Source organism: Nocardia suismassiliense, assembly GCF_900269665.1.
Taxonomy (GTDB): domain Bacteria; phylum Actinomycetota; class Actinomycetes; order Mycobacteriales; family Mycobacteriaceae; genus Nocardia; species Nocardia suismassiliense.
Window position 1 is genome coordinate 4,826,691 of the sequence record NZ_LT985361.1, and the last position, 115,343, is coordinate 4,942,033.

Below are 115,343 nucleotides of genomic sequence, written 5' to 3' on the forward strand. Positions count from 1 at the left end.
GGGCTGGTGTGGGCGTGGACCGTAGGGCGGCGGCGATTCGATCGCCAGTGTCGCGACCGCTCCCGTTGCGGGCTGGGCGGATTCGACGGGCTCGGGCGCCGCCGGTGCCGTCATGCGCCGTCGCCGGCCGGGGTCGGTGAGTTCGGCCGGGGTCTGCGCGGGCACCGAGTCGGTGACGATCAGCGCCGAGGGGATGAGCACGATCGCTTTGATGCCACCGTAATCGGATTCGGAGAGCCGCACCGTGACACCGTGGCGCACGGCGAGCTGGGCGACCACGAACAGCCCCAGACGCGAGTCCGCCGACAGTGCCGCGACACCGAAATCCGGTGGGGTGCGCAACATGTCGTTGAGCCGGGTGAGCTCGGACTCGGGCATGCCCATGCCCTGGTCGCTGATCTCGGTGACCACGCCCTTGCCGACCACGTTGCCGCTCACCTCGACGCGCGACTGCGGCGGGGAGAAGGCGGTGGCGTTGTCGACGAGTTCGGCGAGCAGGTGGATGAGGTCGGCGACGACGGTGCCGACGACGTGCACCTCGGGCAGCCGCGAGACCCGAACCCTGGCGTAGTCCAGGGTTTCGCCGACCGAGCTGCGCACCAGGTCCATCAGCGGGACCGGGTTGCGCCACTGCCTGCCGGGCTGGCCGCCGCCGAGGATGGTGAGGTTCTCGGCGTTGCGGCGTTCCCGGGTGGCCAGGTGGTCGAGCCGGAACAGGGTGTCGAGCAGCGCCGGATCCTCTTGGCGCCGTTCGGCTTCGTCGAGGATCTCGAGCTGGCGGTGCACCACGATCTGGCTGCGGTGGGCGATATTGAGGAAGACCGCCTTGACGCCCTCGCGGGTGCGGGCCTCGGCGACCGCGGCGCCGATGGCCGCGGCGTGCGCGTGCTGGAACGCCCGGGCGACCTGGCCGATCTCGTCGTGGCCGAAGTCCAGGACCGGCGTTTCGGCTGCGGGGTCGATGATTTCGCCCTCGTTGAGCCTGCGCATGGTCTCGGGTAGTCGCTCGTCGGCCATGGCGAAGGTCTGCCTGCGCAGCCGCTTGAGCCTGCGGATGATGCGGTTGGCCAGCACCAGCGCGATCAGGAAGGCCGCGATGCTGACCACCAGCACGCCGCCGCCGGCGTAGAGCGAGTTCGCGGCGGAGGTGTTGGCCTTGTCCTCGGCCAGTTCCTGGGCGTGCTTGTTCTGCGAGATCCAGACGTCGATCAGGGTGCGGTTCACTTCGGCGGCGGCGTTCTGCCAGTCCGTCGTACTCATCGGCAGCGGCTGCGGTTTGGTGCTGCTGGAACTGCTGCTGCTCGACGAACTGCTCGACGAGCTGTTCGCGGCGTTGGCCTGCGTGACCAGATAACGTTGCGCGAGCGCGGTTTCCATCAGCGACAGCTGCTGCCAGGCGTTGCTTCCGGTGAGCTTCTGCAGCCGCTCGTGCTGGGCGCTGGCGGCGCCTTGTTCGCTGGCCAGGTAACCGATTTCGGTGTGGTAGAAGCCGACCTGGCGCAGGAACTCCTCGATCGGGATGGCGGCTGGGCCGTCGTTGGTGGCGAGCATGACGCCCAGGGCGTTGCTGCGGGCCATCGCCTCGGCGGCGTTGAGGAAGCGCATGCCGTCGGCGATCGCGACGCCGATCTCGGTGTCGGGGGCGGTCTGCTCGGCGATTTCGGTGCCGACGGAGATGACGTCGAGCAGCCGGTTGTAGAACATGTAGGCGTCGGAGGGTTGCAGCTGGCCGCCGTCGGTGGCCATGCGCACCTGGGTCATCTGGCTGAGCAGGGTGTTGAAGCCCGCGACGTCGTCGCCGATCTTGGAGTCGTCGACCGCGCGCAGCCCGGCCGAGATCTCGATCAGCCCGCGCATCGCGCCGTCGAGGCGGATCCGCGCGGCGGCCAGTGCGGGAGGCACGGTGTCGTCACCGGCGAGCTGGGCCAGCGCCAGGCGGCGTTCCTGCTGGACCGCCTCCATCAACTCCCTGGTGTGCGGGATCGCCTTCTGGTTCTGCACCGCCCACTCTCGGGCCGTTGTGCCTTCGGCTACCAGGTACCCCGCTGCGCCCACGCCGACTACAAGCAGAGTCAAGCTCGGAATGAGCGCGATTGCCAGGATCCGCGTACGAACCCCGAGCCTCGCTCTGAACATCGGGACAACCTAAACCACAAAACGGACCGTTTGTCCGTTGTGTCCCGGTGAGTGGGACTGGAATTGACTTTGCCGCGCCGACCGCGAATATGTGACATTTCGGGCCGGATGGGCGACGATCGGGCACGATGTGAAGGGCAATGGCTTCTGACTAGGCCGTGTCCGGCGTAGATTGTGTGTATCTCTCGGTTACACAAGATCGCATCGATATACACCTGTAGGAGGCAACGATGCCCGCGCCCGAAGCCGCAGTCTTCGACCGTCTGAGCGCGCTGGCCGCGATAGACCGCCCGGCGGACCGCTCGCGCAAGACCATTGCCGAGACCTTCACCGGTCAGCCGCTGGGCAGCGTGCCGGTGGGCACCGCCGAGGACGTGGCCGCGGCGTTCGAGAAGGCCAGGACCGCGCAGACCCGGTGGGCGGCACGCTCGGTCGCCGATCGCGCCGCGGTACTGGAACGGTATCGGGCGCTGCTCGTGCAGCACCGCGAGTTCCTGATGGACGTGGTGCAGGCCGAGACCGGCAAGGCGCGCTGGGCGGCGCAGGAAGAGATCATGGGCCTGATCTTCGCGGCCCGCTATTTCGCCAAGAACGCCGCGAAGCTGTTGAGCCCGCACAGCGTGCCCGGCGCGTTCCCGGTGCTCAACCGCACCTCGGTGCGCACCCAGCCCAAGGGCGTCGTCGGTGTGGTCGCGCCGTGGAACTATCCGATGCTGCTCTCGATCGGCGACTCCATCCCGGCGCTGATCGCGGGCAACGCGGTGCTCGTCAAACCCGACAGCCAGACCCCGTTCTCCTCGCTGGCCAACGCCGAGCTGCTCTACCAGGCGGGCCTGCCGCGCGATCTGCTCGCGGTGGTGCCCGGACCGGGCACCGTGGTCGGCACCGCCATCGTCGAGGGCTGCGACTACCTGATGTTCACCGGCTCCTCGGCGACCGGGCGCACCCTGGCCGAGCAGTGCGGGCGCAGGCTGATCGGGTTCTCCGCCGAGCTCGGTGGCAAGAACCCGATGATCGTGGCCAAAGGCGCGAACCTGGACAAGGTCGCCAAGGCCGCGGTGCGCGCGTGCTTCTCCAACGCCGGGCAGCTGTGCATCTCGATCGAGCGGCTCTATGTCGAGCGCGCGATCGCCGACGAGTTCACCGAGAAGTTCGTCGCCGCCGTCAAGGCCGCGAAACTCGGTGCGGCCTATGACTATTCGGCTGATATCGGCTCGCTGATCTCCGAGGCGCAGCTCGAGACCGTCACCAAACACGTCGCCGACGCCACCTCCAAGGGCGCGAAGGTGCTCGCCGGCGGCAAGGCCCGCCCGGATCTGGGTCCGCTGTTCTTCGAACCGACCGTGCTCGCCGAGGTGACCGACGAGATGGAGTGCGGGCGCAACGAGACCTTCGGCCCGCTGGTCTCGATCTATCCGGTCGACACCGTCGACGAGGCCGTGCGCCTGGCCAACGACACCGAATACGGCCTCAACGCCAGCGTGTGGGCGGCGAGCAAGTCCGAGGGTGAGCGCATCGCCGCGCAACTGCACGCGGGCACCGTGTGCGTCGACGAAGGCTACGCCCCCGCGTGGGGCAGCACCGCCGCGCCGATGGGTGGCATGGGGATCTCCGGGGTCGGGCGCAGGCACGGCCCCGACGGGCTGCTCAAGTTCACCGAACCGCAGACCGTGGTGGTCACCCGCTTCCTGAATCTGGATGCGCCGCCGCTGGTTTCGCAGGACAAGTGGCAGCGGTTCCTGATGACCGTCGCGCGCAGTCTGCGGTTCCTGCCCGGTCGCTGATGTCGACGTCCGCCGGGTGGTCGTGCGCCCACCCGGCAGACGCCGCCGCCGGTTCTTCTCCGAGGAGCGCCGGTCCGCCCGCGCGCCGCGAGTGCGGAGGTTGGCCCGCCCCGCGCGATCGTCCGGTTCGATGGTGCGGGCTCGGAGATCCCGGTGGTCTCTAGGTCAGCCGATCGGCGCCGGTGCGCGGCGGCGGCAACAGCGCGGCTTCCTGATCGGTGAGCAGCCGGGATCGGATGACGAAGCGCACCCCGTCGGGGGCCTCCAGCGACAGGCCGCTGCCGCGCCCGTCGACCACGTCCACGGTCAGGTGGGTGTGCTTCCACACCTCGTATTGGTCGGCGCTCATCCAGAATTCGGTGTGCCAGGGCAGGTGACCGAGCAGCACGTCGGCGCCGCAGATCCGGAACTCGCGCACCGGGAAACACATCGGCGCGGTGTCGTCGTCGGATTGATGGAACAGCACGGCTCCGTGGTGTTGGATCAACTGCCGCAGCACCGTCCGGGCCCGTTCGGTGATGGCGATCCGATGGGTTCGATATTGCTGCATCAGAAGAACCCCAGTTTCGTCGGCGAGTAGCTGACCAGTAGGTTCTTGGTCTGCTGATAGTGGTCCAGCATCATCTTGTGGTTCTCGCGGCCGATGCCGGATTTCTTGTAACCACCGAACGCGGCGTGCGCCGGGTGGGTGTTGTAGCAGTTGGTCCAGACCCTTCCCGCTTTGATGGCGCGGCCCATCCGGTAGGCGGTGCTGCCGTCTCGGGTCCACACGCCGGCGCTCAGACCGTAGAAGGTGTCGTTGGCGATGCGCACCGCTTCCTCGACGGTGTCGAACCGGGTCACCGCGACCACCGGTCCGAAGATCTCCTCCCGGAACACCCGCATGGTGTTGTCGCCCTCGAAGATGGTGGGCTGGATGTAGCAGCCGCCGGGCAGTCCGTCGACCTTGCGGGCTTCCCCTCCGGTGAGTACGCGGGCGCCTTCCTCCCTGCCGATGTCGATGTAGGACAGGATCTTTTCGCATTGTTCGGCGGTGGTCTGGGCGCCGATCATGGTGGCGTCGTCGAGCGGGTCGCCGCCGATGATGGCCTCGGTGCGGGCCACACAGCGGGCCAGGAACTCGTCGTAGATCGAGGAGTGGATCAGCGCGCGCGACGGGCAGGCATACACCTCGCCCTGGTTGAACGCGAACATCACGAAACCCTCGATCGCCTTGTCCAGCAACGCGTCGTCGGCGGCCATGATGTCGGGCAGGAAGATATTGGGGCTCTTGCCGCCCAGTTCGAGGCTGACCGGGACGATGTTCTCGCTGGCGTACTGCATGATCAGCCGCCCGGTGGTGGTCTCGCCGGTGAAGGCCAGCTGCGCCACCCGCGGGCTGCACGCCAGCGGTTTGCCTGCCTCGAACCCGAAACCGTTGACCACGTTGAGCACTCCCGGCGGCAGCAGGTCCGCGATGAGTTCCATGACGAGCAGGATCGAGGCCGGGGTCTGCTCGGCGGGCTTGAGCACCACGCAGTTGCCCGCGGCCAAGGCGGGTGCGATCTTCCACGCGGCCATCAGGATCGGGAAGTTCCACGGGATGATCTGGCCGACCACGCCGAGCGGCTCGTGGAAGTGGTAAGCGATGGTGTCGCTGTCGATCTCGGCGACTCGGCCCTCCTGGGCGCGGATGGCGCCGGCGAAGTAGCGGAAGTGGTCGACGGCCAACGGTAGGTCGGCGGCGAGGGATTCGCGGACCGGTTTGCCGTTGTCCCAGGTTTCGGCGACGGCGAGCGGTTCGAGGCTGCGCTCGATCCGGTCGGCGATCTTGTTGAGAATGGCGGCCCGCTGGGCGGGCGAGGTGGCGGCCCAGCCGTCGGTGGCGGCGTGCGCGGCTTCGAGGGCCAAGTCGATGTCGGCGGCGCTGGATCGGGCTACCGCGCAGAATGTTTCGCCGTCCACCGGCGAGGCGTTGTCGAAGTAGCGGCCCTCGATGGGCGGGGCCCAGTCGCCGTCGATGAAGTTGTCATAGCGGGTGGCGAAGCTGACGATGCCGGAGTCGGACCCCGGTCTGGCATAGATCATGACACTCGCTCCTCACAGAATCACTCTGAGAGGGCCACTATGACCGGTGAAGGTTGGTACGAGGTTGGTGTGCGCAGGTCAACCTCGCGCACGAGGGGTTAGCTGTGTAGCGCGGTGTGCAACCGGGCAGCGACCACGGCGCGGCGCACATCGTCCAGGGGCAGCAGCCGCAGGGCGTGCTCGTGCACCTCGATATCGCCGGGTGCGCGTTCACCGAAGGCCACCGCGTGTTCGGCGCGGTCGCTGGCCAGCACCGCATTGCGCACCCCGACATCGAGATACGCGCGCCACTGCACCACGCCGGGGGTGTCCGAGCCGGGCAGCAGCGGGCCGCGGTAGAGCCACCCCGCCGAGGTGGTGTCCCCGGCGGCGACGGCGGCCAGCAAGTCCACCGCATCGCAGGCGACCGGGCCGGTCAACAAGTAGCGGCGGTTGGTGATCTCGCCGCCGGTGGCGCGGCGCAGGTGCGAGACGTCGGCTTTGAGGGTGCTGGTGGACACGGCACGGTCGCCGTAGACGGCGGCGTGCAGTTGCTCGGGAGTGAAGCCGTCGGGTTCGAGAGCGAGCAGGGCCAGGATCTCGAGCTGGCGCGGCGGCAGCGGGACGGGGCGGCCGTCTCGGATCAGCCGTGCGGTGCCCAGACATTCCAGGCGCACGCCCGGGGTCGGTGCGGGTTCGGCCACGCGCAGCATGGTTTCCACGGCGGTGACCAAGGCTCGCACCGAGGTCATCACGGCCGGATGTGAGCGGTCCCAGGAGCTGGACAGGTCGAGCACGCCGACCTGGCTGCCGTCGGGGGCGTGGATGGGTGCGGAGTAGCAGACCCAGCCGTGCAGGGCGGCGACGAGATGTTCGGCGGAGAACACCGAGCAGGCGCGGTCGTCGTGCAGCGCGAGGGAGAGTCCGTTGGTGCCCATGTGCGATTCGTCCCAGCAGCCGCCGGGGGCGAAGTTCACGTTCTCGGCCTGCCTGCGCAGGGTGCGGTCGCCGCAGGACCACATGATGGTGCCGTCGGCGTCGGTGACCACGGCCAGATAGCCCGCGTCCTCGGTGATGCCGCGCAGGTCACTCGACAGTTCGGTGATCGGGTTGCGCAGCGGCGAGCGCGCCCAGGTGTCGCCGATGTCGTCGAGGCCGGGCGCGACGGTGACCGACGGGTCGACGCTGTGCAGCGAACGCTGCCAGGAGCGGGCGACGTCGGTGCGTAGCAAGGTCGTTCGGGCCGGGGGCGTGGCGATACTCGGAGCGGTAGCCCAGCGCTCCCATTCCTTCTCCAGTTCGGCCCGCTGCTGGGTCAGGGTGCGGAACTGTGCCACCTTGGGAAACCCCATCGTCGTGTGAGCTCACATTCGCTCTCTCATTCTGGCGTACGCACGACCGGAACGGGAGGGATTGGCGGCAAACCGAACGGTCCCCATTGGTTGGGGCCGTGTCGTGCTCGGCGTGGCGGGTGCGTTTGCCGCAATCGCCGCAGACAGTATGCGCGGGTGGTATTCGCGGGCGATATCGGGCACTGCGCGCTCTGTGCCTCCGCGCCAGAATGCGCGGCTCGGTATGCGCTGCGATGGGTGGGCGCGTTTGCCGGCATGCCGATTCGGTGCCGGCATGCCGATCCGGCCGATTGCTCGGTGGCGAGGGACGCCCAGTGCATCCGCCGCTTCGTTGAGATGTGCGTCCGCCGCGCCGGTATGCGCGCCTCGGTATGCGCCGCGATGTCGGGGTGCGTCGTTATGCTGCTGGGATGGCTACCGTTTCGCGGCGGGCCCGGGTCGCCGACGTGCACGAACTGGCGTCGGCCATGCCGTTTGTGACACGGATCGACGGACCCAAGGGCAACGCCGTGTATCAGGTGGGCGGGAAGTCCTTCGTATTCTTTCGCACGCCACGTCCGGATGCGTTCGATCCGGAGACCGGGGAACGCTACAGCGATGTAATCGTGTTCTGGGTGCCGTCGGAATCGGATAAGCAGGCGCTGGTGCAAGATTCGCGGTCGCCGTTCTTCACCACCGCGCATTTCGACGGTCATCCGTCGGTGCTGGTGCGCGGCAGTCGAATCGGTGAGCTCACCTATCGGGAGTTGTCCGAGGTCGTTCAGGATGCGTGGCTGTCGCGGGCGTCGCGTAAGCGCGCGAACGACTGGCTGGCCGCACACCCCTGATCGGCAGTCTATGCGGTGTTGCATCGACTGCCGGATGGCTCACTTGTTGATGAAAATGCCTGCGACGTCGGCGTTCTTGATGGGGGTTTCGGCATTGCGCTGGCCGCCGCACAGCAGGTCGACCGAGACCATGGTCGCGTCGACCACGGTGCCCGCGGGTTCGCGCTCGTCGTTGGTCTGCTGCTTGACGAATTTGGTGATCGTCATGCGCTTTTCGTCCTGGTTCTGCTTGACGTACTCGTTGCACGGGGTGTCGCCGCCGCGGTTGAGGGCGCGCTGGACGTCGGTGCAGCCGGCGAGCATCAGCGCGACCGCCGCGATCGCGAGACCGGTCCGTCCGGTCCGTGACAGCGTGGCGTTCATGTGCTCCTCCTGGATGCTTCGTCGCGCGGCCGTCCGCGTGATCGCCTCCAGCCTAGAGCCACTGACCGTCCGCGTGTCTCGGCCTGGGGTCGGCGGGTCGCGCAGTGCAGGCAGGTTTCGCGAGTGTCAGCTGGCGCCCGGCACGGGCTACGCGGTGCAGTCAGCGGTCCCCGGTCATCTCTCGTTACCAGTCCCTTGTGACCTCTCGTTCGGCAGCAAAGGACATCAGCGCGTGTCGCCATCGCGTGGATTGCGAACCGAGTGTGGGCGATGCGGGTGGCGCTCCGGCGGCCGGGGTTGGACCATCTCCCGTTCAGGAACGGAAGGTGAGTAGCGGGATATCGAGTTCCGCCGGGGTGAGGGAGCCGTGGTGGCCGAGCATGATCGATTGAATCGGTTCGGCGCCGCTGCGGATGATGCCGCTGGTGCCGCGGGCGGCGACCACGAGGTCACCGATGCGGTCGGCGATGTGCGGGGCGACGACGGGGCCGAACCAGCCGCGGTCGATGGCTTCGGCGCGCGACAGTATGGCGAAGTCGGTGCCGAGGATGTCGTGCCAGGCGGCGGCGACGTGGGGGGTGGCGCCGGGCTCTGTATAAACATGGCGCGCACGGGGTTCCCCGCCCAATTGCTGTACGCCGGTGCGTAGTTCGGGGAGGCTGTCGTAGTCGATGCGTTCGTCGAGTTCGACCATGCCGTGGTCGGCGGTGACGAGCAGCGCGGCACCGGGTGGCAATCGTTCGGCGATCTCGGCGGCGAGGCGGTCGACGTGGGCGAGTTCGAGCAGCCAAGCCTCCGAGGACGGTCCGCGTACGTGCCCGGTGGTGTCGAGATCGGCGTGGTAGGCGTAGACGAGTGAGCGAGTGCCCGCGCGGATCGCGGTGCCGATGCCGTCGATCAGGTCGCCGATGGAGAAGTTGGGGCGGAACTCGCAGCCGCGCAGTGACGCCCGGGTCAGTCCGGAACCGTTCTGGTAGTTCGGGGCGACCTGGGTGACGGTGATCCCGTGGGTCGCGGCGCGTTCGAATACCGTTGCGGTGGGCTGGAATTGCTCGGGCACCAGTTCGCGCAGCAGGTCGACTCGCTGACCGTCGCCGTGTAGCTGCCAGCGCAGCGCGTTGACGAGGCGCTCCTGGCCGGGCGCCCGCAGCAGGTAGCCGACGATGCCGTGTTCGCCGGGTGGCACGCCGACGCCGAGTGAGCTGAGACTGGTGGCGGTGGTGCTCGGGAAGCCGGCGGTCAGCGTGGTCGAGGCCAGGCTCGACAAGAACGGTGCCGCAGCGGAGTTGGCGGCCAGTGCGTGCGCGCCGAGCCCGTCGATGAGCAGCACGCACACCCGGTCTGCGGTAATGCCCAGACCGAGCCGATCGGTCTCGCCGGGCACCCCGAATCCGGCGAGCAGCGAAGGGAACACATCAGCCAGGGAGCCCGTTCCGTAACGGGGCGCGTCGAACACGAGGCTCAGGATGTCAAGATCGGTACCGCGCGGGCAAGGCCGCACCGAGGACCCTTCGCACTGTCTCTCGGGATCCGCACTGACTACGGACGCCCCTGACCAGTGCGGATCCCGAGAAAGAGTGCGTATCTCGGCGCACGATCACGCTTGGCCGGTTTCGAAGCGGGCGACTTTGCCGTCGCGGACGGTGAAGCGCCAGCTGGTGCGCATGGAGCCCCAGCGAGAGTTGGTGTAGTCGGCGACGAGTTCGGTGCCGCCGTCGCCGATGGACTCGACCTGCATGTGGCCGTTGCTGCCGAATACTTCTGAGTCGGTCCACTGCCGGACATTGCGTTCCACGCCGTCGTCGGACATGGTCGCGTCGTCGGTGAGCGCGTCGTAGAGCCGGTCCTGGTCGTTGGCGTTGAGTGCGTCCACGAATTCCTGCACCACGGGATCTAGCTCAGTCATCTGGTTACCCCTCTCGGATCAGGTGGCGGAGCATCAGCGGGAGAGCAGCAAATCTCTGGCGTCCACTGTAGGGCAGATCGGGGACGGCTGCCGGGATCGCAGGCGTGCTGTGCCCCGCGCCGGCTGGTAGACAGGACGGTGTGACCGCACAGCGTGCATTCCGGTTCGGTGTCAACATGGTGGCGCCGGACTCCCGGGGTTACTGGATCGAAAAGTGCCGCAGGGCCGAGGAACTGGGTTACGACGTGATCGGGGTAGCCGATCACCTCGGGTGCCCCGCGCCGTTCCCGTCGATGATCCTGGCCGCCGAGGCGACCGAGCGGGTGCGGCTGAACACCTTCGTGCTCAACGCCCCGTTCTACAACCCGGTGCTGCTGGCCCGCGACATCGCCGGTGCCGACCAGTTGACCGACGGGCGGGTGGAGATCGGCCTGGGCGCGGGCTACGTGCAGGCCGAATTCGAGGCTGCGGGAATCCCTTTCGAGAGCGGCGGCAAGCGCGTCGACCACCTGGCACGTACGGTCACCACACTGCGCACCCTGTTCTCCGACCCCGAATATCAGCCGCGCCCCGCCCAACCGTCCGGTCCGCCGCTGCTGCTCGCGGGCTGGGGTAACCGGCTCCTGCGCCTGGCCGCCGAGCATGCCGACATCATCGCGTTCCCGGGCGCGTCGGCGACGGAGAACGGCGGGCCGCTGCACCTGGCCGGCATCGGCGAGATGGGCGAAAAGGTCGAATATGTGCGGGGCCTGCTCGGTCCGCGCGCCGACACCGTGGAGTTCAACATCCTGATCCAGCGGGTGGTGCCGCCGGAGGAACGCGCCGCGGTACTGGAGTTGTTCGGTCCCGCGCTACCCGATGATGTAGCCGACCACCCCGAAGAGTTGCCGACGTTGTTGATCGGAACGCCCGAGGAGATCGCCGAGCGCGTCCGCGCGCACCGTGACCGATACGGCTTCAGCTACATCACCGTGCTCGAGCACAGCATGGAGCAGTTCGCACCCGTGATCGAGCTGCTGCGCTGAACCGGATGTAGCGACGCACACTTTTTGATGTGGCGCATACCGAATCGCATGCGATTCCGTCTGCGGGAAATCAGAAAGTGTGCGTGCAGAGCCGGCCTGTCAGCTGCGGCCCAGCGCAGTTCCCGGCCCCGGTGGATGAGTGGCACACCGTGGAGAGGTCTTCTCGTCGAATGCCGCAGCCATGTGCCACTCGCGGAGCGTGCGCGATCGGGTATCGACGAGTTCGCGCGATTACTGAGCGGGTTGCCGCAGGTGGCGTGCGGAATGCTGCTACCGGCGGGGTGCGCGGGTCCGGTCGGCGCGCGGCCGGGGCTCCGGATCGGCCCGCGATGTAGGCGGCCGAACTTCGCACCGGACCTCGCTGCAGCGGGTCGCCAGTCGAGCTGTCGCTGCCCATCCAGTTCGCCTGTGACCGTGGCGAAGTCGGGCAGGTAGGCATGCGGCGCTGCGGTAGGCGCGGAACGCGTAGTGGGTTCGGCGCAGGCGACGGCTCGGTGATCGCCGCCGAGCTGGCCGGGCGTGGGTTGGATGCGCTGCTGCTGGCTGGGTGTGCTGCTGGAAGGCGGTCCGCCAGCGACCGCCGGTTCAGCGACCAGTGCACCGCGAGCGCCACGCCGCACCCCGGTCGCAGTGGTCGGGTCAGGGCAGCGGGTCGATGATGACGCGGGAGTCGAGTTGGCGCAGCTTTTTCGGGCGCGCGGTGAGGCAGGGCCAGTCGCGGGCGATGGCTTCGTGGGTGGCGTGGCCTGCTGGTAGCAGGGCTTCGGCGTTGGAGCTGCCGGCGAGCGCGGCACCGAGGTGTTCGGCGGCGGCGCGATCGAAGACCGGGACGATGGTGTGTGGCAGTTCGAGCAGCGCCGCGAGGATGTCGAGCTTATCGGCGGGGATGTGGGCGCGGGCTACGCCGAGGACTGTGGCGGGCACGACGATGGTGTTGCCCGCGTTCACGGTCGCCCATACGACGGCTTGGGCATAGTTGGCTTGGTTGGCGAACCCGATGACGGCGGCGGTGTCGAAGACGACACCGCCCAGGGCCGCGGAGATCACGCGGCGCCGGCGTGCGGACTGCCAGCCTCCTCCTCGGATAACGGCGGTAGACCCTGCACGGCGCGGGCGCGATTGATCAGATCCAGGGGCGGGCGGCCACCGAGGACTTGTTCGAGCTTGGCCAGCGACTGCGCCCGGCTGATCCGGCCCTGGACCGCCTCGGACACGAACGCCGACACCGATTCGATCCGGCCACCTTCGCGCCAGCCCTCGAGCGTCGCGACGAGTTCTTCGGGCAGCGTGACGGTGACCTTCCGCGTTTTCGGCTCCCGAGACGATGGCATACCACGACTGTATCGCGGCGGAGTATCGCTAGCGAGGGGTCGCGCGTTGTGGCAGGCGGATTCTTGCGCGAGCGAGGTGGCGGCGCTCGATCTCGCGCGTGGTGGGCCGATGCTGTCGGGTGCGGGTGCGTCGGGTGGGCTAGGCGGGTTTGCGCCAGAGCAGGGTGTAGCGCAGCAGCGGGCGGCGGCGGATCCGCGCACCGGGCAGGATTTCGGTAGCTGAGGCGCGGATCTCGCGATAGGTGTCGTCCGGGTCGCGCATCGCGGCGTCGGGGTCGGCGCGTTTCGGCCGGTGCAGGGCGTCGAAGGCCACGATGGCCGGCAGCAGCGCCAGGTAAGGGAAGTCGGTGCGCAAGGCGAACTTCCAGAGGCCGACGACGGCGAGGGTCCCCCCGGGGGCGACGAGCCGGTGCAGGGCGGTGAGGCCGTCTTTGAGCGGGACGTGGTGCAGGCTCGCGACGGCGGTGACGAAGTCGAAAGTGCCTGGCAGATCGAGGAAGTCGGCCTTGTCGACGGTGAGGTTCGGCGTGGGCGGCACTGCGGCGAGGATGGCGGGATCGACATCGACGCCGTGCACGGTGAGGCCGCGGCGGGCGATCTTGGTGGCGAGAAGGCCGTCGCCGCAACCGATGTCGAGCGCGGTGCGAGCCTCGGCGGGGATCTGCGCGAGCAGCCAGCGGTGGTAGTGGGTGTTGTGGTTCCAGTAGGGATCGTCACGCACGCCACGAGGGTAGGGGGCAAGGCGAAAATCGAGTGTGATCTGCGTCACAATTCACCGCACAAAATGTCGGTACCTGGTGGCAAGGTATCGGTATGCCTTTTGCCGAATCCGCTGTTTCCACCGATGTCATCCGGGTCGTGGGAGCCAGCGAGCACAATCTGCGCGACGTGTCGCTGGAAATCCCCAAGAACAAGATCACCGTGTTCACCGGAGTGTCCGGGTCCGGCAAGTCCTCGATCGTGTTCGACACGATCGCGGTGGAGTCGCAGCGCCAGCTCTATGCCACCTTCCCGGCGTTCATCCTGAACTTCTTGCCCCGCTACGAACGCCCGCACGCCGAGGCGATGGAGAACCTGACCGCGCCGGTGATCATCGATCAGCAGCCGGTCGGCGGCGGCCCGCGCTCGACGGTCGGCACGATGACCGACATCTTCTCCATGGTGCGGGCGATGTTCGCCCGGTTCGGCTCGCCCTCAGCGGGTTTCGTCTACAACTACTCGTTCAACGTGCCCCAGGGTATGTGCCCGGACTGCGACGGCCTCGGTATCACGGTGCGCGCGGATCCGGATCGGCTGCTGGATCGAACCAAGTCGCTCAACGAGGGTGCGATCTTGTTGCCCGGCTACGGGGTCGGCAGCGGGGAATGGCAGCTCTACGGCAATTCGGGCCGCTTCGATCCGGACAAGAAACTCGCCGATTACACCGCCGAGGAGTTCGAGGATCTGCTGCACGGCTCCGGCGGCAAGGTGGAACTGACCTTCGCCAAGGGCACGTGGAAGGCCAATTACGAGGGCATCGCCACCAAGTTCACCCGCACCAGGCTGCAACGCGACACCTCCACGTTGAGCGAGAAGACCCGCGAGCAGATGCGGCAGTTCCTCACCGAGGGGATCTGCCCGACCTGTCACGGCGCCCGGCTCAACGCGGCAGCGCTGGCCACGAAGATCAACGGCCGCAATATCGCCGACTGGGCCGGCTTGCAGATCACCGATTTGATGGTGGTGCTCGACGAGATCACCGACCCCGCCGCGGTCGGGCTGGCCGCCGCGATCCGGACCTCGCTGCAGCGGGTCGCCGACATCGGGCTGGGCTATCTGAGCCTGGACCGCCCGACCTCCACGTTGTCCGGCGGTGAGGGACAGCGGCTGAAGATGATCAAGCATCTGTCGAGCACGTTGATCGGGATGACCTACATTTTCGACGAACCGAGCGTCGGGCTGCATCCGCGCGACGTCGGCCGGTTGAACGACCTGCTGAAGGCGTTGCGGGACAAGGGCAATACGGTGCTGGTGGTCGAGCACGACCCCGACGTCATCCAGATCGCCGACCACGTCGTGGATGTCGGGCCACGCGCGGGCCTGCACGGCGGGCAGGTGGTGTTCGAAGGCAGCTTCGCCGAACTGCGGGCCGCCGACACCCCGACCGGCGCCGGACTGCGCAGGCCGTTCAGCGTGAAGGACACCTTCCGGGCGGCCACCGGTGAGCTGCTGATCGAGCACGCGGACCTGCACAACCTCAAGGATGTGACTGTTGGAATCCCGACCGGCATCCTGACCTCGATCACCGGGGTGGCCGGGTCCGGCAAGAGCAGCCTGATCCGGGATGTGTTCGTGGTCGAGCATCCCGAGGCGATCTTCGTCGACCAGTCGGCCATTTCCGCGTCCTCGCGATCGACGCCCGCGACCTACCTGGGGTTGATGGACCCGATTCGCAAACTGTTCGCCAAGGCGACCGGGGAGTCGCCGGGGCTGTTCAGCTTCAACTCCGCCGGAGCGTGCAAGCAGTGCGAGGGTCGCGGGGTGATCATCACCGAGATCGCCTACATGGATCCGGTCACCACCCACTGCGACGCCTGCGACGGCCGCCGCTTCTCCGACGACGTGCTCGCACTCACGTTGCGCGGCAAGTCGATCGCCGACGTGCTGGAACTGACCGCGGAAGAAGCGCTGGTGTTCTTCTCGGAGAAGGCACTGAATGCCAAGTTGCGCACCATGAACGAGGTCGGGCTGGACTATCTGAGTCTCGGCCAGGCCATGAGCACCCTGTCCGGTGGTGAACGTCAGCGGATCAAACTCGCCACCCAGCTGCAGAACACCGGCTCGATCTATGTGCTCGACGAACCCACCACCGGTCTGCACATGTCCGACGTCGACACCCTGCTCGCGCTGCTCGATGGTCTGGTGGACCGCGGGAACACGGTGGTCGTGATCGAACACAACCTCGACGTGGTCGCGCACTCGGACTGGGTGATCGACCTGGGTCCCGATGGCGGCAAGGCAGGTGGCGAAGTGGTGTTCACCGGCACCCCCGCCGAGCTACTCGACCACCCCACCTCGCTGACGGGGCAGTACCTCCGGAAGTACAAGGAGGCGTAGGCCTCTCCGAGGTAGGGATACATGATCAACGGGACATAGCGGCGGCAAGGTGCGAGAAGGGCTGGCCGCTGTGTCCCGTTGATCGTGAAGCAGCGCTATTGGCGGGACACCATGGCGGGTTCGGTTTTCGGGCCGGGGGGGGGCGGGGGGGGGGGGGGGGGGGGGGGGGGGGGGGGGGGGGGGGGGGGTCTTTTTCAACTCTTGGGCGGCCGGCGCGGGGGTGGGGGGGGGGGTTTGGGTGGTGCGCGTGCGTGTGAAGAAGCACATGGNGTGGTCGTCGGTGATGACCAGGAAGTTCAGCAGGTGGTCGATGCCGCCGGCGAGCAGATCCAGTAGTTCGTTGCCGACCAGGCGGCCCGCGCGCCCGTCCCAAGGCCCGGTCGGGCCGCGGCCGTTGTCGTAGACGCCGCGAACTCCGCTGTCGGACAGGCACATCGAGAAGGCCTGGACGGCGGGGGTCAGGCCGACGTTCTCGATGCCGCCGTGGCCGGGGAATTCGATGCGGGCGGCGGAGTTGGCGCCTTTGGAGTTGCCGGTGTACTCGTCGAAGGCGCCGACGACCCAGTCGAGGAAGTGGTCGGTGTGGCCGCGGCCCACCCAGTCGTTGGGGTTGGGCAGGCCGCTGTTGAACCACAGCCGGGGGCTTTCGGTCGCGCCGCCGGCCAGCACCACCGCGGTGGCGTCTTCGGTGAACTGTTCACCGGTGGTGTTGTTGCGCCAGGTCACCCCGGTCGCCACCACCTCGTTGCCGCGCTGGTGGGAGGTGATCGCGGTGGCGAAGGAGTCCGCGATCAACTCGACCGGTTTGCCGCCGGGGCGTACCGCATCCGCGGCGAGACCGAGCGGTATGTAGCTGTTGTCGGTGGAGCGTTTGGCGACCAGATTGCGGGGCGCGTGGATCGGTTCGTAACAGCCTTGGAAGCAGTGGCCGCAGAATGTGCAGCCGGTCGCGGCGGGATAGGTGAGCAGATCGGCGCGGTCGGTGCGTCCGGCGTTGCCGCCTGGTTGGAGGATCGCGTTCTGCTGGGGCCGGAACGCGATGTTGGTGGTGTTGCGTGAGGTCTGGACGGACAATCCGGCGTTTTCGCAGCCACGGAAGGTGAGCGCTTCCTTGGTGCCCATCGCCGCGGTCTGCACCGGCAGGGTCGCCTCGACCCACTCCAGGTAGGGCACGAATTCGGCGTAGCTGAACGGGAATTCGTGTTCGCGATCGTAGGCTGCGGCGTCCGGCCCTGAATAGCCTTGGAAGACACCGGGATACGGGCGTGGGCAGTTGCCGAAATAGTGGGCGGTGGTGCCGCCGACTCCGGATAGTTGCCAGGCGTACAGGTTCGACGCCCACTCCCGGAACCAGCCCGGCTTCCGGCGATTTTGCGGACCGAAACGCAGGAAACCGTCGTTGGGGTTGTTGGCGTCGTTCTCCGCGTGCGACCACTGCGATCGGGGTGCGGCGTGGCGCGGGCCGCCTTCCAGCAGCAGCACATCCAGCCCCCGCCCGGCCAACTCGGCAGCGATCACCGGGCCGCCGCCGCCCGCGCCGATCACGATGACATCACGCATCCGCCGGTACCTCCCTGCGCCCTTGGTAATAGCCGATCAGCTCGGGATGGCCCTCGACCAACCCGTCCGGGCGGTACCCGGTGATCTCCCACGACGGTGGCCGCGCAGGCACGGTGCGTGTGACCGGGTCGAACATCTCCATTTCGGAGTAGACGCTGAAGGCGGCGGCTTCGAGGATCAGCCCGCCCGCGAAGCGCAGGAATCCGGTGCCCGTGCCGCGCAACGGCCCGGGCAGTGCGCGGTCGACGATCGAGACCAACGCAGGGATGGGGCGTTCGAGCAACTCGAGGACACGGCATTTGTCGTGCAGGCTCAGCCGGGCGAACGGGGACCCGAGCGGTCCGACCAGGGTGGCGGGCGCGACGAGCAACGCACCGAAGTTCAGCGCCAGCGCCAGCAGAACCGACAGCGGCAGCACGCGATCGGAGTAGCGGTAGCCCAGCGCCTGATCGATGCGCCGGCCTTGCTCGGGAGTGACACCCAGCAGTTGGGGTGCCGGTATGCCGAGCTCGTCCAACGCCTGGGCGAAACCCAGGGCCAGCGGTCTGGTCAGCTGATCGCCTGCGGCCAAATAGTTGTCGAACAGCCCGCGCATGAACTCACCGCCCCCGACCTCGATCGGACCCGGCCCGGGCCGCGGCGTGCCCTGCACTCGGGACCATTCGTCCGGTCCGGGGAACACCATCACGCAAACCCCGCGCAGGGTATCGAGCACCACGGCGTCGACGGCGGCGAACGGGCTCGCACGCGCCACCGTGGGTGTGATGGCGCCCGGTGCCAGCGATCCCGCGCCCGCGCAGGCCACGAACCAGGCCATCCGCGTCAGGAAGTCCCGGCGATCGACACCCGCGAGAGCACGATCCTCGTTCGACATCGCGACCCCCTGTGTTCGGAGTCCGGAATGGCCTTGTTTCACGGTATCGGCGTAGTGGCGGCCGGTTGGGCGAACTGCTCGATAATCGTCGCATTGCACAACGCCGGTCGGCTTCCAATTGTGAACTGCCCCAAGGGTTCTAGTATGCGCACTGCTTATTCAGGTGTTGGTGGGCACACGAAAGCCCTGGCGAAACCTTGCGCGGCAGGGTCGTTGACGCATGCAGCACCGACCCAGCAGCCCGCTCCGAATGGGCGGCATACGTCTACGCCATTTCACCGACAGGATCGCCGTGGTGGCGGGTGCGGCACAGCGCATTGGTGCGCTACCGCACTGCGGGGATCCTGCCGTGCGGGGCGTCCTACTGTGCGCCACGCCGCGCTGTTTCGGATCGTCGTGGTGACCGCGATGCCGGAACGCCGGCCTTCTCGATGCGCGCGGCAGCCAGCCTCCAACAGTTGGCCCGAGTCGACCCGGGGGCCAGGGCCGACCTGCTCGAGATAACGAGCCCGCTCAGACGCTATGGGCGGGACGTTCGGTCGCTGACCGCACCGCAGGAAAGGCGATGCACCAAGGTGACCCGGCGCGCGAGTCGATGCGCCGGCTCGACCCACGCGATGAGCCATCAATCAGCCGGCGGACAACGGGCAACGCCGCAGTCGGGCAGCCTGCGCGATTCCTTACGCGGGCTGAGCGGTGATCGGTGGGTGAGTGGGTACCTCGGCAGGAGTCCAGGGGTTGACCACTGGATAACTCGGAGTACGCTCAGAAATGAGTCCACTCATTATTGGAGGTGTTGCGGTGATGACCACGCCGGAAGCGGCATCCACCGGCCGCCGGGTGCGCAACATGCGGGACAAGCAGTCGCGCATTTTCGAGGCCGCGGCCGCGTTGTTCGCCGAGCGTGGTTTCGACAGTGTCACCACTCAGCAGATCTCCGATCGCGCGGACGTGGCGGCTGGCACGTTGTTCCGGTACGCCTCGTCCAAGGGCGAGCTGCTGCTGATGGTCTACAACGAGGAGTTCCGCACCGCCCTCGAGCTGGGCGAACAGGAGTCACGCACGGAAGGTGATCCGGTGCGTGCGGTGCAGGCCATGGTGCGCCCGATCCTGGAAGCCGCGGACCGCCGCGTGGAGAACACGGTGGCGTATCAGCGGGAGTTGCTCTTCGGCGCACCCACCGAGCAGTACCGCGCCGAGGGTCTCGCCTTGGTCGCCCGGCTGGAGGCGATGATCGCCGAACGGCTCACCGCGGGTGTGACAGCTTCCGAGGCCGACGCGAAAGATCTGTTCGCCCGAGCATTGCTAGCGGGACGCAGTGTATTCGCTGTGCTGCATCTCATCCTGGCCCGGCCGTCGACCGGCGCGCATCCCGGCCGCGACGCGACCGGTGACCTGCATGACCAGATAGCCCAGATCGTGGCGGGTTTCTTCGCCTCGATCCAGTGAGTGGACGTCGAGGGGCGAACCTCGCCTCCGGCAGGAAGGAGAACACCATGAGCATCCGTAAGGTGACCGTTCTCGGTACCGGGGTCCTCGGTTCGCAGATCGCATTCCAGACCGCGTTCAGCGGATTCGAGGTCACGGCCTACGACATCAACGACAACGCGTTGAAGGCGGCGAACGAGCGTTTCGCCAAGCTGGTGTCGATCTACCGCGACGAGGTCGATGGCGCCGGTGACGGCAAAGCCGAAAAGGCCGCAGATTCCATTGTTTTGACCGCTGATCTGGCGGAGGCCGTCAAGGACGCCGACCTGGTCATCGAGGCGGTGCCCGAGGTGGTGAAGATCAAGCAGGACACCTATCAGAAGCTGAGCGAATTGGCCCCGCACCGGACCATTTTCGCGACCAACTCCTCGACCTTGCTGCCGAGCGATCTCAAGGAGTCCACCGGGCGTCCCGACCGGTTCCTCGCGCTGCATTTCGCCAACGATGTGTGGCGCTACAACACCGCCGAGGTGATGGGCACCAAGGACACCGATCCGGAGGTGTTCCGTGCGGTGGCCGAGTTCGCCGAGGCGATCGGCATGGTGCCGATCGAGTTGCACAAGGAGAAGGCCGGTTACGTGGTCAACTCGCTGCTGGTGCCGCTGTTGAACTCCGCGATGGCGTTGAGTGCGGGCGGCTATGCCGATCCCGAAGCGGTCGACAAGACCTGGCGTATCGCCACCGGCGCCCCGTTCGGGCCGTTCCAGATGATCGACGTCCTCGGCCTCAACACTCCGTACAACATCTTGGTCAACAGCGACGACGACGGCAAGAAGCTCGCGGCGTGGCTCAAGGACAACTACATCGATAAAGGCAAGCTCGGCAAGTCCAGCGGCGAAGGGTTCTACAAGTACTCGTAAACGTTTGCGCGGCAAGTAATTCCGAACCATTTTCAGGAGAGGGGTCACATGTACTACAGCAGCGGCAACTATGAGGCCTTTGCCCGGCCGCGCAAGCCCGAGGGTGTGCAGGACAAGACGGCGTGGTTCGTCGGGGCGGGGCTGGCCTCGCTGTCGGGTGCGGCGTTCCTCATCCGGGACGGTCAGATGTCGGGTGACAAGATCACCGTGTTCGAGCGGTTGAAGCTGCCCGGTGGCGCGCTCGACGGCATCAAGGAGCCGAAGAAGGGTTTCGTGATCCGCGGTGGCCGCGAGATGGAGAACCATTTCGAATGCCTGTGGGATCTGTTCCGGTCGGTGCCGTCGATGGAGATCGACGGGGCCAGTGTGCTGGACGAGTTCTATTGGCTGAACAAGGACGACCCGAACTCCTCGTTGCAGCGGGCCACCGAGAAACGCGGTCAGGACGCGCACACCGACGGCTTGTTCACGCTGAGCAACAAGGCGCAGAAGGACATGATCAAGGTGTTCCTCGCCGCGCCGGAGGAGATGGAGAACAAGCGCATCAACGAGGTCTTCGGCGAGGACTTCTTGCAGAGCAACTTCTGGCTGTACTGGCGCACGATGTTCGCCTTCGAGGAGTGGCACAGCGCGCTGGAGATGAAGTTGTATCTGCATCGCTTCATCCACCACATCGGCGGTCTGCCCGACTTCTCGGCATTGAAGTTCACCAAATACAACCAGTACGAGTCGCTGGTATTGCCGCTGTATCGGTGGCTGCTCGATCAGGGCGTGACGTTCCGGTTCGATACCGAGATCACCGACATCGACTTCCATCTGACCCGGGAACGCAAGCAGGCCACCAAGATCCACTGGGTCTCGGAGGGCACCGAGGGCAGTGTCGAGCTGGGCGAGAACGATCTGTTGTTCACCACGATCGGTTCGCTCACCGAGAACTCCAACGACGGCGATCACCACACGCCGGCGAGGCTGCTCGACGGTCCGGCGCCGGCGTGGGATCTGTGGCGGCGGATCGCGGCCAAGGACCCTGCGTTCGGGCACCCCGATGTGTTCGGTGGGCATATTCCGGAGACCAAATGGGAGTCGGCGACCGTCACCACACTCGACGAGCGCATCCCCGGGTATATCCAGAAGATCTGTAAGCGTGATCCGTTCAGCGGGAAGGTCGTCACCGGCGGCATCGTCACCGTGAAGGACTCGAGCTGGTTGATGAGCTGGACGGTGAACCGGCAGCCGCATTTCAAGCAGCAGCCCAAGGATCAGATCGTGGTCTGGATCTACTCGCTGTTCGTGGATGTGCCCGGCGATTACGTCAAGAAGCCGATGAGCGAATGCACCGGCGAGGAAATCACCCAGGAATGGCTCTACCACATGGGTGTGCCGGAAGCCGAAATCGGTGAGCTGGCGGCGAATTCGGCGAAATGCGTGCCGGTGATGATGCCGTATGTGACGGCGTTCTTCATGCCGCGTCAGGCCGGTGACCGCCCCGACGTGGTGCCGCAGGGATCGGTGAACTTCGCGTTCATCGGTCAGTTCGCCGAGTCGACCCGCGATTGCATTTTCACCACGGAGTACTCGGTGCGCACCGCGATGGAGGCGTCGTATCAGCTGCTCGGGATCGAGCGTGGCGTGCCGGAGGTCTACAACTCGACCTATGACGTGCGCAAGCTGCTGGCCGCGACGAGTCGACTACGCGACGGGGACGAGCTGCATATCCCTGGGCCGGATGTGTTGCGGAAGAAGTTGATGAAGAAGTTGGAGTCGACCGAGATCGGGGTCATGCTCGAGGAGTATGGGCTGGTCGCGGACAAGAAATAGTTTCGGCGGTTCGGGGGGCTCGGGCCAGTGGGCCGGGCCTCCTTTGCTTGGGCTGCACGACGGGGCCGCCTGAGTCACGGAGGTCGACGCTAGGGCACCATCGGTTCTGCAGTTGACCGGCAGGACCGGATCTGTGCAGAGATCAAGCTTCCGGGACCAGGACCAGGAACAGGAAGGCCAGAAATCGGGGGTCGTCCCTATCTTCAAAGAATTCGGGGAACCGCTCGAGCGCCTCTGGTGCGGGGCCGGGCTCGTCGAGGTGGGTCACTCGAAATCCGGTGTCGGAGAATGTTTTGAACATGGTCGACAGTGACCGGTCCCAAAACGTCAGGTCGGCGTCTTGTCCTGCCATGTCCGTCACGTGCCGGGGCCGTGTGGCGAAGTAGTTGGTTTTGTTGCCTGCTTGGAGGTCGGTGAACCACATTACGAGCGGATGTTCCACGGACAGGATCAGGCGGCCTCCGGGCTTCAGCACCCGTCGGATCTCCGTTAGCGGGGAATGCCAGTCCTGGAGATAGTGGAGGGTCAGAGAGCACACGACGTCGTCGAAGGTGGAGTCGTCGAAGGGCAACGGTTGAGCTAGATCTGCGACGTAGAGCTCTGTGGCGCTTCCGACGCGGTCGCGGGCGATGTCGATGAGAGCTTTGCTGCCGTCGATTCCGACGGCGGTAGCTCCGCCCTGGATCAAGTCGAGCAGCGTTGGGCCGGAGCCACACCCCACGTCGAGCACGTGCTTACCGGAGACGTCACCGAGCAGATCGCGGATCGCGGGCCTGTTGTAGTACTCGTTGAGGAGACTGGTCGCGTTCTCCGCGGCGTAGGCTTTCGCGATCGGATCGTAGGCCGCGGCACAGCCTGAGTTGTCCGGAGGTGTCGAGGCTTCCATACTCCGAAGCTAACAGCCGTGCACGCGCGTCACTGGGTGCAACTGCCTCGGTCTAAACATGGCCTCATCGGCCTCGGGGTACTGCGACGCGCGGCTCGACAGTGGGTCTGCAACCGGGCGTGGCTTGGGGCGGCCCCTCGCTACCGTGCTGCCGGGGTGGCTTGGTGCGCAACAGGTTCAGCTCGTACCAGTGGGACGGTTGACCACAGCCGTGGGCTTTCGGTCGTGCCACTGCCGTGGCGTCTACGGTGAACTGATCAGCCCAGCGCTGGAGCTTCCGGGCATTCCCGTCCTGTCGCCGCCAGGTGCGCACTGGCCCTGGCGCTCAGGTGTGGTCGGTGAATTGTTGGGTGCCGGTGATGCGGAGTAGGTCCAGGGCGGAGGCGGCGGGGGTGTCGGGGGCGGCGGAGTAGACGACGACGGTTTGGTCGGCGTCGGGGACGAGCAGGGTGTCGCATTCCAGGATCAGGGTGCCGAGTTCGGGGTGGTCGATGGTTTTGGTGGCGCTGCGCCATTGGATGAAGGGGCGTTCGTGCCAGAGTTGTTCGAATTCGCTGCTGTGGGTGCGTAGTTCGGTGATCAGGCAGTCGAGGTCGGGGTCGTCGGGGTAGCGGGCCTTGGCGCTGCGCAGGGTGCCGACGCCGTAGGCGCCGACGGAGTGCAGTTCCTCGGGGGTGAAGCGGACGCGGCCGGGTTCGGTGCCGAGGAAACATTCGCGGATGATGTTGCGGCGGGCGGGCGGCACGGCGGAGAAGTCGCCGAGCAGTGCGGCGGCCATCGGATTCCAGGCCAGCACATCGCCTTTGGCGGACATGACCAGTGTCGGCAGGTCCACCATGCGGTCCAGTAGCCGCAGCACGCTCGGCCGTACGACTTGGGCGATCCGGCCGGCTTGCGGTGGTGCCGATCCGGCGAGGCGGAACAGCAGGTCGCGGTCGTTGTCGTCGAGTCGCAGTGCCCGGGACAGGGCGGTGAGCACCGCGGTCGAGGGGTGTGGTCCGCGGCCTTGTTCGAGGCGGACCACGTAGTCGACGCTGACGCCGGCGAGCTGGGCGACCTCTTCGCGGCGCAGTCCGGGTACCTGACGGCGCGTGCCCGCGGGCAGGCCGACGTCGCGCGGCTGTATCCGGGTGCGGGCCTGACGCAGCAGCGCGGCGAGTTCGGAGCGGTCCATCGCTCGATCATCCCGCAGCGGGCACCACGCGGGGTGGTACCGCTGGTCCCAGGACAATTCGGCCCTGGTGAGGCGGGGTGTGGGCGCCGAGGCTTAGTGCATGAACGCAATGACAACCGCTCTGGTGACCGGAGCGAACAAGGGGCTGGGTCGCGAAACAGTCCGCAGGCTCGGCGAATTGGGGTGGCAAGTGTTTCTGGGTGCGCGTGACGCCGAGCGCGGTAAGCGGGCGGCGGTCGAGCTCGCCGAAGCGGGGTTGAATGTCGAATTCGTGCAGCTCGATGTCACCTCGGCGGAGTCGATCGCGGCCGCCGTGGCGGCGGTGGGTGCGCGGACGTCGACGTTGGATGTGCTGATCAACAACGCGGGCATTTCAGGTGCGTTCCATGCTCCGGAAGACACGCGGGCCGCGGATTTCCGTGCGGTCTTCGAGACCAACGTGTTCGCACCCGTCGAGGTGACCCACGCGTTCCTGCCGTTGCTGCGCGCGGCGACGCAACCGCGCATCGTGATGGTGTCGAGCGGCATGGGTTCGCTGACCATCACCTCCGATCCGGCCAGGCTCGAATCGACCCTGCTGAATTTGCCGTACACCTCGTCCAAGTCGGCGCTGAACATGATCACCTCGCAGTACGCGCGAGCACTACCGGGCATGCGGGTCAACGCCGCCGATCCCGGTTACACCGCAACCGATTTCAACGGTCATGCCGGGTATCAGACGCTCACCGAAGGTACTGACGCCATCGTCACGCTGGCCACGCTCGGGCCCGATGGACCCACCGGTGGTTACTTCGACCGGCACGGTCCGGTCCCGTGGTGAGGTGGGCCGCAGCACTTCCGGGGTGAGTTGCGGTGACCTCCACCCCGGCCCTCGATGCGCGGTTGCGAGAGCAAGTCTGACGTGCGGCTGTAGGCAACCGTAGGAATGGTCGACGCAGTGGTTCCGCACCCCTGCCTCCTGTCGGCGAGCGGGGAGCGCGGGGCCACCCGGCCCTCATGTCCCGCTGGTCAGCGTGCTCCGCCGTTGACGTAGAGGGTTTGGCCGCTGACGTAGGAGGCTTCGTCGCTGGCGAGGAAGGCGATGACGGCGGCGACTTCTTCGGGCTGGCCGACGCGGCCGAGGGGGGTGCGTTCGGCGACGGATTGCTGGTGGTCTTCGGGGGTCATGCCGACGCGGTCGGCGGTGGCGGCGGTCATCGCGGTGGCGATGTAGCCGGGGGCGACGGCGTTGACGTTGATGTTGTAGGGGCCGAGTTCGAGGGCGAGGGTGGCGGTGAGGCCTTGGATGCCCGCTTTCGCGGCGGCGTAGTTGGCTTGGCCGCGGTTACCGAGGGCCGAGCGGCTCGACAGCGACACGATCTTGCCGTAGCGCTGGGCGACCATGTACTTCTGGGCGACCTGGGTGCAGTGGTAGACACCGGTCAGATTGACCGAGAGTACGGCGTTCCAGTCGTCTTCGGCGAGGCGGAAGAACAGGTCGTCGCGGGTGATGCCCGCGTTGTTCACCAGGATGTGCGGGTCGCCGAGGTCGGTGGCGATCCGGTCGAACACCGACTGCACGGAGTCGCGGTCGGTGACGTCGCAGACGTAGCCGCGGGCGGTGCCGCCCGCGCGGCTGATCTGCTCGAGGGTGTCGTCGGGGGTGTTGCGGTCGAGTACCGCGACGGCGGCGCCCTCGATGGCGAGTCGCAGCGCGGTGGCCGCGCCGATGCCCTGGGCCGCGCCCGTCACCACGGCGATCCTGTCGGTGAAACGGTCCATTGATTCGTTCTCCTCTCAGAATGCGCGCCGGCGGTGGGCGACTGGTGTGCAGGCTAGCGACAGGGAAACTGACGGTGCAACTGTCCGGAATACCCTGTGCGCCACGCTGCTTCGATCAGCCCGCGTCGGCGATCGGACCGAGTTCCTCGGCGAGCCACTGCGGGAATTCGGTGAGGTCGGCGAGGATTACGTCCGCGCCCGCGGCACGCAGTTCCGCAGCGTCACAAGGGCCGGTGGTGACGCCGACAGCAAGAACCCCCGCCGTCTGCGCGCCGCGCATGTCGCCGATGTGGTCGCCGACGAAAATGCTTGCCCGCTCCTGCTTCAGCACCGAGGCTTTGCCCGCGGACCACAGGTCGCCGGCGAGGTGGTCGATCCGCCAGCCGAGTTCATCGATGTGCAACTGCGCCAACGGTTCGTGCTTGCCGGTGACGACGAGCACGCGCCCGCCGCGGTCCTCGATCGCGGCCAATGCGGCGTCGGCGCCCGGCATCGCGGGGATGCTGGACACGATGCTGGGATACAACTCCCGGTAGCGGGTGACCAGCGCGGGAACCAGCTCCTCCGGCGCGCCCGCCTCGACGAGCAGCGTGGCCAGCGGAGGTCCGAGCCGGTCGGCGAAATCGATACCGCGGATCGGGAGGTCGAACTCCGCCGCGAGAGTATCGATCGCCCGGCTGACACCCGGTCGCGAGTCGATCAGCGTCATATCCAGGTCGAAGCCCACCGTCCACGTCACTACCCGACCCTATCGGCCGGGGTGATTCGTGCGGCGGGCACCTGTCGTCGGTTTCAGAGGTGGCAGGCCCGGTCATATCGGGACGGCTTGTCGCCGAGGCGATCGCCGCGTGGATTGCGAACCGAGCGTGGGCAACGAGGACCCCGTCGGCGCTACAGCCCAGATCCGGCTCAGCCATGTATGGCGTCGGCCGGCGAGGTGGGCGTAGCTATCCGGCGGGTGTAAGTGGTTGGCAGGCAGCGGACTTCGCGGGCGAGGTTCGCCAGGGTGGCTTAGGGTCGAAGGAAGGACCCGAGCGGCCGGAGGGGTACAGATGGGCCATGTCGAGCACAGTGCGACGTGTGCGGCGCCGGTGGATTTCGCGTTCACCTATGTCGCCGACTATCGGAACGTGCCGGACTGGATGTTCGGGATACGGCATTTCACCCCGGTGGGGGAGCAGACCTCCGGGGTCGGCGCGGTGTTCGATACCGCTCTGCACCTCGGCCCGACCACCTTGCATCTGCGTGCGGACACCATCGAATGGGTGGACGGCGCCCGGGTGACGATGCGCGCGATCAAGGGGATCGAAGGCCAGATCCGCTGGGACTTCGCGGAGCTGGGCGCCGACACCACGAAGGTCAGCGCCACCGCCGACTACCGGGTGCCGGGTGGTCTCGCCGGGCGTGCCCTCGACCGAGTGATCCAGGCGTTCATCGGACCGGCGGTCCGGCATACCGAAAAGAATCTGCGCGAGAAGATCGAAGCGAGCTATCGGGAGTCGCTGCGCAAGGACAGCTGAGTTCTGTCCTGCTTCGCAAGGTTTCGCAGTCCGGCTGATTCACGTGGAACCCCTGGTGCAGACGATGAATTATCAAGCGCGCCAATGCCGTTCGAGGCACCTTCATGCAGTGCATGCATGTCTGCATCGCGCGCAACATGAGCGCCGAACAGGCCTGCGACGGCGCGTTTTCCGGCCGGACAGAGTTCGTCCCCAGCAGCGCCGGCTGCCGCGACCGACATCGCGGCAGCCGGCGCTCAGCGGCGCAGGCACGCGCGCCTTCGTCGAAACGGCGATCGAAACCGCTGCCCGCTCTTGCGCGGTGCGCCGCCGATCACTCGGCGGACGGTGGCGCCCGGGTGGCAAATCCGACGCAGCGCAACTAGATCAGAACCGGCGGGCTCGACGTGTGTTGCTGGTCAACGCGACCCGGCCAGGTCATCGATGAAGGTCGTGAAGCGCTCGGCGACCACGGCGGGGCGCTGGGTGATCACCCAGTGGTTGCCCTCGATCTGTTGTGTTCGCAAGTTCGCCGCGAACGGCGCCGGCGGTTCCGTTTGCGCGGCGACACTGATGTTGACGTCATCGACGGGCGCGAGCACCAGGACGGGGATCACGGTGGAACGCGGCCGCGGGCGCAGTACCCGGCGCGCCAGGTTGGCGCGGTACAAGCCGATTCCGTCGACGGCGTCACCCACCGTCACCGTGTGCGCGGGGGTCCCGGCGGGCTCGCCTGGTCGGCTCGAGGCCGCGACCACTCGCGCTACCAGCCCCGCCTTGACGGCAAGTTCGGGGACGACGGGCAATTGGAAGGCCAGGGTGTAGGCCGAACGGCGCAGCTGGGCCGCGATGGCGCGCGGATGGTGGCGGACGCGGCGCATCCAGACCCCGAGCATGTCGAGCGAGGGCCCGGAAATGCTGGTCAGCGAGTGAATACCGGTGGCGAACCGTGGATCGGTGACCGCCTCCCACACGCAGATCGATCCCCAGTCATGGGCCAGCACATGCGCCCCGTCGGGTGCGGTCGTGGCCAGCACGGTGTGCAGATCCTCGATCAATTGTGAAATCCGGTAGGCCGCAGTGTTTTTCGGCCGCCCGGAGTTCCCCGCCCCGCGTACATCGTAGGTCACGACGTGAAATCGGTCGGCGAGCAGTGTGACCACACCGTCCCACACGTGATGGTCGTCGGGGTAGCCGTGGATCAACACCACGGTGGGCCCCTCTGGTGGGCCGGCTTCATAGACGGCGATCTCAATGCCGTCGGTGGCGGTCAAGGTGCGTGCGGGCGTTGTCGACTTGGTCATGAGGGCTCCGTAGTGGTGACCGAGTGAGGCGTGCGGGCAACGCGCGTAGCGCTGTTGCCGATCAGCGCGTAGGCCGCGATCGCGGCGAGAGTGAGTCCTTCGAGGGCGTGCACCACATTGCCGAAGGTGTCCACGGCCATGAACCGGCACATGACCGTCCAATCCATCGCGCACAGAAACGCTGTCGCCAGATAGATCACCGCCGCGGCGGCGGCGTAGGTCGTGGCACCGCGTCGGGTGCGTACGGCATAGAGCCCGGCGGCGCCGGTCACCAGGTGGAACACCGCGTGCCAGCCGTTGACGGTGATCGGGATGAACAGCAAGTGCACGGTGCGCGCGTGGGCGTGCTCGGTGGGGAAGCTCGGGTTGATCGCCAAGGCCACCGGGAAGTTGCTGGTCAACCACACCGCCATCACGAAGGCGAGCAATTGGACGCGAGTGGCGCGTACGCGCTGGAGATATCGGGTTATCGCGGGGGCGATGGCAGACATGGACCACACTCCTCAACACTGAGACATGTGAGACAAATTGCGTCTCTGTGTATCGGACGATAGTGTGGGGGCACGGTTCAGAACAAGGAGGCTGGTGACGCACGTGAGCAAGGGCACACTGTTGGATACGCTGACCAGCCCCGATCCGGAGGTGCTCGCGCTGCTTGCCGATCCGGACGAGCTGACCGTGCGCATCCTCGCCGCGGCGGTCGATCAGATGGCCACGGTGGGGTGGCGCCGATCCACGGTCGAGGACGTGGCCAAACGCGCCGGAATAGGCCGCGCGACCCTGTACCGCCGCTTCGCCACCAAGGACGCGCTCACCGAAGCGGTGCTGCACAACGAGTTGCGCGAATACCTGGAAGGGAGCACCGCCGCGGTCGCCGGACTCACCGACATCGGTGACCGGATGGCCGAAAGTACCGTCTACACACTGGGATACCTGCGCAACCATCCGGTGCTGCGCCGGCTGCTCGACACCGAACCCGACACGATCCTGCCCGCCCTGACCACCGCCGCCGGGCCCCTGGTGCGGATCGTCTGCGAGTTCATCGTGGCGGTGTGGAAACAGGAACTCTACGGCGATGCACCGCTTTCCGCGGAGACCGAACAGCATCTGCGCACCGTCGCCGAACTGCACATCCGCATCGCGGCATCGCTGCTGCTGACCCCACCCACCGCGATCGATCTCGACAGCGACGAACAGGCCCGCACCTTCGCGCGCCGATACCTCGCCCCCATGCTAACCGCCTAGCCCGCAAACCCGACCGGCCCCCATACCCGGGTCGGCACAGCGCTCGGGACGCTCGCGGAGAGTCATCTCGGACGCGCCATCACAGCCGAAGCGCTGACGCGCGGGCAATGAATCATCACAGGCAGGACCGACGCCACCTGCTCATGTCCGCTCGGCATCCCCACGAACATAGTGGTACCTACGGTTTGCTTGGTAGCCTGTGGCAAGCGAACCGGCAGAAGGCGAAACACTATGAGTGCTACGACCATTGCCCGGCAGTGCACGCTGTGCGAGGCACACTGCGGAATCCTGGTTACCGTCGAGGGACCGCAGGTGACGCGGATCGAGGGCAATCCTGCGGACGTGCTGTCGCAGGGATACATCTGCCCGAAGGCCACGGCGATGGGCGGGCTGCACCACGATCCGGATCGGTTGCGCACACCGGTGCGCCGGGTCGGTGACCGGTTCGAGCCGATCGGCTGGGATGAGGCGTTCGGTGAGATCGGGCAGCGGTTGCGGGCGGTGCGCAGCGCGTATGGGCCGAGCGCGATCGGCATGTATCTGGGAAATCCGGCGGCACACAGTTCCTCGGTGATCTATGGGGCGTTGCTGCGCGCGGTGCTGCTGACCCGGAACTTCTTCTCGGCGTCGTCGATCGATCAGTTCCCGCAGGAGTTCGTGGCGTGGCGGATGTTCGGATCGAATGTGCTGATGCCGGTCATCGATATCGACCGCACCGACCGGCTGGTGATCCTCGGCGCGAATCCGGCGGTGTCGAACGGGTCGATCACCACCATGCCCAACGCCAAGCAGCGCATCAAGGACGTGCGGGGTCGCGGCGGGAAGGTCGTGGTCATCGATCCGCGGCGCACCGAGACGGCACGGCTGGCCGATCAGCATGTGGCGGTGAGCCCGGGCGGCGATGTGTATCTGCTGCTGGCGATGCTGCACGTGTTGATCGCCGAAAACCTGTGTGACGAAGACGCGATCCGCGCGCAGTGCACCGGCTGGGAGCACCTGCGCACACTGGTCGCCGAGGCGACACCCGAGCAGATGGCACCGCACGCCGGCATCGACGCCGACACCATCCGAACGCTCGCCCGCGACCATGCCGCCGCCTCGTCAGCGGTGCTGTACGCGCGAATCGGGGTGTGCCAGCAGGTGACCGGCACACTCACCCACTGGCTGGTGAACACGATCAACGCGGTCACCGGAAACCTGGACCGCGTCGGTGGGCAGATGTTCGCGACACCACCGATCGACGCGGCCCGGTTCGCGAAGTATCTGCCAATGGGTTACGGCGCGTGGACGGACCGTTCCGGCACCTACAAGTCGTTCCGCACCGAACTGCCGGTAGCGGTACTGGCGGACGAGATCCTCACCGAAGGTGACGGGCAGATCCGAGCCATGATCACCTACGCGGGCAACCCGGTACTGTCCACACCGCAGCGCGGCAGGCTCGGCGCGGCCCTGGACTCGCTGGATTTCTATGTCGCCGTGGACATGTACATCAACGAAACGACCCGCCACGCCGACATCATCCTGCCGCCGATCTCCCCGCTCGAACGCGAGGACGTCAACATCCTGTTCCCGGTGTTCAGCGTGCGCAACAACTTGCGCTACGACGCCCGCGTCTTCGCCCCCCCCGCCGACGGGCTCGAAGACTGGCAGATCCTGGCGCGACTGATCACCGAACTGGTCCCGATACCGGCCCGCCGATTCACCAGGCGCGCACTCAACAGTCTCTTCGAGCAGTTCGGTCCGGTGCGGTTGGCGACGGCCGGAGTGGCTGCCGGTCCATACGGGGTGCTGCGGCGGGGACGCAAAGCGCTGACGGTCGGTAAGGCACGTGCCTCCGCCGGTGGTATCGACCTGGGTCCGTTGAAACCGAGGTTGCGCGCGTTGCTCGGGACGAAGGACCGCAAGGTGCACCTGGCACCCGAGGATTTCCTCGCCGCCGCGCGCACCGTGCTCGACGACGCCCGTATCGGTAATGCGATCACCACGCCAGTCGACGGCTACGACCTGAAGTTGATCGGCCGTCGGCACCTGCGCAGCAACAACTCCTGGCTGCACAACGTCCCCGCCATGGTGAAAGGACGGGACCGCTGCACCGCCCTCATGCACTCCACCGACGCCGCCGCGCGCGGACTCACCGACGGTGAACCCGTCACGGTGACTTCACCGATCGGTGCGATCGTGGTGCCCCTGGAAGTCAGCGACGACATCCGTGCGGGCACCATCGCCATCCCGCACGGGTGGGGTCATCAAGAGCCCGGCGTGGGCTGGTCGGTGGCCGCGGCGTTGCCCGGCGCGAACGTCAACCTCCTGCACGACCCATCACTCACCGACACCTTCTCCGGCAACGCCGCGGTCAACAACACCTGGGTGACGGTCACCCGCGCGGCCGCCGAACCTGCCGTCGATCAGAACGCGACGACCGCGGTACCGGCTAGCTGAGGTGCCGGGTGTCGCCGAGCCGGACGACCTGACGGTTGTGGAAGTAGTCGTCCTCCCGGAGTTCGGTGATGCTGCCGGACGGACCGTTGAACCTGGCGTACGCGAGTGAGTCGATCGGCAACCTCGTCCACGACGCCACGGCGAAGGTGATCGCGCCGCCGTGCGTCACGACGATCTGATGTGCGCAGTCGCTCGACAGGATCGCGTCCATTGCCGCATAAACGCGCTCGCCGAACGCGTACATGGTCTCCGACCCTGCAATGCCCTCATCGTGGCGCAGCCGCTCGCCCACCGCAGGCGGGGTGATGAACCGCTGCCGCAACCATTCCTGCGGTTTGCCTTCAGCCGCACCGTAAGACTTCTCCCGCAACCGCGCATCGAGCACCGGCCGGACACGCAACTGCTCGCCGATGACGTCGGCTGTCTGCGCCGCCCGTTGCAGATCCGAGGAGTACACCTGGACAGCGTCCTGCTCAGGGATGGCACAGCGCAACGCCACCGCGATCTTCGTCGCGGCATGCAACCCCGCCGAGGTGAGTGGTGAGTCGTACCAGCCGCCGACAAGTCCGTCGACGTGATGAGTCGACTCCGGATGTGCGACGACATACAGGGTTCGCATGAGGCTGTTCCTTACCTTGCGCCGCAATGGGACCGGCGCATCATCCACGAGATGCGCGGTCGTCGGCAAGCGGGCAGTTCCGGTGGTTCCGCTGGTTGATCGGCGTCGCTGTACACGAGGCCAGCGCCTCGGGAGCCGGTCTCGAGTCCGCGATGGACACGCGCACCGGCGGTTTGGAGTCAACGGAATCGACGGAAACCCGCCGCCGTACCGCGGAATCGAGGAAAGTTGATCTGCTCCGCGTTGTCACGTCCCGACCGCACAGATTGGACTTCACAATGCGTTACCGACTCGCCGCCATCGTTCTGCTCGCTTCGGGTTCCACCACCGCATGGCTTCCGGCAACCGCTGCGGCCACGCCACTCGCCTCGACCGGCACACATTTTGCCGCCGAGTTCCGTATGAGCCGGCAGAGCGTTTCGGTGGAGGGTCGACTGTTCTGCAACAGTCAGGCATCGACCTCGAAGCAGACCGCTGTGCAACTCGTCAACAAGAGGTTCGGCTATGAGGACATCCAGAAGGGCTACCCCGAGTACGACGGCACCTTCATGCTGACCTTGACAGTCGACCGGAACTTCGCGATGACACCGGAACTCGAGGTCCACACCAGCTGTGCCGCGCCCACGCCATGCACCCGAGTGATCAAATTCCGGGTACCCGACGAGTACGTCAACCGCACAACGCCCTACAACAAAGGCGACGTCCACCTCGAAGCGAAACAAGACAACGAGGCAACCCGCTGCTGAAGATTCCGCGGCTCGTCATGCGGCGGATCAGCGTTCGCCGCCGATGTCGCCACGCACAGACGGCGTCATCGAATCGAACGGGTCGGCAGACGATGACGGCGGCCGGCGACGTCCAGCAGCAGTTCGCCGCTGCGTTGCGCGGGCGGCGAACTGAGGGCCGGGCGCAGCACGCTGTGCAAGGCGCCGCTTCCTGTGTGGCGTCCTCCTGTGTGACACCCAGACGCTGGCTGGGTGAGACGCGACGGTCACACCGACACGACCGTCACTCGATACCCGAGGCGGATCTCCCGCCCGACGTGCGCGGCACCGCTGAGATACAACCAGCGATCGGTACCGCCACGCGGGTCCGGCAGATACGCGGCCTGAACGTGCTCGACACCGAACGGGAAGTTGCCGGAGGTGGAGGTGGCGATGCCGGTCATCAGGTGCGCCTCGGCCAGCAGTTGCGGTTCGGTGGCGGTCACGGGCAACGGTGTCGCGGTGGGGATGAAGAAGCCGAACTGTTCGGGTGGAGCGCCGGAACCCTGCACGAGCATGCCGGTCACGAACAGACGCGCGATCCCGGTGTGCACCAAGCATTCCGGAGTCAACTGCAACGGTGGAGTCGGTCGCAATTCGAGGTGGAACGCCATGCGCCGAACTTTACGGTCACCGATCACCGCTGTCCTCGCGACAATCAGCGACTGCCCGAACGTTGCGCGACTGCTCCCGGACCGTCGCCCACCTGAGCACCACGCGTGTCCTATGCGCTGCAGCAAATACGCAGCCCATCGCAGCGTGCCCGCCCCGGCATGAACGAACCCACGGCGGGTTCAGCGCCAGTGCTGGTCGGTCCGGCCTTCTCACCTCCAGTGGGAAAAGCATGCCGGGCTGCCGCCGCGCCCCGCTGGTTTCCAGAAACCCGACGCCTATTCGATCGCGGCTTCCTCGCGAGACGACCGGCCTGAGCCCTTCGCAGCTTCCTCGCGAGACGACCGGCCTGAGCCCTTCGCAGCTCCATCGGGAGACGACCGGCCTCAGCCCTTAACGGCGGCAGCACTGACCAGATCCGCGAACCGCCGCAGCGCACCCCGATGTGGGCCTGAACTGTGTCACCCGAACGCCCGACCTCACAGGCCTCATGCCGGTATCGAGTGGCACATGGCCGTGTCAAACGCCGAGAGGGGTACACCGTGGTGTGCCACTCGTGGGACAGCTTGGGTGCGAAGGGCGACTGGTCGACCGCAGGCCGCGGACCACAGGCCGCAAACTGCCGGGCCGGCGACTTCGGGACTACCGTCCCAGCACCGCCAGCACGCTGCGCGCCTGATGGTCGGCGCCGAGTTGGTTGGGATGGAACGGCACCGCCGGTCCCGGCGGATTGCTGGACCACGGGACCAGACCTTCGACCCACCGGGTACCGGGCGGCTGGCAACCGTCGTGGCCGGAGCTGGTGCTGTAGGTGTCGACCAGTTCCACGCCGGTTGCCCAGGCCACGCGGGCCAGCATCGCGTTCAACTCGATGAGCTTGCGACCCAACCAGTCCGCGTCGGCGTCGGAGATCGGCACGGTGGGGAAGCAGCCGGGACCGGTACTGACTCCTTCGAAGTAGTCCAGCAGCAGGATGCGTGCCTGAGGTGCGCGCTGCCGGATCCCTTCGACCGATGCGGTCACCTTCTGTTCCGCCGCGGCGATGTTCACCGACATCTGGTCGACGCCGTCGGCGACGAGCGTGTTCAGGCACGGCGATACGGCCGGGTCGGCGGTCAGGCACTGCTGCACCGTCACCGCCAGTTTCGCATCGTTGCCACCGATTTCGAGGGTCACCAGATCCGTCGACGGCGTGAGCCGATCGAACTGCGGGGGATTGACCCCGAACGGGACCTGCTGCGGCGCGGTCATATTCACCGTCATCGCCCCACCACACGTCGCATCCCGGAACACCGGGACCGCCAACGCGGCCGCCACCTGCTTGGCATAGCTACCCCGGCTCTGCGCACACCCCAGCGGCGCGAATTCGCCCGTCGCCTGCGTCAGCGACGCATCGGCCGCCCACGAATCACCCAGCGCGACATACTCACCGAATCCGGGAGCCGCCGACGCCACCGGAGCACCACTCACCGGCCACACCACACCCATTGCCGCACACGCGATCACCACACGCGACGTCTTCCGCACCATGCCTCCACACCAGCCAGCCCGACCCAACTGGACGAGCGCCCAGTGCTGGTGAACCTAACATCCACACCGACACCAATCTCCCGACACCCCAGCGCTATACGATGCAGCCCATGCCACACCGTCGCTCCCTGCTCGTGGCCGCACTCGGAGCACTCCTGATCGCCGTCACCACCGGCTGCATCGGCGCGGTCGACCGCGCCGACTTCGAAAAAACCATCCAGGCCCGCGGCGGCGGACTGGTCTCCGCCCTGCCCACCGCCGCCATCGACACCCTGCGGCAACGCCTCGGCACCCCCGACATCCACGTGACCGTCATGCTGCTCACCGCACCGGAGTCGCACAGCCTCACCGTGCAGGTCGGATCACCACAGGTCGACCGGCTCCTCACGGAGAACAAGAACCTCGCCATCAAGGACAGCGCCGTCCATGTGCGTATCCGCGTGCCGGGCCGGCCGGATCAACAGGACGACTACACCTTCGCCAACGGCACCCTGCACGGCCCCACACCGGTGCACGTATCGGCCTTCGACAACCTGGACAGCGAAGCATTCGATGTCCGAGACGTTTCCGGGCTGCTCAGGCTCGAGGAGGTCGTCGACACCGCGCTCACCCGGACCGGGGTGGAGAACGGCTATGTCTCGTCGATCGTGGTCAGCCGCGTCGACGCCGACCTTCTCCTGAGCGTGCACGTCACCTCACCGCGCACCACGATGGTCGCCCAATTCGACCGTGCCGGAACATTTCTACGGATGCAGCAGCTATGAGCGAAGAGTATCGATCGGACCGGGTGGACGAGCACGTCTCCGACGACGCCCCGCGCCGGTCCCCGGGGATCCTGGCGACACTGGCCGCGATCGTCTGTGTCACCGGCATCCTCGGCTTCCTGCTCCCGATTGCCATCTGGCCCGGCGAAGCCGAGCTGACCGCACCACTGTTCTGCGACGCCCCGTACACAGAACCGATCGTCGTCTCCGACACCTTCCACGACTCCGAAGGACGCAGCACCAACTATTCGCTGTACTGCGTCGGCGAGCGCGGCCAGTACACCGAGGAGGGATTCCTGCGGCCGTGGCTGGCGTTGTGGGCACTGCACACCGTCATCGGGATCGTCTTGGTGATGATGGGGCGCGCCTGGCGGCGGTGGCGTCCGGCGAAACCGGCCGAACCGGCGAAACTCACGGAATCTACGGAACTATAGGGACCCGGCCCACACCCCACTTAACGTCACAGTGACGTTTTATGGCAGGGTTTCCTGCCAGCAGTCAGGACGGCGGGGGAGTCCGCCATCACCTCGAGGGGCAACCCGGTAAAAGATCATGGGACGTGGTGCCGGCATTTCGCGAGTAGCCGACAGCATCATCGTGAAGTTCACGCAGGGACGATGACGGGCTCATCCGTCGGCTTCGCATGAAAGCCCGGCAGGTACCGATTCGCCGCCGGGATCATCAGCTGGATCAGCGGACCGATCCCGAACGCGTAGACGAGCGTGCCGATCCCGATGCTGCCGCCGAGCAACCAGCCGGTCGACAACACCGTCACCTCGATGACGGTCCGCACCCTCCATACCGATACACCGGTACGGCGAACCAGTCCAGTCATCAGTCCATCACGCGGGCCAGGACCCATCCCGGCACCGATGTACAACACCGTGGCAATCGCGTTCAGCACCACCGCGGCACCCATCGCAACCACCTGCGCCGGAATCGCCTCCCAAGCGGGCAGCAACCACAACCCGACATCGACCGACACCGCGATGACCACGACATTGCTCACCGTCCCCAGACCGGGCCGCTGCCGCAACGGAATCCAGGCCAGCAGCACCACAATCCCGGTTGCCGCCGTCACCGCACCGAAACTGATCGGCACATGGTGCGCCACACCCTGGTGGAACACATCCCACGGATCCAACCCGAGCCCGGCCCGCACCATCACAGCCATCGAGAACCCGTACAACCACAACCCGACATACAGCGCGACCAACCGGCGAATCAACACCGGATCAGCATGGCCGACTACTGGTATCTGAAAACAGAGCCAGTCAATAACATCTGGCCCCACAGGTGGCATGCCAGGTGGACCCGAACCCTGAGATCACCACCGCGAAACGTACCCGCCGCGGCGTAGGCGGACTATCCCTGCGACCGATGCGGTACGAGGTACGCCCGAACAACACTGGCAGACAACGAAGTCACCAGGGTCAGGAAAGGCAAAAGGAACGCCATGGGCATCTTCCGCAAGAACAGCGACAAGCCGGACAAGGATGCCGAGACGACCAGGCCGACCATCGCCGACACCGACGTGGACAGCGAGCGGCGCCGGCGCCTACTCGGCGGCTACTACGGTATAGGCAACGGAATCTGACCGGAGTGGCTGCCCTCCAACAGAATTCAAGGTCCACCGCCCTACCTTCAAAACGTCACTGTGACGATTCAACGGTAGGGCGGTGCACCCAGGGGAGAGGTCGCAAATACCCAATCCGGAACCCGCTCAATACTTTCCGCTCAGAGCGGGCGCAGACCGGAATATTTACATCGGCGAAAATCCGACCAAGGGGAGATCGACACTGATCCAACCCGCGCAAGACTGACGGCGTAGAGCAGGGCGCGGAGGAGTCCGGGCGGACCTGGAGCAGGTATCGACGAAACATTGCACATACCAACAACATCCCGCTGTACGAGCCCCATTTATCGCACCCGTTTCTGCGCCGATAATCAACATTATGTCAACTAATCGGCATTCACCTCAGAGGTGATGGACCGCAGCCCGCTCCCCGGTGACGATTACCCCGGTATGCCCTTCTCGATCTGCTCCCGCAGGATGTCGCCGTGACCAGCATGCCTGGCGAACTCTTGGATCATCAGGAGCAAGGTCCATCGCATACTGACCTTCCCCTCCCGAGGATTGTCCTTGGTGTCATCGAGCTCGAACCGGGCCGCGATCTCCCGTGACCGCTGACTTGCCCGCTCGTACTCAGCGATAACGTCCGCCAGCGATTCGTCGTCGCCGACCGCGAAGGTACCCTCGTCGCGGCCCGAGTACCCGTCGCACTCGGATTCGTCGAGCTCCGCCCAGAACCGTTGGAACCAGATCCGTTCCGCGGCCGCGGCATGCTTGATCAACGAGATCGGAGTCGTCAGCGACGCGACAAGTCGACGGCGGGCGTCCGCCTCGGACAGTCCGCGCACGGTCTCGATGAGCGCTTCGCGGTTGCGATCGAGCAGGTTCTCGAGGATCGCTCGTTCGCTGCCGTCGGTAATTCCGAAGGTACTCATAGGTTTTCGCTCCGTTTCATGGCGTGGTTGAGCCCGGTGTCGGCGGGCTGATTGACACAAGGCAGCATCGATCGATCTCGAACGACGGAGACGAAGAGTCCGGTGTCCGGGAAAGAGAGGCGCTCGCCGCGAGGATTGCGAACCGAGCGTGGGCGATGCGGGCCGCTATCGGCGCCGCAGCCCTGACCTGTCAGAAGGTCTGCTGCCTTGGCCAGTATGCCGTAGATATCGACTCCGGGCGAGCTTTCCGGAGCGATCGAAGCGAGAGGTACGGGGACCCGTCGACATGGACAGGTCACCGCTATCCCCTAGTGCCAGTTGCTGATCCGCACGTCGTGTGGGTCCGGCGCACCCGTTCCGGTCTCGACCAACTGCTTCAAACTCATCAGGTAGATCGCCCACTTGGTGCTGCAGTGATGCATGAACTCACCCGGTTCCTTCCAGCCCCGATGCTGGAACAGAATGATCGTGAACCCTTCCTCTTCCTTCAGATCCCACACCACCTCGGTGCCGATCCACTCCTCGGGCCCGCCGACGACCTCCCACAGCACCCGCTTCCCGGGCTGCAGGTCGACCACCTTCATATCGAATCCACCTGCGGTGAACCGGAACTCGATGACTCCCCCGGGGTTCGTATCCCCCTTCGTATCACTCGCCCACCAGCCGGCCAGGCCTTCGATCGAGGTCAAGGCCGCATAGACGTCGTCCACCGACGCCGACTCGACTCCGGCCCTGTGCAGAATATCCACCATGTCGATCCCTCTCGATTACTGCTGTTTGCTGCGTTGAATGGCCTCGGCGATGCGCTTGATGCGCTGCAGCCGGGCGTCCCAGGTAGATCCGACGGCATTGAGTTGCGCGACCGCACGGGCCAGTTGGGCGTCGTCCACCCGGTAACGCCGTTCCCGGCCTTCGGGTGTGCCGTGTACCAACCCGACCCGATCCAGCACGCCCAGATGTCTGGCGACGGCCTGCCTGGTGACCGGCAGTCGCTCACTGAGGCTGGTAGCGGTCCCCTCACCGTCGGTGAGCAGTAGATCGAGCATGCGACGCCGGGTCGGGTCCCCTATCGCGGACCACAGATCATCGTCGACCACACCGCTCATCGGCGCGCGACCAGCCGTTCCGCGCACTGTACGAGCCTCGGCAGGAAATAGTCCCAGCCCTTGATGTGCTCGCTGTATTCCTTTTCGAGCGCGGCGATCTCCCACCCCATCTCGCGGAAACCCGTTTCGACCATCCGCACCGAGGTGCCGTCACCGGAGGGCGCGAGTTCGAAGGTGACGAACAGGGAATTGCCGACGCCGGCGGGTTCCTCGGCCGGATGGGTCCAGCGGAAGGAGAACAACCGGTGCGGCTGCGCGTCGACGACCGTGATCGGGACGATCTGCACGTCCGCAGTACCGCGCTCCCCCCAGACGAGTTCGCCGACCGCACCGGGAACCGGCTCCAGGGCCACGTCGTCGGGCCACCATTCTTTGAGATGTGCAGGGCTGCTGATGACCTCGTAGACCACCTCCGGTGTGGCCTCGACGTACATCGTCCGCTCGATCTGTCCGTACTCCATGCCGACTCCTTCGATTCGCAACCTTTTGTTGCGTATGACGGTAACCGACGATCTCGCGAAGCGCAACACTTCGTTGCGCGTTGATGGCTGACGACCATCGATGCCCCCAAAACCTGCGGTCACGAATAATTCAGCGGCCCCGGCGCAGGTGATCGTTTATCCTCGGGTGGGGGCTCGGGAAGCCATTTGATCGGGTGGGCCACATGGAGATGGACCGAGTGGCGGCGACGCAGACCGCGTTGACGCGACTGGTTGCCGAGTTCGACAGCGCCTGGGAGGACGCCGACGAACCACCGGACCTCGCTGCGCATCTGCCTGCCGAGAGCGGGCTACGACGCTCGGCCCTCATCGAGCTGATCAAGGTCGACCTGCAGCATCGCTGGCGCGAGACCCGCACCGGCAAACGCCTCGCCGAGTACCGGGCGCAGTTCCCCGAACTCGACGCTGCCCCACTACCGCCGGACCTCATCTACGAGGAGATCACCGCACGCAGCCGCCGCGGCGACGACGAACTCGACCTCACCGAATACGAGCAGGACTTCGCCGCCCAGATGGCGCAACTGGCCACCCAGCTCGACATCGGCAGCCACTCCGCCGAGAACTTCCGCACCACGCTGCTCTCCGACGCGACGACCAGCAACGCCCTCGACACCATCGCCCCCGGCGCCACCATCGATGACTTCGACCTGCTGATCGCCCTCGGCCAAGGTGCGTTCGCCCGCGTGTTCCTCGCACGGCAGCGGTCCATGCAACGGCTTGTCGCAGTGAAGGTTTCGCGTGACCGGGGTAGCGAACCGCAGACCCTCGCCCAACTGGACCACGAGCACATCGTGCGCGTCTTCGATCAGCGCCAGATCGAGGAACAACACCTCAAGCTGATGTACATGCAGTACGTGCCCGGCGGCACCCTGCTCGGTGTGCTGCGCCTGGTCCGCAGCACACCGCCCGCGCAACGCACCGGCCAACTGCTGCTGGACGCAGTCGACGCCGCGGTCACCGCAGGCGGCGTACTGACCCCGCAGCCCTCGCTCACCCGCGCCGACCTGGCCAAGCTGAGCTGGTCCGAAACCGTGGCCTGGCTGGGTAGCCGGCTCGCCACCGCCCTGGACTACGCCAACCGCGCGGGCGTCCTGCACCGCGACATCAAACCGGCCAACGTGCTGCTGACTGCCGACGGCCACCCCAAGCTCGCCGACTTCAATATCAGCTTCAGCACCCACATTCCGGGTGCGAGCCCGGTCGCCTACTTCGGCGGCTCACTGGCGTATATGTCCCCCGAACAGCTCGAGGCCTGCCATCCCACGATCCCTACCACGGCTGCGGACCTCGATACCCGCAGCGATCTGTACGCACTCGCAGTGGTGCTGTGGGAGCTGCTCACCGGGCGGCTCCCGTTCACCGACGAGCTGGGGCTCGCCGAATCCGACACCTCACTCACCAGAATGATCGAACTGCGTCGCCAGCCGATCGACGAGCGCCTGGCGGCCACCGCGCCACCGGACTGCCCGCAGATCCTGCGCCACGCACTGCTGAGCTGCCTGTCCCCCGACCGCGATGATCGTTACGCCAGCGGCGCCGATCTCGCCCAGCACCTCGAACTCACCCTGGACCGGACCGCCCGCGATCTCGTCGACCCACCCTCGCACAGCCTGCGCGGACGGTTGCGCATGCGGCCGATGCCCGTGGTGACGCTGTCGAGCGCGCTCGGGCAGCTGCTCGGCGTCCTGTATCTGTCGGCGCACAACACGAAACTGCTCGACATGGAGCTCGGCGTCGATGGGCAGGCCCAACTCACCAAGCTGGGGTTGATCGCGGGGGCTGTCGGCTATCCGGTGGGTGTCGCGATCCTGCTGTACTGGTGCCGGCTGGTGTTCTTGGTGCCCTACGGGCTGCGGCACGGCAAACACTACGACGAGCAAACCCTGGCCAAGGCGCGAGCGGACACCCTGGCCTGTAGCGACCGCATCGCCGCTGTCTCGTTCGCTGGGTGGGCGCTCGCGCTGCTGGTGTTCCTCATCAAGCTGCACGACATCGCGGATCTGTCGGCCGGGCTGTTGTTCAACCTGATCGCCTCGCACTTTGTCGCGGCCGCGGTCGCCGTCGTCTACACCTATTTCCCGGTGACCTTCTTCGTATTGCGCTGGTACTACCCGGGATTGGTCGCCGCGGGGCACAGCTCCCCTTCGGAATCGAGCCAGTTGCGCCGGCTGGCGCGCCGAAGCCGGATCTACCTCGGCATCGCCGCCTCGGTGCCGCTGTTCGGCGTCGCCGCGGGTGTGGCGTTCCTCCATCCCACCCAGCAGCAGACGGTGCTCGCCTCGATCGTGGGCCTCTGCGTCGGTGGGCTGTTCGCCTTCCTCGGCACGCTGCGCGTGTTCTATACCCTCGATTCCGATCTGCACGCGCTCGACCGCATCGTCGACCCGCACGCCCGACCGTGACAGGACAGCACCTTGCAGCCCTTCCGAATTCAGGTACCCGACCAGGAGCTCGCCGTCCTCCAGGGCAGGCTGCGGGCCACCAGATGGCCGGAACGCGAGACCGTCCAGGACTGGTCGCAAGGAGTGCCACTGGCGTACATACAGGACTTGTGCGCGTACTGGGCGAACGAATACGACTGGCGGGCCACCGAGGCGCGCCTGAACGCATGGCCGAACGTGCGCACCGAGATCGATGGGCTCGGGATCCACTTCCTGCACGTCAGATCGCCGGAGCCGGGTGCGCTTCCGCTGCTGCTCACGCACGGGTGGCCGGGCTCGATCATCGAGTTCGGCAAGGTGATCGGCCCGCTCACCGATCCGGCCGCGCACGGCGGCGATCCGGCGGACGCCTTCCACCTGGTGTGCCCCTCACTGCCCGGCTACGGGTTCAGCGACCGGCCGAGCGAACCCGGGTGGGGCATCGATCGCATCGCGGCGGCCTGGGCCGTGCTGATGGCACTGCTCGGGTACCGGCGTTATGGAGCGGTCGGCGGTGATTGGGGTACGAGCGTGTCGACGCGGCTTGCCCAGCTCGACCCCGACCATGTGGCCGGGATACACCTGCTGCCGCCGCTGGCACCGCCCGATCCGGCCACCTTCGATGACCTCACCGACCGGGAACGGGACGCGCTGCGCACGCTCGAGGAAGCGGGCCGGTGGGAATCCGGGTACTCGCGGATGCACGCCACCCGGCCGCAGACAGCCGGGTACGGACTCGTTGACTCCCCTGCCGCGTTGTGTGCCTGGATCATCGAGAAGTTCTGGGCGTGGACCGACTGCGACGGGCATCCGGAGAACGCGCTCACCAAGGACGAGCTGCTCGACAATCTGATGATGTACTGGCTTCCCGGTACCGGTGCGTCGGCCGCACGGCTGTATTGGGAGAGCATCGCGCAGGTCGACGAGTGGATCTCCGGGGAAGTGACGAGCACGGTGGACGTACCGACCGGGTGTTCGGTGTTTCCGAAGGAGTTGCAGCGGCCGTCCAGGCGTTGGGCGGCTAAGCGTTTCACCGATATCCGGTACTGGAGTGAGCCGGAGCGCGGTGGGCACTTCGCGGCGTTCGAGCAGCCCGAGTTGTTCGTCGAGGATGTTCGGGCGTTCTTTCGGCTCGTTCGCTGACCTGCCGCGGGAACTTCTTCGCACCCCTCCCCTGTCTATGCCGTTGTTGTACAGGGTGTTTCCGAGATCGCAACAGTCGAATAATGCTCATATGCATATATACGCACATCTAGGTAGCACAATGTTTCTATTGCCTATACCTAACTAGATGATGGCACCGAAGACATCCTTCACCGGTTCCGACACGCGGCCTCCGAGCCGGGCGTGGTCTTGCAGTGCCGAGACGCAACTCCCCCGTTGAACACCATCTCCCCCTACGCTTTCTGCCCCGCTCCCCCGCCATCGCCACGACACGTACGGTGGGCGCCGCTACGGACGACGCCTGCCTCGTCAGCCGATCAACGCTGCGACACAAACGATCCCGATCCTGCCGGGTTGCCCATCCCCCAATTCACCCGCCGCACAAGATCACTGAACCGGCATTCGCTGAACGATGCTGAGGTGAACTAACCTTCACCCGGTGCTTGGACATTCTCATGCGACCAGTGGCGCTTTGGCCTGGTCGGCGGCGGCAACGGCGCTGCCGGTCGCGATCTTGACCTACCCGACAATCCAGGATGTGTCAGGGCATCTCGGCCCCGTAGACCTGTTGCTCGGTGTGTTTTTGACGGCGGGTGCCGCGCTGTTGCCGGACGCGGATCATCCGAACGGAACGATCGCGCATGTGCTCGGCCCCATCTCCTACAACCTCTGCAAGTTGATCTCGTGGATCTCCGGCGGGCACCGGCACGCCACCCATTCCTTCGCCTTCGTCGCCGCGGTCTCCTATGGCACGTGGGCGGGCGAGCACTGGATCGGACGGTGGTTCACACTCGGGCTCGTCTTCTTCCTCCTGGCGCTGGCGGTGCGGGCACTGCATCTGTGCCCGCCGGGCGACGGGATCGAGGCGTGGGGCACCATCGTGGTGCTCGCGGTCGCGGGAACCTTCGCGATGGATCATTGGATCTCGGACAAGCCGGTGTGGCTGCCGTTCTCCGTCGGCCTCGGTGCGTTGGTGCACCTGCTCGGCGACTGCCTCACCGACCGCGGCTGCCGACTGTTCTGGCCGTTCAAGGTCCGTACGCGAGTGCCGATCATCGACCGCACCGGTAACAAGGTCGAGACCTGGGTGCTATCCCCGCTTTTCGTGCTCGGGACGCTCGCGGTGCTCTGGTACTCGATTACCCATCAGCCGTAGTTCTTCGTGCCGGCGAGCTGGTTCCGCGGCTCGGTCCAGGCGCTTCTTCAAGATCAACGGCACATGACGGTGGACCCTACTCGGCGAATGCCGCAGCCATGTGCCGTTGATCATGGGATGCGAGGAGGGGTAGGGCTCCCCTCCCCTGGAGATGCCCCCTGCGATCTGTGCCGTCTTTTTGAGACGGGAGGGCAGGAGGAGGTGACGTGAATAGGGTTGAGAACACATGGTTAGATGCGCATATTTACGTAAGAGCATGTTGTTTTGCTGTTTTGCGGTGTGGACCCACTTCACGTACAAATCACACTGCCGACGCTGCACATTCGTGCCGATCGTCCCCTGCCCCATCCTCGAACTGCCGTCTGACCTGCTCCCCTACCCCACCATCACCGCGGCATGCCCGTGACCCGGCGTTACGCTGAGACGTGCCCTCCTCGACTCTCCACCCGCAACGCTGGACACCGCCGCCCGCTCCCCCGCGAGCGCGCCGAACCCGTAGTGCGCCACCGCTTCCCGAGCTCACCCGCCTTGAACTACCAGGTGCCGGACCCGAGGATGTCGTGCTCGGGCCGGATGGACGACTTATCGTCGGCATCGATGACGGGTCGATTCTCAGTGTCGATCCGTCCACCGGTGACGTGCGTGAGCTCGCGAACACCGGTGGTCGCCCGCTGGGTCTGCACGCCGATCCTGATGGCACGCTGTTGATCTGCGACTTCGAGCGCGGCCTGCTGGAGCTGACGCCGGACGGCACGCTGAAGGTGCTGGTGGACGAGATCGACGGCGAGCCACTCCCGTTCGCCAGCAACGTGGTTCGCGACGCGGACGGCACCATCTATTTCTCGTCGTCGACGAGCCGTTTCTCCCTGACCGAGTACATGGGTGACATGCTCGAGCACTCCGGGACCGGCAGGCTGTTCCGTCGCGATCCGTCCGGCAAGGTGGAGACCTTGCTCGACAACCTGTATTTCGCCAACGGGGTGGTGCTTGCCCCCGATCGCTCGTGTGTGGTTGTCGCGGAGACCGGTGGCTATCGAGTGTCGCGATACTGGCTCACCGGGCCGAAGGCCGGCACCAGAGACTTTCTCGTGGAGAACCTTCCCGGGTTCCCGGACAATATGAGCCTCGGTAGCGACGGACTCGTCTGGATCACGCTGCCTGCCCCGCGAAACCCGTTGCTGGACCGGCTGCTTCCGCTGCCCGGGTTTCTGCGGCGAATCGTTTGGTTGCTGCCGGAGTGGGTGCAGCCGAAGCCTGCGAAGACGATCTGGGTGATGGCAGTCGGCTTCGACGGGAATGTCGTGCACGACCTGCAGACCGAGGGCACGAACTTCTCGATGGTCACCGGGGTGGTGGAGCGGGACGGTGTGTTGTATCTGGGCAGTCTCACCGAGTCGGCGGTGGGTGTTACGCGGGTGGTCACCGCCTGATCACCTGAAAGAACTTCCGTCGACGAGACGGTTTCAGTGAACGCTTGTACACTGAAACCATGAGTGAGCAGACCTATCAGCGGAAGGCCGAGGTCAGGGCCCTCGCTCGATTGGCGGGCGACGAGCTCGGTGGCGCGGTGGACGGCATCGCGTCGGTGCACCGGGCGATCGCGGGGCGGGTTTTCGCGGCGGTGCGGTTCGGGGTCGGTCCGGCCGCGGCTCCCGTGGAGGTGGTGCACGACGCGATCACCGACGGGGTGTACCGGATTGTCAGCGGGACGGCCGTTGCCGCAGGTCGGTTGGCCGAGCGAACCGTGGATTTACCCGGAGCCGAGGTGCCGTCGCGCACGGTGTTCGGCGCGGGCTTCCTCGGTGCGCTACAGGGCTTGATCGGCGACGATCTCGAGGAGCTGCGGCCCATCCTCGCCGGGCCGATGACGTTGCGCGTGGACGGTGATCCGGTGTCGCCCGAGCAGATCGGGAATCATGTCGCGCGGCCGAGTTCGCGGGTGGTGGTGTTTCTGCACGGTCTGGTGGAGACCGAGCATGCGTGGCGGCTCGGTGGGCGTACGAGTTATGCCGAAGGGATCGAGCAGGATCTCGGCTACAGCACCTTGCAGATCCGGTATAACAGCGGCTTGCACATTTCCGAGAATGCTCGTCAGCTGAGTGACTTGCTGGAGCGGCTGGTGGCGCACTGGCCGGTGGAGATCGAGCAGCTGTCGTTGGTCGGGCATTCGATGGGTGGGCTGATTGCCCGTGGCGCGTGCTTCGACGCGAGCGAGTCCGGGAAAGGGTGGGTGCGCAAGGTCCGGCATCTCGTGTGTCTCGGGTCGCCGCATTTAGGGGCTCCGCTCGAGCAGTTCGTGCATTACGCGTCTGCCGCGTTGGTCCGGGTGCCGGAGACTCGTCCGTTCGGTCATCTGCTGCGGCGGCGTAGCGCGGGTATTCGTGATCTGCGGCAGGGGTCGCTGGTGGACGAGGATTGGCGTGACGCGGATACGGATGATCTGACGCGGCGGGCGATCCGGGAGGTGCCGCTGCTCGACGGTGCCGACCATTACTTCGTCACCGCCTGCGTCACCCGCAGTCCACGCCACCCGCTGGGGCGGATCATCGGCGACGGGCTGGTTCTCACTCCTAGTGCCGCGGGGCGGAACCGGGCTCGTCGCATCGGGTTCGATGATGCGAATGGCTTACACGTTCCCGCGGCCAATCACTTCTCGCTGCTGAACCACCATGCCGTCTACGAGAAGCTGCGGCGGTGGTTGAGCACGGACCCGGAAACCGCTGTCGCTCTGGATGAAGCTGCCGAGTAGACCGAAGTGTCGGCCACTTCCAGCTGAAGGGCCCAAGGTAGCGGCAGCTATCTCAGGAAGCAGTCTGTCGGAGCCTGAGCGCAGGGCCGCAGCCTGAGCACAAGGCTATGTCAGGCCGGGTCAACTCATCCGTTGATGCGGTTGTCCGGCCGATGGTTCGTTGGCAGCGGCTCTGTATACGGGTTGTTGTTCACCGACCACTGCGGTGCAGGGCCGGGTTCGGCGTGGGAGGTGAATGCCGTCGCGCCCCCGACGACCAACGCCAGTGCCGCTGCCGTACCGACCAGTGAACGCACCATCCGCAGCCGTCCGCCCCACCGTTGCCGTTCGTCCATCGCGTAATCCCCTCGTCGCCCTGTATAGGCTCAATCGCGCTGACGGCCAAGCCGTTACGCAACCGGCGTGCGAGGGTCGAGCGCGCAACCAGAATGTTCCTGACGGTCGAGCATCGTCTGTGTAGCGGCCGAATGCCCGCGGTGTCGAGTTGCGGACCGGTCGGCCGCTTTGGGGTCGGGCGGAGGGACTGCCGACGTCGAAGTGGGGACCGATCAGCCGTCTTTGGCGTGGAGCTACTTTCAGAGGAGGTGTTCGGGGTCCGCGTCGGCCTCTAGGCGGACATCGGCGGTGAAGAGGGTTTCCACGTCGGGGTCATCGGTGTGGGCTGCGTAGAGGAGCAGGCTTTTACACATCTGCACCGGCCGACGCCATGCAGTGTGGGTGACTCGGCGTGCGGCGCCTCGAGTANGCCCACCCTGGTGCTCGAACGGCTCGACGCGGGGGAGAGCCCCACCGAAGTCGTCGTCGACCTCATCGCCGAAGCGATGGCCGTGCACGAAGGGCGCGTGCCCGCGCCGTGGGCCGTCGTCGGCCGCGTCGCCGAAATCGAAGAGCAGGCCCGCAAATTCGAGGTCGACGCCGACACCCGCGAAGCCATGCTCGCCGGTTTCCGCCACGACCTCGGTGCACGGCACGCCGGCCATTTCACCGGCGACCTCGGCGGCGGCGAGCAGCCAGTGTGCGGCGGCGACGGAGGCGGAGGCGGGATCGAGTTCGGTGAACAGTTCGATGGAGCCGAGCGGGTCGGCGCGTAGCAGGTCGTCGGCGGCCTGCACCTGGGCGGGCGAGACGTCGGGGCGGGAGAGCTCGACGGCTTGGCGGGCCCGGCCGGACAGGTCGCCGCGTTCGGCGGACTCGATGGCGGCTTGTTCGGCGCTCACCTCGGCGACGATGGTGTCGCGCAGGGTGAGGTCGTCGATCTCGTAGAGGGTGCGTCCGACGCGGTGCGCGGATTCGACGACGCCGCTGTAGGAGACGACGAGTCCCTCCGCGGAGGGCAGGTTGGGGGTGCGGATCCCCACTTCGACCTCTTTGAAGTTCCGGCGTTCCTCGGCGCGGCGCCAGGCTTCGCTGTTGGGGATGTCGGGGTCGCCCGCGGCGCTGGCCGGATGGGTGTAGGTGCGCCAGTGGAACCGCGACAGCGTGGTCAGGTTCGACGCCAGATTTGTTGCCTGATCATGGGTTGCCGTCTGCGGCAGGGTGGCAACAGCTTGGGCGAGGTCACCACGGCCGGTCGCCCAAATGGCGACGATCACGTTGTGGTCGGCGTCGAATGCGTATCGGGTCACCCGGCAAGTCTGGTCTATCCGGGCGCGATTCGCGCGGTCAATCCAATCCATTGACCGCACTACGCAAGCCGATCCGGCATGGCACGCTGGAAAAAGCCCCGCACCCGTTGTCTTGCGGATCGGGCGGGCAGGAGAGGATGGACGACATGACCCTCGACCACGGTGACCCCGGCGACGCTCCCTCGATCCCGCAGCCGACGGCGCCGGTGGCGAATCCGGCCCGGCCGTCCGCCGCCGAAGAGGCGAGAACTGTTGCCGCTTCGACGAATATGGCGACGCTGGCGAGTCTGAGCGAGGACGGCACGCCGTGGGCGTCGTTCGTGACGTACGGGCTGCTGGACGGTCAGCCGGTGCTGTGTGTGTCCAAGATGGCTGAGCACGGGCGCAACCTGGCCGGGGATCCGCGGGCGAGTCTCGCGATCGTGGCGCCTGATATGCCTGCGGATCCGCTGGCGGGGACCAGGATCACGCTGGCTGGTGTGGTGGAGCGGCCGGTGGGTGCGGAGGCCGACGCGGCGCGGGCGGCGCATCTGGCGGCGGTGCCCGCGGCGAAGTATTACATCGACTACAGCGATTTCTCGGTGTGGGTGCTGCGCGTGCGACGGGTGCGGTGGGTCGGCGGGTACGGGCGGATGGACTCCGCGACCGCAGAGCAGTATGCCGAGACGACGCCGGATCCGATCGTGCCGGTCGCGGCGGGTGCTATCACCCATCTCAATGATGATCACGCGTCGGCGTTGCTGGCGATGGCGCAGGCGTTGGGCGGGTATCCGGACGCGACCGAGGCCAGCTGTGAGCGGGCCGATCGGTACGGGCTGGACCTGCGGGTGGTGACGCCGCGCGGGGTAGCGCGGACTCGGGTGGGTTATGTGGCGCCGATCGATTCGATCGATGAATTGCGGGCGGCGACAGTGGAATTGGCGAAGCGGTCGCGCGGGATGAATCAGACTTCGTAGAGTTCCAGGGGCAGGTCGTCGGGGTCGAAGAAGAACGCCATGCGTTGTCCGGTGACCTCGTCGACGCGCAGTTCCTCGGTGCGCACGCCCTTGGCGGCCAGCTCGTCGAGCGTCGCGGCGACGTCGCGGACTGCGAACGCCAGGTGGCGTAGGCCTGCTGCCTCCGGCCAGCTCGCTCGGTCGGGGGGCTCGGGGAATGAGAACAGTTCGATTCGGCTGCCGCCCGGGATGGCGAGGTCGAGTTTGTAGGAGCGGCGGGTGGCGCGATAGTGCTCGGCGATCACCGCGAGGCCGAGGGTCTCGGTGTAGAACCGTTTGGAGCGTACGTAGTCGGAGGCGATGATCGCCACGTGATGAATTCCTAGTAGTTCCACTCAGCGACCGTATCCCAGGGGGTGTGCGGGTCCTGGTAACCCACCCTGGGTAGTGCTGTGCCGCGTGTTCACACCTGAGCTGTCTCGCGAGTGGCACACCCTGGTGCGTCGTTCTCGACGTTTGCCGCAACCATGTGCCACTCACGAACGACTGCATGTTTCCGGGCGACCCACGTTCGGGCAGACATTTGTTGCGCGCGTCGGTAGGCCAGGACGATTCTTCGATTTGGCGCGACGGGCGGTTCGCACCTCGTCGCCAGGCCACTAGGGGCGGTGCGAAAGGTGCCCGCGCCGACGTCCGATGGCTACCTCAGTGGCGGCGCTCGCCGGGTTTCGTGTCGCGGGTGGGCACGGTGAGCATGGCGACGATCATGTCGGTGATCTCGGCGGCGTCGTCGGGGTGGGGTGTGCGTACGCCTGCTTCGAGGGTGCGTTCGTAGTCGGCCATGAGGGCGAACATGACGGTGGCCATGGTTTCGAGGCGTTGGCGGCGTGTGCGTGGGGTGAGTTGAGGTAAAGCGGCGGCGAGGCGGGTGGCGATGATGCGTACGGCGGCGCGGTCGGTGCCGGCGAGGCGTCGTGGGTCGGCGATCACCGGGTGGGCGCGCACGACTTCGAGGAAGCGGCCGAAGTGGGTGACCTCGTCCTGGGTGATGAGCTCGAGGATGGGGTCGGCGAGCATGGCGACCAGCGTGTTGATTTCGTGGGCGGTGCCGTCGGCCTCGTGGGTGGCGAGCAGGTGCATTCGGCGTTCTTCGAGCCAGTTCATCCGGCGCTCGACGATGGCTTCGATCAAGCCGTGGCGGGAGTCGAAGTAGTAGTGCACCGCGGAGTTGTTGCGGTGACCCGCTGCTGCGGCGATCTCGCGCAGCGGAACCTCTACTCCGCGTTCGGCGATGAGTCGCTCCCCCGCGTCGAGCAGTGACGCGCGCGAATCGGCGATGAGCATAGGTGCACTGTACTAAACCGGGGCCTTGACTGTGTTAAGCACACGTGTTTAGTTGAAGATATGGGTAGAAGGCACCTGATGGCCGCCGGTTGGGTGCGCGAGGGCGGTACCGTGCGCCGTCGAAGCCTTGCGGCACAAGGCAATCCCGCAGCGCTGACACCCGAGACCCGCCGGATCTATTACTGGCCGAGTCGCGGTTCCGAGTGCCGCGCGCACGGCCTCACACCGGCGAGCGGCTGTGCGCCTGGTGCCGCACATCGAGGAAGCTCCCCGGCGAACGCGTCTGTCCGATGATCACGGCGGGGCCGATCTTTCAGCTGTGCTGGGTCGTGCGCGATATCGCGGCGGCGCAACAGGAGTTCTCCGAGCGGTACGGGGTGGCGCACTGGTTCACGATTCCGGATGTGCACTTCGGGCCGGAATCGTGCGAATTGCGTGGCGAGCCAGCCGATTACACGATCACGGTCGCACTGGGGTATGCGGGTGGGCAGCAGTTGGAGCTGATCGAACCGCGGGGTGGGATCAGCTTGTATGCCGAGCATCTCGCGCGGTTCGGGCCGGGACTGCATCACACGGGGTGGGTGCCCGAGGACTACGACGGTGCGCTGCACGAGGCGCGGGCGGCGGGCATCGAGCTGGTGGCGCGCGGGAAATTCGAGGGCGTCGGGATGGAGTTCGCGTATCTGGAAGGCGGGCCGATCGGGTCGTACTTCGAGTTGATGCGGCTCTCCGATGCGATGAAGGCGATGTTCGACACGCTGATTCCCGACGGATTCTCGAACCCATGGCAGTAGACGCACACACGGCGCTGTATTCGCGGCGCCAGGAAGGCGACTGATATGCGCTTCACCTATGCCGAAACCATGACGGACCCGGCGTACTACATACCGTTGGCCCGCGCCGCCGAGGAGGCCGGGTACTCGTCGATGGCGGTCGCGGACAGCATCGCCTATCCGCGGGACTCCGACGCCAAGTACCCGTACACCCCCGACGGGAACCGGGAATTCCTGGAGGACAAGCCGTTCGTCGAGGCGTTCGTGCTCAGCGCGGCGATGGCGGCGGTGACCACGACGCTGCGGTTCACCCCGTTCGTGCTGAAACTGCCGATCCGGCCGCCGGTGCTGGTCGCCAAGCAGGCCGCGTCGGTGGCGGCGTTGAGCGGCAACCGGTTCGGGCTCGGCGTCGGGATCAGCCCGTGGCCCGATGATTTCGAGATCATGGGTGTGCCGTTCGAGAAGCGTGGTGCGCGGATGGACGAGTGCATCGACATCGTGCGCGGGTTGACCGCGGGCGGGTACTTCGAGTTTCACGGCGAGTTCTACGACATACCGCCGATCAAGATCTCGCCGGTGCCGACCGAGCCGGTACCGATCCTCATCGGTGGACACAGCAAGCCCGCGCTGCGGCGGGCCGCGCAACGCGGTGACGGGTGGATGCACGCGGGTGGCGACGGAGCCGAACTCGACCGGCTGCTGGTCGAACTGGACGCGTTGCGTGCCGAATACGGGACGCGCAAGGACTTCGAGGTACACGTGATCTCCCTCGACGGATTCACCGTGGACGGGATCAAACGACTGGAGGACAAGGGGGTTACCGACGTCATCGTCGGCTTCCGTCTCCCCTACACCCTCGAACAGGACACCGAACCCCTCGACACGAAGATCGCCAACCTGTCCCGCTTCGCCGAAAAGGTCATCGCGCGGACTTCGAGTTGAGTTGCGCGACAGCCGGACGCTAGGTCATGAGCTGGCGCACGCTCACGGGTTCGCCCGGGGTCAGGGAGCAAAGTCCCGGAGCGGCCAGGCCGTTTTCGCGGAGGAAGGCGCGCAGGCTGGGGCCGTTGGCGCGGCGGCGGGTGACCGACCAGGTGACGGTGTAGTCGGAGTTGCTGCCGCAGCCGTGGGGCGAGTCGTAGCCCGGATAGCGGATCGTCACGCGATAGGTGCCGCCTGCGGCGTCGACGGCCCGGTCCCATCCGAACTTGTCCTTGGCGACCGAACCGATGACCACGAAACCGTCGCAGTTGGGAAAGATGAAATCGTGCAGCGACAGGCCTATTCGTCGCATGACGAAGCCCGCCCAGTTGTTGCCGTCGGCGATCGAGACGTCTCCTTCGGCGGTGTAGTCGAGTTCGGGCACATCGGCGTGCACACCCGGCTGCCGCACCTGCTGACGCAGACTGTCCATGGCTCTGTCCGCGACTTGCCCGGACAATCCATCCAGTCCACCCCGAACGTCCCCGGTGTCGCCGTTGAAGATCACGTATGAGATCACGGCCGGTGTCGCGCTGCCTGCCAGCACCACCCGATCGAATCTCAGCCCGACGACGTGGTCGCCGTTGTTCACGTCACCGGCCGAAAATGATTGCGAGCCGAGCGATCTGTTGCCCACGGCCAGCCGGAACTGCACAGTGTTCGTGTCCTCGTGCCGGGACCGGGTGTTGTCGATGTGGAACTGTTCCAGCGTGAAGGTGTAGATACCCATCGGTCGGTCGCCGATCAGCGCGGGCTGACGAAGACGCGGACGAGGCCTTGGCCGGAATCCAGGGCAGTCAGCGCCTTGCCGATGATGGAGCCCAGGGCGCGGCTCATGTCGGACACCTTGCGCGCGTGGCCGGTGGTGGCCGAGGTGGTCAGCAGGTCGCCGGGGCGGATCGGGCTCTCCGTCGCGTCGGCGGCGCACCACACCTTGCCCATCAGCGCGATGTTCACGCCGTCGTCGTGGCGGTCGAGCACGATCGCCGGCGCGACACCGCCTGCGCCCGAGACGATTCCGGCGACCGCGGTGTCGTACTCCCGGCGGCACGGATGCACCGTGCCGCTCTCCCCGACGACCACCACCGTGCCTGCGGCGATTCCCGGCTCACCGCAGGTCAGCGCCTCCGCGTAGTCGGCGCCGGCCAAGAACAGATCGCCCGTCACGGTGATATTGCCTTTGACGGTGACGTTCCCGTCGAAATAGCCTGCGTCGCCGCGACCCTTGTTGTAGCCGGCGATCGCCGCGTGATTCGAATGGGTTTCACCGTGTACGCCCTCACCGCCGTGCGGTCCCCCGACGCCCCAGACGCCCGGGCCGTTGCTGAGGTTGTAGCCGCCGACGCCGGCATGGGCGGTGCGGGAATACCCGGTCACACCTTCGCCACCGGATTCGGCGCCGCGTCCCCACACGCCGCTGCCGCCGCTCGGGCTCTCGTTGTAGCCGGCGACGCCCGCGGTATTGCCATGGCTGACACCGTGTACGCCTTCGCCGCCGCTCTTCGCACCCTCCCCCCACACGCCGACGCCGCCGTCGGGGTTGTGGTTGTAGCCGCCTACGCCGGCGTATCCAGTGCGGGAGTAGCCGGTGACACCCTCACCACCGGAGGCGGCCCCCTGCCCCCATACGCCGCTGCCGCCGCTCGGGCTCTCGTTGTAGCCGGCGACACCGGCGGTATTGCCGTAGCTGACTCCATGCACCCCCTCGCCGCCGCTCGCGGAACCTTCGCCCCACACGCCCGCGCCGCCCGCGGAATTTTTGCCCGTGACGCCGGCCTGCGCGGCATCGCCGGAAACACCCTCCAAAGGCATCGACATGACAGCTCTCCCTCCCCGCCCGCCGCGCAGCCGCGATAGCCGCTGAATCACCGGCGAAGACAGTGGTCCCATGCTGGGCGCCACGGTCATCGGGCGACAAGCTTTCGGTCCGCCTACTGAACCCGTTCTCTAGCTGCGCAATCTGCGCAGCACGCGAGATCGGTTCGGCGGCCACGATGGAGGGTGAGTTGTCAGTGACGAACCCGGTGCGCAGAGTTGCGCGACCGAAAGGAATCTCGATGCCCGTCCGCTACCAGTTGGTGATCGATTGCGCCGATCCCGACCGCCAAGCGCGCTTCTGGGCTGCCGCCCTGGGCTATGAATTCGCGCCGCCCCCAACTGGTTTCGTTACTTGGGACGACTACTACCGTGCGCTGGGGCTGCCGGAAGCAGGATCGACCAGCGGCGTGGACCGGATCAGCGACCCGCAGGGTGGTGGACCGGCCATCTGGTTCCAGGTGGTCCGAGACGCGAAGGCCGTGAAGAACCGGCTGCACATCGACATCCACGCCAGCGGCGACCGGACCGACCCGATGCAGACGCGGAAAAAGCGAGTTGACACCGAAGCCGACCGCCTGGTGGGCCTGGGCGCCACCATCAGCGGTGTCCTGTATCAGGAAGGAATCGACCACTACGCGGTCGCGATGAAGGACCCCGAAGGGAACGAGTTCGATATCAACTGACCTAGTCCTTCGCGCGCGACGGCCAGAGCGTGCAGGAGTCACCGACCGGGGCATGGTGGCGGCAAAGTTCGAGTACGCCCGCCCTCATGTCCCGAGGTGATCGGCTCCGCGCACGCAGTGGGACATGGCAGCGGGAAGGTGCGCGTGAGGCCGCCTTCATGTCCCGAGGTGGCCAGCTTTCCGCATGCGGTGGGACACGACGGCCGGGAAGTGCCGGTGAAGTCGCTTTCATGTCCCGACGTGACTCGCTTTCCCGCACGCAATGGAACATGGCGGCGCGAAAGTGCACGTGAGGCCGCCCTCATGTCCCGAGATGGCCAGCTTTCCGCACGCGGTGGAACATGGCGGCCGGGAAGTGCGGGTGCAGCCGCTTTCATGTCCCCGACGTGACTAGCTTCCGGCACACGGCGGGACATGGCGGCGCGAAAGTGCGAGCGCTCGCGTCCCATTCGATGGACAGGTCCTCTGCTAGGCGCGGCCACGTGCCATGGGGCGGCGAGGTCGGCTGGCATGCGCGAGTGCGTGCGCCAGTTGGCGGCCGGCTCCTCGCACGCAACGGGATAGCGGCAGCAAGCTCAGGCGAGCCCGCCCCATGTCCCGGGGTGATCAACTCCGCGCACGTAATGGGACATGGCGGCGGCACAGTGCAAGTAGGCCCGCCGTCATGTCCCGGCGTGATCGACTCGATTCATGCGATGGGACATAGCGGCGGGAAAGCGCGAGTAGGCCCGCCCTCATGTCCCCCGGGCGATCCCCCGACGCACGCATCGGGGCGTAGCGGCGGCAAAGTAGGTGAGGCCTCCGGGCATGTAGGCGAGTCGTTGCGACCTGGTGATTCAGGCAGGCCGTCAGAGGGCACCGAATTCCAGAAAACCCGCAACACGGATGCCCGAGCCACCCGGCTGGGATTCCGACGAGCCGCGCGGGTCAGTCGACCAGCCCGGCAAAGTCCACCGAATCGGGTCGCGCCGACCCGCGCAGGCCGCCCGCATCTCCGGTAGCTCCCCGTTGGATGGAGGTCCGTCGCTGAGCGGGGCTCGGGGGTGCGGGGGCCGCCACGGCTTCTGGCGGAAGTCCTACCTTCGGCCGGTCTCGGCGCGCTGCTCGGTTCAGGCTCGGCCGGTCTNCTCATGCCGTCTCGCGGGGTCTGGGATGTGTGTATGAGACACGGGCGCTCGGCGTACCACTGGGGCCAGGGGCCGGCGGAGAGGGTGTTGTCCAGTGGGAGTTCGGCGATCCAGCCTGGCCAGGGTGCGCCGAACATCGACGGCGTATTCGCGTGCAGCGCTGCCAATTCGCGGCCGAAGCGGTCGGCGGTGTCGGGGGTGGCGCCGTTGTCGTCGAGCCAGGGTAAGACGATCATTCGGTCGTCAGCGGCCAGTACTTCCGGCAGTAGCGCGACTTCCGGCAGCAGCGCACCGGTGGTCTGCCCGACAGCGGTGTCGGCGTCGCGGCCGCCAGCTATCCCGCTGCCGGACTCCGCTCGGTCGTCAGCGGCCAGCACGTCTGGAAGTAGCGCACTCGTCCGCTGTTCAAGAGCGCTATCTTCGCCGCGGTCCCCAGCCATCCCGCAGCCGGACTCCGCTCGGTCGTCAGCGGCCAGCACGTCTGGAAGTAGCGCACTCGTCCGCTGTTCGACAGCGCTGTCTTCGCCGCGGTCCCCAGCTATCCTGCTGCCGGACTCCGCTTCGCCAGAGGACAACTCGGCGGCGAGATCCGCCCGAACTCGGGATGGCCGATCTAGTCCGGGTTTGCTCGGCCGTGTTGGTGACGGGTGAACCTGGCCGGGCCGATTGCTGTCACCGAGCTCGAACCAGGCCGCGATCTCCCGCGACCGCCGGCTTGCCCGCGCGGACCCAGCGACTGGCCCGCGCGGTTCTTCAGAATCCCAACCAGGCGGCTCAGGCACCTGTGTTGCGGGTTCCCCGAATTCGGTGCCACCTGTCGGCCCGCGTGAATCAGCAGGCATCATCGGCTCGCGTGAATCGAGTCGCGCCGACGCGCGCAGTCCGCCGGCCGATCCGGTAGCGAGCCAGCGCAGGCCGGCCGCTTCGGCGGCGAAGACAGTGGTCGGCTCGGCGGCAGCTTTCACGAAGACCTCGCGGCCGTCGGCGAGTGTGGCGCGGTGTGTTGTCCACTCGTGGCCGGCCCCGAGATCGGTGACGGCGCGGACGGGGATGCCGAGGAGTGCGCCGAGGTGGTCGGTGAGGGTCATGAGGCCTGCGCGGTGAGGCGCTTCATTGTGTCCTCGTCGGCGGGGAAGAACGATTCGATGGCGAGTTCGGCGACGGTGACGTTCATGGGCGTGCCGAAGACCGAGGTGATGCTGATGAAGGACAGTTCGTGACCATCGCGGAGCAGGCGCAACGGCACCACGGATTGGTCGGGGTCGGGCAGCGCCGGGTCGACTTCGCCGCCGGGGTAAGCACGTAGCTCGTCGCGCAGTTCCACCAGTTCGGGCGAGCCGGTGACCTCGATCTGGCGGGTCAGGCGCGCGAACAGGTGGCCGCGCCATTCCGCGAGGTTGACGATCTGGCCTGCCATACCGTCGGGGTGCAGGCTCAACCGCAGGGCGTTGATCGGCGGGGTCAGCAGCGCGGGGTCTATGCCGTCGAGCAGGAGTGTGACACCGGCGTTGGCGTCGATCATGGTCCAGCTCTGGTCGATGGCCAGCGCCGGATACGGCTGGTGGCCGGTCAGGATTTGGCTCATCGCGCTGCGGACCGCGTCCATCGCAGGAGCATCGAGGGCGGGTTCGGCGTAGACGGGTGCGTAACCGGCGGCCAGCAGCAGCCGATTGCGTTCGCGCAGTGGGATTTCCAGGTGTTCGCTCAGGTGCACCAGCATGGCGCGGCTCGGTTTGGCGCGACCGGTCTCGATGAAACTCAGGTGCCGCGCCGAAGTGTCCGAGCGCCCGGCCAGCTCCAGCTGGCTCAGCCTGCGCTCCAGTCGCCAATGTCGCAGGAGGTCACCGGCCGTTTGTGTGTTCACTCCCCGATCCTACGAACCAGCAGGGGTCACGACGATTACCTGACAGGTAATCGACGCACGCAGCAGATCAGCGCACGGTGATCACCCGGTTGTGCCAGCCGGTGGAGCCGTCGGGGAAGGGCGGGGTGCGGCGGTCGGTTTGGGTGATGCCGTCGCGGTCGGTGGCCCGGACGCGCAGGGTGTGGGCGCCAGGAGTAGCGGTCCAGCGCCAGGTCCATTGGCGCCAGGTGTCGGTGGAGTATTCGTCGGCGAGGGTGGCCGGTTGCCATGGTTGGTCGTCGACCTGGACTTCGACGGCGTCGATGCCGCGGTGCTGCGCCCAGGCGACTCCGGCGACGATGACATCGCCGGCAGGCACGGTGGCGAAGGCTGCGGGGACATCGATCCGTGCCGCGGTTTTGATGAGTGCTTGTGCGGCCCAACCGCGTTCGGTCCAGTAAGCCTTGTCGCGGTCGAACCGGGTGAGCTCGAGGTCGATGACCCACTTGGTGGCGGAGACGTATCCGTACAGGCCCGGCACGATCAGTCGCGCGGGGTAGCCATGCGCTATCGGCAGCGGTTCGCCGTTCATGCCGACCGCCAGTAGTGCGTCACGACCGTCGGTTACCGCGGAAACCGGTGTGCTCGCGGTGAATCCGTCGATACTGCGGGACAGCAGCATGTCGGCCTCGGGATGCACACCTGCCTCCGCGAGCAGATCCGCCAGCCGGTACCCCGTCCAAACAGCGGTGCCCGCCAGCTCGCCGCCGACTTCGTTGGATACGCAGGTCATCGTGATCGTCCGCTCGACCGCTACCCGTTGCCGCAACTCATCGAAGTCCAAATTCATTGGCCGATCGACCATTCCGTGGATACGCAGCCGCCAGTCACCACTCGTCAGCGCAGGCAATTGCAAGGCGGTGTCGACGCGGTAGAAGCGATCGTTCGGCGTCACGAAGTCGGTCAGCCCTGGAACTGCCAGCCGCACACCGGATCCCAGAGGTGGAGCCGGAACCGCTCGCGGAACAATGAACCCGGCCCGGTCGGCCACCACATCCCGCAGCCGCGCACCTAACCATTGCCCGGCAACGGCCGCGCCCACGGCCACGGCTCCCACTCCCGCCGACAACAGGAGAAACCGACGTCGCGAAGCCGACATCGGCCCGTCGTCCACCGGTACAGCGGCTCTGTCCACTGGTTCATCCCCGCGCCCATGCGAGCCCCGTCCGATCAGCAAGCGCAGGACGACCACTCCCGCCGCGACGCCGACAACCGTCGGTAGCGCGAACCATACTGTCGCAGTAGGGCGTTGCAGTGCGGCTCCGAGGACGACACCGCCGAGCAGAACCAGCAGCACGCTACCGACCGGGCGTCTTCGTTCCAGCACACCAAGGATCGCCGCGAAGACGACCATCACTCCGGCCATCGACAGGAAGAGGGCGAGTTTGTCGTTGCTGCCGAATCGGCGGATTGCCGCGTCCTTCAATGCATGTGGCGTATGGTCGACCACCGAGGCGCCCATCGCGTAGAACGGTGAGGCGGCGGGATCGATTAGTGCCGCGACCAGATGGCCGACACCTAAGACGGTGAGCGCGGCGAGCACTCCGGCCAGCGCTGCCGACGGTCTGTTGAGCGCGTGTTTCGGACGTGCTTGGTCCCCAGGCTGTTTCATCGCAGGTTCCTGTTGTTCGTGGGAAGCTGCGACTCGCGTGGCAGCTCGGTCAGGCGAGATTCACGCTCGCGATCGTGTCTCCGGTCGGCGTCGGGGAACCGGTGGACGGCTCGACTGTGACGGCCAAGGTGTCGACCGGGTCGAAGCGGGTCACCAAAGCGGGACCGGTGGAAGGCAATTCGGTCAGCACAGTGGCCGATTGTGCCTTTCCACCCAGTGGCACCAACCAGACCTGATAGGACCGGCCTGGCGACGGTGCCGATACGGACTCGAAAGACACTGTGGCAGCAGCAATTCGAGCCGAGGTACGGACGGTGAGGGTGCCGCCGCCCGCGACGGGGACCGACTTCACCGTGACGTCGGGTTGCTCGAGCACCAGCTGCGCGGTCAACCCGGGCGAGCCCGGATCGCCGGCTCGGTTCACCAGCACGCCCACCCCAGCACCGATCGCCACAATCACCGCGACCGCCGCCGCCAGCCAGCGCAGCCGCTGGAACCGTTTGTGGTTCGCAGCCGCTTCCTCGGCCTGGTGGAAGCCGTTGCGGCCGCTGCCCGAATCACCGGGATTGCCCCGACGGAATGGATTGCGCGCCGTGCCCGGCGGATCAGTCGCCGCATCGCTCGAGTGAAATCCATTGCCGCTAGCGTCTCGTCCAACTATTTGGTCATCGACCTGGGGCAATCGGCGAGGCCCTTCCCCCGGCATCCCGGCTGCCTCGCCGGACCACGGCAATCGGTCACCACCCGGATCTGATGCACCAGTTGCCTCTCCAGAACGCTGAAAACCATCGCGGCGCTCGCCCGGCGCACCAGCCGCTTCATCCAACGCCCGCAGCAACGTCGTTTCCAACTCCGCCGGCGGCGCCGTCGCATCGAGCACCGTCAGCGCCGCCAATGTTTCCCGCACCCCGAAAACGATGGCGGCAAACGCATCCACGGTAACCGGGTCGGCTTCGCGAAGCCGATGCTCGATACTGCGCCGCTCGAGCTCGGCAACCGCGTCCATCGCATACGGATAAGCCAGGTCGAGCAGGTCGCTCCCGCGCTGCCCGTTCTCGCTCATGTGCGCACCACGTAGCCGGAAGGACCGCGCCGGGCCAGGATTCGCTGCCTGCTCATGCGGTCTCACCTCCTGTCAAACAGTCCTCGAGCCGTTTCAAACCGTCCCGGATCCGGCTCTTGATCGTCGGCAGCGGGACTTCGAGATGGTCGGCGACCTCGCTGTAGGTGCGGCCGCTGTAGTAGGCCAGCGCGACGGCTTCGCGCTGGATCGCGGTCAACGTGTCCAGGCAGTCGAGCACCGACTGTTCGTCGAGCAGCTGCCCGACCTCCTCTGCGACGACATCGTGGTCGCGGCCGAGATTCGCTTGCCCGTAGACGACGTCGCGGGTGGCGGCGGATTGCTCGCGGCGCACCCGGTCCACCGCCCGCCGATGGGCCAGCATCATCAGCCAGCCCATCGGACTGGACAGCTTCCGGTCGTACCCCGTCGCCAGCGACCACGCCTGCAGATACACCTCCTGGGTGATCTCCTCGGCCGCGGCGTGACTACGCAGGATGCGCAGCGCCAAGCCGAAGACGCGGTGGCTGGTCGCGCGGTAGAACTCGGTGAAGGCGTCGCGATCGCCGGTCGCGATCGCATCGAGCAGCTCGATCAGCCGCCGCGTCCGCGCCGCCTCCTCCGGATCCTCCCTGGCCGGGCACGACGGTGTCACCGGTGGCCCGCCCGCGCCGGTGTTGCGGCGCAGGCGGATCGCGGTGAGCTTCGGTTCATTCGGCATGGTCACCTCTGCATCGATCGATGGCGGGGGCGAACAGGGAATGGATCTGCGGCAGCAACACGTCGAGCTCGACTCCTGATTGGGAGGGACCCTTGCGAACAGTGCGTAGCGAGGCTACGCGGCGGGCGGCATCAGCACGGTGTCGATCATGTATACCGTCGCATTTGCCGTCTTCACGCCGCCGCAGATCACCGAGGCGTCGCCGACTTTGATGTCGTCACCGGTGCGGGTGACGGTCACGTTCGCGCCCTCGACCGTCTTGTGGGTGCCCGCGATCTTGTCCGGCGCGACCTGGCCCGGCACCACGTGATAGGTGAGAATCTTGGTCAGCGTGGCCGAGTCCGTCTTCAGCGAATTCACTGTCGCCGGGTCGATTTTGGCGAATGCCGCGTCGACCGGGGCGAACACGGTGAACTGGCCGCCGTTGAGGGTGTCGACCAGATTCACCTGCGGGTTGAGCTGACCGGATACCGCGGCGACCAACGTCGTCAGCAGCGGATTGTGGGAGGCCGCGGTGGCGACCGGATCCTGGGCCATGCCGCTGACCGAACCGGCGCCGGTCGGCACCTGCTGAGCGTAGGTCTTGCAGCCCGCGCCGACCAGATCGCCGGACGCGCTGGTCGACATGGTCGGCGCGGCGGTGGTCGAGGGTGTCGCGGTGTCGGCGGCCTTGTCGCTCGAACAGGCCGAGGCACCCACCACCGAGGTCAGCAGCATCGCCGCCACGACCGAACGTCGCATTGCAGTCATCGTGTTTTCGCTTCCGTCGAGACGGCTCGTAGCCGTGCTGGGAGTGGACGGAACGGAATTCGCCTGGGTCGGTGACCCGGATGGGTCGGATCTCCCGCCGGTTTTTCAGCTAACGGTCGGCGCGCGGGTCGAGGACCATCGAACCGTCCTGGACGAGGGTGCTGCGGGCGCGCCGACGGACCCGGCAGGTGTCCACCGAACAGTCCAGATGGATCTGCATCGCCCGGTGAGCGCGCGCGGCCGACATCGGGCCCGGATCGATCCGGCACTCAGCGATACCCGCATCCATTGCAACCGTCTGCATCTGTTTCTCCTTTCGCCGGGGCGCTCGCCGTTCGCCGGCAGCGCACATCGATCAGTTCCTCACCGAGTACTTCGTTCTGCTGCCAGCAAAGGACTGGCTAGTTTTTGAGCGAGGCGTTGAGGCCGTGAAGATCGGGTGCGCGCTCGCCCATGTCGCGTTCGACAGGCAGGATCGTGGGATGACTACTACGGCGGGTTTCGTATTCGACCGCGATACGACCAGCGAACCGGTTGGGGAGCACGAGTTCGGGCTGACGTTGTCGGACCGGTGGACCACCTTCATCGGCACTTCGAATGGAGGGTATCTGCTTGCCAGCTGTTTGCAGGCACTGCGACGCGAGTTGCCGCAGCCTGATTTGCTGTCTGCGTCAGCACATTTCCTGCGCCCCGGCAGTCCCGGGCCCGCGCGCATCAGCACCGAGATCGCCCGGGTCGGGCGGCGCACCGCGACCGGGCAGGCCACGCTGCTGCGCGACGATCGCGAAATCCTGCGTGTACTGGCCACTTTCACCGACCTGGCGGCAGCGGACGGGCCGACGCTCGTCCGCGGCGAGCCACCCGTGTTGCCGCCGCCGGAGCAGTGCTTCGACCCCGCCGACAGTTATCCGAGCCAGCCGCCGTCGCTCTTCGAACGGGTCGAGTTCCGCATGCCGGAGGTACCGGGGTTCTGGCGTGGCGAGCCCGGCGGCACCACTTCCGCCGAGTTCTGGATGCGGATGTCCGATGGTCGTGACGCCGATCCGATCGCCCTCGCGTGCCTGGTCGATGCCGCCGCGCCGATCGTCTTCGACCTCGGGGTCGCCGGGTCGGCCACGATCGAACTGACCGTTCATATCCGCAAACGTCCCGCACCCGGTTGGCTGGCGTGTCGGGTGTCCACCAACTATCTGATGGACGGATTCCACGAGGAGGACTTCGAGATCTGGGACAGCACAGGGGTGCTGGTTGCTCAATCGCGGCAGCTGGCGATCGTTTCGACGTAAGCCCGTACCCAACCCTGCGCCTTGACCGCTTATGAAACACGTTCTATCTTTGGGTGGCTATTTCGAATCCACTGTCGAATAATCGACATCCAGCGAAGGGTCTGCCTTGTCGACCTTCACTGTCCTGCGCTTCAATTTCGCGAATCCCGGGGGCGATCCGGGCATCCAGCGGGATGCGGTGGCTACTGCGCTAGAGCTCGTGCGATGGGGCGAAACCCGCGGCATCCAGGCGGTCAGCGTGGACGAGCATCACGCCACCGGACATGGCTGGTGCCCGAATCCGCTGCTCGCCGCGGGGCTCTTCCTCTCGAATACGCAGCGAACGATCGTCTCCGTGGACTGCGCGCTCGGCCCGCTGTGGAATCCGGCGCGGCTGGCCGAGGACATCGCCTTTCTCGACATGATGAGCGGCGGCCGGTTACATGTGACGATCGGATTGGGTTACCGCCCCGTCGAATACGAGGCACTGGCGGCGGATTTCCATCGGCGCGGACAGAACATGGACCGGCTGCTCGATCACCTGCTGGCGGCTTGGACCGGGTCGGCGGTCAGCACCCCGCGCCCGTCGAGCCGCCCGCATCCCCCGATCTATGTCGGCGGCGGCGTGCGCGCCACGGCCGAACGCGCCGCGCGCCGGGGCTTGCCCTTGAGCCTGCCCGAACATCTGCCCGACATCGCCGACCACTATCGGCGGCTGTGCACGGAACACGGTCACCGGCCGGTGGTGATCATGCCGCCCGAGCGCAAGCGCGGAATGATCTTCCTGCACGAGGACCCGGAGCGGGCATGGGCCGAGCTGGGCAGCCATATCCTCTGGGAGGCAACTACTTACGGGCAGTGGAGCGCCGGTGACCGGAGGTCCTACATGCATCTGCCCGGCGTGTCCTCGATGGCCGAGGTACGCGAATCAGGGCGCTACCGTTTCCTCACACCGGACGAACTGGTCGAAGAACTCCGCGTGGATGCAGGTGCACCGCAGCCGCTCGTCCTGCATCCCCTCGTCGGTGGTATGCCGCCCGAGGCTGCCTGGCACTCGGTCGAATTGCTCGTCACGAAAGTGCTGCCGCACGTGTAGCCATCAGCCGCGCGCGGCAGGCGGCGGCGCGAGATGACGGTAGGTCGCGGCGAAGGTGCGCAGGGAATCGCCGATTCGCCGGACGTGTTCGCCGTCCAGTGGTCCCATCGGCTGCGCCGAGACAGACAACCGCACTCGATGCTCGGCGTCGCTGATCGGCGCCGAGATGGTCGCGATGGCATGCACAGCGTCCGCCCGTAATTCCTCGTCGGTCAGGTCGATGGTGGTCAGCTCGAGGAAAGCTGCGGCCAATCGAGTGGAGATCTCGTCGTGTCCAGAGTCCGCACCCAGCGCCTGCATCGCCCGGAAAATGCGCAGATAGGCACCGCTGAGCCGCTCCACGCAGAATCCGCGGTCGCGAATGTAGTTCAGTGTCAGCTTGATTCGATCCGTCTGCGCCTTGGGGATGCGGCCGGCGGGCGATAGCCAGCCGACTTGCGCCGCCGCGTCCCACGCGACGAACTCCCGTCCGAACGGCACGACGAACGGCAGGCTGAGCCCCTCGGTGATCGCCGACGGCGCCGCGCCGTCGCCGGTGGTCACGACGCGGACGATCAGGTTCTCGGCACAGTGTTCGGTAAGGAACACAGGCATGCCGAGACGCGCCGACAATTCCCGCAGCGGGCCGCGGAAATCGCGTTCGAGCATGCTGCCCGCGAAGAGCGCCGGCAGCGCTGGGCCGATGCGGTATCGCAGGGCTTCGTCGCGGGTCACCCATTCACCGGCGCTCAGCGCCGTCATGATCGCGTGTCCGGTGGCGCGGCTCAGCCGCAGTCGCGTGCAGATCTCGACCAATGACCAGCCGCGGCCCGGGGCGTGGGCGAGCAACTCGACGACGGCGATGACCCGCTGGGTGGGTGGCGACGCGGTACCCGCCCCTTGACCCTCTTCTGAAACCTGTTCTAGAGTCGTGCTCATATTTTCGAATCCTACATCGACTATTCGACACATAGCTCGTAGGACCCATCCCGCAAGGCAGACCATGACAGACACGATCCGCATCCGCGATCTGATGGATCCGGTGCTCAGCCCGGTGCAACGCGCCGCGCTCGAGGCCGCGGCCGCGCACCCGGTCGACCTCACCGTCGACGCGGTCCTCGACAGCGCGCGCCGGCGGACCGGACTCAGCGACTTCGGCGAGCACGACTTCCGCGACCGATTGGGGCTCTGGCTCGCCGAGGCCGGTGCCGATGCCAACCGGACCGCGCTGGGCCGCGCACAAGTATTCCGGCTGGTGACCCGCTATGCGACAACACGATTGAAGCTCGTCGATTTGTTCGCACGGCATCCGGAGATCGCCGACGAGCCGCTCGCGGCGCCGATCGTCGTGGTGGGACTGCCTCGGTCGGGCACCACGCATCTGGTCAATCTGCTCGCCGCCGATCCCGCGTGCCAATCCCTGCCGTTGTGGGAGAGTTACGAACCCGTGGGGCCCCAGCATGAACGACTGCCCGCCTCGCGCGACGATCGTCGTGCCCGTGCCCTCGCCGAGTATGAGCGCAGCGTGCTGCTCCTGCCACATCAACAGGCCATGCATCCGATGGAACCCGATCATGTGCACGAGGAAATCGAGTTGCAGGGGCCGGATTTCGGCGGCTACATGCTGGAGTGGGTTGCCCACGTCCCGGGCTGGCGCGACGCCTACCTCGCCGAGGACCAGACGCCACGCTATCGGTGGATGCGACGGACCCTGCAAGCCATCCAGTGGATGCGCGGGGACCGGCGACGCTGGGTGCTCAAGTCGCCGCAACATCTCGAACAGCTCGGACCGCTGCTGGCGACCTTCCCGGATGCCACGGTCGTGGTGACGCATCGCGATCCCCTGTCGGTGGTGCAGTCCGCGGCGACCATGATCGCGTATTCGGCGCGCCTCAGCACACAGCGAGTCGACCCGCGGGCGATCTTCGGCTACTGGACCGATCGGATCGAGCGCATGTTGTCCACCAGTGTCCGTGACCGGCCCTTACTGCCCGCCGGACGCACCGTCGATGTGTATTTTCACGAGTTCATGGCAGACGAACTCGGCACGCTGGCCAGGATTTACGCGACCGCAGGCCTCGACTTCGCCACTCAGCGTGCGGCGGCGCAGCGCTACCTCGACGAGCATCCACGGGACCGGGGCGGCCGTATCGCTTACGACCTCCGGGCCGACTTCGACGCCGATCCAGCGGTAGTGCGGCAGCGCTTCGACTTCTATGCGCGGACCTACCCGGTACGGGAGGAGGTGCGGTGATCTCACCACTCATCGCGAATCGACCACCCGCCAGCGACATTCGCCCGGCCACCGGTGTCGCGACCACGGTCGCCGAGGGCGTGTGGATGTCTCCGGGACTGTCCAACACCTACCTGGTCGCCACCCCCGCCGGGAGCGTCTTGATCAATACCGGCATGGGCTTCGAAGCACCACAGCATCAAACCGCTTATGCCACAGTCGAACCCACCCCGCTCCGCTATATCGTGCTCACCCAGGGACATGTCGATCATGTCGGCGGGGTCGATCTGCTGCGTGGACCGGATACCCAGGTCATCGCGCATCAGGCCAACCGAGCCTGTCAGGCCGATGACGCGCGGATCGCGGCGTTCCGGGCCCGGCGCAGTCTGCCCTTCTTCGCGGCGGCCATCGCGCAAGCCGCGCGCAGCGGACGGCCAGGAGCCGGGCACCGGCAGTCGGTTCCGGTGCCCGACATCACCTTCGACGACCACTACAGCTTCGACCTCGGTGACACCCGCTTCGAATTGCTGTCCACGCCGGGTGAGACCGTCGACTCGCTGACGGTGTGGTTACCCCAGCGTCGAATCGCGTTCGTAGGCAATCTGTTCGGCGCTCTGTTCGGGCACTTTCCGAATTTCAGCACGGTGCGCGGTGACCGGCTGCGCGATCCGCTGACCTTCCTGGCGGCGGCCGACCGGGTGCTCGCCTTGAAACCGGAGCTGTTGTGTGTCGGCCACTTCGAGCCGATCCGTGGCGCGGACGTCATCCGGGCGGAGATCACCAAGATCCGCGACGCGGTGCACTACGTGCACGACGCGGTGATCCGTGGCATGAACGACGAGTCCGACGTGTACACCGTGATGCGCGAGACCCGGTTGCCCGACGAGCTGCGGGTCGGTGAGGGCTACGGCATGGTGTCCTGGGCGGTGCGCGCGATCTGGGAGTTGTACGCCGGGTGGTTCCACGCTCGCTCGACCACCGAGCTGTACGGCACACCGGCGGCGGACGCGCATGCCGCGATCGTCGCGACCGCAGGTACGGACCCCCTGGCAGCGGCCGCCCGCGCCGAACTCACTGGCGGCCATCCGCTTCGGGCGATCCAGTTGGCCGAGATCGTGCTCACCGTGCACCCGCGCCATACCGCAGCGTGGCTCGTCTACCGCGACGCACACCTGATGCTCCGAGATCAGCACGGCGGCGAGAACTTCTGGCTGCACACCTGGCTCGAACTGTGCGCCGACACCGCCGACAAGACCCTTACGGAGACGAAATGACTGCGGTAACATTTGATTTCGCGGGCACCTCAGTGCTCGTCCCCGGCGGTACCCGCGGCATCGGCCTGGCCGTTGCGGGCGGTTTCCGGGCCGCCGGAGCGAACGTCACCATCACCGGCACCCGCCCCGATCCGGCCTCCTACGATGCCGACCTCAGCGGGTTCCGGTATGAGCAGCTCGATCTGATGAACCCCGCTGACGTGGCCGCACTGGACGACCGGCTCGACGCGGTCGACATTCTGGTGAACAACGCCGGGGCCAACTTTCCCGGCGGCCGCAGCGAGTGGGAGCCCGATGCCTTCGCGGACGGCATCGCCCTCAATCTGATTTCCCCGTTCCGGCTGACCACCACCCTGCGCTCGCGGCTGGCTGCCAGCGGTGCCGGGGCCGTGGTCAACACCGCCTCACTGTCCGCCTTCTTCGGCCTCGAAATGGTGCCCGCTTACGGTGCGGCCAGGGCTGCGATTACGCAGCTCACGAAAACCCTTGCTATCGCCTGGGCCCGGCACGACATTCGAGTCAACGCCGCCGCCCCCGGCATCATCGAAACCGATATGACGGCACCGATGTTCGCCCGGGATCAATTGACCGCGCCGATGCGCAGTCGCACCCCCGCCGGGCGGTTCGGCACCCCCGCCGACGTCACCGACGTCGTCATGTTCCTGGCCAGTCCGTCCGCCCGCTACATCACTGGTCAAACGCTGCTGGTAGACGGTGGGTACTCCATCCAGGGCTGACCGTGGGCCGCGAGGGTTACGGATTCGAGTCGGCTCGAGAGAGTGCCCAACCGTCCACTCGCGCCCCACGGCAGCGGCCCGGCCGGAGAGCTGAGCTGGGCTGGGCGCAGTCGAGCCGGGGTGGGTCGGGCGCCAACGGAGCCAGGCCTGGTCGGGCTCCATCCGAGGCGGGCACAGTCAGGCCAGGGTGTCGCGCGACCTTCAGAATGGATTGGGCCGGGTCGTGAGAACGGTGAACCGTCAGGTAGGTGGGGCTATTTTGGCGATGGATACCGGTCCTGAACCGGCGGTGACCGTGACGAATTGGCGGTAGGTGCGGATTGCGGACGCGGGGCGGATTTCGGTGATGACCACGTCGAACCGGCCGTCGGCCATGGGGGTGACCAGGACGCAGTGCTGGGTGCCTGCGGGGACGGAGTTGATGCCCGCGCTGATCACGTCGACCGAGGGGACGGCCGCGTCCGGGGTGGTCACCGCTCGTGCGGCGGCGCCGGATCGGGACACGTAGTAGGCGTATTGGAAGGCCAGGATGACGTCGGGTCCCGAGGCGGTGGAGCCGGTTCCGTTGCCGCGCACCAGCTGGTCGTTCCTGGTCGGCTGGCAGGACGGTGCGCCGCCGAGCACCGGATCCACGTAGGTGGCCGACTGTCGTGGCGGGCTCGCGGCCGCCGTGTAGACCAGCACGACCGCTACCGCCGCCATCGAACCGACCACCGCGGCCGAGCCGACCAGAAAGGGTCGTCCTCTGCGCTGCGCATGCCAGCGTTGGGGTCGCGGTGGCGGAATCATGCCCGGCCACAACGGTTCTGCTGCCGTGTGCCGCCCGCGACGCGCGGCGGCACTCCCCCCGGAAACGTTGGACGACGACATCATTGCGCCGCACCCCCTTTACCGGTGCCTACTCAGCGCCGCCGGACACCCCTCAATGCCGTTGCGCAGTAACAACATTGCACACCTTTGCGCGGCGTGCCGGTCGAATGAGCTACAGACCGCTCCGCCGGTTTCCTTGGCGCGCATCGCCGATCGGCGTCGGGCGGAGCGCGAACCCGGGATTCGCCGCAGCAGCTACCGCGCCACGGACCGGTTCCGTCGTCCGCGACACCGGGACATGGCCGTGCCGACCCGCCCGCTCTCCGGAGGCACGTCGATACGCTGCCGGATGGACATGGCGGTGGCAAAGGTCGAGTAACTCCCTCGGTGCTGTCCCCGCTCGGATTCGAGGAGGGTGGCCGGTGCGGCAAGTCGCAGTGTGTGGTCCGAGGGAATGCAGTGACGTCGAGGCGCAGTGGGCGCGGATGGTCGGTCAGCTGCTAGCCGAGGCCGGGGTCACCGTGCTGTGCGGCGGGGGCGGTGGGGTGATGGCCGCGGTGGCGGAGGGGGCGTCCGGTGCGGGCGGGCTGGTGATCGGGGTGCGGCCGGATACCGAGCGCGGGGCGGTGTGCGCCGGATTGTCGGCGGTGCTGTTCACCGGTATGGGTGAGGCGCGCAACGCGATCCTGGTGGCGTCGGCGGATGCGGTGATCATCATCGGCGGATCGTGGGGCACGTTGTCGGAACTCGCTCTTGCCCGGCATCGCGGCGTCCCGGTGGTTTCCCTCGGCGGCTGGCAGCTCCTCGATGCCGACGGAAACCCTTTGGACGCAACTATTTCAGCGAATGATCCGGCCGACGCCGTCGCGCGTGCACTCGGGGCGGGGAGCTAGCTTTTCGAGTCGCAAACACCCCCACCCGGCCATGAACACGGCGACCCGAACGAGGCGCGCTCCGACCAGCCGCCCGCTCCGGGAACACCCGCAATCCACGTCGGCGATGCGATCGAGCGCGAAACCCAGTGCGGCATCCGCGAACAACAGTCCAGCCTTGTTCGATGCCTACTGAGGCCTACTGTGCGCTACTGATTCCGTTGCCGTGCGGTCTTTTTCGACTTTTCTTTCGGCTACCGACCTACTCGCCAGCAGCGCGACCGCGATATACAGCACCTGCTCGGGTATCCGCACCCACAGCGGCGTCGCCGGCGCACCGTGGAACGGAATCTCGGCTAGCGCCGCATAGATATTGGCCGGGATCAGCAGCACGAACAGCACGGCGAGTCCGAGACCGGCCCATCGACGCGTCCGACCGAGCACAAGTCCGACCGCACCAGCCAGTTCCAGCACGCCGGTCAGGTACACCATCAAAGCGGGGAACGGCACCCACGGCGGGACCATCGCGACCAGATCGGCATGCGTGGGCACGGGCGTATCAGCGAAACTGGCGGGCACGAAATGTGTTGTGCCCGTGACGATCAGCATCAGAGCCAGCGCGTAAGCGCCGCAGGTAGACCACACGGCGAATCGGGCGACGCCGAGCGCGCCGACCACGCGAAGACCAAGCAGAGCGGTCAGCAGCAGAACGAGGGTTTCCATCATGTCTCCGTGCGAGGTTCCGGCACCGGTCGCGGTGCGCGTAGGGATCGGATCAGCAGGTACGCGAGTACGCCGAGGGGCGCGAGCCACGCCCAGGTCACGGCGTAGATCAGCGTGGCGAGCGCGAATTTCACCGACTTCGCCCGGATCGGCAATCCGGTGCGGACGCGGCCGTCGACGATCATCCCGCCGATCGACACGACAACAAGGCTCGCCATCGCGGCGGCGAGCCACAGCGATCGCCGGTGCCGTTGCGCAACGGGAGGTCCGGCAGCGAGCCGGCGAGTGGTGACCATGATTCAGCTTTCGAGGTAGCAACGGACACTCTGACTATCGATAGTTGTACTATCGTTAGCGATTATGGATAGCTGTACTTCCCACTGTCAATAGCCTCGACCCGAGATCAGGAGACGCCCATGCGGATCGCCGAACTCAGCCGCAGCAGTGGCGTACCGCCCGCGACCATCAAGTACTACCTGCGCGAAGGACTACTGCGACCCGGCGTCCGGACCCATCACAACCAGGTGGATTACGGCGAGGAGCACGTCAACCGGTTACGGCTCATCCGCGCGCTCGTCGACATCGGCGGGATATCGATCAGCGCCGCCGCGGAGCTGCTGACCGTCCTCGACAGCGGCAGCCTGAGCGCGCGGGAGGCGCTGGGTGAGGCGTTGTACGCGCTAGGTGGCCGCCGCTCACCGGTGGGCGCGGAGCAGCAGGAAGCCGCCGAGGCCGACGTCGACGCACTACTGACCCGCCGGGGATGGCAGATCGGCGACGAGAGTCCCGCCCGGCACACCCTGACCGACGTGTGCGCGGCGTTGCGGCAACTCGGCCACGCCGACGTGCTCGGCGTCATAGACGACTACGCCGCGGCGGCCGAAGCCGTCGCGGCGGTCGATGTCGGGCTCGTCCGCGACGAACCCACCGTGGAGCGGATGACCGAGACGGCCATCGTCGGAACGATTCTCGGCGACACCATGCTCTCGGCGCTGCGCAGGCTGGCACAGGAACACATCTCCGGGATGCTGCTGTCCGGCGAAGAGCGGAAGGACTGAGCCGTCCGCTCTTCGACATCGGATCGAAGCTCGTCGCAACCGAACCGCATTGCGAGCCTGATTCGGTTCGGTGACGATGCGCGCAGCGTCACCGAACTCGGCACACGTCCCCTGTGTCAGGTTGCCACGATCTCCGCGAGAGCCGATTCCTGGAAACCGCGCAGCCGACCGTACATTCGCCCGGGTCAGCGAGCGGCGTCCGAGCGGGAAAGGTTCCAGCTCTGCCAGGTATCGTCATCGAGCTGGGCGCGGACCCGCTCGCGGACTTGGCTGCGCATCGGTTCCGGCAGCCGATCGATCGCAGGCAGGATGTCGGTCGACAGTTCGGACAGGTAGCTGGTGTCGAGCGGCTTCCCGTTCTCCCAGCGGGAGATGTTCTGGTCGGCGATCAGTCGCTCCGGATTCAGCACGGCCAGCGCGAGCAAGGTGGCCATGGCGGTGCCGATCACCGCACGCGGCAACCACATCCGGCGCAGGCTGAACACCGCGGCGAGCACCAGCAGATAGACCAGACCGAGCCACAGCTCGCAGACCTCGACCAGCAACCGCAGCAACGTGAAGCCGTACGCCTGTTGGTAAGTCCACATGCGCCCGAGTGCGGAGGCGACGATCACCAGCGAGAGCACGCTCACCGCGGACAGCAGCACACGCAACCACAGGCGGTCCGCCGCGGACTCCTGCCCGGCCCAGCGCAGCACCACCAGGATCACCGCGAGGGTGAGGATGGTGACCAACGACAGCTGCCAGAATCCCGTGCGGGCGTACTCGGCATAAGTGAGGCCTGCCGTGCGCTGCACATAGTCGTCGCCACCGAACAGCGCCACGAACTGCGCGCCGACGAACACCGCGAACAGAACGGTGAGCGCACTCACCGGCAGTGCCCACTCCAGGCGGCGCAGCGTCCGAACCGGCTCATTCGTCGATTCCGTTGCGGGCTGCGGCGGTCCGGCCAGCACATAGAGTGCACCGACCGCAGCGAGCCCGACCACCACGAACAGCACGATCTTCTGGACGACCCGATCCGTCGCGATCTCCGGTGTCAGCGGCTCCAGCAGCTTCGCGAACGTCGCATCGGCGCCACCGAGCAACGGGATGAACACCGCGAGCAACGCGACAGTCACCACCACCGACAGCACGACCCCCTGCTCCCGCCGCGACTTACTGCCACGCATCTGTTTGGCCCCGGCATACACCCACGGCACACTGCTCAACGACGCGAGCGGCCAAGCGATCACGTCATAGAGGACACCGTGCACCGAACGCCGCCCCACCACCGCCAGCGACCCGGCTACACACGCTGCCACTACGCACAGGGTGAACAACCAGCCCGCCGCGCGGAAAGTGCCCACCGCCAGGAGCGCCAGCAGCATTCCGGTCCAGAAGTTCCGAGCGCCGTTCTCGCTGAGTCCGCGACGGATGGCCGACTCCAGCTGGGTGCTCTCCGGTTTCGCTGCATCGGCAGGCTCCGACTTCGCACCGACGATGCGGGAATCCACGCGCGAGCTCGAATCTGCCGGGCCCTCGGGCTGACTGGAGCGCGACTCCGCCGCCGCAGATTTCACCTCCCGCGTAGTGGCATCCTCAGCAGTGGCGGAATCCGTCGTGGCCGACGGTGTGACGCGTGCGTCGTCGGCGGTGTCGATACCGGCGGCCGCCACGGGCGGGGTTGCCGACGACGGATTCGAGGCGGCATCAGCAGTTTCGGTCGCACCGGCACCAGAATCAGAGGTGGTGTCGGAGGCAGCGGCAGTCGTCGCAGCCAGCGGTGCGACGCGCGCATCGGCGGCATCGGCGGCAGCATCCGCAGCTGTGTCGGCGGAGGTAGTCGCAGCACCTGGAGCGGCGGAGGTAGTCGCAGCACCTGGAGCGGCGGAGGTAGTCGCAGCACCTGGAGCGGCGGAGGTAGTCGCAGCACCTGGAGCGGCGGAGGTAGTCGCAGCACCTGGAGCGGCGGAGGTAGTCGCAGCACCTGGAGCGGCGGAGGTAGTCGCAGCACCTGGAGCGGCGGAGGTAGTCGCAGCACCTGGAGCGGCGGAGGTAGTCGCAGCACCTGGAGCGGCGGAGGTAGTCGCAGCCTTCGGCGCGACACGCGCATCTGCGGCATCGCCGGCAACACCGGCGGCGGAATCTGTGGCGTCGACGGCAGCGGTCGACTTGCTGAGCTCATCGGGTTGCGACTTCGCTCCGTCCGAACCCTTGGGCGCGCCGGGAACTGGGATCTCCTCAGCTCGTGCACCGGACTTCTCTACTCGCGCGCCATGCGTCGAATCCTCCCCTCCGGGATTCGAAGCGGCGGCAGGCGATGTCGCCTGCACACCCTGTGACAAACTGGCCGCGTCGACTTCAGTTCCGCTTTCGGCCGAGTCTGGCCCCTCAGCGAGATCCTGCCGCGACTTGCGCGCGTTGCGATCCACCATGAGCACCGCGCCGACGCTCACCGATCCGGCGAGCAACCAGCCGATTCCCGGACGGTCCAACGGAATCAACACCGCGCCGGCGAAGCCCGCGAGACAAGCTGCAGGCAGGACGCCGGGTGGGCAGACGACGCGGCGCCATTTCGCCGGCGGTTGCGCTACCTGTCGTATCGGGTACTGGGGGTAGGCGGGAAGCGGCGGGTCGGAAGGGGTTGCGGGCACCGGCTGGTCGGCGGTCAGTAGCGCTCCCAGCGGCGAGCCGGGTGCCGGGGTTTCGGGTTGTGCAGCCGCGGACTTGTCCGCTTCCGGCGGTATCGGCGCTGCGGGTTTTTCGGGCATGATTCGCTTTCTGTGGGTGTGCGGGACCGCCCCGCGGGCCCTGATGGGTCCGGGTTGGCGGGTAGGAATGGGGTCAGTGGCCGGGTAGGACCACGCGGATACGGGAGCCGGGGTCGGCGACGGCGATGGTGCCGCCGTGCAGGTCGACGATCCAGCGGGAGATGGCGAGGCCGAGACCGGTGCCGCCGCCGTCGGTGCGGCCGCCACGGGTGAACCGGTCGAAGACGCGGGCGCGTTCGGCGGGTGGGATACCTGGGCCGTCGTCGGCTACCTCGATCACCAGCTTGCCGGATTGCATGCGGGCGGTGACGCGAACCTCGCCGCCTGCGGGGCCGTGCCGGGCGGCGTTGTCGAGCAGGTTGAGTAGCACTTGATGCAAACGTGCACGGTCGGCGAATACGCGTACGGTGCTGGGCTGCACGTCGGTCGTGAATCGCACGCCACGGCCGAGTGCCGCGGCGGCGACGTCCGCCTCGGCGACGACCTCGGCCAACAACGGTGCGACGTCGAGGCTTTCGCGATCGAGCGGGAAGGCGCCCGCCTCGATGCTGGACAGGTCGAGCAGTTCGGAGACCAGCAGGCTCAGCCGCTCGGTCTGGGCGAGGGCGGTGCGCAACGTTTTCGGGTCCGGTTCGGAGACGCCGTCGACGAGGTTTTCCAGTAGCGCGTTCAGCGCGGTGATCGGCGTACGGAGTTCGTGGGAGACGTTCGCGATGAGGTCGCGGCGCTGCTGGTCGGCGGCGGCCAGATCGGCGGCCATCTGATTGAACGCTTCGGCCAGTTGCCCGACCTCGTCGCGGGACGTCGCCCGCACCCGCCGTGTGTAGTCGCCGTGTGCCATCCTTTTGGCCGCAGCCGTCATCTCGCGCAATGGTCTGGTGATGCCGTGGGCGAGGAACTGCGAGGCGACCAGTGCGATCGCCACCGAGGCGAGGGTCGTCTTCGGCGGCAGCCAGCCGATCTTGAATCGAAAGTAGCCGAACGCGATCCCACCGGCACACAGCATCAGAATCGCCAGCTTCAACTTGACCGAGCGCACCCGATCCAGCGGTCGCGGGAGTACCTCGGCCACCTTGTCCGAGATGGCACGCAGTCGGTCCACGAGCGTACGAGGCTGGACGGGACCGATGTCACGCCCCCGGTTCGGGACGCTCAGGGCAGATGGGCGGTCGTGATCCGCTCCGCCGCGCGCGCGGGCCCGCCGTCCAACGCCTGCCGCGTGAGTGTCGCCCGTCTCGCCGGGCTTCAGCGAACCGTCGTCCGGTGCTGCGCTACTCTGCGCGACCACTTTCTGCGCCGAAACCTTCGCCGGAGACGAGGTGTCGTTCCGCGCGGCGGGCTGGTCGTGCGCGCTGTGGGTGTTGTCGTCCTGGAGAGAGCTCGGTGCGAACCCCTCGCCGGGTACCGCCGGGTTCGTGCTCATCGTGCCTCCAGCGCTGAGCGGGAGCACTGACATTCCATCGGTTCAAGAGCTCGAGTACTCCCCATTGCACCTCGCGTCGGTCGCTGGTTCATGCACACCTCTTGGTATCTCGTGTGCGGGGTCGTAAGCGTTTCGGTGAGTGCGTGCTCGACGCAGAAGCTCGCGACCAACGTGCGGCGGTATGCGGCATGTCGTGGGTTGCGTTGAGGCGTTTCATCGGGCTTCCAGTGCGTACCCCACGCCGTGCACGGTGCGGATCAAGTCGGCGCCGAGTTTGCGGCGCAAGGCTTTCACGTGGCTGTCGACCGCTCGGGTGCCTGCGGCGTCCGCCCAGTCCCAGACCTCCTCGAGGAGGCGTTCACGGGCCAGGACCACGCGGGGGCGGCGGGCCAAGCGGGCGAGCAGGTCGAATTCGAGTGGGGTGAGCTGGGCTTCGACGTCGGCGCGCCAGACGCGGCGCTGGTCGACGTCGATGCGCAGGTCACCGACCACGATGGTGTCGGCGTCCCGGTCGGCGGCGCGGTCCATGCGGCGCAGCAGTGCGTGCACGCGCGCGGTGAGGACACGCAGCGAGAACGGTTTGGTCAGATAGTCGTCCGCGCCGACACCGAGGCCGACGAGTTGGTCGGTCTCGTCGGTACGTGCGGTCAGCATCAGCACCGGCACCGGACGTTCCGCTTGGATCCGTCGGCACACTTCCAGCCCGTCGAAACCCGGCAGCATCACATCCAGCACCACCAGATCGGGTGCGAGCGCCGACGCCGCCGCCACTGCGGCAGGCCCGTCGTGCGCCAAGTCCACCGTGAACCCTTCGGCCCGCAGCCGCGCCGCGACCGACTCCGCGATGGTCACTTCATCGTCGACCACCAGAATCCGCCGCGCCACCTGTCCCCCGGCCGCTCCGCTCTGTTCCATGCTCGGAACCCTAGCCACCCCCTGTGGAGAGGTCCGGCACCAAATGTGGAGATTCCGTGTCGACGCCCCCTGTCGCTACCTCGCCACCTCGCCACCTCGCCACCTCGCCACCTCGCCACCTCGCCACCTCGCCACCTCGCCACCTCGCCACCTCGCCACGAGACCATGCCCCTGCCACACCGTCGTGTCTCGCCCCACGCCGAACTGCTCGCGTCCGTCGATGGCACTATTTGCGACCAGCCTGGCGGTCTCGTGTTGCCGCGACCTAGTGGCCCGCACTACCTCCCAGCCCCTTTCTCCCCCAAGTCCCGTTCGACGCCCAGACCACTCAACGCGGGCCTCCAACGGGACATGACGACCGGCTCACTCGTCTTTCCGCGCAGCCATGTCCCGTCCGAGCGCGGCCCAGGCCCCGAACGGGACATCAAGACGGGCTCCCCCGTCTTTCCGCGCAGCCATGTCCCCATCGAGCTCGGCCCAAGCCCGGAACGGGACATCACGCCGGGCTCACTCGTCTTTCCCCGCAGCCATGTCCCCATGGAGCTCGGCCGAGGGCCCGAGCGGGGCACGACGGCGCTGACTTGTGTTCCAGCGCGACAGGTCGGGATCGACACCGGAGTTGCTTGCAGCAGGCGGCCAATGCGAGTCGCACTGGGCGCAGAGTGCGACCAGTGCGGACAACCCCGCGTCGCCGAACTCTCCGCTCCGTCCATCGACCGGAACGCGCTTTAACTACCGCACGCACATGCCAATCGGAGCATATTTTCCACCCTCACCGTATTTGTCTGCGGGCCCCGGCCAACAATTCACGGACTGCCAATTCTTTTGGAAGCTAGGTGTCGAGGTCGATTCCGCCCAGCGTTGTGGCGAGCCTCCACACCCGACGGTCAATTTGTATTTCTTGCCCTGGGTATTGAAATTCCAACTCTGGCGGCTACCTTTACCTGCCCGCTTTGCCCAGCCGCTCTTTCCACCCTGGACCTCCACCCACACTCCGACGACGTTGCCGCCGTCCACGCATGTCGCACTGCCGGAGTTCGCCGCGTGTGCTACACCCGGTGTCGCCAGCGCGAGCCCAACTCCGATCGCTACAGCTGCTGAAACTGTGTACCTTGCCTTACCCACGGTCGCCTTTCGATTGACGTACAAGCGTCAAACGGACGGTATCCGGCAGCCATGTCGCCGCCAATCGGGTGTTTGAATGACATCGCGGGTCGGCAACTTCTGCATAGACAAACGAGACTTCGCCGTCAACGTCGAAATCCGGCGACCTGATTATCTACCGAAGGTCGCTCAACAAGGCCAACAGGATGTAGCGGCGAGCTCACTCGCCCTTGGACGCAGCCGAGTCCCGTTCAACGACCACGTCGGCGAACGGGACTCGGCGTACAGGTTCTATGCGGTGCTGGGGCGAGGCTCGTGGGTGATGCCTTCGTGCTCGGCGCCGCGGGCGAAGCGGAGGAGGCGGAGGGCGTTGGCTACTACGAGGAGGGTGGAGCCTTCGTGGATGAAGACTGCTGGGCCGATGGGGAGGCCCAGCAGGGTGGCGGGGACGAGGGCGAGGACTATCAGGAGGGAGAAGGTCAGGTTTTGGCGGATGATGCGGGCGGTGCGGCGGCTCAAAGCTACGGCGAAGGGGAGGCGGCCGATGTCGTCGACCATCAGCGCGATGTCGGCGGTTTCCAGCGCGACGGCGGAACCGCTTGCGCCCATGGCGATGCCGACCGAGGCGTTGACCATGGCGGGGGCGTCGTTGACGCCGTCACCGACCATGGCGGTGCCGTTGCGGCCGCCGAGCTTGCCGATCATGGTGACCTTGTCTTCGGGCAGCAGTCCGCCGTGTGCGGCGTTCAGGCCCATGTCCGCGGCGACGGCGTCGGCGACGCGCTGGTTGTCGCCGGAGATGAGGACGATGTCGTCGATGCCGAGTTCGCGCAGTCGAGCGACTACCGGTGCCGCTTCGGCGCGCGGGATGTCCATCACGCCGACGACACCCAGGTACACGCCCGCGTGCCGGACGATCATCGTGGTGCGTCCGCGCTCGTGTAGCTCGTCGACGGTCTGGACGATCTCACTCGGCACGCCCTCGGGGTCCAGTTCGAAGAACATGGTGCGGTTGCCGACCTCGGTGGTGTGGCCGTCGACGAGGGCGGTGATGCCGCGTCCGGTCACCGAGTTCACGGAGGTCGCGGTTCGTTCGCTGCCCGCGGGCACCAGCAGCGCGAGGTCCCGGGTGATGGCGCCGGCGAGCGGATGGTCGCTGTAGGACTCGACCGCGAAGAGCGTGCTGATCAGTTCGTCGCGCAGTTCCGGACGGGCCGGGACGATATCGGTGACCTTCGGCTGTCCCCAGGTGAGGGTGCCGGTCTTGTCGAACGCCATCGACCGCACCCTGCCGAGGGTTTCCAGAGGGCCACCGCCCTTGGCGAGGACACCGGCCTGGGCAGCGCGGGCGATTCCGGCGAGTACCGCGCTCGGCGTCGCGATCGCCAGCGCACAGGGGCTGGCTGCCACCAGTACCACCATGGCGCGATAGAAGCTGTCGGCGAACGGCTCCGCGGCGGCGAACACACCGAAGGCCAGCACGCCGAGCACTCCGGCGAGCACAACGGGCACGTAGAACAGTTGGAATCGGTCGATGAACCGCTGCGTCGGCGACTTCTGAGTGTCGGCCTCGCGCACCATCGTGATCACCCGGGCGAGCATGCTGTCCCCGGCGCGACTGGTCACGAGGACGTCCATCGCGCCGGCGCCATTCATCGTGCCTGCGAACACCCGATGCGATTCCGGCACAGCAGTGCCACTCGCCAGCGCGGCCGCGGCGTCGGCGATCGGCGCCTTCTCCACGGGAATACTTTCACCGGTCACCGACGACTCGTCGACGCTACTCACACCGTCGACCACCACACCGTCCGCGGCGAGCCGCGAATTCGGCAGCACGACAACCACATCGCCGATCGCGAGGTCGTTCACCTCGACTTCACGCACCACCCCGTCGGAAGCCCGCACGAGCGCGGTCGCCGGGGCGAGTTCGGCGAGTGCCTCGATCGAACGCTGCGCGCGTCCCATCGCATACTCCTCGAGTGCGTGCCCGAGGCTGAACAGGAACAGCAGGACCGATCCTTCCGCCCACTTGCCGACCATGGCCGCGCCCACCGCCGCGACCAGCATCAGGAAGTCGACCTCGAACCGGCCGCGGCGCACGGTGGAAATCGCGGTGCGGATGGTGAAGTAGCCGCCGAAGAAGTAGGTCGCCGCGAACAACGCGATCGCCACCCATTCCGGCGCGGACACCAGGTACTTCGCCGTCATGCCGCCGGCGTAGGTCACGCCGGAGGCGATCGCGAAGATCAGTTCCGACCGCTCCCCCAACAACGCGGCGCCATGGCCGTGTTCGCTTGCTCGTGCCTCTGTGCTCATACGCCCATCATATGCATAGATCGCTATGTATGCATAGTTACGATTTGCCGATAGTTGCTTTGCCGAGCCGCGCCCGTACGGATCGAGCAGATCCTTACTACTCCGATTCGACCGGCATGTGTCACGACCGCGACGTCGATTGGCAGCCTCGCCATAATTGGCAGCCTTTACGCACGTGGCAGCACATCCCCGAAAGGCACGTCCCCCCAACGCCTCCCCTCGACCGGCAACGCACCGACCTCGCACTCCCCCGATGTACACCAGGCATCAGTCGAACGGATACCGCTCCGCCAGACAGCGTTCGAACGCCGTGACCTAGCATCGCGACCTGTGATCACCGTTGCTACGTGGAACGTTCTCCACCGCATCCACGCCGAAAATTGGTACGAGGACGTCTCCACCCGGTGGCCGGACGAGGCGGCGCGCATCGACGCGGTCACCGCGCACGTGGCGGCGCGGACCGAGCAGGTCATCGCCTTGCAGGAGGTCAGCGGCGACCAATTGATCAGCCTGCGGGCCGCATTGCCCGACCGGACGATCCACGCCATGCAGTATCCGCGGGTACCCACCGCCCGCCGGCACGCCAGTGCGCTACGCGATCCGAGTGAGCATCTGGTGCTCATCGTCGCGGGACCGAGCCGGGATATCGCCGCCGAACCCTTCGCCGACGACGGCGGCAAAGGCCTGCTGGCGATCAGCGCGGGCGGCGCGGTGGTCATCGCGACACACGTCAGCGGCGATCGGCGACGGGTGAAGCAGCTCGCCCGGCTGGCCGAAGTGGCTTCCGCCACACCGGAATACGCGGCCGTGCTGCTTGGGGATTTCAATGTCGACCGGGCGACCGTCGCGTCGAGCCTCGGCGAGGGGTTCACTATCGCCGATCCGCCGTCGGACGCCCTGCCCACGCGGCCGCGCACCTCAGGGGCGAAGTCGCAGTTCATCGATCATGTGGTCGTGCGTGATGCGACGTTGCGCGAGGTAGTGGTCGAGGACTCGGGCGGCTTGTCCGACCACAACCTCGTGCGCGCGGCAATCGCGTTGTGACGTCACGCTATTCGTAGTCGCAGATGGGCACAACGGGCCCGGTGCGCCAACCCCGTGATTCTGGTGTCTGCTGTCCGTCGCGACCGGCGATTAGGGTTCTGCGGGTTGCCGATTCGGCAGCTCGAGACGGCGGGGGGACACGATGATGCGGCTTCACGCGGCGCGGCCTTGCCCTCAGCGTCCCTCCAGCGGTCGTTCCGCCGATCGGATCGGGATACCAGGAGAAGCCATGTGCCGCACAGGACTCGTGCCTTTACTCGCCCAGAAGCGCTCAGCGGCACTGTTATTCGCACTCGCGGCAACGATCGTCGCGCTCGCCGGATGTTCGTCCGGTGACCAACCCATTGCCACGAGAACACCTCTGCCGAGTGTCACCACGACACCAGCGCCGACCAGCGGACCGCCCACACCGACCCGATCAGCTCCGTCACCTGGACACACAGCACCCCCGCAGACCGCCGCCGCACCCCAGGGACCGAGCCATGACTACGTTAAGTGCACCGATCGCGTCGACTACACAGGCGACCCGCGCGCGAACGCCGAAATCAACGCCATCGGCGTACAAACCGGCGCCTGCCCCGAACCACAGCCCGCCGCCGACAATCACGTCGAGTGCACCGCCCACCTCGACTACACAGGCGACCCGCGCGCCAATGCCGAAATCAACGCCATCGGCGAACAAACCGGCAACTGCCCCGAACCACAACGTCCTACCCCGGCCCCCGTCACAACCTCGGAGGCACCGACCGCCACCACGTCGAGCGCACCGACCGTGACGACCTCCAACGCCCCAGAGCCCACCACGTCGACACCCCCGGCAACGTCCACCGTCACCCCACCGACGTCGTGATCATGGCGAACGCCGGAGTCCGTCCGCCATGCCAACATTCGCTGCCAGAACAGGCGATGACGGCAGTTGGCGCGATTCCCCTGCCACCGATGTCCGCCGGACCGAGAATGCTCGTATGGTCGAGATCAGCCGCGGGGTAGCCACCGTCAACGGCATTCACATGCACTACCGCCGGGCCGGGTCGGGCCCCGCGCTGGTGTTGCTGCACGGCTGGCCGCAGACCGGCTATTGCTGGCGCAAGGTGCTGCCCGCGCTGGCCGAGCGTCACACGGTCATCGCCCCCGACCTGCGCGGTTACGGGTACACCGACAAACCGACCACCGGCTACGACAAACGCAGCATGGCCGCCGATGTGGCCGCGCTGATCGAATCGCTGGGATTCACCTCAGCCGCCGTCGTCGGGCACGACCGCGGTGCCCGGGTGGCCCACCGCTGGGCGCTGGACCGGCCGGACCAAGTCAGCAAGCTCGTCGTGCTCGACATCATTCCCACCAGGGAGACCTGGCGCCGGATGGACGCCGCACTAGGTCGCCGATACTTCCACTGGTTGTTCCATCTGCAGCCGGATCTGCCGGAACGCCTTGTCGGCCATGACATTCCCGGTTACCTGCGCTACTTCTTCGAGACGTGGACGGTCAACCGGCACGGCCTGCCCGGCGAGGCCATCGACGAATACATCCGCGCCTTCAGCACACCAGGGGCTTTGCGGGCAGGCTTCGACGATTACCGTGCCGCCGACCTCGACAACGAACACGACAACACCGACGCGGGGCACTTGCTCACCATGCCGGTGCTCGCCCTCTGGGGCGCGGCCAGTTTCCTCGAAGAGATTCCGGCCCTGGAGATTTGGCGCGACTATGCCGAAGACGTGCGGGGCGCGGCTATCCCCGAGTGCGGGCATTTCATCGCCGAGGAGCGGCCGGAAGCGTTGCTGGCGCATCTGGACGAGTTCCTTTGAGACGCCGCATTCGGCCCAAGCAACATCAGTGTCGTTGCCCGTCCCTTTCGAACACTGGGCAATCGACTGCCGGGCCGCCATTGGCAGCAGCACTGACAGCACATTGGCAGCGCTGACAACATCTGGCAGAGGCATGCGCAGCACTGCCCTGGTTGCGCTTCACCCAAGATCTGATCACGGAACGATTATCAAGCCACGTAGAGACCGACCAGTCTGAAAGGATCAGACCGACTCCACCGAATACCCGCACGTGACCTGGTACATCCCCGGAATGAAGGGTGCGAAATGGTCGCTCTAGGACGGTTCGGGATCCACCTGGCGCTCTTCGCGGTCACCATGACCTGCACTGTCATCGGCGTACCCGGCGTCGCCGCTGCCGTACCTACGGCATCCCTCGGCGGCGGTTCGGGGATTCTGCTCGGACGCGCGGCATGCACGCTGACCACCATCGGCTACGACAACACCGATCGCCTGGTCGGGCTCACCGCGGGACACTGCGCGGAAATCGGGATGTCGGTGCGGGCGGAGCGGATGCCGGACGCGGGCATTGTCGGCACCGTCGCGGCAGTCGATCACCAGGACGACTACGCGGTGCTCGAGTTCGATCGGACGAAGGTGGTGCCGGTCCGGCAGGTGGCCGCAACCGTGATCGGCGGCATCGGCACACCACCGCAACAGGGCGATGTGGTGTGCAAGAACGGGCGGACCTCCGGATACAACTGCGGCATCGTGTGGGACACCCATCGGTGGTGGTTCCAGAACCAATCCTGTTCCCAGCCCGGCGATTCCGGCGGACCCGTCACCATCGGTGATCGACTGGTCGGCATGAACGTCGGACACATGGGCGTGCAGATGGTGGGCGTCACGGTGTTCGACATGGTGTGCCATCCGCCGGCGGTGCCGTTCCACGATCCGGCCGTGGCGACGCAGATCGGCATGGTGCTCGACGATATCGATCAGGCCGGCGGTGTCGGGTCGGGATTCCGGCCGCTCTGAACACCCGGATGAGTGGCAGGTGTCACGGGTCATCGGGTTCGGACAAACCGGTGCGATCCGGACCTACGACCAGAAGTAGTATGGCGCGGTGCGAACACCGGCGGAGGCAACAGCGCGATTGCGTGGTGCGTTCGTCGGATCCGCGTCCGGTGCGGTGAGCATCGCGGCGCATGCGCTCGGTGGGGGTGTTGTCGCTCCGGGGCAGTCTTCGATCGCCTTGCTGATCGCGGCGTGCACAGTTGTCGGTGTGACAGTCGGGGCACGGCGGACTCGGTACGGTCTGGTCGAAGTGATGGCTCTGCTGGCGATCGGGCAGGCTGTCGGGCACGTCGCCCTGACGATGTCGCCCGGTCACCATCACGGAGCCGGGACGACGGCGATCATGGGCGGCGCGCACCTGCTCGCAATTCCGGTGGGAGCGCTGCTCATTCGGGGCGCTGAAATCGCTGTCACGCGCGGCATATCCGCCGCGAGCCGCACTGCTCGCGTACTCAGCACCCGCCCCGCAGTACCTTTCGCGGTCGCGTACACCGTCCCGGTCGGGCCGCTTGTACCGGCTAGACGATTGTTGTTCAGCTCCGGGTTCGGACTGCGCGGGCCACCGCTGAGCCGCTGAGCCCAACCTCCCTCGCCAAGGTCCGACTCGACCGCAAAGCTTGCTGGGCAGCGCGATTCGCGCGAGTACGCGCTACGTGTGTACCTGTCAGCGCTGCCGACGCATCAACAACTCACAGTGCTGGTGGGCCACATCGTGCCGGCAGTGCCGAGGTTCGTGAACCGTGCGTTGCTGGTGCGAAAGCTCGCGCAGTCGACTCGACAAGCACGGGCCGGTTCATGCGGCAGGTCGCGCATTCGGTGTGGCAGCGGCGCAGTCGGTGCGGCAACGGCGCAGTCAGTGCGACAGCCACGCAGTCAGTGCGACAGCCACGCAGGCAGTGCGACAGCCACGCAGTCAGTGCGACAGCCCACCGGGCGGTCAATACGACAGCCCGTGCGGTCGCGTTGCGGCAGCTCGCACGTAACTGTGGGCGACCCGCGCGCGATCAGTGCAACGGCTCGCGGGTAGCGCGACTGCTCACGGTCAGTGCGACAGCTCACGGTCGGTGCGACAGCGGCGCGGATGGTGCGAGGTAGGCGCGGGCGGTGCGACAGCCCAGGCGGTCAATATGACAGCCCGTGCGGTCGCAGCTCGCGCGTACTGTGCGCGACCCGCGCGGTCAGTGCAACGGCTCACGGATAACGCGACAGCTCGCGGGTAGTGCGACAGCTCGCGTGCGTAGTCCGTACGGCCGCTGCGCAGTCCATAGGTAACCGCGCAGTTCGTGCGGCCGCCTACGCACTTCGTACGGCAGCTCGCGCGCATCGATCGGTGGGATCGTGGTGCCGCTCGAAGTTAGCGCCGACATCCGTGCGGGCACCATCGTCATCCCGCACGGGTCATCAAGAGCCGGGCATGGGCTGGTCGGTGGCGGCGGGCGGTGCAGCGCCTCACGCGTAGTTCGTACGACCGCCCGCGCAGTCCGTACAGCAGCTCGCACAGTCCGTAGACAGCTCGCGCGGTTGGTGCGGTTGGCGCGGTTGGTGCGGTTGGCGCGGTTGGCGCGGTCGGCGCGGTCGGCGCGGTCGGCGCGTAGCCCTCACGGCAGCGCGCAGTCCGCACGGCAGCTCACGTGGTCCGCACGGCAGCTCACGTCGCCGACCGCATGAGCAGGCGAGGCAACAGCAGTGCACCAAAGGACGGGTTCGGCCAGGTCGGTCAACGACACCAGCAGCGTGTCGACGCACCACTGCCTGCCGCGCAGCTCGCGACAAACATCCCAAAGAACTGGAGACTTTCATGCGTATCCGCACAACGAACTCGACGACCCACGTCCGCCCAACAGCGCGTGTACTGCGTACCGCAGCAGCAGCTTTGGCTGTTCCGCTGTTACTCGTCGCCTGTTCATCCAACGACAAGCCGGAAGCCAAGGCCGCCGACTCGGTCACTATCAAAGACCAGTGGGTGAAGGCGGCGGACGGCGGTATGTCGGCGGCGTTCGGCGAGCTGAGCAATGCGAGTGACAAGCCGCGCACGATCGTGTCGGCGACGAGTCCCGCGTCGAATCAGGTCGAACTGCACGAGGTGGTCGCGGATTCGACCGGTGTGAAGACGATGCGACCCAAGGCGGGCGGTTTCGTGATTCCGGCGAACGGTAAGACCGAGCTGCGTCCGGGTGGCGACCACATCATGTTCATGGGTCTCAACGGTCCGCTGCGCACAGGTACCGAAACGTCCGTCACCCTCACCTTCGAGGACGGGTCGACGACTACGTTCACCGCACAGGTCCGCGACTTCTCCGGCAACCAGGAGAACTACGCGCCCGATCACGCGAACGGCGCGCAGATGCCGGCGCACGGTGGCTGAGTCCCGCCCCGGACGTCTCAACCGTCGACGCCTGCTCGGTGGCGGTGCCGCCGTGGCGGGCGCGACGGGTCTCGGGTGGGGCGCGGTCGCGCTCACCGGCCGTGACGAGGCACCCCGGATTTCGGCGACCGAACCGTTCTACGGACCACACCAGTCCGGCATCGCGACTGATCCGCAAGCGCAGGCGGCATTTGTGGCGTTCGACCTGAAGCCGGGCGGCACCAGGGACGACATCATCGGCATCCTCAAAATTTGGACCGCCGACGCAGCCCGCTTGACCCAGGGCAGCCCCGCTCTCGCCGACACGGAACCCGAACTGGCGCAACGACCTGCCCGGTTGACCATCACCGTCGGCCTCGGCCCTGCGGTGTTCACCATCACAGGTCTGCAGCACCGCCGCCCGACCTGGCTTCGGCCGCTACCGGCGTTCGACATCGACCGTCTCGAAACCGCCTGGAGCGACGGCGATCTGCTGCTGCAGGTCTGCGCGGACGAGTCGACCACCGTGTCGCATGCGGTGCGTGCGCTGTGCCGAAGCGTCTCCTCGCTGGTCAGCGTGCGCTGGGTGCAGCGCGGGTTCCGCAACGCCGCACCCGGTCGCACCCCACGCAACCTGATGGGTCAAGTCGACGGCACGGTGAACATCGCGCCGGGCCCCGATTTCGATCGATTGGTATGGGACGACGGCACCGCCCAACCCTGGCTCGCAGGCGGCACCTCCTGCGTGCTGCGCCGGATCGCGATGACCTTGGACACCTGGGATGAAATCGACCAGGAGGGAAGGGAACTCACCGTCGGCCGCACCGTCGCCAACGGTGCCCCGCTGACCGGCAGCGACGAATTCGACGAACCGGATTTCGCCGCCGTCGACGCCAACGGCATCCCGGTCATCCCGCCGTCCTCCCACATCGCCCGCGCACACCACACCCACGACGGCGAGCGCTTCCTACGCCGCGGCTACAACTACGACGATGCTCCCGCACCGGGCACGATCTCGAACTCCGGACTCCTCTTCGCCGCCTACCAACGCGACGTAGACACCCAGTTCCTGCCGGTCCAGCAACGACTCGCCGAGTTCGACGCCTTGAACGTATGGACCACCCCGGTGGGGTCGGCGGTGTTCGTCATCCCGCCGGGAGTGCCGTCACCGGGCGGGTACATCGGGCAGCCGCTATTCGAATCCTGACAGACGCCCGAGCCGCCGGGCCGTGGCCGGGCGGGCGGCGAGTCGGAGCCCGTGACCCGACACGCCGCATAAGGGCGAGCAGGACGGGCGCAGGCAAAGTCACGGGCGCGACCGTTCGCGCCGAGTCGGAGCCCCGGCCCGTGACCCGACCACCGAACCATGGTCACTCGGGATGGACGCAGGCAACATCGCAGGCGCGGCCGGTCGCACCGAGTTGAATCCGCAGCCCGTGCTGACTGCATATGGAGACGCGGTCGGAGCAAAATCGCAGTCAGGAAAGGCCGGCGGTCAGGACCGACGAAACGCCTGGCCGCCACCACGTCTCACCCGCCGCACAAGGGTCGGGCAGGACGGGCGCAGGCAAAGTCACCGGCGCGGCCGGTCGCCCGAGTCGGAGCCCTGGCCCGTGCTGGCTGCAGTGGGAGACGCGCCAGAGCAAGAATCGCAGTCAGAATGGGCTGCCGGTCGGGACTGAGGACGCGCCCAACCGCCACCAAGTCCCACCCGCCATCCAGGGAACCACCGAGCGGGACATGAGGTTGGCGCCACTCGTACTTTGCCGCCACCATGTCCCCCCGGGCGCCTAGCTGAGCCGGATTTGTTGCCGGGCGGGACATGACGGTCAGGCGTCGTTCTTTCGGCTCGTTCGCTGACCCACCGCGGGAACATTTCGCTCCCGCGGTGGCACCCCTGAGTACTCGCGGATGCACGCCACCCGGCCGCAGACAGCCGGGTACGGACTCGTGGACTCCCCTGCGGCACTGTGTGCCTGGATCATCGAGAAGTTCTGGGCGTGGATCGACTGCGACGGTCGGAGTGCGCAGCTCGGTGGCACCTTCAAGGGTGCATCCCCGACTTGCTGATGTCTGGAGGCGGGCGGTTGCGAGGCGGACATCCCCGCTGCACGCGTGAGTGGCACACCATGGAGAGCTCATCTCGACGATTGCCACAGCCTGTGCCACTCACCGTCATCGCGCCGGGTCGGGCGACAGCCACCTGGTCGCGCCGGCGATCGGCCGATGCGTCGCGTCGACGATGGGCCAATGCGTCGCGTCGACCTGATCGCCCGCCACCCGAGATCGACACACCTGGGTGGTGCGGCCGCGGCGGAGTTTCCGTTGCAGTGGGTGGCCACCATCGACGGCCAGCCCACCGCATCGTATGGCAGACAAGGCACCGCATCAGGGAATAGCCGGCGCACCGGATCGACTGCAGACCAGGCAAGTTTGCGGTAAGTGCTTGGATCGACGATTCAGGGATCGTGGCGAGAGAGCCAGCCTATCCAAACGGAGGCAGTCAGTGGCGTCACGTGACACGGCGACTGCACCGGTGCTGATCCCATAACGCAGAAGCCACGCAGCGACACATGCCAGAAATGCCCTCCACCTCAATCCCGCAGACGCACAACGGCCGCCGCGCCGAGTCGACGCGACGGCCGCAGGCCGAGACCGAATCTGTCAGATGCCGGTTCCCTGGAACCTCTTGGCATCCTTGCGAATCCCGAACGCCACGATGACCTCCATGATCCCGAGCACGATCAACCACACGCCGACCACGACTGCCAACGTGGCGACCGAGGTCAACGGCCAGGCGATCAGCACGATGCCGGCGATCACGGTGAGCACGCCGAAGAACACGGCCAGCCAGCGACCCGGCACGTCCGGCTCGGAAATCGCGATCACCACCGCGGACACACCGCGGAACAACCACCCGATGCCGATCCAGATGGCAAGCAGCAGAATCGAAGTCAGCTCGTCCCGGAAGCAGAAGACGCCGATCGCGATGGAGAGCACCCCGCTGATGAAGGCGAGCACGCGGATCCCGGTACTGCTCGGTGCGCCGAACGCGGCCATCAGCTGCAGGAAGCCGCTGACCACCAGATAGATTCCGAAGAGGATGCCCGCCGCCAGCAGGGTCACACCGGGCCAGGCGAGAATGATCACACCGAGGATCACCGAGAGTAAGCCGGTGACCAGAACGGTTTGCCACGCACTGCGGGCAAGAGACTGCAAAGGACCCTCGAGCACGCTGTTTGTCGTCGTCATAGTCCGATGCTATGCCCCGCCAGTGGGTTTCCTGGATATTTGCCTGCCGAACGCTGCGGTTCACTCCCTGGACGCTGCGGTTCAGTGGGCTTGCCCGTCGAACAGCCGGTTCACCGGCCGATCCGACCCGCTAGTCGCCCACCCCGTCGGTGCTCGACACGCCCGAGTCGGCCGTGGCAGGCGCCACGATGTTCACCATCCAGGCAATGCCGAAACGATCTCGGCACAAACCGAACTCGTCCCCCCACATCTGCTTCTCCAGCGGCACCGACACCGTGCCTGCCTCCGACAGACGGTCCCAGTAACCGTGCAACTCGGCAGCGTCCGAACCACTGAGGCTGATCGAAATGCTGCTTCCCGGTGTGTATTCCATGCCGGGCGGGGTGTCCGCGGCCATCAACGTGAAGCCGCTCGGGGTCTCCAGGACGCCGTGCATGACCAGGTCCGCACCGGGCGCCTCCTGGTCGCTGAATTCGCTGAAGGTGCTGATGGTCAGGGTGCCGCCGAACACGTCGCGGTAGAACTCCAGAGCTGCGCGGGCCGTGTCGCCGAAAGTCAGGTACGGGTTGAGCCGGGAGGTCATGACACGAGGTTAGTGCGCCTGCGGACAAGCGGCGATGAGTGACGCCTGACTCGCCGGGGTTTATGGCCTGACAGGGTCGGGTAGTCATCCCTAAGTGACTCTGGTCGTGTACGCCCATGTGGTGAAGCGGGTGGGTCGGGAATCGTGAGTCTCGGGTGGCTAGGAGAAGAGGGTGGCGGTTGTACTCGTGCTGCAGGCACGGGGCCTTGGTGATCTACTCACTGCGGTCCCGGCGCTCCGTGCGCTGCGCCGGGCAAGGCCGCACGACCACATCGCACTCGCCGCCCCGCACCGGCTGAAGCCGATCGTCGACCTGATCGCGTCGGTGGACACGATGGTTCCCACCGCCGAACTCGGCGGCCTGCGCTGGGACGCGCCCGGCCCGCAACTCGCGGTCAACCTGCACGGGCCCACCACCGAAAGCATTGTGCAGCTGGAGAAGACGGCCCCGGGCCGGATCCTCAGCTACCGCAACCCGGCGTTCCCCGAACTGACCGGCCCCGAGTGGCAGACGGACATGCATCACGTGGACCGCTGGTGCCACCTGCTCGAATCCGACGGGATCGTCGCGGACCGGCGCAATCTGGGTCTGGTGCCACCGGTGGCGACCACCAGCCACCGCGACTGCGTCGTGGTGCACGTCGGGGCTGGTGCGCCTGCCCGCCGCTGGCCCGCCGATCGGTTCGCCGCCGTCGTCCGGCATCTGCTCGTGCTCGGTCGCGAGGTAGTACTGACCGGCGATGAGTACGAACGAGAGATCGCGCTGAACATCGCCGCGCGCGCCGGCCTGCCAATCAGCCGAGTTCTCGCCGGCGACCAGAACCTCATCGAACTGGCTGCGACGATCGCCGAGGCCGGGCTCGTGATCAGCGGCGACACCGGAGTCGCCCACCTGGCCACCGCGTTCGGCACACGCACCGTGCTGCTGTTCGGCCCGACGCCGCCGCGCTGGGGCGGACCACCCCCGCACCTGCTCAACCGGCACGCCGTGCTCTGGGCAGGGCAGCTCGGCGACCCATACGCCGACACGCCCGACCCCGGACTGCTGCGGATCGGTGTCACCGAGGTGATAAACGCGGTCGACAAGCAACTCAACAACGCGTCCGCTACCCAGTCCCGCCGCGCTCCTTATCGTCGCGTCGGCTGACGGCCCCAGCCGCCGCCAACAGGCCCGCACCACAACCGCATCCGCCACCCACCGTCGACTTCGCAGACCCGGTTCGTTCCCCCGCGCACACCTGCGACCCGCGGCCCGTCTCTCCCGACCACAGGCTGGCGTTCATGCGCCACCGCGCTGACGGAATTCGGTGCTGGCCGAGCAGGCCATGTCGGCCGACGTGGCGTGTCACGACGACAGCCCGGGCAGGCGTGGCCGACCCGCCGCGCAGATCGCACTCAGACTCTGCCGTCGGTTCGTGCGGTCTGCAACGCGGCCGCGTAGGCGGCGAGCGCACTGGGCCAGAACTGATCGAGATAGTCGCGGGCGTCGCCGAGACCACGGGGATCGAGCGAGTACAGCCGGCGGTTACCTTCCGGACGCATCATCACCAGGCGCGCCTCGCGGAGAACACGCAGGTGCTGCGAGACCGCCGAGCTGGTCACCCCGGTGAGTTCGGCCAACTCGCCGACCGCGCGCGGAGCCTGCGGAAGCGCTTCGAAAATGGCACGGCGGGTCGGGTCGGACAGCGCCATCAGCGCACGAACTCCATTAGTCGCCACTGAAATAGTGTGATCACCGAGCGACCATTTGGTCAACTCGGCGCCTTAGGGAATTCCCCCAGGTGAACATCGGAGGCGCGCGAGCGCGTTACACACTTGTAATACCCGAACTGGGCTTTTCCACCGCTGTGACGGTAACCACAGGATTGCAGAGCTCCGATTAACCTCCCGTACGTTCGTCCTATGCCCGTGACCGTTCCGTTATCTTCTCGTCGGGGCGCGACCCGGACTCGACGCCACCGTGCCGCCACCCGCGCGGTGGCCGTGTCCGCGGTCGTCAGCGCCTCGCTCGGCGTGCTAGCCGCCGCCGATCAGCACTCGACCACCACCTCCGGCCACCTGACCGCCGGAACCCTCGCCTCCGCTGACGCCGACACCGCACAGCAGGTCGCGTTCACTGCCTTCACCCCGCGTGAGGCGCAGATGCCGCAGATCGTGCCGGAGAACGTGGTGTGGGAGCAGAATCGTTTCGCCGTCGAAGCGGCCCGCCCCAAGACCGTTCGCCCGATCGCGGGCATCCTGACCTCGACCTTCGGCGAGCGCTGGGGTTCGCTGCACGCGGGCCTCGACCTGGCCGACGCGATCGGCACGCCGATCGCCGCGGTCACCGACGGCGTGGTGATCGAGGCCGGACCGGCCAGTGGCTTCGGCATGTGGGTCCGGGTGCAGCAGGACGACGGCACCATCGGCGTCTACGGCCACGTCAACGACATCCTCGCCACGGTCGGCCAGCAGGTCCGCGCGGGCGACATCATCGCCACCGTCGGCAACCGCGGCTTCTCCACCGGCCCGCACCTGCACTACGAAGTGCATCTGCCCGGCGGCCAGCCGATCGACCCGCTCCCCTGGCTGGCTGGTCGCGGCGTCGACATCCTGCGCAACACTCCCTAGTCCGCCGCTCTTCGCGGGTCGATGAGGGGCTCGTGAAGGACGCACGCCCCGGCCGCGTACGTATCAACGGTGATACGTGCGCGGCCGGGGCGTTCGTGTACCCGAGGGTGGGCCGATTGCCGAGTTCAGGAGATCCGGTGCCAGGTTGCCGACAGCAGGCGAATCCCGAGTTCGGGAGAGCCAGTGCCGCGTTACCGACACGCAGGCTAATCCCGAGTTCGAGAGAGCCAGTGCCGCGTTGCCAACACGCAGGCGAACCCGAGTTCGAGAGAACCAGTGCCGCGTTACCGACACGCAGGCTAATCCCGAGTTCGGGAGAGCTAGTGCCGCGTTCCGGCACGCAGCCGAATCCGACGCCACTCGTTGGTCTCAGATCTCCTCAAGTGCCTCGATGCGAGCCGGAACGTGCTTGTGCCACGGGGTTCCCGCGATGGCGTCGCGCCAGGTGACGTCGGTCAGTTCGTTGGCGGCGACGCCGGTGCGCTGAGTGCCGTCGCCATCGGGCAGGTCGAGGCCGAGGCCGTTGGGCAGCGAAGCGTGGCCGCGCTGCATGCGGTCGTTCACTTCCACGGTGGAGATGGCGGTGCCGCGACGGGTGGTGATGCGGGCGCGGTCGCCGGTGGCGAGGCCGAGGTCGGCGGCGTCGTCGGGGTTGAGCCGCAGGGAGCCGTTGGGGTCGCGGTGGCGCCAGGTGCTGTCGCGGAAGATCGTATTGGCGGTGAACGAACGCCGCTCCCCTGCGGCGAGGACGAAGGGGAATTCGGCACTGGTGTGGGTGGACGCAGTGCTGGCGAGCTCGCGCAGGGTGTGCAGTAATTCCGGTATTGCCAACGGGATTCGCTTGTCGGGGTGCGGTACGTAGTCCCAGGCGTCGGCGTAGTCGTCGACGGTGAAGGTGACCCCGGAGCGGCCTGCGAGGATGGCGTCGAAAAGTGCGTCGGCGTCACGGTGTCCGGCGCGACGCATGGCGGCGGGGTACACCTTCGCGACGCGCTGGGCCAACCCCCACAGCACCGCCGCGGCGCGCGCATCCTCGGGCAGGGTGGGGCCGAGGGTCTCGTACAGCACATACGGCGCCACACCCGCGAGGGATTTATCGGCCGCGAGCATTGCGGCGAACGCCCACTTGTACGGGCGGCGACCGAGTTTCGCGGCCATCCCTAGTACGGCGAGTTTCCCGGCACCGACGGTGCCGAGCCTGCGCAGCAGCCGGGCGTAGATTTCCGGTTCGGCCAGCGTGCCCGGCAGCGGGTCGAGGACCGGTGCGCGCAGGTGAAAGGTGTTGTGCGGGAACTCGAGATTGAAGAAGGTGGCTTCCCACTTCTCGAACTGACTGGCTGCGGGCAGCACGTAGTCGGCCTGACGCGCGGTTTCGGTGAGGGCGACGTCGAGGACTACGACCAGGTCGAGCGCTTCGAGCGCTTGCCGGAACTTGGCCGAATCGGCAAGGGAGTGGGCCGGATTGGCGGACTCGACGATCATCGCGCGGAAACGGTCCGGATGGTCGGTGAGGATCTCCTCGGCAATGGAGTTGCACGGCACCATGCCGCCGAGGATCGGTGCGCCCGTCACCGGTGTGCGTTTGATGTCGCGGCTGTATCCGGCCAGCGGTGCCATCCACGAGTGTGGCTGCATGGCACCGGGTTTGGCGAAGTTGCCGGTGAGCAGCCAGAGCAGTTTGTTCAGATAGGAGATGAGGGTGCTGTTGGGACTCTGCTGCACACCCAGGTCTTCATACGTGGCAACGCTGGCGGCAGTGCCGATGCGGTGCGCCGCCGCGCGTACGAGTTGCTCGGGTACGCCGCAGATTTCGGCATAGGCGGCGACATCGATGCCGGAGAATTCCCGAAGGACCGACTCGGAATCGGTGGTGTGTTCGGCGAGGAAGGCATGGTCGACGAGGTCGTCCTGCACCAGAACGGCGAGGATCGCGGACAGGCACCAGGCGTCGGTACCCGGGCGGAGTTGCAGGTGGATGTCGGCGAGGTCGGCGGTTTCGGTGCGCACCGGATCCAGCACGATCATGCTGCGGGCTGGGTCTTTGGCGATCTGCTGCAACACCGTCCGGGCCCGCGGGACGCCGTGCGACTGCCAGGGATTCTTACCGAGGAACACCGACACTTCGGCGTGCTCGAAATCGCCGGTGGTGTGGCCGCCGGTGAGGTGACCGTCGACCCAGCCTTCCCCGGTTTTCTCCTGAGCCAAGGCGCTGGACCGGTAGCGGGCGCCGATCGCGCGGCGCAGCGCACCGCTGTACGCACCACCGAGGTGGTTACCCTGTCCCCCGCCGCCGTAGTAGAAGATCTTGTCGCCGCCGTAGCGGTTCTTGACCTCGATGAGACGCGTGGCGATCTCGGATATAGCCGTGTCCCAGTCGATTTCGGTGAAACTTCCGTCGGCTTCGCGGCGCAGCGGTGCGGTGAGGCGGACACCGCCGTTCTGATAGTGGTCCAGGCGTAGCGCCTTGTTGCACGTGTAGCCGGCGGACGCGACATGTTCCTTGTCGCCGCGAATCTTGGCGAAGCGGCGGTCGTCGAGCTGGATCAGCAGGCCGCAATTGTTCTCGCAGAGGATGCATGCGGTCTTGTGCCACTCCGTGTTTGCGGCGCTACCGCGAGATGCCGTCACGTGGGCGTCTCGAGCCCGGTCGCCATCGACCTCGGGCCGGCCCGTTGCTGCCGCGGTCACTTGCTGACCTGATCCACGCGAGTGCCGTCCAGCCACGGTTTGAGATCGGCGAGGAACGGGGTGTCGCCGAGGCGTTCGAGGTCCTCGAGGAAGGCCGTCGTGGTGCGGCCGGCCGCGGCGGTGGTGCCCGCGGAAATGAACCCGGCCTGCTCACGGTCGAGGCCGCGAGACAGCGACTTATCGGTGCCGAAGTAGATGGCGCGCTTGGCTTCCGCGACGGCGACCGGATTGCGCGTTGCCAATCTCGCTGCGGTCACTTGGGTTTCGGCCAGCAGCTGATCTTCTGGGACCAACCGGTGCACCAGCCCTAGTCGATAGCCTTCCCGCACCGACAGCGGTGCACCTTCGAGGGTCACCTCGATTGCCTTGGCCGCACCCAGGAGTCGGGACAGCCGCTGGGTTCCGCCGCCGCCCGGTATCAGGTTGGCCAAGGTCTCGATCTGACCGAGTTTTACGTGTTCGGCGTCGGCCGCATAACGCAGGTCACATGCCAGCGCGATCTCGTGCCCGCCGCCGAGTGCCGGGCCGTTGATCGCGGCCAGGTACACCACGCCGGAACGATTCATCCGCAGCGTGGTCTTCTTCCAGCGATGCCCCCACACCAGGCCGACGCCGAGCCCGCCACCGAAACGCTCCGCCAGCCGGGCCGCTCCCGGTAACCGCATTGCCACATCACCGAACCGCAGGAACGGGGCGGCGACTCGCGCGGGGACGAACGGATGCGGCAGTTCGATCATGCCGGTCAGCGCGCGTGGGTCGGCGTGGGTGAGGAACCGGCCGGGCAGCCCGCCGGTGAGCACGACCGCGCCTACCGTGTCGTCGGCATCCACCGCCGCGGTCAGCAGGTCCAGATCGCGCACGAATTCGGGAGTGGCGAAGTTGAGCGGCGGCGCGACGACCCGCGCCGTCAGCACCCGCCCGTCTCGGATCAGTTCGATGGTCTCCAGCTGGAGATCGGCGGCGGACATCGGCGGCTCCTTCGATGCACATGGCAACGGCCGGACCACGAGAATGCGGCAACGCAAACCCGGTTCACCCGAACCCGTTCTGATTATGGTGTCCACCATAATAGGTGTGTCAAGGGGTACCACCCAGCGCGGCAACAAGTATCGGTGCGGTACGAGCGATCGGTGTTTGCTCGGCCCCGCTCACGCGGGAAGGCGATTTCTCGCTGTGCATGCCGAACGCGGCGGCTTAACCGGTTGGCGCGGGAGCCGCGATAGGCGACGAACCACGTCGCAAGACGGAGCCACGCGGTGGACGCCCGTGGCACCCACAGAATCCGAACAGGACGCGTGACGTTGATGTCGCCCGAATGGGGCGCGATGACGTTACTGCTGCGAACCAGATTCCGCCGTGCCGGTAGCTGTGGGGAGCAGGTCGCGCAGCTCGGCAACGACGTCGTCGAGCGGTGTGATGTCGCGCTGGGCTCGGCACAGCGCGATAGCGCCCTCGAAGGCGGCGACGGTGAGGGTGGCCAGGCGGCGCGCGCGGGCTTCCGAAACCCCTTCGCGGACAAGCACGTCGGCCAGCGACGTTTGCCAGCGCGCGAAGGTCTCGGCTGCGGAACGAGCGAATTCCGGTGCGTCGTCGTTGGTTTCGACCGCGACCGCGAAAATCGGACAGCCGGCGCGGAACTCGCTGTCGACCAAGGTTCGCCGCCACATCGCGCCGAACTGGTCGAGCGCCGTCACCGAGTCGTTGTCGCGGGTCAGCCGCTCGATGAACTCGGACATGATGGTCCCCGCCGTCACGACCGCTTCGTTGACCAGCTCCGTGCGCCCGCCGGGAAAGTGGTGATACACCGAGCCGCGCGGCGCCCCGGTGCTGCTGAGCACCCGATCCACACTCGTAGCGCTGGCACCGTGCACCCGCAACGACTCCACCGCGCCCTCGATCATGCGCCGCCGCGCATCACCCGGCCGCGGGCGTACAGATCCGTCACTACGCGCTCGGCGTGTCCCTGCCATACCGCCATGTTATGGGATGTGCCATAAAGGTGACGCGGCATGGGTCGAGTGATCGCTCACGAAACTCACGTCGTCCGGTGGCCGACCCGAGTCGCATGGAAGTCGAGAAAGGCGGACAGGGTGTCGGCCGGCGCTTCGACCTGGGGATAGTGGCCGACCTTCGGCAACTCGATCACGTCGGGATTCGGGATCAGTTCGCGATACCGGCGAGCCATGTGCGCCCCGGAGACCGGATCGAGCAGACCGTCGATAAGGCGCAGCGGCACCACGGTGTCGCGCAGGGCACCGACCCAGCGCTCGCGATTCTTGCGACGTTCACCCATGTACCGAATCAGCTTGTGGCCGTTGCGTTTACCGCGCTTACCACACCACAACGTCCAGAACTGTTCCAGCTCTTCGCGCGTCGGCTTGGTATCGGGGCCGAAGACGGCGGACAGGCTCGCAGTGTAGGCGCGCTCACTGGCCAGGAAGCTGAACACCGGTCCGAGCGGACTCGCCAGCAGGCGCTGCACCAACCGAGCCCGGTGCGTCTCGGGGAACAATCCACCATTGAGCAGGCACACCGACTCGATCACCAGCGACTCATCCCCTGCGGCGCGACGCTCGGCATCACGGGCGAGCAATTCCTGAGCGACGGTATCCCCGTAGTCGTGAGCCAAGATGTGGACCCGGCCGACGCCCTGCTCCCGCAGTAGATTCTCGTGAATGTCGGCCTGATCGGCGATCGAATACTGATAATTGCGCGGCTTCGCCGACCAGCCGAAACCGATCATGTCCGGCGCGAGCACCCGAGCAAACCGCTCGCACAGGCCCGGCCAGACGAGGTGCCAGTCCCAGGACGCGGTCGGGAATCCGTGGATGCAGAGCAGTGTGCCGTCGGCGCCACCGCCGTCGTCGCGATAGAAGATCTGGTGGCCGCGGTGGGTGAACCGCCTGCCGTTCGCCCGCCAGGACGCAAACTCCTCCATGCCTACCTCCTTGTCGCCGACAAGCATGGCCCCTGAACCCCTCCGGCACAGGAAATCCGTCGACAGCGGACGTGTCATGTACCGCGGGCAGAGTTGCCGGAGATGCGCTCTGCGAGAATGCCACGGTGCATGTCGCGATCGGCCTGGTGGTTCTCGTTGCCTCGGCGGCGGCGCTGGCGGCGCTGGCCCGCCGATTCGGTGTGTCCGAACCGCTCGTCCTGACCCTGGCCGGCGTGGCGGCGTCGTATCTGCCGTTCGTGCCGGAGATTCACCCCGATCCCGAGATCATCCTGCTCGGATTGCTGCCTCCGCTGCTCTATACGGCGGCGATCCGGACTTCCCTGGTGGACTTCCGCGCCAATATGCGCACCATCGCGTCGCTGTCGGTGGGGTTGGTGCTGTTCACTACCTTTGCGGTCGCGGCGGTGGTGTGGTGGTTGCTGCCGGTGCCGTTCGCGGTTGCGGTCGCGCTGGGCGCGGTAGTGGCGCCGCCCGACGCTGTGGCCGCGACGGCGGTGGCCCGGCGGATCGGGATGCCTCGCCAGATCGTCACCATCCTGGAAGACGAGTCGCTGTTCAACGACGCGACCGCGCTGGTGGCCTTGCGCACGGCGATCGCCGCGTCGGCCGGAACGGTGACGGTGTGGCAGGCCGGCGGCGACTTCCTGCTCGCCGCGGGTGGCGGTGCCGCGGTGGGTGTCGTCGTGGCGTATCTGCTTGCGCTGCTGCGCCGTCGGATCACCGACCCGGTGCTGGACACGACGCTGTCGTTCCTCGCGCCGTTCGCGGCGTACCTGCCCGCCGAAGGAATGCACGCGTCCGGCGTGATCGCGGTGGTCACCTGCGGCATGATCCTCGGGCACGGTGCGCCGGTATGGCAGAGCGCGGCGTCGCGGATCGCGGAGCGCACCAATTGGCGCACGATCCAATTCATCTTGGAGAGCTCGGTATTCGTCATCATCGGTTTGCAGGTGCGTGCGATCCTCGAGGGTGCGTGGAGCAGCGGGCTCGATCACCGGACGGTGGTAGTCGCCGCCATCGGGGTGCTGCTGGTGACCATGCTGGCGCGACCGTTGTGGATCTTCCCCTGGTCCTTGCTGATTCGCCGGATCGGGCCCACAGGGGGCGTTCCGTTGACGCATTCGGCGGTGGCGTCGTGGGCGGGGATGCGCGGGGTGGTCACCCTCGCCGCAGTGCTGCTGTTGCCCGAGGACACGCCACAGTTGCCGGTATTGAAGCTGCTCGCGCTGGTCGTTGTCGCGGGAACGCTACTGCTGCAAGGTACTTCGCTGCCATGGTTGGTGCGGTTGCTGCACCTGCGCGGGCCGAGCCGGGCCGAGATGGCGCTACAGAAGGCGAACCTGCTTCAGCAGGCGACGACGGCGGGGCTGGCCGAACTCGACAAGTGGATCACCCCGGACACGCCGGCTTCGGTCGTCGATTCGTTGCGCGACCGGGTCACCTGGAAGACCAATGCGGCTTGGGAACGGCTGGGCCGTTCAGAATCCGAGTTGGCGACGCCGACCGCGGAATACCGGCGGCTGCGGTTGGCGATGCTGCGGGTAGAGCGCGAAACTGTACTGCGCGTACGGGATTCGGGTTCCGCCGACTACGAGATCCTGCAGTACGTGCTGGCTCGGCTCGACCTCGAGGAGTCGATGATCGATCGGTACGACGAGACGGAAGAGGAGCGTCTCGAACCACTCTCAGCGCCTGCGGCCGGCGATACGTGCGCGCATCTTCGCGCTGCTCCGCTGGTGCTGGATCCGGCGAGCCCGGACGTTTGCGCCGAATGCGTCGCGGAGGGGATGAGTTGGGTTCATCTGCGAATGTGCCTGTCGTGCGGGCACATTGCTTGCTGCGATTCGTCTGTCGGTAATCACGCGACCAAGCATTACGGCAGTAGTGGGCACCCGGTGATGCGCAGCGTCGAACCCGGGGAGGCGTGGCGGTGGTGTTATGTGGACGAGTTGCTGGGTTGAGTGCGGGGCAAGGGCTCTCAGCGGCGGGCGTGTGAATAGATCAGGCGCGCGTATTCGTTGAGCAACTTGTCCAAGGACAGATCTTCGCCCCCGGCCGCGATCTGCTGGTAGCCGATCAGCATCGCCATACCGAGCCCGGTGACCACCGCCGAGGTGTCGTCGTCGCCGACCACGCCCTTGATGGCCTTATGCACTGTGCGCCTACGAGATTCGTCGACGCGCTTGAGCGCCAGGTTCACCGATTCGTCGTTGGCGGCCCAGGCGCGGATCGCGGCCTCCGCGGCGTGGTGCAGGCCGGAGGCGAGGTCGGACATGGCGCGAATGTCGTCATCGGGGTTGCCCTGGTTGAACTTCAGGGTGCGCAGGATCAGCACCTGCCGGTTCTCCCAGTGCTCGAGCAGCGCGTCGACGAAACCCTGCCAGCTGCCGAAGTGGTGATAGAACGAGCCGCTGGTGACGCCCAGACGACGGCACAGCACACCGATATTGAGACCCTTGAAACCGAATTCAGCGAGCACCTCCAGAGCGGTGTCGAAGTACTGCTCCTTGGTGACCACACGTGACATGCCGGGTGCCGTTCTGTTCGTTCGGGCAGGGGTGGGAGGACCGAACAGTACCCCATTGTCTCGCCGGCTCGTACGAGGATAACCAAGCCGCTACCGCGCTGTTCGAGCGACCCCAAGTACCTGTTACCCGGCGAAATATCTAGTGCGCGTACGGAATAGCAACAAGAACGAACAAGTAGCAGGGCCGCGAGCGACACCGCCCCCGACTACGCCCGACCATCAGTCGCACCCGGCCCCGATCACACCCACATCCGGGTATCGCGCAGGGCCGAGCTCAGCGCTCGCGAATAACAGAGCAATCGCTCTGTTATAGTGATCGGCATGCCCCGCCCTCGCACCCACGACCCGGACATCGTGCTCGATGCCGCGGAGTCACTGGCCGTGCGATCGGGCCCGGCTGCGGTCACCACTCGCGCCGTCGCCGCGGCGACCGGCGTATCCAACGGCGCGATTTACCACACCTTCGGTTCGCGCGCGGAGCTGCTCGGCCGCACCTGGTTACGGGCCGCGCACCGCTTCCTGGCCTTGCAGTCCGAACTGGTCGACGCCGCACTGGACGGACCGGAGCAGCAGGACGGCATCGACGCGGTGATCGCCGCCGCCGAAGCGCCCGTGGTGTTCGCCGAAAAGTTTCCGACCTCGTCGCGGCTACTGCTCACCGTCGAGCGCGACGAACTGCTCGGTGACGTCCCCGACGCTATCGCTACCGAACTCGCGGACACCGACAAAGTGTTGGTGGAGTTACTGATTCGACTGTCCCGGCATCTGTGGGGTCGCGGCGACGGCCGCGCAGTCGATGTACTGATCGTGTGCATGGTCGACCTACCCACCGCGATCCTGCTGCGCCGCAACAGGGTCACCAATCCCCTGGCCCGCGAGCAACTTCGCGCGGCGGTGCGTGCGGTCTTGGAAGTAGGCCCACCACCGTGACCACAAAGCGCTCCCCCTAGATTCCGAACCGCACAACACAAGGAACCAGATGCCGACCCTCAGCTACCACGACAAGATCGCCGTCCTGAACCTGGGCGACGACGAAAACCGTTTCTCGCCAGCATTTCTCGAAGCTGTCAACGCTCAACTCGACACCGTCCTCGCCGACGGCGCACAGGGCTTGATCACCACCGCCAGCGGCAAGTTCTACTCCAACGGCCTCGACCTGGACTGGCTCGGCGCCAACGGCGACCGCACCCAGTGGTACGTCGGTGAAGTCCAAGCACTGTTCGCGCGGGTGCTCACCCTGCCGGTGCCCACCGTCGCCGCGCTGCCCGGCCACGCCTTCGGCGCGGGCTCCATGCTGGCCATCGCCCACGACTACCGGGTCATGCGCGCCGACCGCGGTTACTTCTGCTTCCCCGAGGTCGACATCCGCATCCCGTTCACGGAGGGTATGGCCGCGCTCATCCAAGCCAAGCTCACTCCAAAAACCGCGGTCGCCTCGATGACCACCGGCCGCCGCTTCGGCGGAACCGACGCTCTCGCAGTCGATATCGTCGACGCCACCGCCCCCGAGGGCGCGATCACCGACACCGCGCTGGCATTGCTCGCCCCGCTCGGCGGCAAGGATCCCGGCACTCTCGGCGCCATCAAGAACACCATGTTCGCAGGCGCGATCACCGCGCTGCTGGCCGCCCGCCAGACCGAGTGAGCTACTCCTTCGCGGGCTGAACCTCGTCGTCGGACTCCGGTGGCGCGGCGGTGACCACATCGATCTGCTCGCCGATGTAGCGGACCACCACCGCGATCACCGCCACCACCGGGACGGCGAGGAACGCGCCGACGATGCCGTAGATCGACCCGCCCGCGGTGACCGCGAGCAGCACCACCACCGCGTGCAACTGCATGCTCCGGCTCTGCAAGACCGGTTGCAGCACATTGCCTTCCAGCTGCTGCACCGCGATGATGATGCCGAGCACGATCAACGCGGTCGTGAAACCGTTCCCGACCAGCGCGACGAGCACCGCGAGCGCACCGGCCACGAACGCACCCACTATCGGGATGAAACCGCCGATAAAGGTGAGCACCGCGAGCACCAGCGCCAACGGCACCCCGAGGATCACCAGCCCCGCACCGATGAACACCGCGTCGATCAAACTGACCAGCGCCTGGGTGCGGATGAAACCGCCGAGCGTGACCCATGCCCGATTCAGCACCTCTTCGACGTGACGGCCGCTACGGCTGCCGAGCACGGCGTGCAGCCAGGGCAGCAACCTCGGCCCGTCCTTGACGAAGAAGAAGCTCAGCACGAGCACGAGGAACAGGGTGACAATCGCCGACGTCGCCGTGGACACCCCGCTGAACACACCGCCCGCGATCTGCGCGGCGCTGGACTGCAACCGGGACACGATCGCGTCGACCGCTGAATCGAGTTGCTCATCGCGAATGCGCAGCGGCGGACCCTGCATCCAATCGCGCACCGTATTCACGCCCTCGGTGGACTTGTCCGCGAGGTCCGGGGCCTGGTCCACCACCGACGGCACGATCAACGCGACCACGCCGGCCAGCACGCCGACGAACGCGACCATCGTAATGGTCGCCGCCAAGGCGGGCCGCAGACCTTTTCGCGTAAGCCATCGGGTGGGCGGCCACAGCACGGTCGCGATGACGATCGCGAGCGCCACCGGCAGCAGGACCACCCACAGTTTCGCGAAGAGGTACATCAGCACCCACGCGCCCGCGGCGATCGCGACAATGCACAACGCCCATTTCGCGAGCCACATGATGCCGGACCCGATCACGTCGCCGCGATCCGGTACCGCGTGGCTACCGCTGGTCTTGTCGGTCTGGTCGCGACCCTTGCTGGTCTTGTGCTGAATGTCTTCGCTCGGCCCACTCACGGGCCAAGTCTTGCACGAGGGTGCGGCGCGAGCAGATCATTACGTGCCGCGCGTTGCGGTGGTCCAGAGCACGCGGTTGTCTGCGATCGGTGCGCTGCGGGCCCACGAGGGCACCATCTCGATCGGCCGGAGCTTTCGCCTGACGCGTCCCACCGGCCGTCCGCTGACCGGGATCTCGACCCGCACCGCGGCACTGTCCCGGTAGGTTCGAGTGATCTTCTGAAGGAGGGCACTTTGACCGCCGCAGCCACGCTGGAACGCCACGGGCACATTGCCGTTATCACCCTCAATCGCCCCGAGGCGATGAACGCGGTGAATGCCGCGTTGTCGAGTGCGGTGGGTGCCGCGCTGGAAGAGCTCGCCGCAGACCCGGAGCTGCGGGTCGGCGTGATCACCGGGGCCGGGCGGGCTTTCTGCGCCGGAGCCGACCTCAAAGAGTTGGCGCGCGGCAACGGGATTCACGATCCGGCGCATCCGGAGTACGGATTCGCCGGGCTGGTACAGCATTTCGTGGACAAACCGCTGATCGCGGCGGTCAACGGGTTCGCGCTCGGTGGTGGCACCGAGATCGTGCTGGCCAGCGACCTCGCCGTGATGAGTGAGGACGCCTCGCTCGGATTGCCGGAGGTGACGCGTGGATTGGTCGCTGCGGCAGGCGGATTGCTGCGGCTGCCGCGGGCGGTGCCGCCCAAGATCGCGCTGGAGATGGCGTTGACGGGCACGCCGATCGATGCCGCGAGCGCGGCGCACTGGGGGTTGGTCAACCGCGTGGTGCCCGCCGATCAGGTGCTGCCCGCCGCGCTGAAGCTCGCCGAGACCATCGCGGCGAACGCACCGCTGTCGGTGCGCGCTTCCAAGCGGATCATGCACCGCGTCAACGAGTTCGGCTCCGACTGGGACACGCCGATCTGGGAGATGAGTATGGCGGAAGCCGGGCCGGTGTTCGTCAGCAAGGATGCCCTCGAAGGTCCCCGCGCGTTCGCCGAGAAGCGCGCACCGCAATGGCGCGGCGAGTAAGCGCCCCCGTCTCGCGACCGACACCCCACAGCACGGCGCGACCGGCGAGGCTCACCCCCAGCGCGATCACTGGGCGTCAGGCTTCTCCGCACCGTTGAGGTGGGTGTCGAAAAAGCTGAAGATGCGCTGCCACGCATCGCGCGTCGCATCCTCGTTGTAACCGAGGCCGGTGACGCGCAGGATCGGGTCGGCGGGAGTGAGGTTAGCGAAGGCGTGGGTGACCTTCGGATAGACCTTGATGTCGTGCTCCACGCCGAGCTCGGTCAGCGCTTCGTCCAGTTTGCGGGGCGCGCCGATCAGGATCGGGTCGCGCTGCGCGTAGCTGGCGACCACCGGGCACGAGCCCTCGAGCATGGCGCGATAGTCGCCGTAGAGGCTTGGGTAGAACGGCGCGGCGGCGTCGAAACCCTTCGGCGCGACCAGCAATGCGAAACCACCGCCCATGCAGAACCCGACGACGGCGGTGCGACCGGTGCAGTCGGGTTCGGCGACCAACCGGTCGCGCGCGGCCAAGACATCACGCACCGGCGGTCCGTCTCCGCTGAACACCAAGGCTCGATAGATCGTCCGGATGCAGCGCGCCCGGCCGCGGGAGAACAGGTTGGGAGCGATGACCAGATACCCGTAATCGGCCAGCATGCGCACGGTCCGCCGCAGATCCGCACCGAATCCCACCCCGTCGTGGATTACGACAACGCCAGGCCACGGCCCATCGCCGGACGGTCGCGCCAGGATTGCCTCGAGCCGTCCATCGGGTGCGGTGAGCTCAATCGTGTCCATGGGCATCGAATGTAGGTCAGTGTCTCAGACATGTACAGGGCGGGCTGTGTAGAAGGCGGCGACTCGCGAAGGCGTGCTGGCGAGTGCCGCGCAGGATCCCTACCACGGCCGCGCGGACCTCGATACCCGCAGCGGTCACACGTTGCCGGCGATCCGCACATAGCCGCTGACGCGTGCAGCCTATCGAGCGCGCAGGGATGGGACCGATCGCCCGCGACCACGGCACTCCGGCGCGGCCGTCAGCCTGCCCCGTGCCGCGATCGAATGCCGGTCGTCAGCGGTGCGCGGGGTGCGGCTCGGCGGTCTCGCGTGCGGACGCACTCGATGTTTGCCCCGGCAGGCGAAGGCGTTTGAGCGACACCGCATTCAAGGCGACGATGATGCTGGAGCCCGACATCGACATGGCGGCGATCTCGGGTCGCAGTGTGAAGCCGAACGCGGGTACGAACACGCCTGCGGCGATGGGCAGGGCGATGGTGTTGTAACCGACTGCCCAGGCCAGGTTTTGGTGCATCTTGCGCAGCGTTCCCCGACCGATCCGCAGGGCGGTCGGTACGTCGAGCGGGTCGGAGCGCATCAGGACCAGGTCAGCGGTTTCGATGGCGACATCGGTTCCGGCGCCGATAGCGATGCCGAGATCGGCACCCGCCAACGCGGGAGCATCGTTGACTCCGTCGCCGACCATCGCGACTTTGCGTCCATCGCGTTGCAGCTCAGCGATTTTCGCGGCCTTGTCCTTCGGCAGGACCTCCGCGATAACGGTATCGATACCGAGATCGGCGGCGATGCGTTCGGCGGTGGCGCGATTGTCGCCGGTCAGCATCACCACCTCGACACCCAGGTCGTGCAGCTCGGCGACCGCGGCCGCGGAGGTGTCGCGGGGTGCGTCGGCGAGGGCGATGACAGCACTCGCGGTGCCGTCGATCGCGGCGAGGACCGCGGTATGTCCCGAGTCTGTCAGCCGGTCACGTTGCGGGGCGAGCGTTCCGATGTCGATACCTTCGCGGTCGAACAGCCGGCGGTTTCCGACCACTACCCGATGTCCATCGACCTCCGCGACGGCGCCGTGACCCGGAACGTTCTCGAACTTGCTCGCGGTTTCCGTTGCGACGCCGCTGGTTTCGGCGTGCCGAACGATCGCTGTGGCGAGTGGATGTTCGGATTCACGCTCGACGGCGGCGACCAGGCGCAGCACCTGCTCTGCCGAATACCCTTCGGCGGTAACTACATCGGTGACTTCGGGCTCACCCTTGGTCAGAGTGCCGGTCTTGTCCATCACCACCGTTTGGATGCGCGCCGCGGACTCCAGCGCCAGCGCATTCTTGAACAACACACCACGTTTCGCGCCGAGGCCGGTGCCGACCATGATCGCGGTGGGCGTGGCGAGGCCGAGGGCATCGGGGCAGGTGATCACCACGACAGTGATCGCGAACAGCATCGCCTTCGCGAAGGAGGCACCGACGAGCAGCCACACCGTGAACGTCAATGCGCCGCCGAACAAGGCGACCAGCACCAACCAGAACGCCGCGCGGTCAGCGAGCTTCTGTCCGGGCGCCTTCGAATTCTGCGCCTGCTGAACCAGTTCCACGATCTGCGCCAGCGCGGTATCCGCTCCGACCTTGGTCGCGCGAACTCGCAAGGTGCCGTTGGTGTTCAACGACGCACCGATCACCGTCGAGCCCGATTCCTTATGGACCGGCATGCTTTCGCCCGTCACCATCGACTCGTCGACCTCGCTGTCGCCCTCCTCGACCACACCGTCGACGGCGACCTTCGCGCCGGGCCGCACCAGCAGCAGGTCACCGACCACCACCTCGGCGGTAGGCACCTCGACCGGCACGCCCTCGCGGATCACCTCCGCCTTGGGCGGCGCCAGATCCAGCAGAGCTCGGATGGCATCGTTGGCCCCGCCGCGCGCCCGCATCTCGAACCAATGACCGAGCAGCACAAAGGTTGCCAGCATCGTCGAGGCCTCATAGAACACCTCACCGCCGCCGGTCAGCGTGATCGCCAGCGAATACAGCCAGCCCGCCCCGATCCCCACCGCAACCAGAACCATCATGTCCAACGTGCGCGCACGCAACGCCGCCACCGCGCCGGTGAAGAAGATCGCCGACGAATAGAAGATCACCGGCAAACTCAACACCAGCGCCCAAATATCCTGCCGCACCCCGAACGGCACCGGTAAATGCAACCCGAACATCTCGGTAGCCATCGGCGACCACAACATCACCAGCACGGAGAACACGGCCGCGACAACAAACCGGTTTCGCATGTCGGCGGCCATCTCGGCCATCGACATTCCGGCATGGCCCGCATGCCCGCCGTGCCCGCCGTGATCGCCGTGATCGCCGTGATCGCCGTGATCGCCGTGATCGCCGTGATCGCCGTGATCAGCCTGCTCTTCCCCGCCTCGGTCGCCAGTGTCGGTGCGCCCGCCAATGTTCCCCTGAACGGCCCTCCCCCGACCTGCGCGCCCATCATGATCAGCATGGTCGCCGCGATCAGCTCGCCTTAAGTGGTCGCCGCTGCCAGCCAGCTCACCGAGGCCAGCCGCGCCGCGCTCGCCGTGCCCGCCATGGTCAGCTTGGTCGCCGTGCCCTGCGCGGGCGCCGTGCCCGCCATGATCGGTGCGCTCGGCGGAGTCGGCGCGCTCGCGGTCGCTCCAGTTGGCACGATCGGCACCCTCGGTGCGGTCGGTGCGGTCCGCGCTCTCATTGAGGGCGACACCATCAGCACGCTCGCCATGGTCGGCACGACTCGCGTGATCGCCGTCGTCAACTGGCCCAACGCGATCGTCGCCGCCAGCAATGTCGCCACGATCGCCGTGTCGGCGATGGGCATCCCACGCTTGCCCGCCATGGTCGGCGCGGTCAGCGCGGTCAGCAGAGTCGGCGCGGTCAGCAGAGTCGGCGCGGTCGGTGCTCCCATTCCGGGCGGCACCATCGGCACGTCCTCTGTGGTCGGCACCGCTCGCGCGCTCGCCGTCGTCGACACGGTCGACGTGTCCAACGCGATCGCCGCCATCGACGCTGTCGGCTTGCCCTGCGCGATCACCGCCGCCAACTACATTGCCGCGCTCGCCATGTCGGCGATCGGCGCCCCAGGCTTGCCCGCCGAGGTCGGCGCGATCAGCGCTCCCACCCGGTTCGAGATGATGAGTGGGCCCGCCATGATCAGCGCCCTCGCCGTGCCCACCGCCCGCTTGCTGCGCGGCGTCGCGCGGCGTAGCAATGCCGGAACCGCCGGTGTCGCCGCGCGCATCCGGTTCGATCATCGGGTCGCAGATGTGGGTGGGGACTGAGCGGCCGGCGCAGTGGTAGCCGCAGTCGCGGATCCAGCCGGCGAGTTCGGCGACCGAGGTGCGGGTGGGGTCGTAGGAGATGGTGGCGGTTTGGGCGGTGGGGTTGGCGGCGACGTCGAGCACGCCTGGTCTGCGGCGGAGGACGGCGGTGACGACGTTGGCTTGGCTGGCCCAGCGGACGCCGCGCACGTCGAGAACTGCGGTGCGGCGGTGCGTGTCGTGGTTCACGTTGCTCACTCCTCGTTCGCAGAGCTCGGCTCGATGGGACAAGCCGGGACGTGCGGTTGACCTCTCCGACCATATACCCCTACGGGGTAGGTGTCTAACGTGAATCGCCGTCTTCGAGGCGCGAACCAAGTCGCGGCGACTCAGACGAGCTCACCCGTGGCGTGCATCCCAGCAGCACCACTCGCTGCATTCACCCGTCGGCACGGAAATCACTCGAAACGTCCCCGTGTCAGTTCTCGCCATTTACCGTCTCAGAGAGATAGACAGCTGGATCGAACGGGGTTGCACCATGACCGAACCGAACACGTCCTGTGCCGCTTTTCAGCGGGTCGCAGCCATCGATCCCGACGCGGTCGCGGTCCGGTCGATCGGCGGTGCGCAGAGTCTGACCTGGCGGGACTACGCCGCACAGGTGCGGGAAGTCGCGGCGGGATTGAGTGCGCTCGGGATCGGCCGCGGTGACACGGTCGCCCTGATGATGGCCAACCGGGTCGAGTTCTATCCGCTCGAGGTGGGCGCACAGCACGCCGGGGCGACTTCGTTTTCCGTGTACAACACACTGGTCCCCGAGCAGCTGAATTACGTCTTCGGCAACGCGGGCAATCGGGTGGTGATCTGCGAGGCACAGTACGTGGACCGGATTCGGGCGTGCGGAGTGCCGATCGAGATCATCGTCTGCTTGGACGGCACACCGCCCGGAACCATCAGTGTCGACGAACTGAAGTCGCTGGGGCACAGCGCCTTCGACTTCGAAGCCAGCTGGCGTGCGGTGCAACCGGACGACATCGTGACGCTCTGCTACACCTCCGGGACCACCGGCAATCCGAAGGGCGTCGAACTCACCCACGCCAATCTGCTGTTCGACGCACACGCCTTCGCCTCGGTCCTGCCCGTCGAGTTCGGCGATCGCCAAACCTCTTATCTGCCAACCGCGCACATGGCCGACCGCTTCACCGCGCTGTACTTGCAGGAGGTGTTCGGCATCCAGATCACCGTCGTGCCCGACCGCACCCAACTGCTGGCCGCACTGCTCGACGCCAGGCCGACAATCTGGGGCGCCGTTCCCCGCGTGTGGGAAAAGTTCAAGGCCGCACTGGAATTCGCGGTCGCCAACGAACCCGATGATGCCACCCGGGCGGGACTGCAGTGGGCGCTCGGTGTCGCCGCACGCAAGGCCGGCGCGGGGCTCACCGGCGAACCGGTCGACGACGCGCTGGCCGCCGAGTGGGCGAAGGCCGACGCCGCCGTGCTGTGCAAACTGCGCGCGAAACTCGGTCTCGACCAAGTGAAGTGGGCGATGTCGGGTGCCGCCCCGATTCCGCCGGAGACGTTGGGTTTCTTCTATGGACTCGGCATCCCCATCTCCGAAGTGTGGGGCATGTCCGAGGTGACCTGCATCAGCAGCGTCAGCCCGCCCGACGAAGCCCGGCTCGGCACGGTCGGCAAGTTGCTCCCCGGTCTCGAGGCCAGCATCGCCGAGGACGGCGAATTCCTGGTCCGCGGGCCCTCGATCATGCGCGCCTACCGCGAAGAACCGGTCAAAACCGCCGAAGCCCTCGACGCCGACGGCTGGCTGCACACTGGCGACATCCTCACCCAGGACCCCGACGGCTACCTCCGCGTCGTCGACCGCAAGAAGGAACTCATCATCAACTCCGCCGGAAAGAACATGTCCCCGGCCAACATCGAGAACGCCATCAAAGCGGCGACCCCACTCATCGGCTCCATCGCCACCGTCGGCGATCAGCGTCCGTTCAACACCGCACTCATCGTCATCGACGCCGAAACCGCCGAACCCTATGCTGCCCAACACGATTTACCAGACGCCTCGGCCGCCGCCCTGGCCGCCGACCCCGGAGTCATCGCCGAGATCGCCCGCGGTGTCGCAGCAGGCAACACCAAATTGTCTCGGGTGGAACAAATCAAACGCTTCACCGTCCTCCCGACTTTCTGGGAACCCGGCGGCGACGAAATCACCCTCACGATGAAGCTCCGCCGCAAACCGATCGCCGCCAAATACGCCCCCGACATCGACCGCCTGTACACCCCCGACCTACTCCCCGGAGTCCACGAACCCACCGCCCCAGCCGAATCCACCACCTAGTGCCGCGTCCAGAATCGTGATGCCCTAACTACCCGACGCTGCCCCCGCTACGTCCCATCCGGCTTCGGACATCCGCGGCGGACGCCATCGAACGGGACATGATGACGGAGTCCTTCGGCGTTTCCAGCCACCACGTCCCGTTCGGCGCATACGGAGTTGCCGAGGGGGACATGACGGAGGGCCTACTCGACGTTTGCCGCCACTACGTCCCATCCGGCTTCGGACGTCCGCGTCGGGCGACGGCGAGCGGGACATGACGACGTATTCGCCCAGCGGGACGGCGGGCTCCTTCGGAGTTTCGCCACCATGTCCCGTTCGGCGCATGTGGAGTTGTTGAGCGGGACATGACGGAAGGCCTACTCGACCTATGCCGCCACCACGTCCCACTCGGCGCACACGGAATTGTCGAGTGGGACATGACGAAGGGCCGCCTCGACGTTTACCGCCACTACGTCCCATCCGGCTTCGGACGTCCGCGACGGCGACGGCGAGCGGGGGATGACGACGTATTCGCTCAGCGCGACGGCGGACTCCTTTGGCGTTTCCTGCCACCATGTCCCGCTCGGCGCACACGGAATTGTTGAGCGGGACATGACGGAAGGCCTACTCGACCTATACCGCCACCACGTTCCACTCGGCGCACACGGAATTGTTGAGTGGCACATGACGGAGGGACCTCCTCGCACTTTGCCACCACCATGTGCCACTCACCGACGGGGCGAGGGAGGCAGATGCGCCCAGCGAAGGTGTTGGGCCTACGTCATAGTGGGAAAGTCAGGCGTTCTGGGCGGATGTAGTCGGTCGGGTCGTAGAGGGAGCGGAGTTCGGGGCGGTGAGGGGTGGGGATTCGGGTGAGTTCGTCGCGCAGGGGTGGGTCGTAGGTGGCGGCGCCTGCGGTGATGCCGGGGAGCCAGTTGTCGTGGTGGCTGGGGACGAACAGGGTGGGGGCAATCGCTTCGATGTAGCGGCGGGGGTCGCGTAGGCCGTTGGTGAGCTGGTTGAAGCCTTGGACTGCGCCGATCTGGACGTCGGTCGGGGGTAGGGCGGCGAAGACGTCGAAGACGTTCGGTGCCTTTTCGGTGAGTGGGCCGGTGGAGTCGTGCCAGACAAGCGAGAAAACGGGGACGCGGAATTGGTAGAGGAGGGATCCGCCTTCCGGGTCGTTCAGCCGGGGCACGTTCTGCAAGACACCGCCCAGGGTCGGTGGATGTTGCACTAGGGCACAGAGATCCGGCATCGGGAAGAACGGGGGCGAGCCGCCGGGTCGTTCCGGTGCGGTGGGCGCGGAGTGCACGTGCCGGATTGCAGTCACCTCGACGGAGCCGACGGTGAAGTCGTGCCGCTCCCCCGGTGCCGAATTCGCGTCACCGAGTGCGACGGTCCGAAACCCCGGCTCGCTCACCTGCGCACGGATGCTCACCCCGTGGTCTGTGGTCCCGTAGACGACCGCGCCGGACGCTTGCGCAATCCGTCCCGCATCACCGGCGTGATCGAAATGCCCGTGCCCGATGAAGATCGCCTCGGGCGCGAGATCCGCCAAATCCTGCGGGGTGGCGGGCACATATCCGGTGCTGGTGAGTCGCGGCACCCACGCGTCCAGCAGGAAGACCGACCCGCCGATGGCCATCGCGTACGTCGTGCACCCCACCCACGCCAGCACCACCCGATCG

At 66.8% G+C, this 115,343-nt stretch carries 100 protein-coding genes and 3 pseudogenes (1 of these 103 only partly in view); 45 read left to right on the plus strand and 58 right to left on the minus strand.

What is annotated here, in order from left to right; genetic code table 11:
- Nucleotides 1-2,136, minus strand: a 2,136-nt coding sequence (locus tag DBO33_RS21645; RefSeq protein ID WP_234390965.1) for a sensor histidine kinase, incomplete at its 3' end; no start/stop codon positions are given.
- A gap of 230 nt (nt 2,137-2,366) precedes the next feature.
- Between DBO33_RS21645 and DBO33_RS21650 the strand changes: the two genes are divergently transcribed.
- Nucleotides 2,367-3,920 carry a succinic semialdehyde dehydrogenase gene (locus DBO33_RS21650; RefSeq protein WP_107656671.1) on the plus strand — a complete coding sequence of 518 codons (1,554 nt, stop codon included), beginning with the start codon at nt 2,367-2,369 and terminating at the stop codon, nt 3,918-3,920.
- 160 nt (nt 3,921-4,080) lie between these two features.
- Here the strand turns inward: DBO33_RS21650 and DBO33_RS21655 are convergent, their stop codons facing one another.
- The 3 genes from DBO33_RS21655 to DBO33_RS21665 all read right to left on the minus strand — a co-directional run bounded on the left by DBO33_RS21655 (nt 4,081) and on the right by DBO33_RS21665 (nt 7,318).
- Nucleotides 4,081-4,470 (minus strand): DUF779 domain-containing protein, encoded by a 390-nt coding sequence (locus DBO33_RS21655; RefSeq protein ID WP_107656672.1) that lies wholly within the window; start codon nt 4,468-4,470, stop codon nt 4,081-4,083.
- Complete coding sequence (gene exaC, locus DBO33_RS21660; RefSeq protein WP_107656673.1) at nt 4,470-5,987, minus strand: acetaldehyde dehydrogenase ExaC; 1,518 nt, start codon at nt 5,985-5,987, stop codon at nt 4,470-4,472. Before exaC ends, DBO33_RS21655 begins: the two co-directional genes overlap by 1 nt.
- A gap of 98 nt (nt 5,988-6,085) precedes the next feature.
- Entirely contained in the window at nt 6,086-7,318 is a 1,233-nt protein-coding gene (locus DBO33_RS21665; RefSeq protein WP_107656674.1) for a transcriptional regulator, read from the minus strand.
- A gap of 410 nt (nt 7,319-7,728) precedes the next feature.
- On the opposite strand from DBO33_RS21665, the gene DBO33_RS21670 reads away from it, so the two are divergent.
- Complete coding sequence (locus DBO33_RS21670; protein WP_107656675.1) at nt 7,729-8,145, plus strand: MmcQ/YjbR family DNA-binding protein; 417 nt, start codon at nt 7,729-7,731, stop codon at nt 8,143-8,145.
- 39 nt (nt 8,146-8,184) lie between these two features.
- Here the strand turns inward: DBO33_RS21670 and DBO33_RS21675 are convergent, their stop codons facing one another.
- From DBO33_RS21675 to DBO33_RS21685, 3 genes are all read right to left on the minus strand, one after another.
- Complete coding sequence (locus DBO33_RS21675) at nt 8,185-8,508, minus strand: hypothetical protein (RefSeq protein WP_107656676.1); 324 nt, start codon at nt 8,506-8,508, stop codon at nt 8,185-8,187.
- A gap of 313 nt (nt 8,509-8,821) precedes the next feature.
- Nucleotides 8,822-9,964, minus strand: a complete 1,143-nt coding sequence (locus DBO33_RS21680) for an alkaline phosphatase family protein (protein WP_107656677.1) — start codon at nt 9,962-9,964, stop codon at nt 8,822-8,824.
- A gap of 141 nt (nt 9,965-10,105) precedes the next feature.
- Nucleotides 10,106-10,414 (minus strand): nuclear transport factor 2-like protein, encoded by a 309-nt coding sequence (locus DBO33_RS21685; RefSeq protein ID WP_107656678.1) that lies wholly within the window; start codon nt 10,412-10,414, stop codon nt 10,106-10,108.
- Nucleotides 10,415-10,554: 140 nt separating this feature from the next.
- Here DBO33_RS21685 and DBO33_RS21690 point away from each other — a divergent pair, with 140 nt between their 5' ends.
- Complete coding sequence (locus DBO33_RS21690; RefSeq protein WP_107656679.1) at nt 10,555-11,439, plus strand: LLM class F420-dependent oxidoreductase; 885 nt, start codon at nt 10,555-10,557, stop codon at nt 11,437-11,439.
- A gap of 639 nt (nt 11,440-12,078) precedes the next feature.
- Here the strand turns inward: DBO33_RS21690 and DBO33_RS21695 are convergent.
- The 3 genes from DBO33_RS21695 to DBO33_RS21705 all read right to left on the minus strand — a co-directional run bounded on the left by DBO33_RS21695 (nt 12,079) and on the right by DBO33_RS21705 (nt 13,491).
- Nucleotides 12,079-12,486, minus strand: coding sequence for a hypothetical protein (locus tag DBO33_RS21695; RefSeq protein WP_107656680.1), 408 nt, complete (start codon nt 12,484-12,486; stop codon nt 12,079-12,081).
- Nucleotides 12,483-12,770, minus strand: a complete 288-nt coding sequence (locus tag DBO33_RS21700; RefSeq protein ID WP_107656681.1) for a ribbon-helix-helix domain-containing protein — start codon at nt 12,768-12,770, stop codon at nt 12,483-12,485. Before DBO33_RS21700 ends, DBO33_RS21695 begins: the two co-directional genes overlap by 4 nt.
- 139 nt (nt 12,771-12,909) lie before the next feature.
- Complete coding sequence (locus tag DBO33_RS21705) at nt 12,910-13,491, minus strand: class I SAM-dependent methyltransferase (protein ID WP_107656682.1); 582 nt, start codon at nt 13,489-13,491, stop codon at nt 12,910-12,912.
- Between the two features lie 92 nt (nt 13,492-13,583).
- Between DBO33_RS21705 and DBO33_RS21710 the strand changes: the two genes are divergently transcribed.
- A complete protein-coding gene (locus DBO33_RS21710) occupies nt 13,584-15,866 on the plus strand; it encodes an ATP-binding cassette domain-containing protein (protein WP_107656683.1) in 2,283 nt (760 codons plus the stop codon).
- On the opposite strand, the gene DBO33_RS21720 is transcribed toward DBO33_RS21710, so the two are convergent.
- On the minus strand, nt 15,807-17,426 hold the full coding sequence (locus tag DBO33_RS21720; protein ID WP_234390966.1) for a GMC family oxidoreductase N-terminal domain-containing protein: 1,620 nt from the start codon (nt 17,424-17,426) through the stop codon (nt 15,807-15,809). The two genes, DBO33_RS21710 and DBO33_RS21720, sit on opposite strands and share 60 nt — an antisense overlap.
- Nucleotides 17,419-18,300, minus strand: coding sequence for a hypothetical protein (locus DBO33_RS21725; RefSeq protein WP_107656684.1), 882 nt, complete (start codon nt 18,298-18,300; stop codon nt 17,419-17,421). Before DBO33_RS21725 ends, DBO33_RS21720 begins: the two co-directional genes overlap by 8 nt.
- Nucleotides 18,301-19,104: 804 nt before the next feature.
- On the opposite strand from DBO33_RS21725, the gene DBO33_RS21730 reads away from it, so the two are divergent.
- From DBO33_RS21730 to DBO33_RS21740, 3 genes are read left to right on the plus strand one after another with little or no spacing between them, the layout of a single operon-like run.
- Complete coding sequence (locus DBO33_RS21730) at nt 19,105-19,749, plus strand: TetR/AcrR family transcriptional regulator (RefSeq protein ID WP_234390967.1); 645 nt, start codon at nt 19,105-19,107, stop codon at nt 19,747-19,749.
- A 47-nt stretch (nt 19,750-19,796) separates the two neighbouring features.
- Complete coding sequence (locus DBO33_RS21735; protein WP_107656685.1) at nt 19,797-20,648, plus strand: 3-hydroxyacyl-CoA dehydrogenase; 852 nt, start codon at nt 19,797-19,799, stop codon at nt 20,646-20,648.
- Nucleotides 20,649-20,696: 48 nt separating this feature from the next.
- A complete protein-coding gene (locus tag DBO33_RS21740) occupies nt 20,697-22,466 on the plus strand; it encodes an oleate hydratase (protein WP_107656686.1) in 1,770 nt (589 codons plus the stop codon).
- Between the two features lie 142 nt (nt 22,467-22,608).
- On the opposite strand, the gene DBO33_RS21745 is transcribed toward DBO33_RS21740, so the two are convergent.
- Together DBO33_RS21745 and DBO33_RS21750 are read right to left on the minus strand one after the other, a co-directional pair.
- The gene (locus DBO33_RS21745; protein ID WP_107656687.1) at nt 22,609-23,352 is read right to left on the minus strand and encodes a class I SAM-dependent methyltransferase; all 744 of its coding nucleotides are present in this window, start codon (nt 23,350-23,352) and stop codon (nt 22,609-22,611) included.
- Nucleotides 23,353-23,677: 325 nt separating this feature from the next.
- Entirely contained in the window at nt 23,678-24,526 is an 849-nt protein-coding gene (locus DBO33_RS21750; protein WP_107656688.1) for a helix-turn-helix transcriptional regulator, read from the minus strand.
- A gap of 100 nt (nt 24,527-24,626) precedes the next feature.
- On the opposite strand from DBO33_RS21750, the gene DBO33_RS21755 reads away from it, so the two are divergent.
- Nucleotides 24,627-25,346: an SDR family oxidoreductase gene (locus tag DBO33_RS21755; RefSeq protein WP_234390968.1), complete on the plus strand. Its 720-nt coding sequence runs from the start codon at nt 24,627-24,629 to the stop codon at nt 25,344-25,346.
- A gap of 188 nt (nt 25,347-25,534) precedes the next feature.
- Here DBO33_RS21755 and fabG read toward each other — a convergent pair whose 3' ends face one another.
- A complete protein-coding gene (gene fabG / locus DBO33_RS21760) occupies nt 25,535-26,287 on the minus strand; it encodes a 3-oxoacyl-ACP reductase FabG (RefSeq protein ID WP_107656690.1) in 753 nt (250 codons plus the stop codon).
- Between the two features lie 115 nt (nt 26,288-26,402).
- Entirely contained in the window at nt 26,403-27,026 is a 624-nt protein-coding gene (locus DBO33_RS21765) for an HAD family hydrolase (RefSeq protein ID WP_199856717.1), read from the minus strand.
- 313 nt (nt 27,027-27,339) lie between these two features.
- Between DBO33_RS21765 and DBO33_RS21770 the strand changes: the two genes are divergently transcribed.
- Nucleotides 27,340-27,807, plus strand: a complete 468-nt coding sequence (locus DBO33_RS21770) for an SRPBCC family protein (protein WP_107656691.1) — start codon at nt 27,340-27,342, stop codon at nt 27,805-27,807.
- A gap of 398 nt (nt 27,808-28,205) precedes the next feature.
- Here DBO33_RS21770 and DBO33_RS21780 read toward each other — a convergent pair whose 3' ends face one another.
- Together DBO33_RS21780 and DBO33_RS21785 are read right to left on the minus strand one after the other, a co-directional pair.
- On the minus strand, nt 28,206-29,090 hold the full coding sequence (locus tag DBO33_RS21780) for an alpha/beta fold hydrolase (RefSeq protein WP_107656693.1): 885 nt from the start codon (nt 29,088-29,090) through the stop codon (nt 28,206-28,208).
- A complete protein-coding gene (locus DBO33_RS21785) occupies nt 29,087-29,581 on the minus strand; it encodes a DUF4383 domain-containing protein (protein WP_107656694.1) in 495 nt (164 codons plus the stop codon). Before DBO33_RS21785 ends, DBO33_RS21780 begins: the two co-directional genes overlap by 4 nt.
- A 94-nt stretch (nt 29,582-29,675) precedes the next feature.
- Between DBO33_RS21785 and DBO33_RS21790 the strand changes: the two genes are divergently transcribed.
- Together DBO33_RS21790 and DBO33_RS21795 are read left to right on the plus strand one after the other, a co-directional pair.
- Complete coding sequence (locus DBO33_RS21790) at nt 29,676-30,335, plus strand: TetR/AcrR family transcriptional regulator (protein ID WP_234390969.1); 660 nt, start codon at nt 29,676-29,678, stop codon at nt 30,333-30,335.
- Nucleotides 30,336-30,566: 231 nt separating this feature from the next.
- Entirely contained in the window at nt 30,567-32,774 is a 2,208-nt protein-coding gene (locus tag DBO33_RS21795; RefSeq protein ID WP_107656695.1) for a molybdopterin oxidoreductase family protein, read from the plus strand.
- Here the strand turns inward: DBO33_RS21795 and DBO33_RS21800 are convergent.
- Complete coding sequence (locus tag DBO33_RS21800; protein WP_107656696.1) at nt 32,767-33,393, minus strand: histidine phosphatase family protein; 627 nt, start codon at nt 33,391-33,393, stop codon at nt 32,767-32,769. The genes DBO33_RS21795 and DBO33_RS21800 overlap by 8 nt on opposite strands.
- Before the next feature lie 278 nt (nt 33,394-33,671).
- On the opposite strand from DBO33_RS21800, the gene DBO33_RS21805 reads away from it, so the two are divergent.
- Nucleotides 33,672-34,139 (plus strand): transthyretin-like family protein, encoded by a 468-nt coding sequence (locus DBO33_RS21805; protein ID WP_159080400.1) that lies wholly within the window; start codon nt 33,672-33,674, stop codon nt 34,137-34,139.
- 245 nt (nt 34,140-34,384) lie between these two features.
- Here the strand turns inward: DBO33_RS21805 and DBO33_RS21810 are convergent, their stop codons facing one another.
- Both DBO33_RS21810 and DBO33_RS21815 read right to left on the minus strand, forming a co-directional pair.
- Complete coding sequence (locus tag DBO33_RS21810) at nt 34,385-34,771, minus strand: hypothetical protein (protein WP_107656698.1); 387 nt, start codon at nt 34,769-34,771, stop codon at nt 34,385-34,387.
- Nucleotides 34,772-35,411: 640 nt separating this feature from the next.
- Nucleotides 35,412-36,239, minus strand: a complete 828-nt coding sequence (locus tag DBO33_RS21815) for an SGNH/GDSL hydrolase family protein (protein WP_159080401.1) — start codon at nt 36,237-36,239, stop codon at nt 35,412-35,414.
- A 170-nt stretch (nt 36,240-36,409) separates the two neighbouring features.
- Between DBO33_RS21815 and DBO33_RS21820 the strand changes: the two genes are divergently transcribed.
- Nucleotides 36,410-37,063, plus strand: coding sequence for a hypothetical protein (locus DBO33_RS21820; protein WP_159080402.1), 654 nt, complete (start codon nt 36,410-36,412; stop codon nt 37,061-37,063).
- A complete protein-coding gene (locus DBO33_RS21825) occupies nt 37,060-37,497 on the plus strand; it encodes a hypothetical protein (protein ID WP_107656701.1) in 438 nt (145 codons plus the stop codon). Before DBO33_RS21820 ends, DBO33_RS21825 begins: the two co-directional genes overlap by 4 nt.
- Nucleotides 37,498-37,667: 170 nt before the next feature.
- Here the strand turns inward: DBO33_RS21825 and yczE are convergent, their stop codons facing one another.
- Nucleotides 37,668-38,294 carry a membrane protein YczE gene (gene yczE / locus DBO33_RS21830; RefSeq protein WP_107656702.1) on the minus strand — a complete coding sequence of 209 codons (627 nt, stop codon included), beginning with the start codon at nt 38,292-38,294 and terminating at the stop codon, nt 37,668-37,670.
- Nucleotides 38,295-38,519: 225 nt separating this feature from the next.
- Between yczE and DBO33_RS42910 the strand changes: the two genes are divergently transcribed.
- Complete coding sequence (locus DBO33_RS42910) at nt 38,520-38,660, plus strand: hypothetical protein (RefSeq protein WP_159080403.1); 141 nt, start codon at nt 38,520-38,522, stop codon at nt 38,658-38,660.
- Between the two features lie 419 nt (nt 38,661-39,079).
- Here the strand turns inward: DBO33_RS42910 and DBO33_RS21835 are convergent, their stop codons facing one another.
- The 4 genes from DBO33_RS21835 to DBO33_RS21850 form a co-directional block, all read right to left on the minus strand.
- Nucleotides 39,080-39,571 carry a DinB family protein gene (locus DBO33_RS21835; RefSeq protein WP_107656703.1) on the minus strand — a complete coding sequence of 164 codons (492 nt, stop codon included), beginning with the start codon at nt 39,569-39,571 and terminating at the stop codon, nt 39,080-39,082.
- 308 nt (nt 39,572-39,879) lie between these two features.
- Nucleotides 39,880-40,323 (minus strand): SRPBCC family protein, encoded by a 444-nt coding sequence (locus DBO33_RS21840; protein WP_107656704.1) that lies wholly within the window; start codon nt 40,321-40,323, stop codon nt 39,880-39,882.
- Nucleotides 40,324-40,338: 15 nt separating this feature from the next.
- Nucleotides 40,339-40,677 (minus strand): ArsR/SmtB family transcription factor, encoded by a 339-nt coding sequence (locus tag DBO33_RS21845; RefSeq protein ID WP_107656705.1) that lies wholly within the window; start codon nt 40,675-40,677, stop codon nt 40,339-40,341.
- A complete protein-coding gene (locus DBO33_RS21850) occupies nt 40,674-41,138 on the minus strand; it encodes an SRPBCC domain-containing protein (RefSeq protein WP_107656706.1) in 465 nt (154 codons plus the stop codon). Before DBO33_RS21850 ends, DBO33_RS21845 begins: the two co-directional genes overlap by 4 nt.
- 203 nt (nt 41,139-41,341) lie before the next feature.
- Between DBO33_RS21850 and DBO33_RS21855 the strand changes: the two genes are divergently transcribed.
- From DBO33_RS21855 to DBO33_RS21875, 5 genes are all read left to right on the plus strand, one after another.
- The gene (locus DBO33_RS21855; protein WP_107656707.1) at nt 41,342-43,579 is read left to right on the plus strand and encodes a serine/threonine-protein kinase; all 2,238 of its coding nucleotides are present in this window, start codon (nt 41,342-41,344) and stop codon (nt 43,577-43,579) included.
- Nucleotides 43,580-43,591: 12 nt separating this feature from the next.
- A complete protein-coding gene (locus tag DBO33_RS21860) occupies nt 43,592-44,740 on the plus strand; it encodes an epoxide hydrolase family protein (RefSeq protein WP_107656708.1) in 1,149 nt (382 codons plus the stop codon).
- Between the two features lie 460 nt (nt 44,741-45,200).
- Complete coding sequence (locus tag DBO33_RS21865; RefSeq protein WP_107656709.1) at nt 45,201-45,917, plus strand: metal-dependent hydrolase; 717 nt, start codon at nt 45,201-45,203, stop codon at nt 45,915-45,917.
- A 425-nt stretch (nt 45,918-46,342) separates the two neighbouring features.
- Nucleotides 46,343-47,347, plus strand: coding sequence for an SMP-30/gluconolactonase/LRE family protein (locus DBO33_RS21870; RefSeq protein WP_267897891.1), 1,005 nt, complete (start codon nt 46,343-46,345; stop codon nt 47,345-47,347).
- 59 nt (nt 47,348-47,406) lie between these two features.
- Nucleotides 47,407-48,666 carry a lipase family alpha/beta hydrolase gene (locus DBO33_RS21875; protein ID WP_107660487.1) on the plus strand — a complete coding sequence of 420 codons (1,260 nt, stop codon included), beginning with the start codon at nt 47,407-47,409 and terminating at the stop codon, nt 48,664-48,666.
- Between the two features lie 125 nt (nt 48,667-48,791).
- On the opposite strand, the gene DBO33_RS43615 is transcribed toward DBO33_RS21875, so the two are convergent.
- Entirely contained in the window at nt 48,792-49,001 is a 210-nt protein-coding gene (locus tag DBO33_RS43615) for a hypothetical protein (RefSeq protein ID WP_199856718.1), read from the minus strand.
- 1,436 nt (nt 49,002-50,437) lie between these two features.
- On the opposite strand from DBO33_RS43615, the gene DBO33_RS21890 reads away from it, so the two are divergent.
- Entirely contained in the window at nt 50,438-51,247 is an 810-nt protein-coding gene (locus DBO33_RS21890) for a HugZ family pyridoxamine 5'-phosphate oxidase (RefSeq protein ID WP_107660488.1), read from the plus strand.
- Here the strand turns inward: DBO33_RS21890 and gloA2 are convergent.
- Nucleotides 51,235-51,621, minus strand: coding sequence for an SMU1112c/YaeR family gloxylase I-like metalloprotein (gene gloA2 / locus DBO33_RS21895; RefSeq protein WP_107656712.1), 387 nt, complete (start codon nt 51,619-51,621; stop codon nt 51,235-51,237). The two genes, DBO33_RS21890 and gloA2, sit on opposite strands and share 13 nt — an antisense overlap.
- A gap of 310 nt (nt 51,622-51,931) precedes the next feature.
- Nucleotides 51,932-52,570, minus strand: a complete 639-nt coding sequence (locus DBO33_RS21900) for a TetR family transcriptional regulator (protein WP_107656713.1) — start codon at nt 52,568-52,570, stop codon at nt 51,932-51,934.
- Nucleotides 52,571-52,860: 290 nt separating this feature from the next.
- Between DBO33_RS21900 and DBO33_RS21905 the strand changes: the two genes are divergently transcribed.
- Both DBO33_RS21905 and DBO33_RS21910 read left to right on the plus strand, forming a co-directional pair.
- Nucleotides 52,861-53,364, plus strand: a complete 504-nt coding sequence (locus DBO33_RS21905) for a VOC family protein (protein WP_107656714.1) — start codon at nt 52,861-52,863, stop codon at nt 53,362-53,364.
- A gap of 45 nt (nt 53,365-53,409) precedes the next feature.
- Nucleotides 53,410-54,285: a TIGR03619 family F420-dependent LLM class oxidoreductase gene (locus DBO33_RS21910; RefSeq protein WP_107656715.1), complete on the plus strand. Its 876-nt coding sequence runs from the start codon at nt 53,410-53,412 to the stop codon at nt 54,283-54,285.
- A 19-nt stretch (nt 54,286-54,304) separates the two neighbouring features.
- Here DBO33_RS21910 and DBO33_RS21915 read toward each other — a convergent pair whose 3' ends face one another.
- Together DBO33_RS21915 and DBO33_RS21920 are read right to left on the minus strand one after the other, a co-directional pair.
- Nucleotides 54,305-55,054 (minus strand): hypothetical protein, encoded by a 750-nt coding sequence (locus DBO33_RS21915; protein WP_107656716.1) that lies wholly within the window; start codon nt 55,052-55,054, stop codon nt 54,305-54,307.
- A 14-nt stretch (nt 55,055-55,068) separates the two neighbouring features.
- Nucleotides 55,069-56,142: a hypothetical protein gene (locus DBO33_RS21920; RefSeq protein ID WP_159080405.1), complete on the minus strand. Its 1,074-nt coding sequence runs from the start codon at nt 56,140-56,142 to the stop codon at nt 55,069-55,071.
- A 239-nt stretch (nt 56,143-56,381) separates the two neighbouring features.
- Here DBO33_RS21920 and DBO33_RS21925 point away from each other — a divergent pair, with 239 nt between their 5' ends.
- The gene (locus DBO33_RS21925; protein ID WP_107656718.1) at nt 56,382-56,825 is read left to right on the plus strand and encodes a VOC family protein; all 444 of its coding nucleotides are present in this window, start codon (nt 56,382-56,384) and stop codon (nt 56,823-56,825) included.
- Nucleotides 56,826-59,036: 2,211 nt separating this feature from the next.
- Here DBO33_RS21925 and DBO33_RS21940 read toward each other — a convergent pair.
- From DBO33_RS21940 to DBO33_RS42915, 6 genes are all read right to left on the minus strand, one after another.
- Nucleotides 59,037-59,816 (minus strand): helix-turn-helix domain-containing protein, encoded by a 780-nt coding sequence (locus DBO33_RS21940; RefSeq protein ID WP_107656719.1) that lies wholly within the window; start codon nt 59,814-59,816, stop codon nt 59,037-59,039.
- Nucleotides 59,817-59,883: 67 nt separating this feature from the next.
- A complete protein-coding gene (locus DBO33_RS21945; protein ID WP_107656720.1) occupies nt 59,884-61,467 on the minus strand; it encodes a molybdopterin-dependent oxidoreductase in 1,584 nt (527 codons plus the stop codon).
- Between the two features lie 49 nt (nt 61,468-61,516).
- Complete coding sequence (locus DBO33_RS21950; RefSeq protein WP_107656721.1) at nt 61,517-62,530, minus strand: anti-sigma factor; 1,014 nt, start codon at nt 62,528-62,530, stop codon at nt 61,517-61,519.
- Nucleotides 62,531-62,582: 52 nt separating this feature from the next.
- Nucleotides 62,583-63,248 (minus strand): ECF RNA polymerase sigma factor SigK, encoded by a 666-nt coding sequence (gene sigK, locus DBO33_RS21955; protein ID WP_107656722.1) that lies wholly within the window; start codon nt 63,246-63,248, stop codon nt 62,583-62,585.
- 114 nt (nt 63,249-63,362) lie between these two features.
- A complete protein-coding gene (locus tag DBO33_RS21960) occupies nt 63,363-63,989 on the minus strand; it encodes a fasciclin domain-containing protein (RefSeq protein ID WP_107656723.1) in 627 nt (208 codons plus the stop codon).
- Between the two features lie 118 nt (nt 63,990-64,107).
- Nucleotides 64,108-64,302, minus strand: coding sequence for a hypothetical protein (locus DBO33_RS42915; protein ID WP_159080406.1), 195 nt, complete (start codon nt 64,300-64,302; stop codon nt 64,108-64,110).
- Nucleotides 64,303-64,480: 178 nt separating this feature from the next.
- On the opposite strand from DBO33_RS42915, the gene DBO33_RS21965 reads away from it, so the two are divergent.
- Nucleotides 64,481-65,284 carry a thioesterase family protein gene (locus DBO33_RS21965; protein WP_107656724.1) on the plus strand — a complete coding sequence of 268 codons (804 nt, stop codon included), beginning with the start codon at nt 64,481-64,483 and terminating at the stop codon, nt 65,282-65,284.
- A gap of 106 nt (nt 65,285-65,390) precedes the next feature.
- Nucleotides 65,391-66,359 (plus strand): LLM class flavin-dependent oxidoreductase, encoded by a 969-nt coding sequence (locus tag DBO33_RS21970; protein WP_107656725.1) that lies wholly within the window; start codon nt 65,391-65,393, stop codon nt 66,357-66,359.
- Between the two features lie 3 nt (nt 66,360-66,362).
- Here DBO33_RS21970 and DBO33_RS21975 read toward each other — a convergent pair whose 3' ends face one another.
- Entirely contained in the window at nt 66,363-67,277 is a 915-nt protein-coding gene (locus DBO33_RS21975; RefSeq protein WP_159080407.1) for a helix-turn-helix domain-containing protein, read from the minus strand.
- A 64-nt stretch (nt 67,278-67,341) separates the two neighbouring features.
- Here DBO33_RS21975 and DBO33_RS21980 point away from each other — a divergent pair, with 64 nt between their 5' ends.
- Genes DBO33_RS21980 through DBO33_RS21990 form a run of 3 tightly spaced genes read left to right on the plus strand, consistent with a single transcriptional unit; the run spans nt 67,342 to nt 70,582 of the window.
- Nucleotides 67,342-68,592, plus strand: coding sequence for a sulfotransferase family protein (locus tag DBO33_RS21980; RefSeq protein ID WP_107656727.1), 1,251 nt, complete (start codon nt 67,342-67,344; stop codon nt 68,590-68,592).
- The gene (locus tag DBO33_RS21985) at nt 68,589-69,845 is read left to right on the plus strand and encodes an MBL fold metallo-hydrolase (protein WP_107656728.1); all 1,257 of its coding nucleotides are present in this window, start codon (nt 68,589-68,591) and stop codon (nt 69,843-69,845) included. The genes DBO33_RS21980 and DBO33_RS21985 overlap by 4 nt, the downstream gene beginning before the upstream one ends.
- On the plus strand, nt 69,842-70,582 hold the full coding sequence (locus DBO33_RS21990) for an SDR family NAD(P)-dependent oxidoreductase (RefSeq protein ID WP_107656729.1): 741 nt from the start codon (nt 69,842-69,844) through the stop codon (nt 70,580-70,582). Before DBO33_RS21985 ends, DBO33_RS21990 begins: the two co-directional genes overlap by 4 nt.
- Before the next feature lie 240 nt (nt 70,583-70,822).
- On the opposite strand, the gene DBO33_RS21995 is transcribed toward DBO33_RS21990, so the two are convergent.
- Nucleotides 70,823-71,455, minus strand: a complete 633-nt coding sequence (locus DBO33_RS21995) for a hypothetical protein (RefSeq protein ID WP_234390970.1) — start codon at nt 71,453-71,455, stop codon at nt 70,823-70,825.
- Nucleotides 71,456-71,814: 359 nt separating this feature from the next.
- Between DBO33_RS21995 and DBO33_RS44035 the strand changes: the two genes are divergently transcribed.
- Nucleotides 71,815-72,285: an SLOG cluster 4 domain-containing protein gene (locus DBO33_RS44035; RefSeq protein WP_234390971.1), complete on the plus strand. Its 471-nt coding sequence runs from the start codon at nt 71,815-71,817 to the stop codon at nt 72,283-72,285.
- Between the two features lie 168 nt (nt 72,286-72,453).
- Here DBO33_RS44035 and DBO33_RS22010 read toward each other — a convergent pair whose 3' ends face one another.
- Both DBO33_RS22010 and DBO33_RS22015 read right to left on the minus strand, forming a co-directional pair.
- Nucleotides 72,454-72,987, minus strand: coding sequence for a DoxX family protein (locus DBO33_RS22010; RefSeq protein ID WP_107656733.1), 534 nt, complete (start codon nt 72,985-72,987; stop codon nt 72,454-72,456).
- Complete coding sequence (locus DBO33_RS22015; protein WP_234390972.1) at nt 72,987-73,283, minus strand: hypothetical protein; 297 nt, start codon at nt 73,281-73,283, stop codon at nt 72,987-72,989. The genes DBO33_RS22010 and DBO33_RS22015 overlap by 1 nt, the downstream gene beginning before the upstream one ends.
- 120 nt (nt 73,284-73,403) lie before the next feature.
- Between DBO33_RS22015 and DBO33_RS22020 the strand changes: the two genes are divergently transcribed.
- Nucleotides 73,404-74,045, plus strand: coding sequence for a MerR family transcriptional regulator (locus DBO33_RS22020; RefSeq protein ID WP_107656734.1), 642 nt, complete (start codon nt 73,404-73,406; stop codon nt 74,043-74,045).
- Between the two features lie 185 nt (nt 74,046-74,230).
- Here DBO33_RS22020 and DBO33_RS22025 read toward each other — a convergent pair whose 3' ends face one another.
- The 4 genes from DBO33_RS22025 to DBO33_RS22040 all read right to left on the minus strand — a co-directional run bounded on the left by DBO33_RS22025 (nt 74,231) and on the right by DBO33_RS22040 (nt 82,556).
- Nucleotides 74,231-75,541 carry a DUF4153 domain-containing protein gene (locus DBO33_RS22025; protein ID WP_234390973.1) on the minus strand — a complete coding sequence of 437 codons (1,311 nt, stop codon included), beginning with the start codon at nt 75,539-75,541 and terminating at the stop codon, nt 74,231-74,233.
- A 1,330-nt stretch (nt 75,542-76,871) separates the two neighbouring features.
- Nucleotides 76,872-77,804, minus strand: coding sequence for a HAMP domain-containing sensor histidine kinase (locus tag DBO33_RS22030; protein ID WP_234391380.1), 933 nt, complete (start codon nt 77,802-77,804; stop codon nt 76,872-76,874).
- Between the two features lie 630 nt (nt 77,805-78,434).
- Nucleotides 78,435-79,136 (minus strand): response regulator transcription factor, encoded by a 702-nt coding sequence (locus DBO33_RS22035; RefSeq protein WP_107656735.1) that lies wholly within the window; start codon nt 79,134-79,136, stop codon nt 78,435-78,437.
- Nucleotides 79,137-80,531: 1,395 nt separating this feature from the next.
- The gene (locus DBO33_RS22040) at nt 80,532-82,556 is read right to left on the minus strand and encodes a heavy metal translocating P-type ATPase (RefSeq protein ID WP_234390974.1); all 2,025 of its coding nucleotides are present in this window, start codon (nt 82,554-82,556) and stop codon (nt 80,532-80,534) included.
- Between the two features lie 330 nt (nt 82,557-82,886).
- On the opposite strand from DBO33_RS22040, the gene DBO33_RS22045 reads away from it, so the two are divergent.
- The 7 genes and pseudogenes from DBO33_RS22045 to DBO33_RS44040 form a co-directional block, all read left to right on the plus strand.
- Nucleotides 82,887-83,600 (plus strand): endonuclease/exonuclease/phosphatase family protein, encoded by a 714-nt coding sequence (locus DBO33_RS22045; protein WP_107656737.1) that lies wholly within the window; start codon nt 82,887-82,889, stop codon nt 83,598-83,600.
- A gap of 965 nt (nt 83,601-84,565) precedes the next feature.
- Nucleotides 84,566-85,408: an alpha/beta fold hydrolase gene (locus DBO33_RS22055; protein WP_107656739.1), complete on the plus strand. Its 843-nt coding sequence runs from the start codon at nt 84,566-84,568 to the stop codon at nt 85,406-85,408.
- A gap of 285 nt (nt 85,409-85,693) precedes the next feature.
- Nucleotides 85,694-86,404 (plus strand): S1 family peptidase, encoded by a 711-nt coding sequence (locus DBO33_RS22060; protein WP_234390975.1) that lies wholly within the window; start codon nt 85,694-85,696, stop codon nt 86,402-86,404.
- Between the two features lie 88 nt (nt 86,405-86,492).
- The gene (locus DBO33_RS22065; RefSeq protein ID WP_107656740.1) at nt 86,493-87,020 is read left to right on the plus strand and encodes a hypothetical protein; all 528 of its coding nucleotides are present in this window, start codon (nt 86,493-86,495) and stop codon (nt 87,018-87,020) included.
- Between the two features lie 1,221 nt (nt 87,021-88,241).
- Entirely contained in the window at nt 88,242-88,808 is a 567-nt protein-coding gene (locus tag DBO33_RS22075; RefSeq protein WP_107656742.1) for a copper chaperone PCu(A)C, read from the plus strand.
- Nucleotides 88,801-89,994 (plus strand): Dyp-type peroxidase, encoded by a 1,194-nt coding sequence (locus tag DBO33_RS22080; protein ID WP_107656743.1) that lies wholly within the window; start codon nt 88,801-88,803, stop codon nt 89,992-89,994. The genes DBO33_RS22075 and DBO33_RS22080 overlap by 8 nt, the downstream gene beginning before the upstream one ends.
- A gap of 695 nt (nt 89,995-90,689) precedes the next feature.
- Nucleotides 90,690-90,806 (plus strand): annotated as a pseudogene (locus DBO33_RS44040) (epoxide hydrolase); the annotation flags it as partial.
- A gap of 645 nt (nt 90,807-91,451) precedes the next feature.
- Here the strand turns inward: DBO33_RS44040 and DBO33_RS22090 are convergent.
- Nucleotides 91,452-92,039 carry an HdeD family acid-resistance protein gene (locus DBO33_RS22090; protein ID WP_107656744.1) on the minus strand — a complete coding sequence of 196 codons (588 nt, stop codon included), beginning with the start codon at nt 92,037-92,039 and terminating at the stop codon, nt 91,452-91,454.
- Between the two features lie 130 nt (nt 92,040-92,169).
- Entirely contained in the window at nt 92,170-92,622 is a 453-nt protein-coding gene (locus DBO33_RS22095) for a VOC family protein (RefSeq protein WP_107656745.1), read from the minus strand.
- 172 nt (nt 92,623-92,794) lie between these two features.
- Here DBO33_RS22095 and DBO33_RS22100 point away from each other — a divergent pair, with 172 nt between their 5' ends.
- A complete protein-coding gene (locus tag DBO33_RS22100) occupies nt 92,795-93,769 on the plus strand; it encodes a glycosyltransferase family 9 protein (RefSeq protein WP_107656746.1) in 975 nt (324 codons plus the stop codon).
- A gap of 248 nt (nt 93,770-94,017) precedes the next feature.
- On the opposite strand, the gene DBO33_RS22105 is transcribed toward DBO33_RS22100, so the two are convergent.
- Nucleotides 94,018-94,314, minus strand: coding sequence for an ArsR/SmtB family transcription factor (locus tag DBO33_RS22105; protein ID WP_234391381.1), 297 nt, complete (start codon nt 94,312-94,314; stop codon nt 94,018-94,020).
- 210 nt (nt 94,315-94,524) lie between these two features.
- On the opposite strand from DBO33_RS22105, the gene DBO33_RS22110 reads away from it, so the two are divergent.
- A complete protein-coding gene (locus DBO33_RS22110; protein WP_107656747.1) occupies nt 94,525-95,232 on the plus strand; it encodes a M23 family metallopeptidase in 708 nt (235 codons plus the stop codon).
- 369 nt (nt 95,233-95,601) lie between these two features.
- Here DBO33_RS22110 and DBO33_RS22115 read toward each other — a convergent pair whose 3' ends face one another.
- The 4 genes from DBO33_RS22115 to DBO33_RS22130 form a co-directional block, all read right to left on the minus strand.
- The gene (locus DBO33_RS22115; RefSeq protein WP_107656748.1) at nt 95,602-97,860 is read right to left on the minus strand and encodes a molybdopterin-dependent oxidoreductase; all 2,259 of its coding nucleotides are present in this window, start codon (nt 97,858-97,860) and stop codon (nt 95,602-95,604) included.
- A gap of 56 nt (nt 97,861-97,916) precedes the next feature.
- Nucleotides 97,917-98,888 (minus strand): enoyl-CoA hydratase/isomerase family protein, encoded by a 972-nt coding sequence (locus tag DBO33_RS44595; RefSeq protein WP_107656749.1) that lies wholly within the window; start codon nt 98,886-98,888, stop codon nt 97,917-97,919.
- A gap of 363 nt (nt 98,889-99,251) precedes the next feature.
- Nucleotides 99,252-99,890: a TetR/AcrR family transcriptional regulator gene (locus tag DBO33_RS22125; RefSeq protein ID WP_234390976.1), complete on the minus strand. Its 639-nt coding sequence runs from the start codon at nt 99,888-99,890 to the stop codon at nt 99,252-99,254.
- A gap of 65 nt (nt 99,891-99,955) precedes the next feature.
- Nucleotides 99,956-100,858, minus strand: a complete 903-nt coding sequence (locus DBO33_RS22130; protein WP_107660493.1) for an alpha/beta fold hydrolase — start codon at nt 100,856-100,858, stop codon at nt 99,956-99,958.
- Nucleotides 100,859-100,983: 125 nt separating this feature from the next.
- On the opposite strand from DBO33_RS22130, the gene DBO33_RS22135 reads away from it, so the two are divergent.
- Nucleotides 100,984-102,840 (plus strand): Na+/H+ antiporter, encoded by a 1,857-nt coding sequence (locus DBO33_RS22135; RefSeq protein ID WP_107656751.1) that lies wholly within the window; start codon nt 100,984-100,986, stop codon nt 102,838-102,840.
- 17 nt (nt 102,841-102,857) lie between these two features.
- Here DBO33_RS22135 and DBO33_RS22140 read toward each other — a convergent pair whose 3' ends face one another.
- Nucleotides 102,858-103,406, minus strand: coding sequence for a TetR/AcrR family transcriptional regulator (locus tag DBO33_RS22140; protein WP_107656752.1), 549 nt, complete (start codon nt 103,404-103,406; stop codon nt 102,858-102,860).
- Between the two features lie 321 nt (nt 103,407-103,727).
- Between DBO33_RS22140 and DBO33_RS22145 the strand changes: the two genes are divergently transcribed.
- Nucleotides 103,728-104,336: a TetR/AcrR family transcriptional regulator gene (locus tag DBO33_RS22145; RefSeq protein WP_107660494.1), complete on the plus strand. Its 609-nt coding sequence runs from the start codon at nt 103,728-103,730 to the stop codon at nt 104,334-104,336.
- Nucleotides 104,337-104,385: 49 nt separating this feature from the next.
- Nucleotides 104,386-105,051, plus strand: a complete 666-nt coding sequence (locus tag DBO33_RS22150) for an enoyl-CoA hydratase-related protein (protein WP_107656753.1) — start codon at nt 104,386-104,388, stop codon at nt 105,049-105,051.
- 1 nt (nt 105,052) lies between these two features.
- Here DBO33_RS22150 and DBO33_RS22155 read toward each other — a convergent pair whose 3' ends face one another.
- Nucleotides 105,053-106,240, minus strand: a complete 1,188-nt coding sequence (locus DBO33_RS22155) for an AI-2E family transporter (RefSeq protein ID WP_407670527.1) — start codon at nt 106,238-106,240, stop codon at nt 105,053-105,055.
- 234 nt (nt 106,241-106,474) lie between these two features.
- Here DBO33_RS22155 and DBO33_RS22160 point away from each other — a divergent pair, with 234 nt between their 5' ends.
- The gene (locus DBO33_RS22160; protein ID WP_107656754.1) at nt 106,475-107,257 is read left to right on the plus strand and encodes a crotonase/enoyl-CoA hydratase family protein; all 783 of its coding nucleotides are present in this window, start codon (nt 106,475-106,477) and stop codon (nt 107,255-107,257) included.
- Nucleotides 107,258-107,323: 66 nt separating this feature from the next.
- Here the strand turns inward: DBO33_RS22160 and DBO33_RS22165 are convergent, their stop codons facing one another.
- The 3 genes and pseudogenes from DBO33_RS22165 to DBO33_RS44725 all read right to left on the minus strand — a co-directional run.
- Nucleotides 107,324-108,037, minus strand: coding sequence for a dienelactone hydrolase family protein (locus DBO33_RS22165; protein ID WP_107656755.1), 714 nt, complete (start codon nt 108,035-108,037; stop codon nt 107,324-107,326).
- Nucleotides 108,038-108,311: 274 nt separating this feature from the next.
- Nucleotides 108,312-110,369, minus strand: a pseudogene (locus DBO33_RS44720) (heavy metal translocating P-type ATPase); the annotation flags it as partial.
- A gap of 996 nt (nt 110,370-111,365) precedes the next feature.
- Nucleotides 111,366-111,578 (minus strand): annotated as a pseudogene (locus DBO33_RS44725) (heavy-metal-associated domain-containing protein); the annotation flags it as partial.
- A 280-nt stretch (nt 111,579-111,858) separates the two neighbouring features.
- On the opposite strand from DBO33_RS44725, the gene fadD11 reads away from it, so the two are divergent.
- Complete coding sequence (fadD11, locus tag DBO33_RS22185; RefSeq protein WP_107656756.1) at nt 111,859-113,673, plus strand: fatty acid--CoA ligase FadD11; 1,815 nt, start codon at nt 111,859-111,861, stop codon at nt 113,671-113,673.
- A 760-nt stretch (nt 113,674-114,433) separates the two neighbouring features.
- Here fadD11 and DBO33_RS22190 read toward each other — a convergent pair.
- Nucleotides 114,434-115,343 carry the 3' portion of an MBL fold metallo-hydrolase gene (locus DBO33_RS22190; protein WP_234390978.1) on the minus strand. Its footprint extends 137 nt past the window's final position, so the window shows 910 of its 1,047 coding nt (coding positions 138-1,047); the start codon falls outside the window, past its right edge; the stop codon is at nt 114,434-114,436.

Coding starts and splice junctions, on each gene's coding strand:
- DBO33_RS21890 (WP_107660488.1), top strand. CDS start 50,438: ATGACCCTCGACCACGGTGACCCCGGCGACGCTCCCTCGATCCCGCAG.
- DBO33_RS21820 (WP_159080402.1), top strand. CDS start 36,410: ATGCCACACCGTCGCTCCCTGCTCGTGGCCGCACTCGGAGCACTCCTG.
- DBO33_RS44595 (WP_107656749.1), bottom strand. CDS start 98,888: ATGTCCGCCGCCGATCTCCAGCTGGAGACCATCGAACTGATCCGAGAC.
- DBO33_RS22035 (WP_107656735.1), bottom strand. CDS start 79,136: ATGGAACAGAGCGGAGCGGCCGGGGGACAGGTGGCGCGGCGGATTCTG.
- DBO33_RS21725 (WP_107656684.1), bottom strand. CDS start 18,300: ATGTCGAACGAGGATCGTGCTCTCGCGGGTGTCGATCGCCGGGACTTC.
- DBO33_RS21855 (WP_107656707.1), top strand. CDS start 41,342: ATGGAGATGGACCGAGTGGCGGCGACGCAGACCGCGTTGACGCGACTG.
- DBO33_RS42915 (WP_159080406.1), bottom strand. CDS start 64,302: ATGCAGACGGTTGCAATGGATGCGGGTATCGCTGAGTGCCGGATCGAT.
- DBO33_RS22125 (WP_234390976.1), bottom strand. CDS start 99,890: ATGGCAGGGACACGCCGAGCGCGTAGTGACGGATCTGTACGCCCGCGG.
- DBO33_RS42910 (WP_159080403.1), top strand. CDS start 38,520: ATGGGCATCTTCCGCAAGAACAGCGACAAGCCGGACAAGGATGCCGAG.
- DBO33_RS21770 (WP_107656691.1), top strand. CDS start 27,340: ATGGGCCATGTCGAGCACAGTGCGACGTGTGCGGCGCCGGTGGATTTC.
- DBO33_RS21975 (WP_159080407.1), bottom strand. CDS start 67,277: ATGAGCACGACTCTAGAACAGGTTTCAGAAGAGGGTCAAGGGGCGGGT.
- DBO33_RS21845 (WP_107656705.1), bottom strand. CDS start 40,677: ATGAGCGGTGTGGTCGACGATGATCTGTGGTCCGCGATAGGGGACCCG.
- DBO33_RS22145 (WP_107660494.1), top strand. CDS start 103,728: ATGCCCCGCCCTCGCACCCACGACCCGGACATCGTGCTCGATGCCGCG.
- fadD11 (WP_107656756.1), top strand. CDS start 111,859: ATGACCGAACCGAACACGTCCTGTGCCGCTTTTCAGCGGGTCGCAGCC.
- DBO33_RS21900 (WP_107656713.1), bottom strand. CDS start 52,570: ATGCTCATCGCCGATTCGCGCGCGTCACTGCTCGACGCGGGGGAGCGA.
- DBO33_RS21995 (WP_234390970.1), bottom strand. CDS start 71,455: ATGATGTCGTCGTCCAACGTTTCCGGGGGGAGTGCCGCCGCGCGTCGC.
- DBO33_RS21800 (WP_107656696.1), bottom strand. CDS start 33,393: ATGCGAACCCTGTATGTCGTCGCACATCCGGAGTCGACTCATCACGTC.
- DBO33_RS21685 (WP_107656678.1), bottom strand. CDS start 10,414: ATGACTGAGCTAGATCCCGTGGTGCAGGAATTCGTGGACGCACTCAAC.
- DBO33_RS21735 (WP_107656685.1), top strand. CDS start 19,797: ATGAGCATCCGTAAGGTGACCGTTCTCGGTACCGGGGTCCTCGGTTCG.
- DBO33_RS21835 (WP_107656703.1), bottom strand. CDS start 39,571: ATGAGTACCTTCGGAATTACCGACGGCAGCGAACGAGCGATCCTCGAG.
- DBO33_RS22040 (WP_234390974.1), bottom strand. CDS start 82,556: ATGAGCACAGAGGCACGAGCAAGCGAACACGGCCATGGCGCCGCGTTG.
- DBO33_RS22060 (WP_234390975.1), top strand. CDS start 85,694: ATGGTCGCTCTAGGACGGTTCGGGATCCACCTGGCGCTCTTCGCGGTC.
- DBO33_RS22140 (WP_107656752.1), bottom strand. CDS start 103,406: ATGTCACGTGTGGTCACCAAGGAGCAGTACTTCGACACCGCTCTGGAG.
- DBO33_RS21670 (WP_107656675.1), top strand. CDS start 7,729: ATGGCTACCGTTTCGCGGCGGGCCCGGGTCGCCGACGTGCACGAACTG.
- DBO33_RS21840 (WP_107656704.1), bottom strand. CDS start 40,323: ATGGTGGATATTCTGCACAGGGCCGGAGTCGAGTCGGCGTCGGTGGAC.
- sigK (WP_107656722.1), bottom strand. CDS start 63,248: ATGCCGAATGAACCGAAGCTCACCGCGATCCGCCTGCGCCGCAACACC.
- DBO33_RS21965 (WP_107656724.1), top strand. CDS start 64,481: ATGACTACTACGGCGGGTTTCGTATTCGACCGCGATACGACCAGCGAA.
- DBO33_RS22015 (WP_234390972.1), bottom strand. CDS start 73,283: ATGGTCACCACTCGCCGGCTCGCTGCCGGACCTCCCGTTGCGCAACGG.
- DBO33_RS21980 (WP_107656727.1), top strand. CDS start 67,342: ATGACAGACACGATCCGCATCCGCGATCTGATGGATCCGGTGCTCAGC.
- DBO33_RS21700 (WP_107656681.1), bottom strand. CDS start 12,770: ATGCCATCGTCTCGGGAGCCGAAAACGCGGAAGGTCACCGTCACGCTG.
- DBO33_RS22130 (WP_107660493.1), bottom strand. CDS start 100,858: ATGGAGGAGTTTGCGTCCTGGCGGGCGAACGGCAGGCGGTTCACCCAC.
- DBO33_RS22150 (WP_107656753.1), top strand. CDS start 104,386: ATGCCGACCCTCAGCTACCACGACAAGATCGCCGTCCTGAACCTGGGC.
- DBO33_RS22165 (WP_107656755.1), bottom strand. CDS start 108,037: ATGGACACGATTGAGCTCACCGCACCCGATGGACGGCTCGAGGCAATC.
- DBO33_RS21850 (WP_107656706.1), bottom strand. CDS start 41,138: ATGGAGTACGGACAGATCGAGCGGACGATGTACGTCGAGGCCACACCG.
- DBO33_RS22075 (WP_107656742.1), top strand. CDS start 88,242: ATGCGTATCCGCACAACGAACTCGACGACCCACGTCCGCCCAACAGCG.
- DBO33_RS21805 (WP_159080400.1), top strand. CDS start 33,672: ATGCGTTACCGACTCGCCGCCATCGTTCTGCTCGCTTCGGGTTCCACC.
- DBO33_RS21665 (WP_107656674.1), bottom strand. CDS start 7,318: ATGGGGTTTCCCAAGGTGGCACAGTTCCGCACCCTGACCCAGCAGCGG.
- DBO33_RS21925 (WP_107656718.1), top strand. CDS start 56,382: ATGCCCGTCCGCTACCAGTTGGTGATCGATTGCGCCGATCCCGACCGC.
- DBO33_RS21745 (WP_107656687.1), bottom strand. CDS start 23,352: ATGGAAGCCTCGACACCTCCGGACAACTCAGGCTGTGCCGCGGCCTAC.
- fabG (WP_107656690.1), bottom strand. CDS start 26,287: ATGGACCGTTTCACCGACAGGATCGCCGTGGTGACGGGCGCGGCCCAG.
- DBO33_RS21730 (WP_234390967.1), top strand. CDS start 19,105: ATGACCACGCCGGAAGCGGCATCCACCGGCCGCCGGGTGCGCAACATG.
- DBO33_RS21905 (WP_107656714.1), top strand. CDS start 52,861: ATGATCACGGCGGGGCCGATCTTTCAGCTGTGCTGGGTCGTGCGCGAT.
- DBO33_RS21750 (WP_107656688.1), bottom strand. CDS start 24,526: ATGGACCGCTCCGAACTCGCCGCGCTGCTGCGTCAGGCCCGCACCCGG.
- exaC (WP_107656673.1), bottom strand. CDS start 5,987: ATGATCTATGCCAGACCGGGGTCCGACTCCGGCATCGTCAGCTTCGCC.
- DBO33_RS21650 (WP_107656671.1), top strand. CDS start 2,367: ATGCCCGCGCCCGAAGCCGCAGTCTTCGACCGTCTGAGCGCGCTGGCC.
- DBO33_RS21875 (WP_107660487.1), top strand. CDS start 47,407: ATGAGTGAGCAGACCTATCAGCGGAAGGCCGAGGTCAGGGCCCTCGCT.
- DBO33_RS21990 (WP_107656729.1), top strand. CDS start 69,842: ATGACTGCGGTAACATTTGATTTCGCGGGCACCTCAGTGCTCGTCCCC.
- DBO33_RS21710 (WP_107656683.1), top strand. CDS start 13,584: ATGCCTTTTGCCGAATCCGCTGTTTCCACCGATGTCATCCGGGTCGTG.
- DBO33_RS22090 (WP_107656744.1), bottom strand. CDS start 92,039: ATGACGACGACAAACAGCGTGCTCGAGGGTCCTTTGCAGTCTCTTGCC.
- DBO33_RS21810 (WP_107656698.1), bottom strand. CDS start 34,771: ATGGCGTTCCACCTCGAATTGCGACCGACTCCACCGTTGCAGTTGACT.
- DBO33_RS21825 (WP_107656701.1), top strand. CDS start 37,060: ATGAGCGAAGAGTATCGATCGGACCGGGTGGACGAGCACGTCTCCGAC.
- DBO33_RS21675 (WP_107656676.1), bottom strand. CDS start 8,508: ATGAACGCCACGCTGTCACGGACCGGACGGACCGGTCTCGCGATCGCG.
- DBO33_RS21910 (WP_107656715.1), top strand. CDS start 53,410: ATGCGCTTCACCTATGCCGAAACCATGACGGACCCGGCGTACTACATA.
- DBO33_RS22095 (WP_107656745.1), bottom strand. CDS start 92,622: ATGACCTCCCGGCTCAACCCGTACCTGACTTTCGGCGACACGGCCCGC.
- DBO33_RS21920 (WP_159080405.1), bottom strand. CDS start 56,142: ATGTCGATGCCTTTGGAGGGTGTTTCCGGCGATGCCGCGCAGGCCGGC.
- DBO33_RS21655 (WP_107656672.1), bottom strand. CDS start 4,470: ATGCAGCAATATCGAACCCATCGGATCGCCATCACCGAACGGGCCCGG.
- DBO33_RS21755 (WP_234390968.1), top strand. CDS start 24,627: ATGAACGCAATGACAACCGCTCTGGTGACCGGAGCGAACAAGGGGCTG.
- DBO33_RS22010 (WP_107656733.1), bottom strand. CDS start 72,987: ATGGAAACCCTCGTTCTGCTGCTGACCGCTCTGCTTGGTCTTCGCGTG.
- DBO33_RS43615 (WP_199856718.1), bottom strand. CDS start 49,001: ATGGACGAACGGCAACGGTGGGGCGGACGGCTGCGGATGGTGCGTTCA.
- DBO33_RS22055 (WP_107656739.1), top strand. CDS start 84,566: ATGGTCGAGATCAGCCGCGGGGTAGCCACCGTCAACGGCATTCACATG.
- DBO33_RS22030 (WP_234391380.1), bottom strand. CDS start 77,804: ATGCTGTGTGCCGGTGGGATCGCGTTCGGCTACTTTCGATTCAAGATC.
- DBO33_RS21915 (WP_107656716.1), bottom strand. CDS start 55,054: ATGGGTATCTACACCTTCACGCTGGAACAGTTCCACATCGACAACACC.
- DBO33_RS21795 (WP_107656695.1), top strand. CDS start 30,567: ATGAGTGCTACGACCATTGCCCGGCAGTGCACGCTGTGCGAGGCACAC.
- DBO33_RS21945 (WP_107656720.1), bottom strand. CDS start 61,467: ATGAAACAGCCTGGGGACCAAGCACGTCCGAAACACGCGCTCAACAGA.
- DBO33_RS22110 (WP_107656747.1), top strand. CDS start 94,525: ATGCCCGTGACCGTTCCGTTATCTTCTCGTCGGGGCGCGACCCGGACT.
- DBO33_RS22105 (WP_234391381.1), bottom strand. CDS start 94,314: ATGGCGCTGTCCGACCCGACCCGCCGTGCCATTTTCGAAGCGCTTCCG.
- DBO33_RS21780 (WP_107656693.1), bottom strand. CDS start 29,090: ATGACCAAGTCGACAACGCCCGCACGCACCTTGACCGCCACCGACGGC.
- DBO33_RS21785 (WP_107656694.1), bottom strand. CDS start 29,581: ATGTCTGCCATCGCCCCCGCGATAACCCGATATCTCCAGCGCGTACGC.
- DBO33_RS21960 (WP_107656723.1), bottom strand. CDS start 63,989: ATGCGACGTTCGGTCGTGGCGGCGATGCTGCTGACCTCGGTGGTGGGT.
- DBO33_RS22020 (WP_107656734.1), top strand. CDS start 73,404: ATGCGGATCGCCGAACTCAGCCGCAGCAGTGGCGTACCGCCCGCGACC.
- DBO33_RS21740 (WP_107656686.1), top strand. CDS start 20,697: ATGTACTACAGCAGCGGCAACTATGAGGCCTTTGCCCGGCCGCGCAAG.
- DBO33_RS21950 (WP_107656721.1), bottom strand. CDS start 62,530: ATGAGCGAGAACGGGCAGCGCGGGAGCGACCTGCTCGACCTGGCTTAT.